At 65.0% G+C, this 113500-nt stretch carries 107 protein-coding genes and 1 riboswitch (2 of these 108 cut by a window edge); of the genes, 52 read left to right on the plus strand and 55 right to left on the minus strand.

Features of this window, described 5'->3' with window-relative positions; translation table 11 throughout:
• From gcvP to gcvT, 3 genes are all read right to left on the minus strand, one after another.
• Positions 1-2209, minus strand: the 5' portion of a protein-coding gene (gene gcvP, locus EBN1_RS17370; protein WP_011239280.1) for an aminomethyl-transferring glycine dehydrogenase. 710 nt of this gene lie to the left of the window's left edge; the window shows 2209 of its 2919 coding nt (coding positions 1-2209); the start codon lies at positions 2207-2209; the stop codon falls past the left edge of the window.
• A 63-nt stretch (positions 2210-2272) separates the two neighbouring features.
• Complete coding sequence (gene gcvH, locus EBN1_RS17375) at positions 2273-2659, minus strand: glycine cleavage system protein GcvH (protein WP_011239281.1); 387 nt, start codon at positions 2657-2659, stop codon at positions 2273-2275.
• Between the two features lie 121 nt (positions 2660-2780).
• Complete coding sequence (gene gcvT / locus EBN1_RS17380) at positions 2781-3863, minus strand: glycine cleavage system aminomethyltransferase GcvT (protein ID WP_011239282.1); 1083 nt, start codon at positions 3861-3863, stop codon at positions 2781-2783.
• Positions 3864-4061: 198 nt separating this feature from the next.
• Positions 4062-4149: riboswitch (glycine riboswitch) on the minus strand.
• 133 nt (positions 4150-4282) lie between these two features.
• Here gcvT and EBN1_RS17385 point away from each other — a divergent pair.
• From EBN1_RS17385 to EBN1_RS17460, 16 genes are all read left to right on the plus strand, one after another.
• Entirely contained in the window at positions 4283-5113 is an 831-nt protein-coding gene (locus tag EBN1_RS17385; protein WP_011239283.1) for a 3',5'-nucleoside bisphosphate phosphatase, read from the plus strand.
• A 73-nt stretch (positions 5114-5186) separates the two neighbouring features.
• Positions 5187-5816: an L-threonylcarbamoyladenylate synthase gene (locus EBN1_RS17390; protein WP_011239284.1), complete on the plus strand. Its 630-nt coding sequence runs from the start codon at positions 5187-5189 to the stop codon at positions 5814-5816.
• 126 nt (positions 5817-5942) lie between these two features.
• Entirely contained in the window at positions 5943-6602 is a 660-nt protein-coding gene (locus tag EBN1_RS17395) for a site-2 protease family protein (protein WP_011239285.1), read from the plus strand.
• Positions 6603-6611: 9 nt separating this feature from the next.
• Complete coding sequence (locus tag EBN1_RS17400; RefSeq protein ID WP_011239286.1) at positions 6612-7814, plus strand: tryptophan--tRNA ligase; 1203 nt, start codon at positions 6612-6614, stop codon at positions 7812-7814.
• 74 nt (positions 7815-7888) lie between these two features.
• Complete coding sequence (locus EBN1_RS17405) at positions 7889-8719, plus strand: segregation and condensation protein A (RefSeq protein WP_011239287.1); 831 nt, start codon at positions 7889-7891, stop codon at positions 8717-8719.
• Positions 8700-9293, plus strand: coding sequence for an SMC-Scp complex subunit ScpB (gene scpB, locus EBN1_RS17410; protein ID WP_011239288.1), 594 nt, complete (start codon positions 8700-8702; stop codon positions 9291-9293). Before EBN1_RS17405 ends, scpB begins: the two co-directional genes overlap by 20 nt.
• On the plus strand, positions 9241-10251 hold the full coding sequence (rluB, locus tag EBN1_RS17415) for a 23S rRNA pseudouridine(2605) synthase RluB (protein WP_041647585.1): 1011 nt from the start codon (positions 9241-9243) through the stop codon (positions 10249-10251). Before scpB ends, rluB begins: the two co-directional genes overlap by 53 nt.
• 287 nt (positions 10252-10538) lie before the next feature.
• Positions 10539-11525 (plus strand): M23 family metallopeptidase, encoded by a 987-nt coding sequence (locus tag EBN1_RS17420; RefSeq protein ID WP_011239290.1) that lies wholly within the window; start codon positions 10539-10541, stop codon positions 11523-11525.
• A 14-nt stretch (positions 11526-11539) separates the two neighbouring features.
• Complete coding sequence (locus EBN1_RS17425; RefSeq protein WP_011239291.1) at positions 11540-11914, plus strand: hypothetical protein; 375 nt, start codon at positions 11540-11542, stop codon at positions 11912-11914.
• Between the two features lie 45 nt (positions 11915-11959).
• On the plus strand, positions 11960-12397 hold the full coding sequence (locus tag EBN1_RS17430) for a bactofilin family protein (protein ID WP_011239292.1): 438 nt from the start codon (positions 11960-11962) through the stop codon (positions 12395-12397).
• Between the two features lie 197 nt (positions 12398-12594).
• Positions 12595-16527: a phosphoribosylformylglycinamidine synthase gene (gene purL, locus EBN1_RS17435; RefSeq protein ID WP_011239293.1), complete on the plus strand. Its 3933-nt coding sequence runs from the start codon at positions 12595-12597 to the stop codon at positions 16525-16527.
• Positions 16528-16648: 121 nt separating this feature from the next.
• Positions 16649-17035, plus strand: a complete 387-nt coding sequence (locus EBN1_RS17440) for a DUF2946 domain-containing protein (protein ID WP_041646553.1) — start codon at positions 16649-16651, stop codon at positions 17033-17035.
• A 196-nt stretch (positions 17036-17231) separates the two neighbouring features.
• On the plus strand, positions 17232-17687 hold the full coding sequence (locus tag EBN1_RS17445) for a copper chaperone PCu(A)C (protein WP_083782994.1): 456 nt from the start codon (positions 17232-17234) through the stop codon (positions 17685-17687).
• Positions 17677-19788 carry a TonB-dependent receptor gene (locus EBN1_RS17450; protein WP_011239296.1) on the plus strand — a complete coding sequence of 704 codons (2112 nt, stop codon included), beginning with the start codon at positions 17677-17679 and terminating at the stop codon, positions 19786-19788. Before EBN1_RS17445 ends, EBN1_RS17450 begins: the two co-directional genes overlap by 11 nt.
• Before the next feature lie 65 nt (positions 19789-19853).
• Entirely contained in the window at positions 19854-21059 is a 1206-nt protein-coding gene (locus EBN1_RS17455; protein WP_241762758.1) for a sialidase family protein, read from the plus strand.
• Positions 21056-21526: a TlpA family protein disulfide reductase gene (locus EBN1_RS17460; protein ID WP_011239298.1), complete on the plus strand. Its 471-nt coding sequence runs from the start codon at positions 21056-21058 to the stop codon at positions 21524-21526. The genes EBN1_RS17455 and EBN1_RS17460 overlap by 4 nt, the downstream gene beginning before the upstream one ends.
• A gap of 118 nt (positions 21527-21644) precedes the next feature.
• Here the strand turns inward: EBN1_RS17460 and EBN1_RS17465 are convergent, their stop codons facing one another.
• Positions 21645-23288, minus strand: a complete 1644-nt coding sequence (locus EBN1_RS17465; protein ID WP_011239299.1) for an electron transfer flavoprotein-ubiquinone oxidoreductase — start codon at positions 23286-23288, stop codon at positions 21645-21647.
• A gap of 167 nt (positions 23289-23455) precedes the next feature.
• Between EBN1_RS17465 and EBN1_RS17470 the strand changes: the two genes are divergently transcribed.
• The 6 genes from EBN1_RS17470 (at position 23456) to ftsB (ending at position 28851) form a co-directional block, all read left to right on the plus strand.
• Positions 23456-23860 carry an acyl-CoA thioesterase gene (locus EBN1_RS17470; protein WP_011239300.1) on the plus strand — a complete coding sequence of 135 codons (405 nt, stop codon included), beginning with the start codon at positions 23456-23458 and terminating at the stop codon, positions 23858-23860.
• 57 nt (positions 23861-23917) lie between these two features.
• Positions 23918-24460: an isochorismatase family protein gene (locus tag EBN1_RS17475; RefSeq protein WP_011239301.1), complete on the plus strand. Its 543-nt coding sequence runs from the start codon at positions 23918-23920 to the stop codon at positions 24458-24460.
• A 118-nt stretch (positions 24461-24578) separates the two neighbouring features.
• Positions 24579-26216, plus strand: coding sequence for a CTP synthase (locus EBN1_RS17480; RefSeq protein ID WP_011239302.1), 1638 nt, complete (start codon positions 24579-24581; stop codon positions 26214-26216).
• 9 nt (positions 26217-26225) lie between these two features.
• On the plus strand, positions 26226-27065 hold the full coding sequence (gene kdsA, locus EBN1_RS17485) for a 3-deoxy-8-phosphooctulonate synthase (RefSeq protein ID WP_011239303.1): 840 nt from the start codon (positions 26226-26228) through the stop codon (positions 27063-27065).
• A 66-nt stretch (positions 27066-27131) separates the two neighbouring features.
• Positions 27132-28421: a phosphopyruvate hydratase gene (gene eno, locus EBN1_RS17490; protein WP_011239304.1), complete on the plus strand. Its 1290-nt coding sequence runs from the start codon at positions 27132-27134 to the stop codon at positions 28419-28421.
• 154 nt (positions 28422-28575) lie between these two features.
• Positions 28576-28851 carry a cell division protein FtsB gene (gene ftsB / locus EBN1_RS17495; RefSeq protein WP_011239305.1) on the plus strand — a complete coding sequence of 92 codons (276 nt, stop codon included), beginning with the start codon at positions 28576-28578 and terminating at the stop codon, positions 28849-28851.
• An 81-nt stretch (positions 28852-28932) separates the two neighbouring features.
• On the opposite strand, the gene EBN1_RS17500 is transcribed toward ftsB, so the two are convergent.
• The 4 genes from EBN1_RS17500 to EBN1_RS17515 form a co-directional block, all read right to left on the minus strand.
• Positions 28933-29472 (minus strand): C40 family peptidase, encoded by a 540-nt coding sequence (locus EBN1_RS17500; protein ID WP_011239306.1) that lies wholly within the window; start codon positions 29470-29472, stop codon positions 28933-28935.
• A gap of 99 nt (positions 29473-29571) precedes the next feature.
• Entirely contained in the window at positions 29572-29925 is a 354-nt protein-coding gene (locus EBN1_RS17505) for an MliC family protein (RefSeq protein ID WP_011239307.1), read from the minus strand.
• 10 nt (positions 29926-29935) lie between these two features.
• Positions 29936-30643 carry an SIMPL domain-containing protein gene (locus tag EBN1_RS17510; RefSeq protein WP_011239308.1) on the minus strand — a complete coding sequence of 236 codons (708 nt, stop codon included), beginning with the start codon at positions 30641-30643 and terminating at the stop codon, positions 29936-29938.
• Positions 30644-30902: 259 nt separating this feature from the next.
• Complete coding sequence (locus EBN1_RS17515; RefSeq protein WP_011239309.1) at positions 30903-31445, minus strand: gamma carbonic anhydrase family protein; 543 nt, start codon at positions 31443-31445, stop codon at positions 30903-30905.
• Between the two features lie 99 nt (positions 31446-31544).
• Between EBN1_RS17515 and EBN1_RS17520 the strand changes: the two genes are divergently transcribed.
• The 4 genes from EBN1_RS17520 (at position 31545) to EBN1_RS17535 (ending at position 34784) form a co-directional block, all read left to right on the plus strand.
• Positions 31545-32390 carry a 23S rRNA (adenine(2030)-N(6))-methyltransferase RlmJ gene (locus tag EBN1_RS17520; protein WP_011239310.1) on the plus strand — a complete coding sequence of 282 codons (846 nt, stop codon included), beginning with the start codon at positions 31545-31547 and terminating at the stop codon, positions 32388-32390.
• The gene (locus EBN1_RS17525) at positions 32387-32743 is read left to right on the plus strand and encodes a nucleotide pyrophosphohydrolase (protein ID WP_011239311.1); all 357 of its coding nucleotides are present in this window, start codon (positions 32387-32389) and stop codon (positions 32741-32743) included. The genes EBN1_RS17520 and EBN1_RS17525 overlap by 4 nt, the downstream gene beginning before the upstream one ends.
• An 89-nt stretch (positions 32744-32832) precedes the next feature.
• The gene (locus EBN1_RS17530; protein WP_011239312.1) at positions 32833-34416 is read left to right on the plus strand and encodes an inorganic phosphate transporter; all 1584 of its coding nucleotides are present in this window, start codon (positions 32833-32835) and stop codon (positions 34414-34416) included.
• A gap of 38 nt (positions 34417-34454) precedes the next feature.
• Complete coding sequence (locus EBN1_RS17535; protein ID WP_011239313.1) at positions 34455-34784, plus strand: DUF3301 domain-containing protein; 330 nt, start codon at positions 34455-34457, stop codon at positions 34782-34784.
• 25 nt (positions 34785-34809) lie between these two features.
• Here the strand turns inward: EBN1_RS17535 and folE are convergent, their stop codons facing one another.
• Together folE and EBN1_RS17545 are read right to left on the minus strand one after the other, a co-directional pair.
• Positions 34810-35460, minus strand: a complete 651-nt coding sequence (gene folE, locus EBN1_RS17540; RefSeq protein ID WP_011239314.1) for a GTP cyclohydrolase I FolE — start codon at positions 35458-35460, stop codon at positions 34810-34812.
• A 125-nt stretch (positions 35461-35585) separates the two neighbouring features.
• Positions 35586-36578 carry a serine/threonine protein kinase gene (locus tag EBN1_RS17545; protein ID WP_011239315.1) on the minus strand — a complete coding sequence of 331 codons (993 nt, stop codon included), beginning with the start codon at positions 36576-36578 and terminating at the stop codon, positions 35586-35588.
• Positions 36579-36749: 171 nt separating this feature from the next.
• On the opposite strand from EBN1_RS17545, the gene EBN1_RS17550 reads away from it, so the two are divergent.
• From EBN1_RS17550 to paeA, 4 genes are all read left to right on the plus strand, one after another.
• Complete coding sequence (locus tag EBN1_RS17550) at positions 36750-37538, plus strand: hypothetical protein (protein ID WP_041646554.1); 789 nt, start codon at positions 36750-36752, stop codon at positions 37536-37538.
• A 14-nt stretch (positions 37539-37552) separates the two neighbouring features.
• A complete protein-coding gene (locus EBN1_RS17555) occupies positions 37553-38092 on the plus strand; it encodes a YaeQ family protein (protein ID WP_011239317.1) in 540 nt (179 codons plus the stop codon).
• A 137-nt stretch (positions 38093-38229) separates the two neighbouring features.
• On the plus strand, positions 38230-39243 hold the full coding sequence (locus EBN1_RS17560; RefSeq protein ID WP_011239318.1) for a hypothetical protein: 1014 nt from the start codon (positions 38230-38232) through the stop codon (positions 39241-39243).
• A gap of 90 nt (positions 39244-39333) precedes the next feature.
• Positions 39334-40632 carry a polyamine export protein PaeA gene (gene paeA, locus EBN1_RS17565; protein ID WP_011239319.1) on the plus strand — a complete coding sequence of 433 codons (1299 nt, stop codon included), beginning with the start codon at positions 39334-39336 and terminating at the stop codon, positions 40630-40632.
• A gap of 26 nt (positions 40633-40658) precedes the next feature.
• On the opposite strand, the gene amaB is transcribed toward paeA, so the two are convergent.
• From amaB to EBN1_RS17585, 4 genes are all read right to left on the minus strand, one after another.
• On the minus strand, positions 40659-42164 hold the full coding sequence (amaB, locus tag EBN1_RS17570) for an L-piperidine-6-carboxylate dehydrogenase (protein WP_011239320.1): 1506 nt from the start codon (positions 42162-42164) through the stop codon (positions 40659-40661).
• Between the two features lie 82 nt (positions 42165-42246).
• Positions 42247-42528, minus strand: a complete 282-nt coding sequence (locus EBN1_RS17575; protein WP_041646555.1) for a hypothetical protein — start codon at positions 42526-42528, stop codon at positions 42247-42249.
• Positions 42529-42642: 114 nt separating this feature from the next.
• Complete coding sequence (locus tag EBN1_RS17580) at positions 42643-43461, minus strand: class I SAM-dependent methyltransferase (protein ID WP_041647595.1); 819 nt, start codon at positions 43459-43461, stop codon at positions 42643-42645.
• Positions 43462-43568: 107 nt separating this feature from the next.
• Entirely contained in the window at positions 43569-44132 is a 564-nt protein-coding gene (locus EBN1_RS17585; protein WP_011239323.1) for a DUF1415 domain-containing protein, read from the minus strand.
• Between the two features lie 88 nt (positions 44133-44220).
• Here EBN1_RS17585 and ylqF point away from each other — a divergent pair, with 88 nt between their 5' ends.
• Both ylqF and EBN1_RS17595 read left to right on the plus strand, forming a co-directional pair.
• Positions 44221-45135 (plus strand): ribosome biogenesis GTPase YlqF, encoded by a 915-nt coding sequence (ylqF, locus tag EBN1_RS17590; protein WP_011239324.1) that lies wholly within the window; start codon positions 44221-44223, stop codon positions 45133-45135.
• 55 nt (positions 45136-45190) lie between these two features.
• Positions 45191-46549, plus strand: a complete 1359-nt coding sequence (locus EBN1_RS17595) for an IS1182-like element ISAzo1 family transposase (RefSeq protein WP_011236184.1) — start codon at positions 45191-45193, stop codon at positions 46547-46549.
• Between the two features lie 144 nt (positions 46550-46693).
• On the opposite strand, the gene EBN1_RS17600 is transcribed toward EBN1_RS17595, so the two are convergent.
• Positions 46694-47407: a tetratricopeptide repeat protein gene (locus EBN1_RS17600; protein ID WP_241762759.1), complete on the minus strand. Its 714-nt coding sequence runs from the start codon at positions 47405-47407 to the stop codon at positions 46694-46696.
• Positions 47408-47798: 391 nt separating this feature from the next.
• Between EBN1_RS17600 and EBN1_RS17605 the strand changes: the two genes are divergently transcribed.
• From EBN1_RS17605 to EBN1_RS17620, 4 genes are all read left to right on the plus strand, one after another.
• Positions 47799-48797 carry a sulfate ABC transporter substrate-binding protein gene (locus EBN1_RS17605; RefSeq protein WP_011239327.1) on the plus strand — a complete coding sequence of 333 codons (999 nt, stop codon included), beginning with the start codon at positions 47799-47801 and terminating at the stop codon, positions 48795-48797.
• 81 nt (positions 48798-48878) lie between these two features.
• Complete coding sequence (gene cysT / locus EBN1_RS17610) at positions 48879-49778, plus strand: sulfate ABC transporter permease subunit CysT (protein ID WP_011239328.1); 900 nt, start codon at positions 48879-48881, stop codon at positions 49776-49778.
• On the plus strand, positions 49775-50674 hold the full coding sequence (gene cysW / locus EBN1_RS17615; protein ID WP_011239329.1) for a sulfate ABC transporter permease subunit CysW: 900 nt from the start codon (positions 49775-49777) through the stop codon (positions 50672-50674). The genes cysT and cysW overlap by 4 nt, the downstream gene beginning before the upstream one ends.
• The gene (locus tag EBN1_RS17620) at positions 50671-51735 is read left to right on the plus strand and encodes a sulfate/molybdate ABC transporter ATP-binding protein (protein WP_011239330.1); all 1065 of its coding nucleotides are present in this window, start codon (positions 50671-50673) and stop codon (positions 51733-51735) included. Before cysW ends, EBN1_RS17620 begins: the two co-directional genes overlap by 4 nt.
• A 100-nt stretch (positions 51736-51835) precedes the next feature.
• Here EBN1_RS17620 and EBN1_RS17625 read toward each other — a convergent pair whose 3' ends face one another.
• The 6 genes from EBN1_RS17625 to EBN1_RS17650 form a co-directional block, all read right to left on the minus strand.
• On the minus strand, positions 51836-52360 hold the full coding sequence (locus EBN1_RS17625) for a GNAT family N-acetyltransferase (RefSeq protein WP_041646556.1): 525 nt from the start codon (positions 52358-52360) through the stop codon (positions 51836-51838).
• A 224-nt stretch (positions 52361-52584) separates the two neighbouring features.
• Complete coding sequence (locus EBN1_RS17630) at positions 52585-52809, minus strand: hypothetical protein (RefSeq protein ID WP_041647597.1); 225 nt, start codon at positions 52807-52809, stop codon at positions 52585-52587.
• Positions 52810-52862: 53 nt separating this feature from the next.
• On the minus strand, positions 52863-53975 hold the full coding sequence (locus tag EBN1_RS17635; RefSeq protein WP_011239334.1) for an alpha/beta fold hydrolase: 1113 nt from the start codon (positions 53973-53975) through the stop codon (positions 52863-52865).
• Between the two features lie 140 nt (positions 53976-54115).
• Positions 54116-55045: an EAL domain-containing protein gene (locus EBN1_RS17640; RefSeq protein WP_241762760.1), complete on the minus strand. Its 930-nt coding sequence runs from the start codon at positions 55043-55045 to the stop codon at positions 54116-54118.
• A gap of 95 nt (positions 55046-55140) precedes the next feature.
• Positions 55141-57147, minus strand: coding sequence for a methyl-accepting chemotaxis protein (locus EBN1_RS17645; RefSeq protein ID WP_011239336.1), 2007 nt, complete (start codon positions 57145-57147; stop codon positions 55141-55143).
• Positions 57148-57388: 241 nt separating this feature from the next.
• Positions 57389-57655 carry a hypothetical protein gene (locus tag EBN1_RS17650; RefSeq protein ID WP_241762761.1) on the minus strand — a complete coding sequence of 89 codons (267 nt, stop codon included), beginning with the start codon at positions 57653-57655 and terminating at the stop codon, positions 57389-57391.
• 301 nt (positions 57656-57956) lie between these two features.
• Between EBN1_RS17650 and EBN1_RS17655 the strand changes: the two genes are divergently transcribed.
• The 6 genes from EBN1_RS17655 to EBN1_RS17680 all read left to right on the plus strand — a co-directional run bounded on the left by EBN1_RS17655 (position 57957) and on the right by EBN1_RS17680 (position 62581).
• Positions 57957-58235 carry a DnaJ domain-containing protein gene (locus EBN1_RS17655; protein ID WP_011239339.1) on the plus strand — a complete coding sequence of 93 codons (279 nt, stop codon included), beginning with the start codon at positions 57957-57959 and terminating at the stop codon, positions 58233-58235.
• Positions 58232-58741 (plus strand): hypothetical protein, encoded by a 510-nt coding sequence (locus tag EBN1_RS17660; protein WP_041646557.1) that lies wholly within the window; start codon positions 58232-58234, stop codon positions 58739-58741. Before EBN1_RS17655 ends, EBN1_RS17660 begins: the two co-directional genes overlap by 4 nt.
• 11 nt (positions 58742-58752) lie before the next feature.
• Positions 58753-59526, plus strand: coding sequence for a hypothetical protein (locus EBN1_RS17665; RefSeq protein WP_041646558.1), 774 nt, complete (start codon positions 58753-58755; stop codon positions 59524-59526).
• 41 nt (positions 59527-59567) lie between these two features.
• Positions 59568-60794, plus strand: coding sequence for a hypothetical protein (locus EBN1_RS17670; protein WP_157866649.1), 1227 nt, complete (start codon positions 59568-59570; stop codon positions 60792-60794).
• A gap of 93 nt (positions 60795-60887) precedes the next feature.
• The gene (locus tag EBN1_RS17675; protein WP_011239343.1) at positions 60888-61823 is read left to right on the plus strand and encodes an ABC transporter ATP-binding protein; all 936 of its coding nucleotides are present in this window, start codon (positions 60888-60890) and stop codon (positions 61821-61823) included.
• A complete protein-coding gene (locus EBN1_RS17680) occupies positions 61820-62581 on the plus strand; it encodes an ABC transporter permease (protein ID WP_011239344.1) in 762 nt (253 codons plus the stop codon). The genes EBN1_RS17675 and EBN1_RS17680 overlap by 4 nt, the downstream gene beginning before the upstream one ends.
• 5 nt (positions 62582-62586) lie before the next feature.
• Here the strand turns inward: EBN1_RS17680 and glgP are convergent, their stop codons facing one another.
• The 8 genes from glgP to EBN1_RS17720 all read right to left on the minus strand — a co-directional run bounded on the left by glgP (position 62587) and on the right by EBN1_RS17720 (position 70879).
• Entirely contained in the window at positions 62587-64278 is a 1692-nt protein-coding gene (gene glgP, locus EBN1_RS17685) for an alpha-glucan family phosphorylase (protein WP_011239345.1), read from the minus strand.
• Positions 64279-64371: 93 nt separating this feature from the next.
• Complete coding sequence (locus EBN1_RS17690; RefSeq protein WP_011239346.1) at positions 64372-65829, minus strand: ATP-binding protein; 1458 nt, start codon at positions 65827-65829, stop codon at positions 64372-64374.
• Positions 65829-66488, minus strand: coding sequence for a response regulator (locus EBN1_RS17695; protein ID WP_011239347.1), 660 nt, complete (start codon positions 66486-66488; stop codon positions 65829-65831). Before EBN1_RS17695 ends, EBN1_RS17690 begins: the two co-directional genes overlap by 1 nt.
• A 40-nt stretch (positions 66489-66528) precedes the next feature.
• A complete protein-coding gene (locus EBN1_RS17700; protein WP_011239348.1) occupies positions 66529-67179 on the minus strand; it encodes a tetratricopeptide repeat protein in 651 nt (216 codons plus the stop codon).
• 15 nt (positions 67180-67194) lie between these two features.
• A complete protein-coding gene (locus EBN1_RS17705; RefSeq protein WP_011239349.1) occupies positions 67195-67986 on the minus strand; it encodes an SDR family oxidoreductase in 792 nt (263 codons plus the stop codon).
• Between the two features lie 10 nt (positions 67987-67996).
• Positions 67997-68650 carry an iron-containing redox enzyme family protein gene (locus tag EBN1_RS17710; protein ID WP_011239350.1) on the minus strand — a complete coding sequence of 218 codons (654 nt, stop codon included), beginning with the start codon at positions 68648-68650 and terminating at the stop codon, positions 67997-67999.
• 11 nt (positions 68651-68661) lie between these two features.
• The gene (locus tag EBN1_RS17715) at positions 68662-70104 is read right to left on the minus strand and encodes an AMP-binding protein (protein WP_041646559.1); all 1443 of its coding nucleotides are present in this window, start codon (positions 70102-70104) and stop codon (positions 68662-68664) included.
• An 82-nt stretch (positions 70105-70186) separates the two neighbouring features.
• Positions 70187-70879 carry a thermostable hemolysin gene (locus EBN1_RS17720; protein WP_041646560.1) on the minus strand — a complete coding sequence of 231 codons (693 nt, stop codon included), beginning with the start codon at positions 70877-70879 and terminating at the stop codon, positions 70187-70189.
• Between the two features lie 230 nt (positions 70880-71109).
• Between EBN1_RS17720 and EBN1_RS17725 the strand changes: the two genes are divergently transcribed.
• From EBN1_RS17725 to EBN1_RS17755, 7 genes are all read left to right on the plus strand, one after another.
• Positions 71110-71394, plus strand: a complete 285-nt coding sequence (locus tag EBN1_RS17725) for a PepSY domain-containing protein (RefSeq protein WP_041646561.1) — start codon at positions 71110-71112, stop codon at positions 71392-71394.
• Positions 71395-71560: 166 nt separating this feature from the next.
• On the plus strand, positions 71561-72169 hold the full coding sequence (locus EBN1_RS17730) for a TetR/AcrR family transcriptional regulator (RefSeq protein WP_011239354.1): 609 nt from the start codon (positions 71561-71563) through the stop codon (positions 72167-72169).
• Positions 72166-73317: an efflux RND transporter periplasmic adaptor subunit gene (locus EBN1_RS17735; protein WP_011239355.1), complete on the plus strand. Its 1152-nt coding sequence runs from the start codon at positions 72166-72168 to the stop codon at positions 73315-73317. The genes EBN1_RS17730 and EBN1_RS17735 overlap by 4 nt, the downstream gene beginning before the upstream one ends.
• Positions 73314-74516, plus strand: a complete 1203-nt coding sequence (locus EBN1_RS17740; RefSeq protein WP_011239356.1) for an ABC transporter permease — start codon at positions 73314-73316, stop codon at positions 74514-74516. Before EBN1_RS17735 ends, EBN1_RS17740 begins: the two co-directional genes overlap by 4 nt.
• A 1-nt stretch (position 74517) precedes the next feature.
• Positions 74518-75228 carry an ABC transporter ATP-binding protein gene (locus EBN1_RS17745; RefSeq protein WP_011239357.1) on the plus strand — a complete coding sequence of 237 codons (711 nt, stop codon included), beginning with the start codon at positions 74518-74520 and terminating at the stop codon, positions 75226-75228.
• Between the two features lie 154 nt (positions 75229-75382).
• Positions 75383-75706 (plus strand): metal-sulfur cluster assembly factor, encoded by a 324-nt coding sequence (locus EBN1_RS17750; RefSeq protein WP_011239358.1) that lies wholly within the window; start codon positions 75383-75385, stop codon positions 75704-75706.
• 125 nt (positions 75707-75831) lie between these two features.
• Positions 75832-76917, plus strand: a complete 1086-nt coding sequence (locus EBN1_RS17755; RefSeq protein ID WP_041647607.1) for a hypothetical protein — start codon at positions 75832-75834, stop codon at positions 76915-76917.
• An 89-nt stretch (positions 76918-77006) separates the two neighbouring features.
• Here the strand turns inward: EBN1_RS17755 and EBN1_RS17760 are convergent, their stop codons facing one another.
• Positions 77007-77768: a DUF2189 domain-containing protein gene (locus tag EBN1_RS17760; protein WP_011239360.1), complete on the minus strand. Its 762-nt coding sequence runs from the start codon at positions 77766-77768 to the stop codon at positions 77007-77009.
• A gap of 241 nt (positions 77769-78009) precedes the next feature.
• On the opposite strand from EBN1_RS17760, the gene EBN1_RS17765 reads away from it, so the two are divergent.
• Positions 78010-78492 carry a c-type cytochrome gene (locus tag EBN1_RS17765; RefSeq protein ID WP_011239362.1) on the plus strand — a complete coding sequence of 161 codons (483 nt, stop codon included), beginning with the start codon at positions 78010-78012 and terminating at the stop codon, positions 78490-78492.
• Between the two features lie 135 nt (positions 78493-78627).
• On the opposite strand, the gene EBN1_RS17770 is transcribed toward EBN1_RS17765, so the two are convergent.
• The 22 genes from EBN1_RS17770 to EBN1_RS17875 all read right to left on the minus strand — a co-directional run bounded on the left by EBN1_RS17770 (position 78628) and on the right by EBN1_RS17875 (position 104563).
• Positions 78628-78993: a toxin-antitoxin system TumE family protein gene (locus EBN1_RS17770; protein WP_041646562.1), complete on the minus strand. Its 366-nt coding sequence runs from the start codon at positions 78991-78993 to the stop codon at positions 78628-78630.
• Positions 78990-79262: a hypothetical protein gene (locus EBN1_RS17775; RefSeq protein WP_011239364.1), complete on the minus strand. Its 273-nt coding sequence runs from the start codon at positions 79260-79262 to the stop codon at positions 78990-78992. Before EBN1_RS17775 ends, EBN1_RS17770 begins: the two co-directional genes overlap by 4 nt.
• A 2-nt stretch (positions 79263-79264) precedes the next feature.
• Positions 79265-79822 carry a nitrous oxide reductase accessory protein NosL gene (locus EBN1_RS17780; protein ID WP_011239365.1) on the minus strand — a complete coding sequence of 186 codons (558 nt, stop codon included), beginning with the start codon at positions 79820-79822 and terminating at the stop codon, positions 79265-79267.
• Positions 79819-80634 carry an ABC transporter permease gene (locus EBN1_RS17785; protein ID WP_011239366.1) on the minus strand — a complete coding sequence of 272 codons (816 nt, stop codon included), beginning with the start codon at positions 80632-80634 and terminating at the stop codon, positions 79819-79821. The genes EBN1_RS17780 and EBN1_RS17785 overlap by 4 nt, the downstream gene beginning before the upstream one ends.
• 4 nt (positions 80635-80638) lie before the next feature.
• The gene (locus EBN1_RS17790) at positions 80639-81538 is read right to left on the minus strand and encodes an ABC transporter ATP-binding protein (protein WP_049780310.1); all 900 of its coding nucleotides are present in this window, start codon (positions 81536-81538) and stop codon (positions 80639-80641) included.
• A 22-nt stretch (positions 81539-81560) separates the two neighbouring features.
• Positions 81561-82847, minus strand: coding sequence for a nitrous oxide reductase family maturation protein NosD (locus EBN1_RS17795; protein ID WP_011239368.1), 1287 nt, complete (start codon positions 82845-82847; stop codon positions 81561-81563).
• A 16-nt stretch (positions 82848-82863) separates the two neighbouring features.
• Entirely contained in the window at positions 82864-83292 is a 429-nt protein-coding gene (locus tag EBN1_RS17800) for a hypothetical protein (RefSeq protein WP_011239369.1), read from the minus strand.
• A 25-nt stretch (positions 83293-83317) separates the two neighbouring features.
• Positions 83318-85492, minus strand: coding sequence for a NosR/NirI family protein (locus EBN1_RS17805; protein WP_011239370.1), 2175 nt, complete (start codon positions 85490-85492; stop codon positions 83318-83320).
• 235 nt (positions 85493-85727) lie between these two features.
• Positions 85728-87689, minus strand: coding sequence for a TAT-dependent nitrous-oxide reductase (gene nosZ / locus EBN1_RS17810; RefSeq protein WP_011239371.1), 1962 nt, complete (start codon positions 87687-87689; stop codon positions 85728-85730).
• Positions 87690-87939: 250 nt separating this feature from the next.
• Positions 87940-88380 (minus strand): hypothetical protein, encoded by a 441-nt coding sequence (locus EBN1_RS17815; RefSeq protein WP_157866650.1) that lies wholly within the window; start codon positions 88378-88380, stop codon positions 87940-87942.
• 97 nt (positions 88381-88477) lie between these two features.
• The gene (locus tag EBN1_RS17820) at positions 88478-89158 is read right to left on the minus strand and encodes a response regulator (RefSeq protein WP_011239373.1); all 681 of its coding nucleotides are present in this window, start codon (positions 89156-89158) and stop codon (positions 88478-88480) included.
• A complete protein-coding gene (locus EBN1_RS17825) occupies positions 89151-91106 on the minus strand; it encodes a histidine kinase (protein WP_011239374.1) in 1956 nt (651 codons plus the stop codon). The genes EBN1_RS17820 and EBN1_RS17825 overlap by 8 nt, the downstream gene beginning before the upstream one ends.
• 104 nt (positions 91107-91210) lie before the next feature.
• Positions 91211-91909 (minus strand): respiratory nitrate reductase subunit gamma, encoded by a 699-nt coding sequence (gene narI / locus EBN1_RS17830; RefSeq protein ID WP_011239375.1) that lies wholly within the window; start codon positions 91907-91909, stop codon positions 91211-91213.
• 9 nt (positions 91910-91918) lie between these two features.
• Positions 91919-92461 carry a nitrate reductase molybdenum cofactor assembly chaperone gene (gene narJ, locus EBN1_RS17835; protein WP_041646564.1) on the minus strand — a complete coding sequence of 181 codons (543 nt, stop codon included), beginning with the start codon at positions 92459-92461 and terminating at the stop codon, positions 91919-91921.
• A gap of 11 nt (positions 92462-92472) precedes the next feature.
• On the minus strand, positions 92473-94023 hold the full coding sequence (gene narH, locus EBN1_RS17840) for a nitrate reductase subunit beta (protein ID WP_011239377.1): 1551 nt from the start codon (positions 94021-94023) through the stop codon (positions 92473-92475).
• A gap of 169 nt (positions 94024-94192) precedes the next feature.
• A complete protein-coding gene (locus EBN1_RS17845; RefSeq protein WP_011239378.1) occupies positions 94193-97948 on the minus strand; it encodes a nitrate reductase subunit alpha in 3756 nt (1251 codons plus the stop codon).
• Positions 97949-98006: 58 nt separating this feature from the next.
• On the minus strand, positions 98007-99698 hold the full coding sequence (locus tag EBN1_RS17850) for an MFS transporter (protein WP_011239379.1): 1692 nt from the start codon (positions 99696-99698) through the stop codon (positions 98007-98009).
• A 27-nt stretch (positions 99699-99725) separates the two neighbouring features.
• Positions 99726-101009, minus strand: a complete 1284-nt coding sequence (locus EBN1_RS17855) for an MFS transporter (RefSeq protein ID WP_049780311.1) — start codon at positions 101007-101009, stop codon at positions 99726-99728.
• A 271-nt stretch (positions 101010-101280) separates the two neighbouring features.
• Positions 101281-102543 carry a hypothetical protein gene (locus EBN1_RS17860; protein ID WP_011239381.1) on the minus strand — a complete coding sequence of 421 codons (1263 nt, stop codon included), beginning with the start codon at positions 102541-102543 and terminating at the stop codon, positions 101281-101283.
• Positions 102540-102755 carry a DUF2249 domain-containing protein gene (locus EBN1_RS17865; RefSeq protein WP_011239382.1) on the minus strand — a complete coding sequence of 72 codons (216 nt, stop codon included), beginning with the start codon at positions 102753-102755 and terminating at the stop codon, positions 102540-102542. The genes EBN1_RS17860 and EBN1_RS17865 overlap by 4 nt, the downstream gene beginning before the upstream one ends.
• Complete coding sequence (locus EBN1_RS17870) at positions 102752-103201, minus strand: hemerythrin domain-containing protein (RefSeq protein ID WP_041646565.1); 450 nt, start codon at positions 103199-103201, stop codon at positions 102752-102754. The genes EBN1_RS17865 and EBN1_RS17870 overlap by 4 nt, the downstream gene beginning before the upstream one ends.
• A 153-nt stretch (positions 103202-103354) precedes the next feature.
• Positions 103355-104563: a BaiN/RdsA family NAD(P)/FAD-dependent oxidoreductase gene (locus EBN1_RS17875; protein ID WP_011239384.1), complete on the minus strand. Its 1209-nt coding sequence runs from the start codon at positions 104561-104563 to the stop codon at positions 103355-103357.
• A gap of 155 nt (positions 104564-104718) precedes the next feature.
• On the opposite strand from EBN1_RS17875, the gene EBN1_RS17880 reads away from it, so the two are divergent.
• Positions 104719-108402: a DUF748 domain-containing protein gene (locus tag EBN1_RS17880; protein WP_011239385.1), complete on the plus strand. Its 3684-nt coding sequence runs from the start codon at positions 104719-104721 to the stop codon at positions 108400-108402.
• Between the two features lie 95 nt (positions 108403-108497).
• Here the strand turns inward: EBN1_RS17880 and EBN1_RS17885 are convergent, their stop codons facing one another.
• From EBN1_RS17885 to EBN1_RS17895, 3 genes are all read right to left on the minus strand, one after another.
• Entirely contained in the window at positions 108498-109769 is a 1272-nt protein-coding gene (locus tag EBN1_RS17885; RefSeq protein ID WP_011239386.1) for an O-acetylhomoserine aminocarboxypropyltransferase/cysteine synthase family protein, read from the minus strand.
• A 67-nt stretch (positions 109770-109836) separates the two neighbouring features.
• A complete protein-coding gene (gene pabB / locus EBN1_RS17890; RefSeq protein WP_011239387.1) occupies positions 109837-111621 on the minus strand; it encodes an aminodeoxychorismate synthase component I in 1785 nt (594 codons plus the stop codon).
• A gap of 17 nt (positions 111622-111638) precedes the next feature.
• Complete coding sequence (locus EBN1_RS17895) at positions 111639-112853, minus strand: MFS transporter (protein ID WP_041646566.1); 1215 nt, start codon at positions 112851-112853, stop codon at positions 111639-111641.
• A gap of 312 nt (positions 112854-113165) precedes the next feature.
• Here EBN1_RS17895 and EBN1_RS17900 point away from each other — a divergent pair, with 312 nt between their 5' ends.
• On the plus strand, positions 113166-113500 hold the 5' portion of the coding sequence (locus tag EBN1_RS17900; protein ID WP_157866651.1) for a hypothetical protein. 34 nt of this gene lie beyond the right edge of the window; 335 of the gene's 369 nt are visible here — the first part of the coding sequence; it begins with the start codon at positions 113166-113168; its stop codon lies beyond the right edge, outside the window.

Consider the following 113500-nt stretch of genomic DNA (forward strand, 5'->3'; position numbering starts at 1 on the left):
GGGCGAGGTGCGCGGCGAGCCCGATCGGCCCCATGCCCGGTCCGCCGCCGCCGTGAGGGATGCAGAAGGTCTTGTGCAGGTTCATGTGGCTGACGTCGGCGCCGATCGTCGCGGGTGAAGTCAGGCCGACCTGCGCGTTGAGGTTCGCGCCGTCCATGTACACCTGGCCGCCGTGGCGATGCACGCTGGCGCAAATCTCGCGGATTGATTCCTCGAACACGCCGTGCGTCGACGGGTACGTGATCATCAGCGCGGCGAGCCGGTCGGCATGCTGGGCGACTTTCGCCTCGAGATCGGCGAGGTCCACATTGCCGCGTTCGTCGCACGCGACGACGACCACGTCCATGCCGCACATCTGCGCACTCGCCGGGTTCGTGCCGTGCGCCGACTTCGGGATCAGGCACACGCGGCGATGCGTGTCGCCGCGGCTGTCGTGGTAGCGGCGGATCGCGACGAGGCCGGCGTATTCGCCCTGCGCGCCGGAGTTCGGCTGCATCGAGATCGCGGCGAAACCGGTGACCGCTTTCAGGTAGCCGGCGAGGCCGTCGATCATCTCGAGATAGCCGCGGACCTGTTCGCGCGGCGCGAACGGATGCAGGTTCGCGAACTCTGCCCACGTGATCGGGATCATTTCGCTCGTCGCGTTGAGCTTCATCGTGCACGAGCCGAGCGAAATCATCGAATGGTCGAGCGCGAGGTCGCGGTTCTGCAGCTTCTTCAGATAGCGCAGCATCTCGTGCTCGGTGTGATGCGTGTTGAATACCGGGTGCGTGAGGATCGCGTCGTCGCGCAGCAGCGCAGCGGGGATCGCGCCGCCGGCCGCGCCGACTTTCGCGTCAAGCGCTGCGAGTTCGCCCGAAGCGCCGAACAGACGCAGCAGCGTCGCAACGTCGTCGCCCGTCGTCGTCTCATCGACCGACAGCCCCAGTACCGTATCCGACACCGGCCGCAGGTTGAAACCCGCCGCGTCGCAAGCGGCGAGGAGCTCTGCCGTGCGGGCGCCGGTATCGACCTGCAGCGTGTCGAAGAACGCGCCGGCCGGCACGTTGAAGCCGGCGTCACGCAGCCCTTGCGCAAGAATCGCGGCGAGCCGGTGGATGCGCGCGGCGATCGTGCGCAAGCCCTGCGGGCCGTGATAGACGGCGTAGAAGCCCGACATATTCGCGAGCAGCACTTGCGACGTGCAGATGTTGGAGTTCGCCTTCTCGCGGCGGATGTGCTGTTCACGCGTCTGCAGCGTCATGCGCAGCGCCGTCTTGCCGCGCGCGTCCTTCGACACGCCGATGATGCGCCCGGGCATCGCGCGCACGTTCGCTTCGCGCGTCGCGAAGAATGCCGCGTGCGGGCCGCCGAAGCCCATCGGCACGCCGAAGCGCTGCGCCGAGCCGAGCGCGATGTCCGCGCCCATCGTGCCGGGAGATTTCAGCAGCACCAGCGCCATCAGGTCGGAAGCGATTGCGACGACGGCGCCTTTCGCTTTCAGCGCAGCGACCGTGCCGCTGAGGTCGATGATCTCGCCGCGCTCGTTCGGATACTGCAACAGCGCGCCGAAAGCGTCCGCGTTCGCGGCGTCGTGCGCCGGGCCGAACTTCAGCTCGAAGCCGAACAACCCGGCCCGCGTGCGCAGCACGTCGATCGTCTGCGGGAAGCACGCTTCATCGACGTAGAAGACGTTCGATTTCGACTTGGCTACGCGCCGCGCCATCGTCATCGCCTCGGCCGCCGCCGTCGCTTCGTCGAGCAGCGAGGCATTCGCGAGTTCCAGCCCGGTCAGGTCGATGACCATCTGCTGGTAGTTCAGCAGCGCTTCGAGCCGGCCCTGCGCGATCTCGGCCTGGTACGGCGTGTAGGCGGTGTACCAGCCTGGGTTTTCCATGACGTTGCGCAGGATCACCGCCGGCGTATGGGTGCCGTAGTAGCCCATGCCGATCAGCGATTTCCTGATGACGTTCTTCGCCGCGATCGCGCGCAGGTCCGCAAGGGCCTCGTGCTCGGGCTTCGGCCCTTCGAGCGGCAGCGGCGCGGCGAGCCGGATCGCCGGCGGCACGGTCTGGTCGATCAGCGTATCGAGGTCGGGGGCGCCCACGGCGGCAAGCATCGTGGCGATTTCGGTCGCGTTCGGACCGACGTGGCGGCCGATGAACGCGTCGCGTTGCTCGAGCTCGGCGAGCGGCGCGTTCAGGGGCGAAGCAGGGGAAGCATTCGGCATGGCAGTGACTCGGCAGGATTTCCGGACCGGCGAACCGGTCCGGGGAAGATGTGGCGGGTGAGGTCAGGCGTTCGCGATCTCGGCCTGGTAGCCCTGGGCGTCGAGCAGCGCCGCGACGTCGCCGGCGTTGGCCGGCTTGAGCTTGAACAGCCACGCCGCGTAGGCGTCGGCATTGACAGACTCCGGTGCGTCGACGGCGTCCTGGTTCGATGCGATGACTTCGCCGTCGACCGGCGCGTAGATGTCGGAAGCCGCCTTGACCGATTCGATGACGGCGCACGCCTCGCCGGCCGCGAGCTGCCGACCGGCTTCCGGGAGCTCGAGGAAAACCACGTCGCCGAGCGCTTCCTGCGCGTGGTCGGTGACGCCGATCGTCAGGGAGCCGTCGGCTTCGACGCGGATCCATTCGTGGGACTTCGTGTATTTCAGCTCGGCGGGAACGTTGCTCATGGTGGACTCCAGAGGGAAAACGTGACGACCGGACGAGGTCGTCCGGTTCCGGGTTGGGGAGGTGGCGAAAGTGCCGTTACGAAAAAAGTCAGTTGGACGACGCGTCGGTCGATCGGCGCAATCAGACCAGCGCCTTGCCGTTGCGCACGAACGGCAGCTTGACCGTGCGCGCTTTCAGGCGACGACCGCGGATATCGACTTCGACCACTTCGCCCGGCTCGACGCCGAGCGGCAGGCGCGCGAAGGCGATCGATTTTTCGAGCGACGGCGAGAAGCTGCCGCTGGTGGTTTCGCCTTCACCGGCGGCGGTAAACACCCTCATGTGCGCGCGCAACACGCCTTTGTCCTCGAGGATCAGGCCGAGCACCTTGCGGCGGGCAGGGTTCGCGACGAGCGCGGCGCGACCGACGAAATCGCGCGATTCATCTTTCAGGTCGACAGTCCAGGCGAGGCCGGCGTCGAGCGGCGAGACCGTCTCGTCCATGTCCTGCCCGTACAGGTTCATGCCGGCTTCGAGGCGCAACGTGTCGCGTGCGCCGAGCCCGCAGGGCTTGACGCCCGCCGCGGCAAGCGCGTTCCAGACTGCTTCGGCGCGCGCGGCCGGCAGCGTGATTTCGAAACCGTCCTCGCCGGTATAGCCGGTGCGCGCGATCAGCAGGTCGCCGACCCGGGCGGCCGAAAACGGCTTCAGGCTTTCGCTCGCGGCGTGCGTGTCGGGCAGCGCCGCCCAGGTCTTGTCGCGTGCGTTCGGCCCCTGCACCGCGATCATCGCCAGGTCGCGGCGGCTCTCGAGCGTGACGTTCGCGCCGCTTGCCGCGATGTGCTGGCGCATCCAGGCGACGTCCTTGTCGGCAGTGCCGGCATTGACGACGATGCGGTACGACGTCGGGGAGAAGTAATAGACGATCAGGTCGTCGATGACGCCGCCGTCGGGATTGAGCATGCAGCTGTACAGCGCCTTGCCCGGCTCATGCAGCTTGGCCACATCGTTCGCGAGCAGGCCGCGCAGCCACGTCGTCGCGTCCGGGCCTTCGAGGTCGAGGCCGAGCATGTGCGAGACGTCGAACATTCCCGCGTCGCGGCGCACGACGTGGTGTTCCTCGATCTGCGAGCCGTAATTCACCGGCATGTCCCAGCCGGCGAAATCGACCATGCGGGCGCCGGCGGCGACATGAACGGCGTGAAGAGGGGTATGTTTTGCCACGGGAGGCTCCTTGGGGTGACACCGGTTCGGTTACGAAGGTCGAAATGCAAAACGGGGCGAGACCCGTCCAGGCGAGCGTCGCCCCATCTGTCCCTTGTACCTGAGAGATTCCGGCCGATGCCGGGTGCCCCTTCGGTGGATGCGCCGGTCGGGAACGCTTCGACGTTTCCCGGGCCCGCATCGCTCTCCAGAATTGTGTTCTGTCGGCGGTCCTTTTGCCTGAGCGATTCCTGGGGGGTTACGCCTTCGGCGACTCTCGGGGAGAGTGCTCTCCCGCGCGACGGGCGGACGATAGCATTCGGGAACCGGAACTGGCAACGGGCAGCAGGGCGCGGGCAGCAGAGCGTGTTTGCTATCATCGCGGATCCTCGCGGACTTGCCGCTGTCCGACGACCAGAACCCGCCCGAAAAGGATAGCGATGAACGCCGATCTGCACTGCCATTCCACGATGTCCGACGGCTGGCTCGCGCCCGCGGAAGTCGTGCGGCGCGCCGCGGCCAATGGAGTGACGCTGCTGGCCCTCACCGATCACGACGAGGTCGGCGGTCTCGACGAGGCGATCGCGACTGCGGCCGAAGTCGGGATAAGGCTGGTGCCGGGCGTCGAGATATCCGTTTCCTTCAGCGGCGAGACGGTGCACGTGGTCGGCCTCGGCATCGATCACCGTCATCCCCGACTGCTCGCGGGGCTCGCTGAAGTGCGGGCCGGCCGGGACGGGCGGGCGGTGCGCATCGGCGCGGCGCTGGAAGCGGCAGGCATTCACGGCGCGCTCGAAGGCGCGCGAAAATTCGCCCGCAACCCGGCGCTCGTGAGCCGCGCGCATTTCGCGCGCCACCTCGTCGCGAGCGGCCTGATGCCCGATGTCGGCACGGTGTTCCGCCACTATCTCGCACGCGGCAAGCCGGGGTATGTCGAGCACGAATGGGCAACGCTCGAAGACGCGGTCGGCTGGATCCACGCTGCGGGCGGCATCGCGGTCATCGCCCACCCGGCGCGCTACCGTTTTTCAGAGGCCGAACTCGAGGCCCTGTTCGACCGCTTCACGGCCTGCGGCGGGGAAGCGGTCGAAGTGGTGTCCGGGGCGCATAGCGACGCGGAAGTGCTCAAGTTCGCGAGTGTTGCCCGTCGCCGCACGCTGCTCGCGTCGCGTGCTTCCGATTTCCACGGCGAAAAGGAAAGCCCGGTCGATCTCGGGCGCTGTTCGCCGCTGCCGCCGGACCTCGTTCCGGTATGGTCGCGACTGGAATGAAGGCCGGCCGGGCCGGATTCCGCGTGCTCCCCGACAATCAGAATCGAAAAAACCAAGATCAAGAAAAATCCGCATGGCTCAATATTTCGCACTTCATCCCGAGCAGCCTCAACCCCGACTGATCCGGCAAGCTGCCGAAATCATGCGCTCGGGCGGCCTGGTGACGTTTCCGACCGATTCCGCATATGCGCTGGGTGGCCTGGCCGGGGACGCGAGCGTGCTGCTGCGCATCCGCAGGATCCGCGGGGTCGACGAGCGGCACCATTTCACGCTGATGTGCCGCGACCTCTCCGAAATCGCAACCTATGCGCGGGTCGATAACATGCAGTATCGCTTGCTGAAGGCAACGACTCCCGGGCCCTACACGTTCATCCTCGAGGGCACGAAGGAACTGCCGCGGCGGGTCCTGCATCCGAAGCGCAAGACGATCGGCCTGCGAGTTCCCGACCATCCGGTGGTCGCCGCGCTGCTCGCCGAACTGGACGAGCCGATCCTGACTTCGACGCTGCTGCTGCCGGGCGAGGACCTTCCGCTGACCGACGCCGAGGAAATTCGCGACCGCATGGAAAAACAGGTGGAACTGGTCATCGAAGCGGGTTTCTGCGGGCCGGAGGCAACGACGGTCCTCGATCTGACTTCCGGCGTCCCGGTGCTCGTTCGGGCGGGGAAAGGCGATTTGTCACCGTTCGGTCTCGAGGCATAGTGCCCGATCACGTCTGCCTGCCCGCCACCCGCCTCCGCAATCCCGGGTTTCGCCTGTCGTCGGGCATGGCGATGAAGGGGGCGCAGTCGCGCTCTGCTAGAATGCGCCGTTTTACACCGTGACGTCATGGATTCGCTGATCTCCACCATTGCCATCTGGGCGCTGCCGGTGCTGCTTGCGATCACTCTTCACGAGGCGGCGCACGGATACGTGGCGAGGCATTTCGGCGATCCGACCGCGGACCTGGCCGGGCGCATCACGCTGAATCCGTTCAAGCACATCGATCCGGTCGGCACGATTCTCGTCCCCGGCGCGATCCTGACGCTCAGCAGCCTGTTCGGCGGCGGTGGCGTGCTGTTCGGCTGGGCCAAGCCGGTGCCGGTCGATTTCAGCCGTCTGCGCCAGCCCAAGGCGGACATGCTGTGGGTCGCCGCGGCGGGACCGTTCGTGAACTTCGTGATGGCGATCGGCTGGGCCGTGCTGTTCAAGGTCGCGCTGAGCACGCCGCACAGTGTCTACACGATACCGATGATGAAGATGGCCGACGCCGGCATTCAGATCAACGCGGTGCTGATGTTGCTGAACCTGCTGCCGATTCCGCCGCTCGACGGGGGTCGGATCGCGGTGAGCCTGCTGCCGCACCGGTTGGCGTGGAAATATTCGCGGATCGAGCCTTACGGCTTTCCGATCCTTCTCGTGCTGCTGTTCACCGGGGTGCTCGGACAGTTGCTGTGGCCGATGATGGCCGCTTTCCGGGTCCTTCTCGCGACGCTTTTTGGATTTTGATTACCGATCATGTACGCAGAACGTGTTCTTTCAGGCATGCGCCCGACCGGGCGACTCCATCTCGGCCATTACCACGGCGTGCTCAAGAACTGGGTCAAGCTGCAGGCGGAATACCCTTGCCTGTTCTTCGTCGCCGACTGGCATGCCCTGACGACCGCCTATGACAGCCCGCAGATCATCGCGGACAGCGTCTGGGAGATGCTGGTCGACTGGCTCGCGGCAGGTGTCGATCCGCAGAAAGCGACGTTCTTCATCCAGTCCAGAGTGCCCGCGCACGCGGAACTCCACCTGCTGATGTCGATGTTCTGCCCGCTGGGCTGGCTCGAGCGCGTGCCGACGTACAAGGATCAGCAGGAAAAGCTCGAGCACAAGGACTTGTCGACTTACGGCTTCCTCGGCTATCCGCTGCTGATGTCGGCCGACATCCTGCTCTATCGTGCCGACAAGGTGCCGGTCGGCGAGGACCAGCTGCCGCACGTCGAGTTCACGCGCGAGATCGCGCGGCGCTTCAATCATCTGTATGGGCGTGAGCCGGGGTTCGAGGACAACGCGAAGGAGGCGATGAAGAAGCTCGGCGCGAAGAACGCACGCCTGTACGCCGAATTGCGCACGCGTTTCCAGCAGGAAGGCGACAATGCGGCGCGCGAGCAGGGCAGGGTGCTGATCGAGGATGCGAAGAGCCTCGGCCACGTCGATCGCGAACGGCTGCACGGGTATCTCGAAGGCACCGGCAAGATGGTGCTGGTCGAACCCGGCGCACTGCTGACCGAGGCTCCACGCATGCCCGGCCTCGACGGCCAGAAAATGTCGAAGAGCTATGGCAACACGATTTTCCTGCGCGAGGAGGCGGACTCGATCTCGAAGAAGATCCGCACGATGCAGACCGATCCGGCGCGCGTGCGCCGAACCGACCCGGGCGACCCCGACAAGTGTCCGGTGTGGCAGTTCCACCTGATCTATTCGGACGACGGTGTGCGGGCGTGGGTGCAGGACGGCTGTCGCAGCGCGGGCATCGGCTGCCTCGAGTGCAAGCAGCCGGTCATCGACGCGATCCTGAAGGAGCAGGCCGTGATGCGCGAGCGCGCCCAGCCCTACGTCGAGAATCCCGCCCTGCTGCGCCGGATCATGGCCGAAGGCTGCGAGCGTGCGAGCGAGCTTGCCGAAGAGACGATGCGCGACGTTCGCGCGGCAATGGGGCTTTCGTACTCCTGAGTCGCCCCGCCAGCGAGGCGGCCCTGCCGCCGCCCCGTGACGGTGAACCGCCCCGGCTTCGGACGTCTTCCGCAATGAATCTTCCCCTCGAGCTCGTTCCCGCGGAGACGGTCGCCCAAGGCGAGGCCGTCGCGCGCCTTTACGGCGAGCCGCTGCTCGAAATGCCGAAGGACCTGTACATCCCGCCGGACGCGCTCGAAGTGTTCCTCGAGACGTTCGAGGGTCCGCTCGATCTGCTGCTGTACCTGATCCGCAAATCGAACCTGAACGTCCTCGACATCCCGATGGCAGCGCTGACCGCGCAATATCTCGTTTATGTCGAGGCGATGCGCAGACACAATCTCGAACTCGCCGCGGACTACCTGCTGATGGCGGCGACGCTGCTCGAGATCAAGTCGCGCATGCTGTTGCCCCGGCCGCAGCGCGAAGGCGCTGACGACGACAGCGACCCGAGGGCGGAACTCGTCCGCCGGCTGCTCGATTACGAACAGATGAAGTTGGCGGGGGCACGGCTCGAACTGCTGCCGCGCGCCGAGCGCGACTACGAGCGGGTGAGCATCTTCGTCGCCGAGAAAGTCGTCGAGCGTCTGCCGGAAGTGAGCCTGCACGACCTTCAGCTCGCGTGGCTGAAGATCATGAAGAAGGCGCGCCTGACGCAACACCACCAGGTGAGACGGGACGAGCTGTCGGTGCGCGAGCACATGAGCGCGATCCTGCGCAAGCTGGCGGACGGCGTTTTCGTCGTGTTCGACACGCTGTTCGAACCCGCGCGCGGGCCCGCGGGGCTCGTGGTGAGTTTTCTCGCGGTGCTGGAACTCGTCAAGGAAAGGCTCGTGGAGGTGGCGCAGAACGAGCCTTTCGCGCCGATATACGTGAAGCTCGCCGATGCAGCCGACGACGCCTGAAGACTGCAAGCGCGTCGTCGAGGCGGCTCTGCTCGCGGCATCGGCGCCTCTTGCGGTCGCCGACCTGCGGCAGCTGTTCGACCCAGACCCGGGAGCGGACTTCATCCGGCGCGTGCTCGAAGACCTGCGCGCCGACTGGTCGGATCGCGGCGCGGAACTGGTGCAGGTGGCCTCCGGCTGGCGATTCCAGACGCGGCCGGAATACCAGGTCTTCCTCGACCGGCTGAAGCAGGAAAAGCCGCCGCGATATTCGCGCGCAGTGCTGGAGACGCTGTCGATCATCGCGTACCGTCAACCGGTGACGCGTGGCGACATCGAGGATATCCGCGGCGTCGCCGTGTCGCCGAACGTGCTCAAGACGCTCGAATCGCGCGGCTGGATCGACATCGTCGGTCACCGCGACACCCCCGGGCGCCCCGCGCTGTTTGCGACCACGCGGCGCTTTCTCGACGACCTCGGGCTGCGCAGCCTGACCGAACTGCCCGCGTTAACCGAAATTGAAAGGATCATGGACCTTGTCGATACCAAAGAAATCGAAGCGGCCGCTGCGGCCCCCGACGAAGAAGAACGCTGAGACGGTGGAGGCGGGCAGGCATCCGGCAGCGCGTGCGCCGCGCGCCGGCGGACGCCCGTCGACACCCGATGCCGGGGAAAACGCACGGCTCGCACGTCCGCCGCGCGCCGCTGCGCCCGCACGCGGAGGGCGCGGCGAACACGAAAACACGGCGCTTGCCGAACCCGAGCGGCTGCAGAAAGTGCTGGCGCAGATCGGACTCGGCTCGCGCCGCGAAATCGAGGAATGGGTGGTTGCCGGGAGAATCTCGGTCAATGGCCTGCCTGCCGAACTCGGCCAGAAAATCGGCCCGGGTGACCGCGTCAAGTACAACGGCAAGCTGATTCCGTTGCGTTTCACAGTGCGCACGCCGCGCGTGCTGATCTATCACAAGCCCGAAGGCGAAATCGTCTCGCGCGAGGACCCGGAGGGCCGCCCGACGGTGTTCGAGCGGCTGCCGATCCTGCGCAAGGGGCGCTGGATCGCCGTCGGGCGGCTCGACTTCAATACCTCGGGCCTGCTCCTCTTTACGAACGACGGCACGCTGGCCAACCGCCTGATGCATCCGCGCTACGAACTCGAGCGTGAATACGCGGTGCGCCTGCTCGGGCAGCTCGACGACGAACAGCTCGAATCGCTGAAAACCGGCATCCAGCTCGAGGACGGGCTCGCGCGATTCACGTCGATCTCCGACGAGGGCGGCGAAGGCGCCAACCACTGGTACCGGGTGACTCTTTCCGAAGGCCGAAACCGGGAAGTCCGGCGCATGTTCGAAGCAGTAGGCCTCACCGTCAGCCGGCTGATGCGGGTGCGCTACGGTCCGGTGACGCTGTCGTCACGGCTCAAGCGCGGCATGTGGATGGAGATGCCGGAAGCCGAGGTGTGCTCGCTGGCCGGCTTGCCGAAGCCGCAGGGCCAGGCCGCCCGGCCCGGCGAGCAGGTGCGCAAGACGCGCCTGCACCGCACCACCCCGAGGTGATGCGCAGCGAATAGCGGGGGCGGCAGACCTGACTGCCGACTGCCGACTGCGGGCTGGCGAGGATTGGCGGAAGAATTTTTGACATCCGGTCCTGGCTGCGGGCGGGTGAAGAGCGGGCGCGCGGTCTGGCAGGGCTGCCTTTGCGCCGCGCTTTGGTGCTAGACTCCGAAAACTTTGTTCCGGCGATAAAGGTTTGCACAAATGCAAAAACGCCGGGGCTCGTTTTTCAGCCCGTCCGCGACGCGGTGCGAACAGCGCCGGCGACCGGACAGAACAGGAGGACAAGGATGGCTTTCGTCATTCTTTCCGCCGGGACGCTGACACAATCGCGCATGCACACGATCAGCGCCCGGGTTTTTGTCGGCGTCATCGTGGCGATCGTGTTCGCAGCGCTTGCCGGCGGTTTTGCGCTTGGCTACGTGGTGGACGGCAAGGTCCGGAATACCCCCCAAGCCGCCCCGGCGGTGCCTGCCGAGTCGCAAAGCGACTTGCTGATCGGCCGTTTCGGCGAGCTGTCCGGGCGCATGGTCCAGTTGCAGGCCGAGGCGGCCGCGCTGACGGAGCGGATCGGCGCGATCAAGGATTTCGAGGCGCGGATCATCGAAAACGTCGCAGCCGACTCCACGCCTGGCCGCATCGCAAAAACGCCGCTCGGTTCCCCGGCCGGCGGGCCGTTGCTGCAGCCGGTCCCCGCACGCGCCCCAGAGTTGCCGTCCGGCCTGATTCTGCCGCAGTTGCCGGCAGTGGTGGGGCTCGACGGCAAGCCGGAAGGGCTGCTGGCCGGAGAACTCGCCGAAATGGAGCGCGATATCGAGCGCCTCGCGCAGACGCTCGCCGGACTGGACCGGCTGGCCACCGGCTACAGCCTTGCTCACATGTCTTTCCCCGGCCGCTCCCCGGTCGCCGGCTTCGGGATCTCGTCCGGCTTCGGCAACCGCAGCGATCCGTTCCGGCGTCGTCTCGCCTTCCACGGCGGAGTCGATTTTCCGGCGCCGAAGGGCACGCGGATTTCCGCCAGCGCAGGCGGGCGCGTCATCTTCGCCGGACGCCGTCCGGATTATGGCCTGACTGTCGAGATCGACCACGGCGCCGGCCTCGCGACGCGCTACGCACACGCGTCGAAGCTCCACGTGAAAGTCGGCCAGGTCGTGCTGCCGGGAGACAGGATCGCGTCGATCGGCTCTACCGGACGATCGACTGGCGCCCACCTGCATTTCGAAGTCCTGAAGGACGGTCTGATCGTCGATCCGGCGTCGTACCTCGCGCAGTTCTGAGCAGTCCGGGCGATATGCCGCCGCGCCGTCGTTACAGCAACCGCAAGCTGACGCAGGACTCCTACATCCTGACGTCGGATCCGACCTACGGGCTCAAGCGCGTCGTGTTCCTGTGGGGGTTCGTCATCGTCGTTCTGGTGATGCTCGGGCTCGGTGTCCGGTATTTCGAGGACCGGCTCGCATCGGAGTCGTCGGTGTCGGCGATGCGGCAGCAGAACCGCGAGCTGCAGGAAGCGCTGAGCAAGGCGCGCTTCGATCTCGAGGTGGAACTGGCGACGCGGGGCGAGCTCGAACGCCAGGTGGTCGGTCTGAACGACGAGCTCAAGCAGATCAGGGAAGAGCTGGCGTTCATCAAGTCGGCAACGAAGGGCGCGCCAGCTGCCCGTTGAACCTCCTGCGCATGCGGTGAGGACGCCATTCGAGGGACGAAAGCGATGTTCGGACGCAAGCGCAACAAGGCAATACAGGTCACCAAGCTGTCCAGCCTGGTCGCAGACAATCTCGAAATCATCGGCGACGTGGTGTTTTCCGGGGGCTTGCGGGTCGACGGAAAGATCGAAGGCAACGTCCTCGGCAAGGAGGGTGAACGCAGTCTCCTCGTCGTCAGCAACAGGGGGTCGATCGCCGGCCGGGTGCATGTTCATGACGCGGTTGTCAATGGCCGGATCGACGGCGACCTGGAAGTCGAGCATTTCCTCGAGTTGCAGGCGGGTGCGCACGTTTCGGGACACATCATCTACCGGCAGCTGCAGATGGACTGTGGCGCCATCGTGGACGGGCGACTCGAGAAGATCGAGGAGGCCGCTGTGGACAAGAAGGTCGTCGACATCTCGGTCGCAGCCTCGCTTCCGTCACGCGCGACCGAACAATAACCGCCGCCGCGATCACGCGCCGGTTCCCGGTGGCAAAAAGGGAATAGCGGCTCTGCAGTGTCGCTCCGGCACCGCACGTGCCTGCATGGCCGGGCGCCGGAATGCGCAGCGGGCGAACCAGCGGGCGTCGGGTATAATTTCGCCCTTCCGACGGGCGAACCCTGTTCGCGTCCACTTTCCCCTTCGCAACGATAGAAATGGCCGAAATCCTCAAGCTGCGCGGCGCTGCGGCGCTTTCTTCCTCCCGCCTCACGCGCCTTTCTCGATCCGCAGCCGAAGTGCTGCCGAAGCTAAAGGGGCTGGCCGCGGAGTACTGGTATTTCGTCGAGCTCGCCGCACCGCTGGCGACGGACGAACGCGACCGGCTCGTCGACCTGCTCGGGGCCGTCCCCGCGTCGCCGCAAGTGCCCCACGGCACGCAGTTGCTCGTCGTGCCGCGGCTCGGAACGATCTCGCCGTGGTCGTCGAAGGCGACGGATATCGCGCGCCAGTGTGGCTTCGACAAGGCGATGCGCATCGAGCGCGGCGTGTTGTATTCGCTCGACATGCGCCACGGGCTCGACGACCGCCAGTACGCGGCGGTGCTGCCGCTGCTGCACGATCGCATGACCGAATCGGTGCTGGCGAACCTCGAGGCGGCCGAAGCGCTGTTCCATCACTACGAGCCGAAGCCGCTGATGTCGGTGGAGGTGCTCGCCGGGGGGCGTGACGCGCTCGTTGCGGCGAACGCCGAACTCGGCCTCGCGCTGTCCGACGACGAGATCGACTACCTCGTCGACAACTTCACCCGCGTCGCGCGCAATCCGACCGACGTCGAGCTGATGATGTTCGCGCAGGCCAACTCCGAACATTGCCGTCACAAGATTTTCAACGCCGACTGGGTCATCGACGCGCGGCCGATGGAGAAAACGCTGTTCGGCATGATCCGCGACACGCACAATGCGCATCCTGAAGGCACTGTCGTCGCGTATTCGGACAACGCGTCGGTGATCGAGGGCGCGACCATCGACCGCTTCTACGCGGACGCCGACGGCCAGTGGCGCTTCCGCGCCGAAGAGACGCACATCCTGGCGAAAGTGGAGACGCACAACCACCCGACGGCGATCTCGCCGTTCCCCGGCGCTGCGACCGGGGCGGGTGGCGAGATCCGCGACGAAGGAGCGACCGGCCGCGGTTCGAAGCCGAAAGCCGGCCTGACCGGGTTTTCGGTGTCGAACCTGAACATTCCGGAATTCGGACAGCCGTGGGAAAAACCCTATGGCAAGCCGGACCGCATCGCTTCGGCGCTCGACATCATGATCGAAGGCCCGATCGGCGGCGCCGCGTTCAACAACGAATTCGGCCGTCCGAACCTTGCCGGTTACTTCCGCACGTTCGAGCAGGAAGTGCAGGGCGAAGTGCGCGGCTATCACAAGCCGATCATGATCGCGGGCGGCCTCGGCAGCATCCAGGCGCAGCAGTCGCACAAGGTGAAGTTCGCGCCCGGCACGCTGCTGATCCAACTCGGCGGCCCGGGCATGCTGATCGGGCTCGGAGGCGGCGCCGCTTCGAGCATGGCGACTGGCACGAACACGGCCGATCTCGACTTCGCCTCGGTGCAGCGCGGCAACCCCGAGATCGAGCGCCGCTGTCAGGAAGTCATCGACTGCTGCTGGCAGCGCGGTGACGCGAACCCGATCCTCGCGATCCACGACGTCGGCGCCGGCGGGCTGTCGAATGCGATGCCGGAACTGGCGGAATCGGCCGGACTGGGCGCGCATTTCGAGCTGCGCGAAGTCCATATCGAGGAGCCGGGCATGAGCCCGCGCGAGATCTGGAGCAACGAGTCGCAGGAGCGCTACGTGCTCGCGATCGCGCCCGAAAGCCTCGCCGAATTCCGCGCGATCTGCGAGCGCGAGCGCTGCCCGTTCGCCGTGCTCGGCGAAGCGACCGCGGACGGCCGCCTGACCGTTGCCGACCGTCATTTCGAGAACAAGCCCGTCGACATGGAAATGCAGGTGCTGCTCGGCAAGCCGCCGAAGATGACCCGCAACGTGTCGCGCCGCGCGGTGCATGTGCCGCCGTTCGACGTCACCGATATCGACCTGAAGGACGCTTGCCTGCGCGTGCTGCGCCTGCCGGCGGTCGCGAGCAAGAACTTCCTGATCACTATCGGCGACCGCTCGGTCGGCGGCCTGACGGCGCGCGACCAGATGGTCGGCCCGTGGCAGGTTCCGGTCGCCGATGTCGCGGTCACCGCAATGAGCTTCCACGGCTACCAGGGCGAAGCGTTCGCGATGGGTGAGCGCACCACGGTTGCGTGCCTCGACGCGCCGGCGTCCGGACGCATGGCGATCGGCGAGGCGGTGACGAACATCGCCGCCGCGGACATTGCCGACATCGGCCAGCTCAAGCTGTCGGCGAACTGGATGGCCGCGGCCGGGCATCGCGGCGAGGATGCGAAGCTGTTCGACACCGTCAGCGCGGTGTCGCAGTTTTGCCAGCAGGCCGGTCTTGCGATCCCGGTCGGCAAGGATTCGCTGTCGATGAAGACCACGTGGCAGGACGACGGCGAGAGCCGCCAGGTCGTCTCGCCGCTGTCGCTCGTCGTCACGGCGTTCGCGCCGGTCGCGGACATCCGCCGCACGCTCACGCCGCAGCTGCAGTTCCCCGAAGGTGTCGACACCGAACTGCTGCTGATCGACCTCGGCAACGACGGCAACCGCCTCGGTGGCTCGGCGTTGGCGCAGGTATTCGGCTCGGTCGCCGAGCACGCGCCCGACGTCGATGCCGCGCAGCTCGCAAGGTTCTTCGGCCTGATCCAGCAGTTCCGCCGCGACGGTCTGCTGCTCGCGTATCACGACCGTGGTGACGGCGGCCTGTTCGCAACGCTGTGCGAGATGGCGTTCGCGTCGAAATGCGGCCTGTCGGTGGTGCTCGACACGGTCTGCTACGACCAGTACATGAACGACGTCGACGGACTCGACAAGAAGCCGGACACGATCAAGGGCCGCCTCAACGACCGGCTCTTCGGCGGGCTGTTCGCGGAGGAACTCGGCGCGGTAATCCAGATCCGCCGCGACGACCGCGCCCGCGTCACCGCACCGCTGCGCGAAGCCGGGCTCACCTACCACTTCCTCGGCGAGCCGAACGCGAAGGACGAGCTCCGCTTCTGGCGCAACGCGAAGCTCGTCTTCAACGCGCCGCGCGCCGAACTGCTGCAGGTCTGGTCCGAGACGAGCTACCGCATCGCGCGCCTGCGCGACGACGCCGATTGCGCGAAGGAGGAGTTCGACGCGCTCGCCGACGCGACGAACCCGGGGCTGAGCGTCGCCCTGACTTTCGATCCGGCCGATGATGTCGCCGCGCCGATGATCGCGACGGGCGCGCGGCCGAAGATCGCAATCCTGCGCGAGCAGGGCGTCAATTCGCAGGCCGAGATGGCAGCAGCGTTCGAGCGCGCCGGTTTCGCGCCGTACGACGTGCATATGTCGGATCTGCAGGCCGGGCGCCACCAGCTTGGGGAGTTTCACGGTCTCGCGGCCTGCGGCGGTTTCTCGTACGGGGACGTGCTCGGTGCGGGGCAGGGTTGGGCCAAGTCGATCCTGTTCAACCCGGCGCTGCGCGCGCAATTCGAAGCGTTTTTCACCCGCCCCGACACGTTCGCGCTCGGCGTGTGCAACGGCTGCCAGATGATGGCGCACCTCGCATCGATCATCCCGGGCGCCGAACACTGGCCGACTTTCCACCGCAACCGCAGCGAGCAGTTCGAGGCGCGTTTCGTGGTGGCCGAAGTGCTCGACAGCCCGTCGATCCTGTTCGCCGGCATGGCTGGCAGTCGCATGCCGATCGTCGTCAGCCACGGCGAGGGGCGTGCGGTGTTCCGCGACGCTACCGACTCTGAGCGTGTGCTGACGGCGCTGCGCCATGTCGACAACCACGGCGTGCCGGCCGCGACTTATCCGTTCAACCCGAACGGTTCGCCGCAAGGATCGACCGGTTTCACGACTGCGGACGGCCGCTTCACGATCCTGATGCCGCACCCGGAACGCACTGCGCGGACCGTGCAGATGAGCTGGTACCCGGCCGGGCTCGGCGAGGATTCGCCATGGATGCGCATGTTCCGCAACGCGCGACGGTGGCTGGGGTGAACGCACCCGGCGGCCGGCTGGGACCGGCTGCCGGGCTTGACTGCAGTCAATGATGCGTGCGTTGCAGCTGTTAGAATCGCCGCACTGTTCTGGACAACCCCGGTCGCTCGGGTTTTCGCCGATGTATTTCAAGCGTACGGCTCGCAGTTGCACTGCCTGGATCGCGTTGTTCGCGATCCTGCTGGGCGCGCTTGCGCCGGCGCTGAGCCACGCGCTGTCGCGCGCCGACGGCGAGAAGCGCCTGATTCAGGTGTGCACCGTCGCCGGCATGAAGATGGTCGCGGTCGATGATTCGCGCGACAAGGGTGACGCCCACGTGTTTCCCGCCGAACGCTGTGCTTTCTGCGCGACGCACTGCGACGTGCCGGCGCTTCCCGCGATGCCGCCCGCACCTTTCGCATTGAAAGGCCGTTCCGACCACCTCCCCCCGCTTTACCTCCACTCGCCGCGCCCGCTCTTCGCCTGGAGAGCGGCGCAGCCCCGCGCTCCACCGCTCCCGCGCGCCTGAGTGGCGTGCCGGCCGTGCCCCGTCTTCTCGCTTGCAGGAGACGGGGCACGGCCGGATGACGCCGTTCCTGCCGAAACCCTTCCGCGGCATTCGGTATCAATACATTCGCTCGCCCCGATCGCGTCGATTCGCGTCGGCCGCGCGAGCTTGCCGTGCCGGCTCACGGGCCGATTTGCAAATCGATGGAGTGAACATCATGAAGAAGATCCTTGTAGTCAGCCTGGTTTCTGCCGTGCTTGCGGGCCCTGCGATCGCCCAGGTGCAGGTCGAAGACGCCTGGGTGCGGGCGACAGTCGCGCAGCAGAAAGTCACGGGCGCGTTCATGCGCCTCACCGCGGCACAGGACGCCCGGCTTGTCTCGGCGGACTCGCCCGTTGCGGGAAAAGTCGAGATACACGAGATGGTGATGGAGAAAGACGTCATGAAGATGCGTCCCGTCGCCGCAGTCGAACTGCCGGCCGGCCGGGCCGTCGAGCTCAAGCCCGGCGGCCACCACGTGATGCTGTTCGACCTGAAGCAACCCGTCCGCGTGGGCGACACGGTGCCGCTGACGCTGGTCGTCGAGAGCCGGAGCGGCAAGCGCGAATCGATCGAGGTGGCGGCCCCTGTGCGGCCGTTGAACCAGGCGGGCCGGGCGGATCATGGGCATTGATACCCGGCGCAACGCGCTGGTGCTGGCGTGCATCGGAGCAGCGAGTGGTGCCGCTGCGTCCGATGACGCCGCCACTGTTCTCGAACAGGTGACGGTCACCGCGACGCGCGAAGAGGCGCGACTCGTCGAAACCCCGGCTTCGGTCGGCGTCGTCCAGGGGGAGGACATCGCGCTGGACAAGCCCGCCCATCCGGCTCAAGTGATGAGCCAGACGCCGGGTGTCGCGGTCGGGGTGACGAACGGCGAAGGCCACACGACGGCGATCCGCCAGCCGTTCACGACGAGCCCGGTCTATCTGTTCCTCGAAGACGGCATTCCGTCGCGCTCGACCGGTTTCTTCAACCACAACGGCCTGTACGAGATCAACATCCCGCAGGCCGGCGGCATCGAAGTCAATCGCGGCCCGTCGTCGGCGTTGTACGGGTCGGACGCGATCGGCGGCGTCGTCAACGTGCTGACGCGCACGCCGCCGACGAAGACGGAAGCTGACGGCTCGATCGAGGCCGGCGAGCACGGCTGGCGGCGTGCGCTCGTCGGCGGCGGCAGCGGCTATGCCGACGGCGGCTGGCGGGCCGACCTGAACCTGACCCGGACGGAGGGCTGGCGCGACGACACCGGCTACGACCGCAACAGCGGCACGCTGCGCTGGGATCACTTCATCGGTGACAGCACGTCGCTGAAGACCGTGCTGGGTTTCTCCGATATCGACCAGGAAACCGGCGCAAACTCGCCGCTCGTGCGTGACGACTACCGGCACGATCCGACGAAGAACTACCTGCCGATCGCGTTCCGCAAGGTCAGCGCGCTGCGCCTGTCGACGAACTACGAACACGAGACGGCCGACTCGCTGCTGTCGATCACGCCGTACGTGCGCGACAACAGCATGGATCTCCTCGCGAGCTTCGCGCTGCGCTTCGACCCGACGATCGCCGAAACCGGCAACCGTTCGTACGGGCTGATGGCGAAATGGCGCCGGGACTTCGCGCCGCTGCGCGCGCGCATGATCGTCGGCGTCGATTTCGACCTGAGCCCGGGGGAACGGCGCGAGAATCGCATCGACCCGACGACGCGCGGCAGCGGCGCGAGCCGCGAGTTCATCGCCTACACCGTCGGCCCGCGTATCTACGACTACGACGTCGAATATCGCGGCGTTTCGCCGTACGTCCACGGCGAAATCTCGCCGACCGACCGGCTGCGGCTGACCGCCGGCCTGCGCTACGACGACATGCGCTACGAGTTCGACAACCAGCTCGGCGCTGGCGAAGTCGTGCAGGTCGGGAGCAACTTCTACGGCCAGGTGGCGAACACTCGCGTCAGCTATCACCGTGCGACCCCGAAACTCGGGGCGACGTACGCGCTCGGCGAGAACACGCATCTTTTCGCGTCGTACAACCAGGCTTTCCGTGCCCCGTCCGAATCGCAGATCTTCCGCCCGTCGCGTGCCGGCAGCCTCGAAGCCGCCCATGCATTGACGCAGTCGGCGCTCGAGCTCGACGCGATCAAGGCCGAGCAGTACGAGCTCGGCGTGCGCGGCGTCGTGGCGGGCCTGTCGTATGACCTCGTCGCGTACGAGCTGACCAAGCGCGACGACATCGTCAGCCAGCGCGACCCGGCCACGACGCAGACGATCACGACGAACGCCGGCGAGACCCGCCACCGCGGCGTCGAGCTCGGGCTCGGTGCGCCGCTCGCGCGGCAGCTGCGGCTGGATCTCGCGTTGTCGTACGCGCGCCACGAGTTCGTCGACTGGGTGACTGCGCAAGCGGACTTCGGCGGCAAGGAACAGCAAAGCGCGCCGCGGCTGATGTCGAACGCCCGGCTGACGTGGACGCCGAACGACGCGTTCCGCGCGCAGCTCGAGTGGACGAGGATCGGCTCGTACTGGCTCGACGACAGCAACACCGTGAAATACGGCGGACACGATCTCTTCAACCTGCGCGGCAACCTGGCGCTGACGCCGGCCGTTTCGCTGTTCGGCAGCGTGAACAACCTCACCGACCGGCGTTACGCGGACAGCGCGCAGCTGTCGACGGGCAGCACGCCGGCCTACTCACCGGGCTTGCCGCGCACGGTGATCGCGGGAGTCGAGGCGAAATGGTGACGATGAGGGTGATGGTGACGGCGGCAGAGCGTACGTCTGCAGGCGCCGGTGGCGAGGATGGGGTAATGACGATGAAGCGAAAGGGCAGAGTGGGCCGGTTTGCCGCAATACTGCTGGCGCTGGGATGCGCGGCGGGCGCTTTCGCGCAGCACGCCGATCACGCGGCAGGGAAAAGCGCTGCGGTCCGGCCGGCGAGGCCGGAGCTTGGCACGAGCGCGGCATTCGGCCCGGACGGCATGCTGTACGCGGTTTCGAAGGACGGGCAGCACGTCGTCCTCCAGCGCAGCGCCGACGGCGGGGCGAGCTGGGACGCGCCGGTAACCGTCAACGCCGACCCGGAAGCGATTTCCGCCGACGGCGAGAATCGGCCGAAGATCGCGTTCGCGCCGGACGGCAGCGTGCTGGTTTCGTGGACGCGCCCGCTGGCGAAGCCTTTCACCGGCGAGATCCGTTTTGCGCGCGCGGACAAGGGGCAAGGCTTTGGCGCCCCGATCACCGTGCACCGCGACCGCCAGGAGATCACTCACCGCTTCGAGACGATGACGGTCACGGGGAGCGGGCAGGTCGTGCTCGCATGGATCGATAAGCGCGATCTGGAAGCCGCACAGGGCGCGAAGCGGGACTACCGCGGCGCGGCGATTTATGCGGCGGTGTCCGACGACGGCGGGCGGACGTTCCGGCCCGAAGTGAAAGTCGGCGACCATTCCTGCGAGTGCTGCCGCATCGCGCTCGCAAACGATGTCGACGGCTTGCCGATGCTGCTGTGGCGACACGTGTTCGAGCCGAACGAGCGCGACCACGCGCTGGCAAAGCTGGACCCAGACGGCACGCCCGGCCCGGTGGCGCGCGCAACGTTCGACCGCTGGCGCGTCGACGCCTGCCCGCACCACGGTCCGTCGCTCGCGGTTTCCGGCGACGGCACGCGTCACGCGGTGTGGTTCAACGAGAAGGACGGCGAGGGGCGGGTGTTCTACGGCCGCCTGAAAGACGGAGGCGTCGAGGGACAGCGCACCGTCGGCGGCGAACGCGCCGCTCACGCCGACATTGCGTTGAGCGGCGAACGTGTCGCGATCGTGTGGAAGGAGTTCGATGGCGAACGGACGCAGCTGCGCGCCGAGCTATCCGACGATAACGGCGGACAGTTCCGCAGCCTGTCGCTCGCTGTGACCGACGGCGCGTCCGACCAGCCGCGGGTGATCCTGCGCGGCGCCGAACTGTTTGCGTTCTGGCGCACGCAGAAGGAAGGGATGAAAGGGTACTGGCTACGATGAAACGACTGAAAAACCTGCTGGCAGCAATCGTCTGGGCCGGCGCTGCGACGTGTTCGGCGAACGACTTCGTGCCGCTCGACCGGGCGGCTGCCACTGCGATCGCCGATCCGGCCAGCCATGCCCGGCCGACGATCGTCGCGCTGTGGTCGTCCGAGTGCGTGCACTGCAAGAAAAACCTGAAGCTTTTCGCGGAGATGGCGAAAGTGCATCCGCGCCTCCAGCTGATCACGGTCGCGGTCGAGCCGGCCGACGAAGGACTCGCCGCGCCGCTCGACCGCGCCGGGGTCACGGGGAAGCGTTTTGCCTACGCAGACGAGTCGCCCGAAGCGCTCGCCTATGCGCTTGACGCGAAATGGCGCGGCGAGCTGCCGCGAACGCTTCTGTTCGACGGACGCGGGGCAAGGGAGGCGGTGTCGGGCGTCGTCGCGGAGGCGGCCGTGCTCCGCGCGCTCGGCTTGCAGAAATAGCGCAAGTCGGAACGCGGACCCTGTCGCTGAGCACAGGACGGAAAGTCCTGTGCTCACTGCGCGGCAGGAGGTATTACAGCGCTTCCGTCACCGACAATCGTGACGGAAGTGCACTCGATCACATCCCCTGATAGATCGGCCCTTCGCCGCCCTGCGGCACGACCCAGTTGATGTTCTGCGTCGGGTCCTTGATGTCGCAGGTCTTGCAGTGCACGCAGTTCTGCGCGCTGATCTGCAGTCGTGGGTGGGTGCCGTCGGGGTCGCGCACGATCTCGTACACGCCGGCCGGGCAGTAGCGCTGTTCGGGCGCGTCGTACTTCGCGAGGTTCACCGCGATCGGGATCGACGGGTCCTTCAGCTGCAGATGGCAGGGCTGGTCTTCCTCGTGGTTCGTGTTCGACAGGAACACGGACGACAGCTTGTCGAAAGTCAGCACGCCGTCGGGCTTCGGATAGGCGATCTTGTAGCACTCGGACGCGGGCTTGAGCGCAGTGTGGTCGGCTGTGTTGTGCAGCGTCCACGGCGCGCGCCCACGGAACACCTGCTGGTCGATGCCGAACAGCAAGGACCCCATCCACAGGCCTTTTTTCATGTAGGGCTTGAAGTTGCGCGTCTGGTGCAGCTCATCAAACAGCCAGCTCGCGCGGAACGCTTCGGGGAACGCGGTCAGTTCGTCGCGGCTCCGATTGGCGGCGAGAGCGCCGAAGGCCGCTTCGGCGGCGAGCGAGCCGGACTTTATCGCGGCGTGGCTGCCCTTGATGCGCGCGGCGTTGAGGAAACCCGCGTCGTCGCCGACGAGCGCGCCGCCCGGGAACACCAGCTTCGGCTGGCTCTGCAGCCCACCGGCCGTGAGCGCGCGCGCACCGTAGGCCAGCCGCTTGCCGCCTTCGAGGAACTTGCGGATCTCGGGGTGCGTCTTGTAGCGCTGGAACTCCTCGAACGGCGCCAGATGCGGGTTCGAGTAGTTGAGCCCCACGACATAGCCGACAGCGACGAGGTTGTCCTCGAGGTGATAGGCGAAGCCGCCGCCGTAAGTGGCGCTGTCCATCGGCCAGCCGGCGGTGTGCACGACCAGGCCGGGCACGTGCTGCTCGGCCGGCACTTCCCACAGTTCTTTCAGGCCGATGCCGTAGGTCTGCGGGTCGATGCCGTCGCGCAGGCGGTACTTTTCCTCGAGCTGCTTGCCGAGATGGCCGCGACAGCCTTCGGCGAACAGCGTGTATTTGGCGTGCAGCTCCATGCCGGGCTGGTAGGCCGGGCCGGGCTCGCCATCGCGCGTGACGCCCATGTCGCCGGTCGCCACGCCCTTGACCGCGCCGCGCTCGTCGTAAAGGATTTCCGCGCCGGCAAAGCCCGGATAGACTTCGACGCCCATCGCCTCGGCCTGTTCACCGAGCCACTTGACGACGTTGCCCAGCCGCACGATGTAATTGCCCTGGTTCAGGAAACAGGCCGGCAGCAGGCTATTGGGCACCCTGCGCCCGCCGGTCTCGCTCAGGAAGATCACGCGGTCTTCGGATACCTGGGTATTGACCGGCGCGCCCTGCGCTTTCCAGTCGGGAATCAGTTCGGTGAGCGCGCGCGGGTCCATCACTGCGCCCGACAGGATATGGGCGCCGATCTCGGAAGCCTTCTCGATCAGGCATACCGCCAGCTCCGTGCCTTTCTCGCTGGCGAGCTGCTTGAGCCGGATCGCCGCCGCCAGCCCTGCCGGGCCGCCGCCTACGATCAGGACATCGAATTCCATTGATTCGCGTTCCATCCTATTCTCCATTTGTGTCCGCGATTGTTGGTCTGTAGTCGAGCGAACGGCAGTGTAATACACGTGCGGGACACGACGCAGACGCGGGACCGCTTCGCAGCCGTCAAGAACATACGGAACCGTATGTTACATTAGCTGCCGGTTCCAACCAACAGGACGTTCTTTTCATGGAAGATATCCGCAAACTTCAGCTCACGACGAAGATTCCCGTACGCTGGGGCGACCTCGATCGATACGGGCACCTGAACAACACGCTGTATTTCCGCTACTTCGAACAGGCGCGGATCGAATGGATCGAGCAAAAGGACTTTCGTGTCGATCCGGACGAAGCCGAAGGCGCAGTCATCGTTCATGCCGACTGCACGTTCCTGATCCCGGTGAATTATCCGGCGACAGCCATCGTCAAGGTCTTCGCGGGGCAGCCCGGGCGCAGCAGCGTGATGAACTGGTACGAACTCTACGTCGAAGGCGACGAACGGCTTTTTGCGACCGGCTCGGCGAAAATCGTGTGGATCGACAACCGTAGCGGGAAATCCCTGTCCCTGCCGTCCAAGCTGCGCGAAGGATTGTGAGGCCGGCTACCGTACGGCATTTCGTGCGCCCGCACAGACCCCTTTGAGGAACAACGAATGCTCATGAATCCCGCCACCTCCGTGCTCCTCGTCATCGACGTCCAGGAACGCCTCGCTCCGGCGATTGACGACGGGCAGCAGGTCGCGCACAACTGCGCGTGGCTCGCCGGCCTCGCGGCGCGCATCGGCGTGCCGGTCGTGGTGACCGAGCATTTCCCGGCAAAGCTCGGTGCCACGCTGCCGGCGGTCGCCGCTGCCGCGGCGGGCGCCGAGTTCGTCACCAAGGAATGCTTCTCGGCGCAAGCGGACGGCTGTCTCGACAGGACCGCAGTGGACGCCCGGCGGCAGGTCATCGTCTGCGGCACCGAGGCGCATGTGTGCGTGCAGCAGACAGCGCTCGGACTGCGCTGGGCGGGCAAGCAGGTGTTCGTCGTTGCGGATGCGTGCGGTTCGCGCAATTCTGCCGACCGCGAGCTCGCTTTTGCGCGCATGCGCAGCCACGGACTCGAGATCGTCTCGCGCGAGATGGTCGCGTTCGAGTGGCTGCAGCGCGGAGGCACGGAACTGTTCCGCGAGATCAACCGGGAATTCATCCGTTGACGACAACGCGGCGGTGGAACGCTGCGGCGGTGCCGGGGACTGAAGGGGGCCGGTCAGCTCCGCTTCCGGACCGGCGGCCTCTTCGGTTATCATCGCGCTTTCCCGCAGTAGCGTTCCCATGACCAAATACGTCTTCGTAACCGGCGGTGTCGTGTCCTCCCTGGGCAAAGGCATCGCAGCGGCCTCGCTCGGGGCCATTCTCGAATCCCGCGGCATCAAGGTCACCCACCTCAAGCTCGATCCGTATATCAACGTCGATCCGGGCACGATGAGCCCGTTTCAGCACGGCGAAGTTTTCGTCACTGAAGACGGCGCTGAAACCGACCTCGATCTGGGTCACTACGAGCGCTTCACGAGCGCCAGGATGGGCAAGCGCAACAACTTCACCACCGGCCAGATCTACGAGTCGGTGATCAAGAAGGAACGGCGCGGCGAGTACCTCGGCAAGACGGTGCAGGTGATCCCGCACATCACCGACGAGATCAAGCAGTACATCAAGCGCGGCGCGGAAGGTGCCGAAGTCGCGATCGTCGAGATCGGCGGCACGGTCGGAGACATCGAGTCGCTGCCGTTCCTCGAAGCGATCCGCCAGATGGGCATCGAGGAAGGACGCAACAGCACCTGTTTCATCCATCTGACGCTGATCCCGTACATCCCGACCGCCGGTGAGCTGAAGACCAAGCCGACGCAGCACTCGGTGAAGGAACTGCGCGAGATCGGCATCCAGCCCGACATCCTGCTGTGCCGCGCGGATCGCCCGGTGCCGGCCGACGAGCGGCGCAAGATCGCACTGTTCTGCAACGTCATGCCCGAAGCAGTCATCGAGTGCCTCGACGCGAACTCGATCTACAAGATCCCGGGCCAGCTGCACGACCAGATGCTCGACGAGATCGTCTGCCACAAGCTGAATATCCTCGCGCGCGCGGCCGACCTTTCGGTGTGGGAAAACCTTCTTCGCGCGCTCGAAAACCCGAAGCACACCGTCGACATCGCGTTCGTCGGCAAATACGTCGATCTCACCGAATCGTACAAGTCGCTGATCGAAGCCGTGTCCCACGCCGGCATGCACACCGAGAGCAAGGTCAAGATCCATTACATCGACTCCGAGGACATCGAGCGCGACGGCTGCGCGGTGCTGGAGAAGATGGACGCGGTCCTCGTGCCGGGTGGTTTCGGCAAGCGCGGCACCGAAGGCAAGATCGCCGCGATCCGCTTTGCGCGCGAGAACAAGGTGCCGTATCTGGGCATCTGCCTCGGCATGCAGCTCGCGGTGATCGAATTCGCCCGCAACGTCGTCGGCCTGGCCGGCGCGCATTCGACCGAATTCGAGCGCGACACGCCGTATCCGGTGATCGGCCTGATCACCGAATGGCAGGATCGCAGCGGCAAGCTCGAAAAGCGCACCGAAGCGTCGGACCTCGGCGGCACGATGCGCCTGGGCGCGCAGGTCTGCCATCTCGTCGAAAACTCGCTCGCGCGCGAAGTGTATGGCGTCGCCGATATCGTCGAACGTCATCGCCACCGCTATGAAGTCAACAACACGCTGCTCGCCCGGCTCGAAGAGAAGGGCCTGCGCGTGTCGGGCCGCGCGCCGGGCACCGACCTGTGTGAAATGATCGAACTGCCGGATCATCCGTGGTTCGTCGGTTGCCAGTTCCATCCGGAATTCACGTCGAACCCGCGCAAGGGGCACCCGCTGTTCACGGCCTACGTGAAGGCGGCGCTCGCGCGCAAGGCGGCCGCGACGTCGGCCTGAAGGAGTGGCATGAAACTTTGCGGATTCGAGGCGGGCCTCGACAAGCCGTTCTTCCTGATCGCGGGGCCGTGCGTCATCGAATCGCGCGACATGGCTTTCGAGACCGCCGGTGCGCTGAAGGAAATCTGCGTCGAGCTCGGCATCCCGTTCATCTACAAGTCGTCGTACGACAAGGCCAACCGCAGCTCGGGCAAGTCGTACCGTGGCATGGGGATGGAAAAAGGCCTGGAGATTCTCGCCGACGTGAAGAAGCAGCTCGGCGTGCCCGTGCTCACCGACGTGCACGCGATCGACGAGATCCCGGCGGTTGCGGCGGCTGTCGACGTGCTGCAGACGCCAGCCTTCCTGTGCCGGCAGACCGACTTCATCCACGCCGTCGCGGCTTCCGGCCGTCCGGTGAACATCAAGAAAGGTCAGTTCCTCGCGCCCGGCGACATGAAGAACGTCGTCGACAAGGCACGCGAAGCCAACGGCGGCGCCGACACAATCATGGTCTGCGAGCGCGGCGCGTCGTTCGGCTACAACAACCTCGTGTCCGACATGCGCAGCCTCGCGATCATGCGCGAGACCGGCTGCCCGGTCGTGTTCGACGCGACGCATTCGGTGCAGTTGCCTGGCGGGCAGGGCACGGCATCCGGGGGCCAGCGCGAATTCGTGCCGGTGCTGGCGCGCGCGGCCGTCGCGGTGGGCATCGCCGGCCTCTTCATGGAAAGCCACCCCGATCCGGCGAAAGCGCTGTCGGACGGCCCGAACGCGTGGCCGCTGCCGAAGATGAAAGCGCTACTCGCAACGCTCAAGGAAATCGACGCGCTGGTGAAAGCGCACGGTTTCATGGAGATGGCCGGCTGAGCTTCGCCGCGCACTGCAGAACCCCGCTCCAAAGTTTTCGATTCCACAAGAACGAGAGGAAAAACCATGAGTGCAATTGTCGATATCATTGCCCGCGAAATTCTTGATTCCCGCGGCAACCCCACGGTGGAAGCCGATGTCCTGCTCGAATCGGGCGTCATGGGCCGGGCCGCGGTGCCGTCGGGCGCCTCGACCGGATCGCGCGAGGCGATCGAGCTGCGCGACGGCGATGCCGCGCGCTATCTCGGCAAGGGTGTGTTGCAGGCGGTCGAGAACGTCAACACCGAGATTTCCGAAACGCTGATCGGCCTCGACGCCGAAGAGCAGGCTTTCATCGACCGCACGCTGATCGAACTCGACGGCACCGAGAACAAGTCGCGCCTTGGTGCGAACGCGACGCTCGCCGTGTCGATGGCCATCGCGAAAGCCGCCGCGGAAGAGGCCGGCCTGCCGTTGTATCGCTACTTCGGCGGCTCCGGCCCGATGGCGATGCCGGTGCCGATGATGAACGTCATCAACGGTGGCGCGCACGCGAACAACAGCCTCGACATTCAGGAATGCATGATCATGCCGGTGTCGATGACGAGCTTCCGCGAAGCGCTGCGCTGCGGCGCCGAAATCTTCCATCACCTGAAGAAGCTCACCGACAAGAAAGGCTATCCGACGACGGTCGGCGACGAAGGCGGTTTCGCGCCGAACGTCGGCGGCACCGAAGAAGCGCTGAACATGATCCAGGACGCGATCGCCGCTGCCGGCTACGAGCCGGGCCGCGACGTGCTGCTCGCGCTCGACTGCGCCGCGTCGGAGTTCTACAAGGACGGCCAGTACGTGCTCGCGGGCGAAGGGCTGACGCTCTCCTCCGAAGGCTTCGCCGACTACCTGGCGACGCTCGCCGACCGCTTCCCGATCGTCTCGATCGAGGACGGCATGGCCGAGAACGACTGGGCCGGCTGGAAGACGCTGACCGACAAGCTCGGCCGCCGCCTGCAACTTGTCGGCGACGATCTCTTCGTGACGAACACCAGGATCCTCGAACAGGGCATCGACCAGGGCGTCGCGAACTCGATCCTCATCAAGATCAACCAGATCGGCACGCTGTCGGAGACCTTCGCCGCCGTCGAGATGGCCAAGCGCGCCGGCTATACCGCGGTGATTTCGCATCGCTCGGGCGAAACCGAGGATTCGACGATCGCCGACATCGCCGTCGGCCTGAACGCGATGCAGATCAAGACCGGTTCGCTGTCGCGCTCGGATCGCATCTCGAAGTACAACCAGCTGTTGCGCATCGAGGAAGATCTCGGCGATACCGTCAGCTACCCGGGGCGCCGCGCATTCTACAATTTGCGGGTGCGCTGAGCGCGAGCCCGGACGGCGGGCGTTTCGGTGTCCGCTGCATGACACATGACCCGGGCCGGCGCTCATCCGCCGGCCCCGTTTTTTCAACTCCGATGAATAACGTTGTCCTGCCTGCGCGGATCCGCAGGCAGGCTTTTCGGCAAGACCTTCGAATATGCGTTGGCCCTTGATCGTTCTCGCCGTGCTGGTGATCGTCCTGCAGTATCCGCTTTGGCTCGGCAAAGGCGGCTGGCTGCGCGTGTGGGACGTGGATCGCCAGTTGCAGGCACAGCGTGAAACCAACCAGCGCCTCGAGCAGCGCAACGCGGGACTCGAGGCGGAAGTGCGCGACCTGAAGTCGGGCAACGAAGCGGTCGAGGAGCGTGCGCGCTTCGAGCTCGGTCTGACGAAACCGGACGAGATCTTCGTCCACACCCCGCGCAAGCCGTGATCGAGTCGGTTGCGCCGATTCCCGCCCGCGGGTCATCTCCGACCTGACTGACGCCTCGCTGTCGTGTCCTGAGGCGTTCAGTCAGTTTGCCGCGACCAGTCTGCGCGCGCCGTCGATCCGGCTCCTGAAATACGGGTTGTCCAGCAGTTCGATGCGGACACGCCCGCGGCTCGACGGAGCATGAACGAATCGGCCGTCGCCGAGATAGATTCCCATGTGGGAATGGCGCTGGTTGCGCGTGTTGAAGAATACGAGATCCCCGGCCTGTAACGCGGGAATGGGAATCGGGCGAGTCAGCTGCGCGATCTGCGCCGCGTTGTGAGGCAGGCGGCGGCCGCTGATCTGCTCGACGATGTAGCTCACCATGCCGCTGCAATCGAGCCCGGCTTCCGGGTTGCGGCCGCCGAAGCGGTAGCCGGTGTCGAGCAGGCCGAGGGCGAAGATCACCATCTCTTGCGAATGGAGGGGATCATCGAGCGAGAAATAGCTGCCGTTTTCGCGACTGGGCGCTGAATCGGTCTCCACGTCGGGGCCGCCCGTGGGGAGGCTGCTGCATGCGGCGAGCAGTGCGGTCGCGAGGACGGCGAGGAGTCCGGCCGAAGCCGGTCGGCGAGCGGGCACGACGGGAATTCCTGATCGGTTTGACGAAAGATATTCGACGCGTCGCCTGCCCGTCCACAGGAAGCGCCGATTTTGGGTGGCCGCCGCTTCCCAGGGCACTCAGAGGCGCTGGTTCTGTGCCCTGCAATCGACGCTGGTCGTCCACCCGGGGCGTTCGAGCTGCGCTTCCGCTCCCTCCAGGTGAAACACCATGTGGCCGTCGGAATATTTTTCGCCCGACGCCGCTGGTTGAACGGCCAGCGCGAAGACTCCCGCTCCCGTGCGCAGGCGGATGTGGTCGCGCAGGTATTCGACGGTGAAGCGTTCGCCGCTGGGACAGGCGTAGCCGACGACGCGCGAGGCGTCGCGGGTGTAGGCAGTGCTCGCGAGCATGCCGGTAGCACCGGTCAATGCGACCAGCAAAGCGACGCGGATTTTCAGATTTGCTGCCCCGGGGCGCGGAAGGTTCGTCATGGAGTTCGGCTTACTCGCTCAGTTCTATCGTGCCGCTGACCGTCACGGCAATTTCGCTTTCGCCCGCTTCGATCGGCACGGGTGCGGCCTCTGCGGCGAAGGCGGTGGTTTTCATCAGCGGCCGGACCGGCGGCGATTCTCCGCCATAGCCGATCGACAGGTGGCGGATGCGATATGGCTTGCCGAGCGTTGCCGCGACTGCCTCGGCGCGCGCCTGGAAAGCCCGGATCGCGTCGCCTGCCGCCAGGTCCGCGACGCTCCTGCGGGTTTCGGGCGCCGGTTGCATCGCGAGGCCGGACAGCGCGAGCTTCCCCTGGAGCTTGCCGAGCAGCTCGGACAGCGCAGGCAGGTCGCGGCTCTCGAGCTGGATTTCGGAGCGCATCCTCCAGCCTTCGATCTTCCGGCCTTCCTTGCCATAGACCGGGAAAGTGCTCGTGCCGGAACTCCTGGCCTTGACCGTGGGGTAAAGGCGCACCTGTTCGAGAGCCGCGGCGATCACCGCATTGACCTGCGTCGCCAGCGGTGCGGGATCCGCGCCGTCCGCTTCGAAATACAGGTTTGCAATCGCCAGGTCGTTCGGCGCCGTCCGGCTGGCGTCGGCCGAGAGGTCGACTGTCGGGACGGCTCGTTCGGCATGGGCGGTTGCAGAGGGTGAAGCGGCGAACATGACGAGCGCGAGCGGCAGGGCGAGGAAGCGTCGGATTGCGCGATATGCCATGGATGTAGCAACAATCGAATGGAATGAAGGGCGGGTCAACTTCGCGCCAAGGGCGGAAGCGCTCAGGCGCGCAGTGTACAGACCATTTTCTACCCTTGGCGGGCGGACGTGTAATCCCTTGTAAGTATCCGCGCAATACGGGAGGGCAGGATGTTTTCACGCCCAGCCGGAACCCGGCGGCGTGGCCGCGCCCGGATACAGAGTCAGCGTTGCCGGTAGCGGCGGACCAGTGTACGCGCCGTGCGGTGCAATGAGAGCGTTACTTCACCGGTTTCAACGGATTGATGTGGCGCGACTCCGCCGCATACATCTGTGCATTCGCCACGTAGTTCGCCGCATTCGTGCGCAGTCCGGCGATGTCGTCGTCCGACAGTTCGCGGATGATGCGCCCTGGCGAGCCGACGACGAGCGAGCGGTCGGGAATCACCTTGCCTTCCGGGATCAGCGCATTCGCACCGACGATGCAGTCTTTGCCGATCACGGCATGGTTGAGCACGACCGCATTGATGCCGATCAGCGAGCCGTCGCCGACCGTGCAGCCGTGCAGCATCGCCATGTGGCCGACGGTCACGTTCGAGCCGATCGTCAGCGGCACGCCGTCGTCGTTGTGCAGGATCGAGCCGTCCTGGATGTTCGTGTTGTCGCCGATCACGATCGGGTCATTGTCGCCGCGGATCACGACGTTGTACCAGATGCTCACATTGCGGCCAGCATGCACCTGGCCGATTACCGTTGCGTTGTCTGCAACCCAGCAGCCTTCGCCAAAATCGGGAACGCGTTCGCCGAGGGCGTATATCGCCATTCTTCACTCTCCATCGGAACCGGTCGTCCAAGGGCCGGCAGCCCGCAATGATAACAGGTGGTGTTAGCATTCGCCGCTCAGTCAGATCGCGCCGTCTTCATGCTCAGTTATCGCCACGCCTTTCATGCCGGCAATCACGCCGACGTTCTCAAGCACTTCGTGCTGATCGAACTCCTGCGCTACTTCAACCGCAAGGAGAAACCGTGGTGGTACGTCGATACGCACGCGGGCGCCGGCTGCTATGCGCTCGACAGCGAGCAGGCGGGGAAGAACGCCGAATTCGCGAGCGGAATCGGCCGGTTGTGGCAGCGGGACGACCTGCCGGACGCAATGCGCCCGTATCTCGACGCGCTGGCCCAGTTCAACCCGCACGGCAGGCTGACCTTCTATCCCGGTTCGCCGGCGCTGGCGATGACGCAGTTGCGCGAACAGGACCGCATGCGGCTGTTCGAGCTGCATCCGGCCGATGTCGCGCTGCTCGGGCAGACGTTCGCGCGCGACGTCCAGCGCGTCCAGGTGCGCAAGGCGGACGGTTTTTCGGCATTGCGCGGCCTGCTGCCGCCGCCGTCGCGCCGCGTCGTCGTGTTGATCGACCCGCCGTACGAAGTCAAGGAGGATTACCGCCGCGTCGTGGACACCTTGGCCGACGCGATCAAGCGCTTCCCGGCCGGGACCTACGCGGTCTGGTATCCGCTGCTCGCGCGTACCGAGGCACGTCAGTTGCCCGCACGCCTCGCGGGGCTCGGCGCCGAAAACTGGCTCGACGTGCGCCTCGCGGTGAAAAAACCGCCGCGCGACGGTTTCGGCATGTTCGGCAGCGGGCTGTACGTCGTCAATCCCCCCTGGGTGCTGCCGCAAACGCTGGAGGCAGTGATGCCGTGGCTCGCGGACGTGCTGGGAGAGGACGGCGAGGGGGGGTTCGATCTGGAGCATCACATCGAATGAGCGAACACGACACGCTGCTTGCGCTGCGTGACGCGCTGCGGGCTTTTGCGGCCGAGCGCGACTGGGAGCGCTTTCATACGCCGAAAAACCTCGCGATGGCGCTGGCGGGGGAGGCCGGGGAGGTCATCGAGCATTTCCAGTGGCTCAGCGCCGATGAATCGGCGAATCTGCCCGAAGAGCGGCGCGCCGAAGTGGCGCTCGAACTGGCGGACGTGCTGCTGTATCTGGTCCGGCTCGCGGACGTCCTCGACATCGACCTCGGCGAGGCGGCACAACGCAAGCTCGCGCTCAACGCGGTGCGCTATCCTGCCGACAAGGCGCGCGGACGTTCGGATAAATACGACAAATTGTGACCTTTGCGGCGCAAATCCCGTGCGTGGCGATTGGGGCAGGGAACCATTTCTGAAACAATACCGATCTTTTTGATTACGGAATTCAGCACGTGGAGTTTCAACACATCAGCGAGATCGAGCGGGCGACCCGGAAAGGCCGGGCGGAGCTGTTTCGTCTCGGAACAGGCCTGATTTTCATCGTCGGCGGGATGTTGTACGCCGCGATGATCGGACAGGGCGAAGGTGGCGTCATGCTGGCTGCGGCAGCCGCGGTCGGCTGCTACATGGCGATGAACATCGGCGCCAACGACGTCGCGAACAACGTCGGGCCGGCAGTCGGATCGAAGGCGCTGACGCTGGGCGGCGCGCTCGTGATCGCGGCGATCTTCGAGGCGGCTGGCGCGCTGATCGCCGGTGGCGAAGTGGTCAATACGATACGCAGCGGAATCATCGACCCGGCCAGGATCTCGGACCCGGATACTTTCGTCTGGGTCATGATGTCGGCGCTGCTCGCCGGCGCGTTGTGGCTCAACATTGCGACCGCAGTCGGCGCGCCGGTGTCGACGACCCACTCGATCGTCGGCGCGGTGCTCGGCGCCGGCATCGCGGCGAGCGGAATGGAGATCGCCAACTGGGGCGAGGTGGGGCGGATCGTCGTCAGCTGGGTGGTCTCGCCGCTGATGGGCGGAATCGTCGCGGCGGCGTTTCTCTACCTGATCAAGCGCAGCATCACGTACCAGCACGACATGGTCGCGGCCGCTACCCGCATGGTGCCGTACCTGGTCGCGCTGATGGCGTGGGCGTTCGGCACCTATTTGATGCTGAAAGGATTGAAGCAGCTGTGGAAGGTCGATTTCCTGACCGCTGTGCTGATCGGCTTCGGCTTTGCCGTTGCGGTGCTGTTCCTGGTCCGGCCGCTCGTCGCCCGCCGTGCACAGTCGATTGCGAACTCGAAGCAGAGTGTGAACCGGCTTTTCACTGCGCCGCTGATCTTTGCCGCTGCGCTGTTGAGCTTCGCCCATGGCTCGAACGACGTTGCGAACGCGGTCGGCCCGCTCGCGGCGATCGTTGACGTCCTCGCCTCCGGTGCAACCGAGATTTCGCGCTCGGCGCCGATTCCGCTGTGGGTGATGTTGATGGGGGCGCTGGGTATCTCGGTCGGCCTCGCGCTGTTCGGTCCGAAAGTCATCAAGACCGTGGGCTCGGAAATCACCGAGCTCGACCAGATGCGTGCGTACTGCATCGCGATGGCGGCGACGATCACGGTGATCATCGCGAGTCAGCTCGGGCTGCCGGTGAGTTCCACGCATATCGCGGTGGGCGGCGTGTTCGGCGTGGGCTTCCTGCGCGAGTACCTGAAGAGCAACTATGCGCGCATGGTTGCCGACATCAAGGCGCATCACCCCGAAGGCGACCAGGCCGCCATCGATGCGTTCCTCGCCAGGTTCGCAGTCGCGCCGATCGACGAGAAGGGCCAGATGCTGCGCGAACTGAAGGCCAAGGCCAAGCAGCGACTCGATCCTGCCCACTTCTCGAAGATGGAGCGCAAGGGCCTGCGCAAGGTGTATCGCAAGGAGCTGGTCAAGCGCTCGCAGCTGATGCGCATCGCCGCCGCCTGGGTAATCACCGTCCCCGCGTCGGCGCTAATGGCGGGGCTCCTGTTCTTCATGATGCGCGGCATGATGCTCGGCTGACCGGCACGTCGCGCCGCTGCCGTCGTCCCTATCCCGCCATGTCCTCCTTCGAACTCGCCGCGCTGATCCTGCTGTGCCTGCTCGGCTGGTTCTGGCTCGACAGCATCAAGGTGCGCGAGCTGGGCGTACAGGCGGCGCGCAGCGCGTGCCGACGCGAAGGGGTGCAGTTCCTCGACGAGACGGTGTCGATCAGCGCGCTGCGGCTCGCCCGCGATGCGGACGGTCGCGTGCGGCTGCGGCGCGTCTATGACTTCGAGTTTTCCGCTTCCGGCGACGACCGGCAACGCGGTTCGGTGATGCTGCTCGGCAACGAAGTCACGATGCTCGATATCGGCTCCCGACGCCCGGCGGAGTTCACCCGCCACTGAACCGCCCGGGCCGCGCCTCGCCGCCTCAACGGCCGGAGGTGCGGCCCGAGATCGCGTGCAGGAATTCGCCGCGCAGGTGCTCGCGCGTCTCGAATTCGCCGGCGAACGCCTGCGTCACGACCCGTTCGTCGCCGCGGCGGTCCTCGCCGAGCAGCAGGCACAGTTGCTCGGCCTCGACGATGCAGGCTGCTCCTCGTGCATGGCCGTGCCGCAGCAGCGCGTCCGCGATGTCCCGCGTCATCCATTCCTGGTAAGTGAAGCGATGCCCGATCGCGTCGACGAGGCGGGCAATACGTCCGAAGCCGTGCAGCCGGCCACCGGGCAGGTAGGCGACGTGCGCCACGCCGCGGAATGGCACGAGGTGGTGCGGGCACACGCCATGCACGGCGATGCCACGTATCACCACCATGTCGGTCCGATCGTCGTCGAAACCGTCGCCGAGCGCCTCCGCGGGGTCCATGTCGTAGCCGCCGAGCAGCCGGCGCTGCCAGAGTTCGCGTACGCGGGTGGAGGTTTTTCCGGTATGTATCGCGTCCGGGGCGACGCCGCACGCGCGCAGCAGGTCATTGACGGCCCGTTCGAACGCGGCCGGATCGAAGCTCCCGCTACGGGGGATGCCGATCCCGGCGGCGGAGGGCGGCTGAGGATGCTGGTGCTGGTCGTGAATGTCCGACATGTGGGATGTACCCCGGCGGCTGGGCTAGACATGATACGCCCGTCGACGATCGCAGCGCCAAACCCGCTCGGGCGACGAATACCGGATCGGAGAACATCTGCAGGTGCCGCGGAAAACCGGATCTGTCATGTCGACCAGAGCGGTCGCTCATCCATCAGCGGGATCTGCTCGCGCAGTTCCAGGATGCGGTCCTGCCAGTAGCGCTGCGTGTTGAACCACGGGAAAGCCGCGGGAAACGCGGGATCGTCCCAGCGGCGGGCGATCCAGGCTGAATAGTGGATCAGCCGCAGCGTGCGCAGCGCCTCGATCAGATGCAGTTCGCGCAGCGAAAAATCGTGAAAGTCTTCGTAGCCGGCGAGCACGTCGCCGAGCTGGCGGCTCATGTCCTCGCGTGTGCCCGACAGCAGCATCCACAGGTCCTGTACCGCCGGGCCCATGCGGCTGTCGTCGAAGTCGACGAACTGCGGGCCGGGTGTCGATGGCGACTCGCTCCACAGCACGTTGCCGCCATGGCAGTCGCCGTGCAGCCGGATCGGGGTGAACGCCCCTGCGCGGTCGAAGCAGCGTCGCACGCCGTCGAGCGCCTGCTCGACGGTGCTGCGCCACGCCGGCAGCAGATCGTCCGGAATGAAGCCGTTGGCGAGCAGCCAGTCGCGCGGTTCTTCGCCGAAACTTGCGATGTCGAGCGTCGGCCGCGCGTGGTACGGCGCCAATGCGCCGACGGCGTGGATGCGGCCGAGGAAGCGGCCCATCCATTCGAGGGTTGCGGCATCGGAGAGCTCCGGCGCGCGTCCGCCGACGCGCGGAAACACGGCGAAGCGCAGGTCCGCGTGATGATGCAGCGTCGCATTGCGCAGCACGAGGGGGGCGACGACGGGGATCTCGCGCTCGGCCAGTTCGGCGACGAAACGGTGTTCCTCGCCGATCGCCTCGTCCGGCCAGCGCCCCGGCCGGTAGAACTTCACGACCACCATCGGGCCGTCTTCGATGCCGGCCTGATAGACCCGGTTCTCGTAGCTGTTGAGCGTGAGCAGACGTCCGTCGGGCATCAACCCGACGCTGTCGAGCGCGTCGAGGATCCGGTCCGGAGTGAGATTTTCGAACGGCGGTGTGGCCATGGGGTCGGCAGGCCTTCGGGCGAGGGATGACTGTTCATTTTCGCAGGAAACGGGCAGGGCACAAGGGCGAAGGCGTTTTCCGGTGTCCGCCCGCGCCGCATCCTTGCCCCGTGGCATTTGCCGGACGCAGTCGCGGGCCTCACAATGGCGCCCTTTTCCCGGACCTCGCGCATGCATCCCGACCCATCCGCTTCTCCCTCGCCCATTCCGCCCGACGCGCTCGCGGCGCTCGCCCGGCCGGAAGTGCAAAAACTGGCCGCGCGGATGGCGCAGGACGGATTCTCGCAAGCTTTCCGGCTGACGCTCGACAAAGATAACGAGGGGCGCGTGCGGGGCATCGAGGTGCTCGCGTCGGCGTTGCGCAACTGGGGCAGCGCGGACCAGAGCGCGGACACCTGCAGCCTGCGCCTCGCGCTGGTCGTCGCGGGGCTCGACCAGTGGGGCGTCGCGTACAGCCAGGCCTTCGGACTGGCGGCGATCCCCGGCTTGTCCGAACTCGTCGGGGCGCTGCGCACCGGCCTCGATCCGCAGCAGGAGGCGCGTTTTCACCAGCAGTTCGCCGCGATCGACGCGGCAGAGGGCAACGCGATCGACTTCAAGATCGAATTGCGCCGCGGCATCCATCTCGCGTTGTGGCACGCGATGATCGCCGGCGACGAGCGCGAGCAGGCGAAAGCGATCCTCGCCCACCTCGCAGGCATGATGTTGGCGTTGATCCGGGCGATGCCGGAGCTCGGCTGGCGGCTCGTCGCGGACGCGCTCGCGCATATCCAGATCCGCTGCCTCGCCGAGGGCCTCGCCGCGGACGGGCTGGCGCGGGAAATGAACGAGGCGTTGTTCGCGGCGCTTTCCGCCGGACTGCCGGCGCCGCAGCGCGACCGCATCATGGCCCACTCGGCGCAGGCCGTGCTCGCCTGGCAACAGGCGCGGCGCACCCCGCCCGCCGGCCCCGTGCACTGACCGGGGGCCAGACGATGGCGCTGAAGGCAACGATTTTCAAAGTCGAATTGACGATTGCGGACATGGACCGCAATTACTACGCCGATCACAGTTTCACGATCGCCCGCCACCCGTCGGAAACCGGCGAGCGAATGATGGTGCGCATCCTCGCGTTCGCGCTGTATGCCGATCCGGCGCTCGCGTTCGGCAAGGGCTTGTGCGTCGATGACGAGCCGGATCTGTGGCAGCGGGATCTGACCGGCGCGATCGAGCGCTGGATCGACGTCGGCCAGCCCGACGAAAAGTGGATCCGGAAAGCCTGCGGACGGGCGCGCGAAACGGTCGTCGTCAGCTACGGCCGGGCGGCGGACATCTGGTGGAACGGCGTGCGCGACAAGCTCGCGCGGCAGTCGAACCTGACGGTATGGAACCTCCCCCCCGACGTGGCGCCCGCGCTCGCCGCGCTGACCGCGCGCAGCATGCGGCTGCAATGCACGCTGCAGGACGGCCAGGTATGGATCACCGACGGCCGGCAGACGGTACTCGTCGAGCCGGCGCGCAGGATGGGCGCGTGAGGATGCCCGCTGTGCAGGGATCGCGACGGCTCCTGGCCGGCTGAACCGGATGGTTTCCACCTGCCGCCCGAATTCACCGGGACTCCACCTTCGGCCTTCCTTCGTGGTATTTTGAATGCATGCGAAGGAGAATCGTCATGAGGCCCTGCTTCCTGCTGCTCCCGCTCATCGGATATGCCGCCCTGGTGCCCGCCGCCGGCCCCGGCGATCCTGCCCTGTCTCCCGATGCCGCCGCGCCGCCCCTGGCCGTCGATACGCAGGACGCCCGTTCTGCGACGGGAACGCCAGTCGAGGAGGAGGGCGCGATGGAGCAGGGCCGGGAGGGGGTGCGCACGATCACGGAAGGCGTCGCGCGCACTGTCGATGGCTGGTTCGGCGACATCCCGTTCGAGAAGGGCGGAAAAGTGTCCGGCAGCGTCCGCTTCGATTTTCTCGCGCGACAGGACGAAGGCCTGGAGAACAACTTCCGTTTTCGCGTCCGGGTCGACCTGCCGAACGTCAAGCGGCTCGGCTATGTCTTCATCGGCCAGGATAACGAGCAGGACGTCATCACCGACCAGCCGGAAACGTTCAGGCGTCAGCACCAGCTGCTGTCCGAAAGCCGCCGCGACGACCAGTCGTTCTTCGCCGGCGTGGGCTATGCATTGCGTGAGTTCCTCGAGTTCCGCGCGGGTTTTCGCGGCGGCGTCGACGACGTGTATGCGCAGGCGCGCTACAAGAAGTTGTGGCGTTTCTCCGATCGGGACGTGTTCGGTCTGCGCGAGACGATTTTCTGGCGCTCGGACGACGGCTTCGGCTCGACGCTCGCGCTCAATTACGACCATGCCTATTCGCCATCCTGGTCTTTCCGCTGGCAGGCGGTCGGCACAATCTCGGAGGACACGTCCGGGCTGAGGTGGGGGAACAGCTTCGGGATGTTCAAGGCGTACCCGAATCTGCGCGAATCTGCACTCGAAGTGCTCGTCAACGGCGAGACGGGCCAGCGGGTGGACGTCGGCGAATACGGCCTCCGTGCGACGTGGCGGCAGCCGATCTACCGCGACTGGACGTTCATCGAGCTGAGCGCCGGCCACTTCTGGCCACAGGACGACGACGATCCCGAGCGCAGGCGCAGCTGGGCAGCGGGACTTATGGTCGAAGCGTTGTTCTGAGACTGCTTTCCGCGACCCTTCCCCGGCCGGAGCGGGCCGCAGCGGCGCCATGGAACAGGGGCGGTGACGACGGCTTCGAGGGGGCGGTACGTGAGTGTCACGAACCAGATTCTTGTCATTGCGCTGCTGATCGGAATCAGCGCGTTCTTTTCGATCGCGGAAATTTCGCTCGCGGCCTCGCGCAAGATCAAGTTGCGCCTGATGGCGCAGCAGGGCAATCCGGTCGCCGAGCGCGTGCTCGCGCTGCAGGAGAACCCGGGCCATTTTTTCACCGTGGTGCAGATCGGGCAGAACGCAGTGGCGATCCTCGGCGGTATCGTCGGCGAATCGACGCTGTCGCCGGCAGTCGCGCAACTGATCGGCGTGTTGTACGAAGGGCCGATGCTCGAATCGGTGAGCTTCGTGCTGTCGTTCGTCATCGTCACTTCGCTCTTCGTGCTGTTCTCCGATCTCGTGCCCAAGCGCCTCGGCATGACTTCACCCGAGCGTGTCGCGATCGCGGTCGTCGCGCCGATGCGTTTCTGCGTGCTCGCGTTCGCGCCGCTGGTGTGGTTTTTCGACGGCCTCGCGAATGCGCTGTTTCGCTTGTTCAAGCTGCCGAACGTGCGCACCGAGAACATCACCTCCGCCGAGATCGTCGCGATGGTCGACGTCGGTGCGCAGACCGGCGCGCTGCTCAAACAGGAGCGCCAGTTGATCGTGAACGTCTTCGAGCTCGATTCGCGCACCGTGCCGTCGGCGATGACGAACCGTGAAAGCATCGTCTATTTCACGCTGAACGAGACCGAGGACAGCATCCGCGCCAAGCTCGTGGCGCAGACGCATGCGAAATTCCCGGTGTGCGACAGCACCATCGATACGGTCGTCGGCTACGTGGACTCGAAGGACATTTTCGCGCGCATCCTCTCCGGCCAGAAGCTGTCGCTGCGCGCCGACCCGGTGGTGCGCAACGCCCTGGTGATTCCCGACACGCTGACGCTGTTCGAGGCGCTGGAGCGCTTTCGCGCCGCGCGCGAGGACTTCGCGATGATCGTCAACGAATATGCGCTGATCGTCGGCCTGCTGACGCTGCAGGACATCATGAACACGGTCATGGGCGAACTCGGCAGCGCGTTCCAGGAGGAGCTGATCGTCAAGCGCGACGAGGGTTCGTGGCTGATCGACGGCATCACCCCGATCGAGGACGTGATGCAGGCGCTCGACATCGATGAATTCGTCGGCCACGAGAATTACGAGACGATCGCCGGTTTCATGATGTACATGCTGCGCAAGGTGCCGAAGCGGACCGATTCGGTGAGCTATCGCGACTACAAGTTCGAAGTCGTCGACATCGACAATTACCGCATCGACCAGTTGCTGGTCACGCGCGCAGCATCGCTCGAGGACTGACTGCAGCGACGAAGAGTGTCACTCCGTCACGCGTCGAGGCCGAAGTGGATCCCTTGGGCGAGCGGCAGTGCGCCCGAGTAGTTGATCGTGCAGGTCGCCCGCCGCATGTAGGCTTTCCACGCATCCGAGCCGGATTCGCGGCCGCCGCCGGTGTCTTTTTCGCCGCCGAACGCGCCGCCGATCTCGGCGCCGGACGGCCCGATATTCACGTTCGCGATGCCGCAATCGCTGCCGGTCGCGGACAGGAAGCGTTCGGATTCGGTCAGGTCCCGCGTGAAGATCGACGACGCAAGGCCTTGCGGCACGTCGTTGTGCAGCGCGATCGCCTCGTCCAGGGTGCGATAGCGCAGCACATAGAGGATCGGCGCGAAAGTCTCCTCTTTCACGAGCGCAGTCTGCCCGGGCATCTCGACCAGCGCCGGGCGGCGATAGCACGCACCTTCGCATCCCGGCACGCGGATCGCCTCGCCGCCCCACACCGTTCCGCCTGCTGCCCGCGCTTCGGCCAGCGCCCGGTCCATCTTTGCCCCGGCCGCCGCCTCGATCAGCGGCCCGACGAGCGTGGCCGGATCGAGCGGATTGCCGACCGTGATCCGTCCCCAGGCGGCGCGCAGGCGCTCCAGCAGCGCGTCGGCGATCGATTCATGCACGATCAGCCGGCGCAGGCTCGTGCAGCGCTGGCCGGCCGTGCCGGCGGCGGCGAACAGGATCGCACGTTCGGCGAGCGCCAGGTCCGCGGTCGGGCAGATGATCGCGGCGTTGTTGCCGCCCAGTTCGAGGATCGAGCGGCCGAGCCGCGCCGCGACGCGCGGCGCGAGCGCCTTGCCCATCGCAGTCGAACCAGTCGCCGAGAGGACTGCGACGCGCCGGTCGTCGGCGAGCAGGCTCGCCAGTTCGTTGCCACCGACCAGCACTTCGAGCAGGCCTGGCGGCAGCTCGTCGAATTCACTACGCAGCGAATCGAACAGCGCCGCGCACGCAAGCGCCGTGAGCGGAGTACGGGGCGACGGTTTCCACACCACGCTGTCGCCGCACACCCATGCCAGCGCCGCGTTCCAGGCCCACACCGCGACGGGGAAGTTGAATGCCGAGACGACGCCGACGACGCCCGCCGGGTGCCACTGTTCCATCATGCGGTGGCCGGGCCGTTCGCTTGCGATCGTCAGTCCATGGAGCTGTCGCGACAGGCCGACGGCGAAGTCGCAGATGTCGATCATCTCCTGGACTTCGCCGAGACCTTCCTGGCGGATCTTGCCCGCTTCGATCGATACGAGTTCACCGAGATCGGCCTTGTGCCGGCGCAACAGGTTGCCATACTGACGAACCATGTCGCCGCGCCGCGGCGGCGGGACGTCGCGCCAGGCGAAAAAGGCCTGCTGCGCGCGATCGAGCGCGACACCGGCGTGCGCGCAGCTGTGCGGCGCGAGCCGTGCGATGACTGCTGCATCGATCGGGCTGCGCACCGGCAGCTCGCCGCATTCGAGCTCGTCCATCGCGACGCCGAGTCGCGCGAGCAAGGGGGTGACGTCCATGGCCGATGCCTCCACGCTGGATATGCGGGGTGGACCGCGCGACCGAGCGGAATGTTCTATCCGTTCGGGATCTTATGCAGCCTTATGCAGCCGCCGTACGCCGGTAGCGGTACATCAGCTTGTCGCACTTCTTGCAGGCCACGATGCGCTGCACATCATCGCCTTCGTGGAGCCCGAATTCGCGCGTGTCGGTCGACGCGCAGCGCACGCAGGCAGGGGTCTGCTGGCGGTGGGCGGCAAGGTACTCGTCGCGCTGCGGCAAGTCGCGCTGCGCGTCCTGCTGGCGTCGATGGACATGCAGGACCGCAAGGCAGCCGAACAGGAAAATCGCGGCGACGAGGATCGGAAGCGGGACGTTGGACATGTGGGGCGGCCGGAAGAGGGAATTGCAGATTAACGCATTGTGGGGCTGGGGTGCTTTGCCAAGATCAAGTGAGGCAGCGCAATTGTGCACGCCGCCCGGCTTTGTTGCGGCTCTTCAATACGCAAAACGGCCGCGAAGTTCTTCGAGGTTGAGTTCGGCGAGGATCTGCGCCAGCCGCTGCTGGGCATTGCCCCGTGGCTGATCCGTCGCCCGCGCAATGATCAGCTCGTTTTTCATCGAATGCTCCCAGCCGACAAGCTCGGTCACCGTGAGCTGGTAGCCGTGCGATTCAAGCAGCAGGCAGCGCAGCACGTTGGTCAGCTGGCTGCCGAATTCGCGCGTGTGGATCGGGTGGCGCCAGATCTCGGACAGCGGCGTTTTGGCGAACGATTCGTTCTTGTGCCGGCGCAGCGCGGCAGCGACTTCGGCCTGGCAGCACGGCACGAGCACGATGAAGCGGGCGCGCTTGTGCAACGCGAAGCGGATCGCGTCGTCGGTCGCGGTGTTGCACGCGTGCAGCGCAGTGACGACGTCGATATGTTCCGGCAGTTCGGGCGACTCGATCGAGTCCTCGACCGACAGGTTCAGGAAACTCATGCGGGCGAAGCCGAGTCGCGCCGCGAGTTCGCGCGACTTGGCGACCAGTTCGTCGCGAGTCTCGATTCCGTAGATGTGGCCGCCGCCGCTCTGGGCGTCTTCGCGCCCCTTCAGGAACAGGTCGTAGAGGATGAAGCCGAGATACGACTTGCCGGCACCGTGGTCGACGAGCGTCACGTCGCCGCGCGCGCTCACCACTTCTTCGAGCAGCGGCTCGATGAAGTTGTACAGGTGATAGACCTGCTTGAGCTTGCGCCGGCTGTCCTGGTTGAGCTTGCCGTCGCGCGTCAGGATGTGGAGTTCCTTCAGCAGTTCGATCGACTGGCCCGGCCGGATATCGGGAAGCTGCGCGGGGGGCGGTGAAGGCGCAGCCGCCGGAGAGGGCTGCGACTTTCCGGTGCGCCCGCGAGCCGCCGGATGCCGGCCCTTTGCGTGGGTTTCGCTCACGACGCGTCGTCCTCGCCGCCGTCGGCAATGCCGAGCGCTTTCCAGCCTTCGTGGCCGAGGCGGTTCATTGTCTCGATGTTGCGCTCGGGAATCGTGTCGACGTCCGGGTACGCGGCGACTGCGCCTTCGATGCTGTTCTCGCGCAGCAAATGCAGCGTCGGGTACGGCGAACGGTTGGTGTAGTTCTCGATGTCGTCCTCGCCGGTGCCTTCGAAGCGAAAGCGCGGATGGAAGCTCGCGACCTGCAGGACGCCTTCGAGCTCGTGTTCCGCGACGGCTTCCTCGGCGATGCCGACGATCTCGTTGAAATCGAGGAAATCGGGGAACAGCGTCGGATGCACGAGCAGCGTCGTCTCGATTTCTTCAGGGTTGGCGGCAGCGAGGAAATCGAGTTCCCGGTCGAGTTCTTCGAGGAACGCGTCGACGTGCCGTGCATCGCTGACGACGATGCGCACCTGGTTCTTCACATACACCGACTTCGCGAACGGACACAGGTTGAGTCCGATCACCGCCTTCTCCAGCCACTGTCGCGTCGCCGCGAGCACTTTGTCACGATTCATCCGCATTTCCTCGAAAGTTCGCCATTTTGCCCCAAGCCGCTGACGAAGGAGGCGATAATGCGCCCCTTCTCCAAGGCTTTGATTCCAGATGTCGATCCAGTGGTTTCCCGGTCACATGACCTCGGCGCGCAAGAAAGCGGCCGAAACGATGGCGCTGACCGACGTCGTCATCGAGGTGCTCGATGCCCGCATCCCCGAGGCAAGCAGCAATCCGATGATCCACGAGTTGCGCCGACACCGTCAGCGGGTTTGCCTCAAGGTGCTCAACAAGGCCGACCTCGCCGATCCGGTTGCGACGCGCGCCTGGCTCGATTTCTTCAACAGCCAGGAAGGTGTGAAGGCGGTCGCGCTGTCATGCAAAAAGCCGGGGGACGTTGCGCGCGTACCCGGCCTGTGCCAAGGGCTCGCGCCGCACCGCAACGACGGCACCAAGCTGCTGCGCATCATGATCATGGGCATCCCGAACGTCGGCAAATCGACGCTGATGAACGCGCTGCTCAAGCGCCGCGTCGCGAAAGTGGGCGACGAGCCGGCGGTGACGAAGTCGCAGCAGACTTTCGACCTCGGCTCGCACATGACGATCACCGACACGCCCGGCTTGATGTGGCCAAAGATCGCCCACGACTCGGACGGGTTCATGCTCGCCGCCAGTCACGCGATCGGGCGCAACGCCGTCATCGACGAGGAGGTCGCGACTTTCCTCGGCGACCTGCTGCTGGAACGTTACCCGGCACTGCTCGCGGCGCGTTACGGCATCGCGCCGGAACGCCTCGAGGCGCTGGACGGGGTGGGCGTCATCGAGACGATCGCGGCCCGGCGCGGCTGCCGGCTGAAAGGGGGCGCGCCGGATCTCGAGAAAGCCTCGCAAATCTTCCTCAACGATTATCGCAGTGGCGTGCTGGGACGGATCAGCCTGGAGACCCCTGAAAGCCGCCGGAAGATGCTGTCCGCGGCGACATCTGCTGCGTCTCGGGCCGCTGAGGCGATCGGACCGGACGCCTAGCAGCGTGTCGGACTATCCCCTGTAAAATGACGCGTCGCCCCTGGAACCCGAGAGCATGAGCCGCTTCCGCCCGATCGATCGCCAAACGGACTACCTGCTACCACCGTCGGTGCAGGACTGGCTGCCCGAATCGCACTTGGCGCGCTACGTGGTCGATGTGGTGGAAGGGCTGGACCTGTCGGCATTGGAGCGCGCCTACGCGGGTCGCGGTAGCGATGCCTACCACCCGGCGCTGCTGCTGTCGCTGCTGATCTACGGCTACGCGACGGGAACCCATTCGAGCCGCAAGATCGAGCGGGCCACGTACGACTCGCTGGCCTTCCGCTTCATCGCGTGCGACCAGCATCCGGACCACGACACGCTGGCGACGTTCCGCCGCCGTTTCGGCGATCAGTTCGCCGATGCCTTCGTGCAGGTGCTGCAAGTCGCCCGCGAGAACCAGCTCTCGCGCTTTGGCACCGTGAGCCTGGACGGTACCAAGATCCACGCCAACGCCAGCCGACACAGCGCGCTCTCGTATGGGCACGCCGAGAAGATCGAGGCCCAGCTCAAGGCCGAAGTGCAGGAGATGCTCGCGCTGGCCGAAGCGGCCGATCGGAGCTGCGTGCCCGAGGGCGTGGATCTGCCCGCGGAGATCCAGCGCCGAGAAGACCGGCTGGCCGCCATCGCGGCCGCCAAGGCCAAGATCGAAGCGCGCGCCAAGGAGCGCTTCGAGCGCGAACAGGCCGAGTTTGATGCCAAGCTGGCCAAGCGTCAGGCCAAGGCGGCGGCCACCGGCAAGAAGCCCGGCGGCAAGCCGCCGACCCCGCCTGCCCCCGGTCCGCGCGCGGACGACCAGCTCAATCTGACCGACGAAGACTCGCGCATCATGAAAGTGACCGGCGGCGGCTTCGAGCAGTGCTACAACGCGCAGGCGCTGGTCGATACGGAGTCGATGCTGGTGATGGTGCCCCACCTTACCCAGGCGGGCAACGACAAGGAGCAGGTCGAGCCGATGCTGGCCCGCATCGCGGCCCTGCCCGAAGGGCTCAATCAGCCCGACCAACTGCTGGCCGACACCGGTTTCTTCAGCGAGCGCAACGTCGAGCGCTGCCAGGCCGCCGGGATCGAACCGCTGATCGCGGTCGGGCGCGACGAGCACCATCCGGATTGGCGCCGCCGCTTCGAAGAGCCCGCCCCGCTCGAGCAGCCCGCCAGCCCCGTCGAACAGATGAAGCACGCCCTCAAGACCCGGGCCGGCCGCGCCGCCTACGCGCTCCGGAAACAGACCGTGGAACCGGTGTTCGGCATCATCAAGTCGGTGATGGGATTTCGCCAGTTCCTGCTGCGCGGGCTCGACAACGTGCGCGCCGAGTGGACCCTGGTGTGCTTGGCGTGGAACTTGAAGCGCATGGCCGTATTGCGTCCGCAGTGAGAAAAAAGGACAGGGGCATTGCGATTTCGGACAGGAAACCGCTGATTGGAACCTGAAATGCCGACCGTTTCTCACATTGTGAAATCAAGCCCCCGGATACAGCGCCGGCGGTGCTCAAGTCCGACACGCTGCTAGGCCGAGCCGCTAGCCGTTACCTTCCTTGACCCGAACGGCCTCGGCTTCGGCCTCGCCGGATTCCTCTCTCGACGACTGCGCCTGTGCCTGCTTCAGCTCATCCGCGTCGAGGCTGCGCGCGATCTCGTCGCGGTCGCGCACGGCGTCGATGTTCAGGGCCGCGGCAGCGCGGTTGAACCACACATAGGCGCGCACCGGGTCGCGCGGGAAACCGATGCCGTCGCGGTACAGCCGGCCCAGTTCGAGCATGCCTTCGGCGTTGCCGCGCGCTGCCGCGGTGCGGATCCATCTGGCTGCCTGGTCGTAGTCCTGCAGCACGCCGAAGCCGCTGCGGTAGAGTTTTCCGAGCTCCACCATCGCTCCCGGATGTTGGCTGTCCGCCGCCGCCCGCAGCCAGCGCACGGCCTCGAGCGATTGCGCGCGGTCGCTCGCGGAGTCGAGCAGCAGCGTCTTCGCAATCCGGAGCTGTGCCGCCGCATCCCCTTCCTTGGCCGCACGCAGCGTGTAGGGATCGATCGGAATCGGCACGCCGGGAAGGTTCTGGGCCGGAGTTTCGTCACCGGTTCTGGCACCGACGACGATCACCGCGGCGATCGCGGCTCCCATCAGCAACGCAGGCACCATGAAGGAGGCGCGGTCCCGCCAGCGGGGCCGCTTGTGCTCGGGCGCATGGAAGCGATGCGTGCAGGCGCGGCATCGATACGGGCGCTTGCCCGTCTGCACCTGCCTTTCGCCTTCGGACTGCCATTTCGACTTGCGACAATCGGCGCTTCCGCAACTCGGACAGGTAACAGTGGCATGAAGTGACATCGTGACTTCCCAAGCTCGAAATGGCGTTCAGGCAGTTGCCCGGATTGTCATTCTTCCATTTGGGCAAATTATGCGTTACTCGCTTCCAATATCCCCCTGGGCGGGCTCTTCGGGGAGGAAACTCCTTGTAACGACCGGTAACTGCAGCGCCACCGGAATATTTGCCAGCCGGCTCGCCCCTGCGTGGGAGGTTTTCCCATAGTTCCAATCGTAATAAAGAAAGGGAATTTCATGCATGACAGCTTCGGCCGGCTTCGGCTATCGTTCATGCCGCTGACCTTGCCGTTCCGTCACTGGAGTTTCCATGAACAAATTTTCCACACTGTTGCTCGCGGCCGCGCTCGCGCTCGCGACGGGCGCGCACGCCCAGTCGAATCTGCTCAACGTGTCATACGACGTCGCGCGTGATGTCTATAAGGATTACAACCCGCTCTTCCAGAAGCACTGGAAGGAGAAAACCGGGGAGACCGTCGAAATCCGCCAGTCGCATGCCGGTTCGTCGAAGCAGGCGCGCGCGGTCGCCGACGGACTGGAGGCCGATGTGGTGACGATGAACCAGGCGACGGACGTCGATTTCCTCGCCCAGAAGGGCCTCGTCGCGACCGACTACGCGAAGCGCTTCCCGGACCACGCGTCGCCGTACACCTCGACGATGGTGTTCATCGTGCGCAAGGGCAATCCGAAAGGGATCAAGGACTGGAACGACATCGCGAAGCCGGGTGCCGTGCAGCTGATCATCCCGCACCCGAAGAACACCGGCAACGGCCGCTATTCGTATCTCGCCGCGTGGGGCTACGCGCTGGAGCAGCCCGGCGGCAACGACGAGACTGCGCAGGAGTTCGTCGGCAACTGGCTGAAAAATGCGCCGCTGTTCGGCTCCGGCGGGCGCGACGCGACGACGACGTTCATGCAGCGCAGGATCGGCGACGTGCTCGTGACGTTCGAATCCGAGGCCGAGCTGATCGCGAAGGAGTTCGGCCGCGGCGAGTTCGAGGTCGTCTATCCGAGCCTGTCGATCCTCGCCGAGTTTCCTGTCGCGATCGTCGAGAAAGTCGTCGACAAGAAGGGCACGCGCGAACTCGCCCGGGCCTACCTCGACTACCTGTGGTCGAAGGAAGGCCAGGAGAACGCCGCGAAGAACTACCTGCGCCCGCGCGACCCGGAGGTGCTGAAGAAATACGCTTCGGCGTTCCCGCCGATCAAGACCTTCACCGTCGACGAAATGTTCGGCGGCTGGAGCAAGGCGGCCGCGACCCATTTCAAGGACGGCGGCACCTTCGACCAGATCTACGCTCAGAAGTAAAATCCGTCGCTTCGAGTGCCCGGCGGCCCGCTTAGGCGGGCCGCGTCGCTTTCAATCTTTCGTCACGCCGCCGTCCCCGACATGTTTCCTGCCGCAGCCAAACGCGATGGAGTCCTGCCCGGTTTCCGTCTCGGATTGGGTTACACGCTCACGTATCTGACCCTGCTGGTGCTGATCCCGCTTGCCGGTCTGATCTTGTTCACGGGCCAGATGTCGTGGAGCGATTTCTGGGCGACCGCCAGTAGCTCGCGTGCGCTTGCGTCCTACCGCGTGACCTTCGGCGCCTCCCTGGGGGCAGCCGCGATCAATGCGCTGTTCGGCCTGATCGTCGCGTGGGTGCTGGTGCGTTATCCGTTTCCCGGCAAGCGCTTCGTCGACGCGCTCGTCGACCTGCCGTTCGCGCTGCCGACTGCGGTGGCGGGCATCACGCTCGCGACGCTGTACGCCGAAAACGGCTGGATCGGGCAGCATCTCGCGAAGCTCGGCATGCAGGTCGCGTTCACGCCGCTGGGCATCGTCGTTGCGCTGATCTTCGTCACGCTGCCGTTCGTCGTGCGCACGCTGCAGCCGGTCATCGAGGACATCGAGGCGGAAGTCGAGGAAGCGGCAGCGTCGCTCGGCGCGACGCGTTGGCAGACGTTCTCCCGCGTGCTGCTGCCGGGGATCTTCCCTGCGTGGCTGACCGGCTTCACGCTCGCGTTCTCGCGCGCGATCGGCGAGTTCGGCTCGGTGATCTTCATCGCCGGCAACATGCCGCTGATCTCGGAAATCACGCCGCTCCTGATCATCTCGAAGCTCGAACAGTACGACATCCTCGGCGCGACCGCGCTCGCGGTGGTGATGCTCGTGATCTCGTTCGTCATGCTGCTGGTGATCAACGTGCTGCAGTGGTGGGCGGCGAACCGCCACGCGAAGAGCCGGGACGGGGACGCGCCGGCCGACGCACCGGGTGCTCTCGCGATTGCCGGAGGGCAGCCATGACGACGACGCGTCGTGCCACCGCGGAGCCGCGCTGGGTTCGCCTGCTGCTGACCGCGGTCGCGCTCGGTTTCCTGTTCCTGTTCCTCGTGCTGCCGCTGATCGCGGTGTTCTGGGAAGCGTTTGCGCAGGGCGCGCAAGTGTACTGGGACGCGCTGCAGGAAGGCGAGGCGCGCTCGGCGATGCTGCTGACGCTGACGATCGCGGCGCTCGTGCTGCCGTTCAACATTGCGTTCGGCGTTGCCGGGGCGTGGGCGATCGCGAAGTTCGAGTTTCGCGGCAAGAGCCTCCTGACGACGCTGATCGACCTGCCGTTCGCGGTGTCTCCTGTCGTCGCCGGCCTGATCTTCATCATCCTGTTCGGTGCCCAAGGCTATCTCGGCCCGTGGCTCGCCGCGCACGACATCAAGATCATCTTCGCGCTGCCCGGCATGATCCTCGCGACGCTGTTCGTGACTTTCCCGTTCGTCGCGCGCGAGCTGATCCCGCTGATGCAGGCGCAGGGTCGCGATGAGGAGGAAGCGGCAGTGTCGCTCGGCGCGTCCGGCTGGCAGATGTTCTGGCGCGTGACGCTGCCGAACATCAAGTGGGGCTTGATGTACGGCGTAATCCTCGCCAACGCGCGTGCGATGGGCGAGTTCGGCGCCGTCAGCGTCGTCTCCGGCCACATCCGCGGCGAAACGAACACGCTGCCGCTGCACGTCGAGATCCTCTACAACGAATACAACCAGATCGGTGCGTTCGCCGCGGCGACGGTGCTCGCCTTCCTCGGCCTCGTCACGCTCGTCGCGAAGACCATTGTCGAATGGCGCATGCGCAAGGAAACCGAGATGCTGACCGCCGAACTGCCACCGGAAAAAACCGAACTGCCCCCGTCTGTCGCCACGGAACGCCTATGAGCATCGAAATCCGCAACATCAGCAAGCGCTTCGGCAACTTCGTCGCGCTCGACGACCTGTCGCTCGACATTCCGACCGGTGAGCTGGTCGCGCTGCTCGGGCCCTCCGGCTGCGGCAAGACGACGCTTTTGCGCATCATCGCGGGCATGGAATCTCCCGACGGCGGCAACGTGCTGTTCGGCGGCGAGGAAGCGACGCACGTGCATGCACGCGAGCGCCAGGTCGGCTTCGTGTTCCAGCATTACGCGCTGTTCCGCCACATGTCGGTATTCGAGAACGTCGCGTTCGGCCTGCGCGTGCGACCGAGGAAGACCCGACCACCTGAGGCCGAGATCCGCGAACGGGTGATGAACCTGCTGAAGCTCGTGCAGCTCGACTGGCTCGCGAACCGCTACCCCTCGCAGCTCTCGGGCGGCCAGCGCCAGCGGATCGCGCTCGCTCGCGCGCTCGCGGTCGAGCCGAAGGTGCTGCTGCTCGACGAGCCGTTCGGCGCGCTCGACACGAAGGTGAGGAAGGAACTGCGGCGCTGGCTGCGGCGGCTGCACGACGAGATGCACATCTCGTCGGTGTTCGTCACGCACGACCAGGAAGAGGCGCTCGAAGTCGCCGATCGCGTCGTCGTCATGAACCGCGGCCACATCGAGCAGATCGGCTCGCCCGATGAAGTCTATTCGAGCCCGGCGTCGCCGTTCGTCTACCAGTTCCTCGGTAACGTGAACGTCTTCCACAACCGCATGCACGGGGGTTGGGCGGAAGTCGAGCGGGAAGGGGAGGCGCCCGGAGCAGGCTCGATCGCGTTCGTGCGCCCGCACGACATCGACCTCGATCTTGCGCCGCTGTCGGGCGGCATGCAGGCGAGAGTCAGTCACGTGCATCGCATCGGGCCGCTCGTGCGCGTCGAACTCGAGCACGAGGCGGAGACGATCGAAGTCGAACTGACGCGAGAACGCGCTGCGAATCTCGAACTGTCGCCCGGCCACCCGGTGTGGTTCAAACCGCGGCAGGCGAAAGTCTTTGCCGCCGGTGCTGCGCCCGCGACAAAACAGCCGTTCCTGTTCTGATCCTGTTGTGTGCTGAGCCGGCGCGGCGCGCCGGCGGAGACGCATCCTGGATACGGAACATAGAGTTTGCCGACCACGCTGCCGGTGGCTCCGGCGTCTTTCAACGCGGGTGGCGGTAGATGTGCCAGGTCGCGCCGCGAAACGGCATTTCCTTTTCGAACGTCGCGCCGACGGCCAGGGCCAGCGCGATCGAGGCCGCGTTCTCGGCGTGGATGAAGCTGATCAGCGAGACGTCCGGAAGGTGCTCCTTGGCCATCGCCTGCACGGCGCGCGCCGCCTCGCTGGCGTAACCCTTGCCCCAGTATCGACGGGTCAGTGCCCATTTGATTTCCGGCTCGGGCCAGTCCTTCGGGTACCACAGCCCGACTGTTCCGAGCACGTTTCCGGTCGCTTTTTCCTCGACCGCATAAGGGCCGTACCCTCTGAGGTGCCAGTGTCCGACCATGTTCGCCATCGCATACCAGCTGTCGCCTTCGGAAAGCGCGCGGCGGAAGGTGAAGCGGGTGCTTTCGGCGTCGGAATAGTGCTCGTGCAGGGAGGGCCAGTCGTCGGGACGAAAGGTGCGCAGGACGAGGCGCGGAGATTCGATTCGGTTGGGCACCAGGAACGGCGGAATGTTCGGCATGGGTCTATTGGCTTTCAAACAGCACAGCTCCCGATGAGCCAGCTCGCATGGATGTTAGCAAGAATCGCTGCGTCGTCGTTCATCCGGGAGTTCCGGTGCGCGCGGATGCAGGTATCCCTTTCTCGCTGACGGTGCACATGGGCGGTCTTCGCTCCCGATGCCCTGCCTGCGCGTCGCGGATGTGCATCTCGCTTCGGGAATGGCCTCATCTTCGCTGAAACGTTTCACGAAAACCCCGCTCTGACGTCGGAGTTCCGGCTGATGAAGGTCGCAAGGCCGCGTCCGACAAGCGCGAGCCCTTTCATCTGCTCGATCTTCGCGATTGCGATGGGGGGAGTCGAATAGACGTAGACGCGGGGATTGTCGCGGAACAGCACTTTCACGAAATCGTCGCCGATCTCGAAGGCAGCCACTCCCGATTTCCCGCTCAGATTCCTGTAGGGCTGCATGTCGGTCTTCGTGCCAATCGTCCGGGCGCACAAGGTGCGATTGAAATCAGCGCTCACTCGGAAGAACGCCGCTCCATCCAGTCGAAAATCCGCGGCCAGATCAGGCGGTGGGCGTTTTCGCCGACCAGCGCGCCGACGTGCTGCAGCGCGACGCCGGTGTCTCCGGGGTAGGGCATCGACTGCTTGTCCCGGCTGCCGACCTGCTCATAGAACGCGAGGAGCGAAGCGGGCGGAATGATGTGGCTGTTCGGGTCGAAAACGGCGAACACGGGCGACGTCACGTCACGAGGATGAATGCGCCTGTTTCCGAGCGTCAATTCGCCGTGCATGAACCGGTCGTTGCGATAGAGCTGCTCGACGACCTCGTCGAAAAGCCTGCGCGCCATGGGGAGTTCGTCCAGCGTCCATCGTTCGACGCGCACGTGGGTTTCGAGGTTCGTGCGAGAGCCCAGGCTCGCGACGAAGTCGAGATACCGCTCATGCTGAAACGTCTTCGGCGATGCCCACAGGCTCATCAGGTTGATCAGCGAACCCGGAACAGGGCGCGACGACTGAAGCAGGGCCTGCGCAGGCCCCCCGGCGTCGAGCATGCGTTTGAATGCCCCGGAGGCCTCGGCAAAATGGAGCGGCGCCTCGATCAGCACGAGGCCCTTGACGTGTTCGGGATGGCAGGCGCTGTAGAGGCCGGCGAACGTGCCGCCGAGCGAATGCCCCGCAACGAAGATCCGGCTGGACTGCGACCGAGACCGGATCGCCTCGATGCACTCCTCGAGTGCGACCAGCGCATATTCTTCGAGGCCGAAGCGAGCCTCGTCGTCCTGCGCTTCGGTCCATTCGACCAGATAGATGTCGAAACCGCGCTCGATCGCCTTGCGCACCACGCTTCGTTCCGGCGACAGATCCCAGATATACGGACGTTTGATCGGCGCCGGCACGATGAGCAGCACGGGCGACCCTTCACGCGACTTTCCATAGACGCGCAGACGGACAGCCGGCCGCGAAAACACAACCTCGAATTCGGTTTCCTGCCGACCGAGGTTGATGCGATCGAGCATTCTGCCGGTGCGCCTTCGCATCTCGTCAAGTGACTCGAACCACCCCCGGAGCGCGGGCGGAATGCCGGAACGAACTTCGGGGGTGTCGAGGTACGCGGTGGGCTCGGACATATGGGCCGCCTCTTGATGTTCGTGTCGGGCGGGCCTGAGGGGCGACCGGCCTCGCGCGAAGGGAAATCCTTCCATTGGACGGGACGCGGCACGTGCGAGTTCAGGCCCTCGCACCGCGCCATTGTCGAACGGGCAGAACTTCAATGTTGGGGCGCGACGACAAGTCCACCGCGGGTGGCCCGATGCGCCGCGGGCGCGCGCCTCGGCAGGACCAAGATTTTTCCCGACGTCAGCACATTCACCACGGCATCCGGCAGCACGGCGGTCGGCGCCGCGGTCGGACGGCCAATACAGTAACCCTGCGCATAATGACAGCCGAGGTTACGCAGCACCGCGAGTTCGGCCGCATCCTCGATTCCTTCGGCGACGAGCGGCGTGGCGAGTACTTCGGCCAGCCGCAGCACGCTGCGGATCACCTCGATCTTGCGGCTGTCGCCCTGCAGGCCTCGCACGAAATACTTGTCGAGTTTGACGATCTGCGGCTTCAGTTGCACCCACAAGCGCAGGCTTGAGCGGCCATCGCCGAAATCGTCGAGCGCGAGCGTGACGCCAAGCGCGGCGAGTGTCTTCATAGCCACCTGCAGTCCTTCGACATCCTCGACGCGTTCGTGCTCGGTCAGTTCGAGCACGAGCCGGCCCGGAGAGAGGCCGGCCTGCTGAGCACAGTCCAGCATCTGGCGTCCGTTGTCTCGCGCAAAGTGCTCGATCATCGATCCCGACAGGTTCAGGAACAGCTTTCCGGGCACGCCCACTCGCCCAAACGCGCTGATCGCTCCGAGGCAGGCCTCGCGCTCGAGGTCCGCCATGCGCCCGGCGCTTTTTGCGACGCTCAACAGATCGTCGGGCGAGCGCAACGCGGAGCCGAGCGGCCCGCGCATCAGCGCTTCGTAGCCCAGCACCGACGCCCGGCCGATGTCGGCAATCGGCTGGAATTCGTATTCGAGCGCATGAGTCTCGAGGAGAGCGTCGAACAGGACAAAAAGGTCGGATTTCGAAAGCATGATGTTCCTCGAGGCAGATAAAGATCTTTCCGGGCGATCAAGCCGCGACGCGCCAAGAGGGCAGGGCATCCGCCCGCGCGCTGCTGCGACCAGCAGGGGACATCGTGCTCACGTATTGTTGCAACGCCATGAAGGCGACGGAAAAGTCTTGCGCTCCGCGGCCCTCACACCCTCAGTTCTGCGATCGCGACCCGGAGGCTGTCCGAGAGCTGCAGCAGGTCGCTGATTGCGGTTCCCGTTCGGCGCGCCGTACCGTGATTTTCGTCTGCCATCACTGCCATGGTCTCGATGCTGCGCGCGATGTCATGACTGGCGTCGGTCTGCGCCCGGGTGACGGAGACGATATCGCCGACCAGCATCGCCGAGCGCGTGACTTCGTAGTGGATCGCGTCGAGCGCGCTCAGCACCTTCGCGAATAGCACCGAACTCTCGCCGACGCGAGCGCTGCCTTGCCGGATGCCGGCGACAACGTCCTGGATTCCGTTGCGCATCTCGCGGATCGTCGCGGCGATCTCGCGTGTGGAACTGCCGGTGCGGTTCGCGAGCTTGCGCACTTCGTCGGCGACGACCGCGAACCCGCGTCCGACTTCGCCGGCCCGCGCCGCCTCGATCGCCGCGTTCAGTGCGAGCAGGTTTGTCTGCTCAGCGATCTCCGCGATCACATAGGCCACTCGATCGATCGTGCGCGAACGCTCCTCGAGCGCCAGCACCGCAGCCACGGCGGCGGCGATGTCGTCGACGATGCACTGCATCCCGGCGGCTGCCTGATCGGCGATGGCCCGACCGTCGGCAGAAAGTTCCGCCGCTTGCCGGGTAATCCGGTTCGTGTCCTCGGCGTGCGTGGCGACCTGCTGCACGCTGACTGCGAGCGCCTGGACCGAACTGGACGAGCGTGCGGCCGATTCGCTCTGGCGGGCTGACGCCGCGGTCACCTGCGCGACCTGGTCGGTGAGCTCGCTCGCAGCCGACCGGGTATTGCCGGCCGCCCCGGCGACCTTGGCGATCAGCGCCGAAAAGCTCTCCGCCATCGCATTGAATCCGTTGCCGACGTGACCGATCTCGTCGTGCGTGCGTACCATCACGCGGGCCCGAAGGTCGCCGGCTGCCATCGCGCGAGCGGCCACTTCGAGTTCGTGGATCGAGCGCAGGATCGACGTATAGGCGCCGGCGAAGAGATACGCGATCAATGCGACGGCGATCGCGAATGCGAGCAGTGCGGACTGGAACGCGCTGCGGGTTTCCTGCTCGCGGGTGGCCATCAACTGGTCGATCCCGGGTATCAAGCGCGCGGCGAAGGCTATCCCCGCTTCGAGTGCTGCGCTGCCCTTGGCGTGGTAGGAGGCGGGGGCAATGTCGAAATCGCTCGTGTTGATCAACTTTGTCGTCAGGTATTCCTGGACTCCGAGCGCGGAGCCGTTCAGCGTGGCGAGCGGCTCGGCGAGTGCGCCCTTCAGTTCTGGGCGAATGACTCCAATTTTCTCCACGCTGCGGTCCATCCACGTGAGCAGGGTGTCAAAACTGCCGCGAACGATGCTCATTGCCTCGCGCTGCGACATGCTGATCCGCCCGCGGGCAATGACGCCGACACCGACACCGACATCGCGTGCCTGTCCGAGGTTCTGAATCAGTGGCACTAACTGCGTGTTGAGAAGATCGGTCAGAACTTGAGTCCCCGCGTCGTCGTTGAGACTCAATCCGCTCTGATCGACGAAAGTCTCGCGCAGCCGGAACAGATCGTCGAGGATTCCCTCATGGGCGTTCCGGCTCGCGTCGGCATCCGTGGGCGGTGTCGCGGTGAGCGCCTGCCATTGCCGGGCGATCTGCGCCCCTTGGTCGCCAGCCAGCCGATGCCCGAGCACCGCCGGTGCGCCACGCTCGAACTCGATCCTCGTCGCCGCCATGCGCGAGCCCATCGACACCTCGCCGTGAATCGTCGCCAGCGACGCCGCGTAGTGATCCTGGACGCTGCGCACGAGGCCGAGTAGCGGCAACTGCAGCGCGAGCCCTTCGCGCTGCCGATCGATGCGCGCGAGTGAATGCCTCGCCTCCAGCACCAGCAGCGCCGTCGCTGCGGTCAGTGGAATCGCGAAGAGTAGAAAGGTGCCGAACAGTTTCCAGCGGAAATTGAATCGGGCGGAAAGCCAGATCGCAGGGTGCAGGAGGTACGTCATCGTGGAGTCTCTAGGACCGAGGTGAAGTGAACCGACGCGAGACAGATGAAGCAGCGGGTCCGCCGATGACATCGGGGCGAGCAGGAACGAATCCGGCGCGTGGTCACTGAAGAGCTCTGTGACCGCCACCGCTTTTTGCCAGATTTGTGATTGCAGTTCGCCGTGGACTCGCTACAGGGCTTGTCGGTGCGGCGTATCGGATACGGAATGATCAGCCGGTTCGGCGCTGATTCAGTCTCTCTCAGTCTCTCGCCTGCCGGACGCCGTCCTGCTTCTCCGCCAGGCGAAAGCGCCTCAGGATGCTCTGGTAGGTACGGTGGCTCGCATGCGGGTCATAGCACTGGAAGACTTTCTCCTGTCGTGCGCGGACCGTTGGCGAAAGGGCATCGAGCAGGACCTGTCGTTCATGCTCGATGCACTGGCGCATCCGGTCGGTGACGAATGCGAAGGGAATAGGTTGATACAGGCCATCGTCCCGGCTCGAATGGAAACGCGGGACCGGGGGCACAAATTTCTCGGGGATAAGACGAATCATGGCTGTCTGGCAGGAAGTCTCGGTCTCGCCACCCTACGGGAGGAATATGACCTCCATATTAATAAAGCCGAGTGCCGCCCGTGTGCCAGGGGTGGCCCCCGGAGGCGATGACGTTTCGATAGCTCGCTGCCTGGCCGTTCCGGAATGGGTCAGGGGTCGTTCTTCGAGCGCCTCGTCCACACCGCAGGTGCCACGAAAGCTGACTCTCCGGCAAGGGTGCAATAGTTCGTTGTTATACTGACGACCATAAACCCGGCTGATTGATAATCATAAAATGAGAGACCCTTACGAAGTCCTTGATATTTCGCCTGTTGCATCTCTTGATGAAATCAAATCGGCCTACCGGAAGGCTGCCCGTCTGTATCATCCCGACAAAAACCCCTCGGCCGACGCGTCGGCGCGTTTTCGCGAAGTGCAGACGGCTTACGAGTTGCTGGGGGACGAGGCCAGGCGTCGCGAATACGATGCGCTGCGGCGTCGCAATCTGATCGACGATCCGCTGCAGGAAGCGGCCTCGCTGTGGAACGCATATATCGAGAAAGTGATTACATGACGTCGTTTTATTTCGAGGATCTTTCCGAACGCTACAACAGCGAGCTGGATGATCTGCGCACCGATTCGGAAAACAGGAACGTGCTCGCCAGGCGCCTGCAGGAAAAGCGCCAGTGCCTGAAGGATCTGTTGCCGATGATCGAGGAGGCGCCGGAAATGGTCGCGCCGGCACTGCACGGAGCCTATACGTTCAACGACCGCAGGATTCTTGACCGTGCCGCCAACGCCACTCCGGGGCTCGGCCGCTTTCCGCGCTGGGCGGAAGTGGAAAAGACCCTGGACATTGAACCCTGGGCGCGTCCGCTCATCGAAATGTGCCTGCGCAACGCCGACGGCGAAGCGTTCCTCACCACCACCGCGGTGCTCGAGTGGATGCTGACCGAAGACATCCGCAAGCCCGACTCGACTTTTCACGTCGAGGAAGAAGATGAAGACGATACCGAAGACCTTGGCGAGGCCGGCGAAAGCTGGATGGCCGAACAAGGCTTCGATACCCCTGACCGTTGAGCACTGAATCCATGACCCACCCTGTCGTCCTCCAGACTCAAGCCCTGATCCTCGCCGGCGAAATCGCCGAGGCGGAATCCCAACTGGTCGCCATCGCCGAAGCGGGCGGTGACCAGGCGCTGGTGAGCGTCCTCGATGAGATCGAACCGAAGGATCTGCTGGCGATCATGCGTGAGTTCGACTCCAGCAAGGAGTCGGTGGTCAACCTGGTCGTCAGTGCGGAACAGTTCGTCGACGCCATCCTGCTCGAACGCAAATATGGCGAACCGATCGAAAAATACGTGCCGCGCCTGCGCAACACGATGAACGCCGTGATGCACCGCACGCCGGCGTCCTGCGCCGAGATCCTCGAATGCCTCACCGAGCGCGATGAAGGCATTCGCCTGCTGGCCGACTACTTCACCGATTACCACGATCTGCTGCAGAACTTCGCCTTCCACGGCCGGTTCGAAGAAGACTTCGATCTCGAGAAGGCGATGGCGCCGAAACGGACGCACACTTTCGATGCGGAGCAGTTCGACGACATGGAGCAGGGACTCGAAGCCGGCGACTCGATGGAGCTCGCACGTCCGGCGATGTCGCGCTCCGAAGTGGCGGACGGCGACTGGATGGAAACAGCGTGGGTTCTTCGCCATGAGTTCCAGGATAGCTTCGAATTGCTGATCATCGAAATCCAGGATCGCAGTCGTCGTGAACTCGAAGCCGCCGCTGTACAGTCGCCGCTCCCGGCCGGGGAGCCGGGCGTGCCGAAGATTCCGGAAGACGAAGAAGAGTCCGCCATTTGACAGGGAAGCGCGAAGTCGTTGTGCTTCGCGCGCCAGACACGATGTCCAGCAATACCGATCTCGCAACCGTCGACACCCGCCCGTATTTCGAGCAGGTGCTCCGTTATGGCTCGAGCCAGCGCCTCATCGACAGTGAGCGCCTTGCTGCCATTCGGCGCGAAGGTGCGAAGGGAGTCGTCCAGCTGGCCAGCTTTTTCGGCACCGCCAACCTTCGGCCGGAACTCGAGGCCGCGCGCACTCGCCTGGTGACGCTCGTCAGCCTGGCGCTCGAGTCGGCATCGGGCGGAAAACTCGGGCCGGCTGCCGAGCTGCTGCGCCAGAAAAGCCTGCTTTCGCTGTCGAAGGCCGGGGCCGACGCGCTGCGTGCCCTGCTGCGCCTGCCGGAAGACTTGATCCTGGAACCCCCGCACGCCGTCCCCCAGGTGGAAAAGCAGATGCTGTCCTTATGGACGCTCGACGAGCCGATGACTCATGCCCGTTACCAGGAGGAACGAAACCGCCGCGAGAACCTCCTGGCCCAGCATGAGTTGAGCTATTGGCTGGCCGGAAAGCTGGGCGTGGGGCGCAAGGAACTCCAGATGAACGAGTCCTGCGAAGCGGTCATCAACAGTGCATTGCTGGTGCTCTTCGTCGAGAAAAAGCCAAAAAAGCTGTTCTCCGCCGGCCAGTTCATGGAACTCCATGCCTTGGCGTGCAGGAAAAGGAAGCATGACTTCCCGGCTCTGGACGAATGGAGCAAAGAGGCGCCGCCGGCACTCGCGGGCGCGCTTCGTGAAGCGCAGGAAAACTTCCTCGACAACATCCTCCCGGCGCTCAGGAGGTACCCCGCTGCGGATTTCATTCCCCGGGAGGACGTCGGTGCGCTGGCAAGCGTTTTCTTCTTCAACAACAGCGGCCTCGACGAACTGACCCATCACGACCAGGAGACGGAAGACACGTGGCGGAAGATCACGGGCGGCAAGGGGGAACACCCGGACGTGATGTGCACCGTCCTGCTGATGGTCGCCACGCGCCTGGAGCCCCGTCCTGCGCTGCGCAAGAAGGATGCGGTCAGCATTCTGGAAAATTTTCGCAGCGCCGGCTTCGACGAGGCGGCGGTCGCCGAATTCATCCATCGCGTCGTCCCGTTCCAGTACCAGTCGGATGTCCGGCACCTGTGGGCCGAAGACCTCGGCCCGGAAGCTCGCGTCGAGCTGAACGACGAGGACGAGGATCACGTCCTGGCTTACCTGCACGAGACGTGCAGGGCGACTTACAAGCTGCACTAGCCGGAATGGCTTGAGCCCGCGGGCTCCTGTCGGATCGACGCCCGCCCGCGGCACATCACCCTGGTACGACGCGGGTCTGCTATCGTCCCGCTCATGTCCGTCATCATCGATGTCGCCAATCTTTCCAAGACCTATGCCAGCGGCTTCCGGGCGCTGCGCGCGGTCAACCTCCAGATCCGGCAGGGCGAAATCTTCGCGCTGCTGGGGCCGAACGGGGCAGGCAAGACGACGCTGATCAGCATCATCTGCGGCATCGTGCGGCCGAGCGAAGGCAAAGTCACCGTGGCCGGGCACGACATCATCCGCGACTACCGCACGGCGCGTTCGCTGATCGGACTGGTGCCTCAGGAGTTGACGACCGACGCTTTCGAATCCGCGTGGACGACGGTGTCGCTGAGCCGCGGGCTGTTCGGAAAGGCGCCGAACCCGGCCCACCTCGAGAAGGTGTTGCGGGAGCTGTCGCTATGGGACAAGAAGGACAACAGGATCATCACCCTTTCGGGTGGCATGAAGCGGCGCCTCTTGATCGCGAAGGCGCTCTCGCACGAGCCGCAGATCCTGTTCCTCGACGAACCCACGGCCGGAGTGGATGTCGAGCTGCGCCGCGAGATGTGGGGGCTGGTGCGGCGCCTCAGAAGCAGCGGCGTGACGATCATCCTGACCACGCATTACATCGAGGAGGCCGAGGAAATGGCCGACCGGGTCGGCGTGATCAACAACGGTGAAATCATTGTCGTCGAGGACAAGGCCGAACTGATGCGCAAGCTCGGCAGGAAGCAGCTGACGCTGCAGCTTCGGCAACCGCTCGGGGAAATCCCGCCCGCGTTGCAGCGGCACCGGCTCGAACTCGCGAACCAGGGGAGCGAACTGATCTATACCTACGACTCGCGGGCCGCGCACGGCGAGGGCGACGGCATTGTCGCGCTGCTCGACGATCTCACCGCCGCCGGCATCGGCTTCAAGGATCTGCATACCACGCAAAGCTCGCTCGAGGACATTTTCGTCGGCCTGCTGAGGAGCGGCCGATGAACATTCACGCGATCCGCGCGATCTACCTGTTCGAAATGGCCCGCACGAAACGCACGCTGCTGCAGAGCATCGTCTCGCCGGTGATCTCCACGTCGCTCTATTTCGTCGTTTTCGGCGCTGCCATCGGCTCGCGCATTCCGCAGATCGATGGCATCGGCTACGGCAGCTTCATCGTGCCGGGCCTGGTCATGCTGTCGCTGTTGACACAAAGCCTGTCCAACGCATCCTTCGGCATCTACTTCCCCAAGTTCACCGGCACGATCTACGAGCTGCTGTCGGCGCCCGTATCCTATGTCGAAATCATACTGAGCTACGTCGGCGCGGCCGCGACGAAGTCGATCCTCCTCGGCGCGATCATCCTTGCGACGGCCGGACTGTTCGTGCCGCTGCGCATCGAGCATCCGTTCTGGATGATCCTGTTCCTGCTGCTCACCGCCGTGACCTTCAGCCTGCTTGGTTTCATCATCGGCATCTGGGCCGACAATTTCGAGAAGCTGCAGCTCGTGCCGCTGCTGATCATCACTCCGCTGACATTCCTGGGCGGCAGCTTCTATTCGCTCGACATGCTGCCGCCGTTCTGGCAGCAGGTCAGCCTTTTCAACCCCGTGGTGTACCTGATCAGCGGCTTTCGCTGGAGCTTTTACGGCATCGCGGATGTCGCGGTGGGCGTCAGCCTCGGCATGACGATGCTGTTCCTCGCGGTCTGCGTCGCGGTCGTCGCGTGGATCTTCAAGACCGGGTACCGCCTCAAGGCCTGAAGCGGCTAGCGCATGTAGGCCTCGGCTACGTAGCGGCGCATCATGCGGTGGCTGTTGAAATACGCGGCGTTCTTGCTGATCGCGCCCTTCATCACCGCGATCCAGCCGCTGCGCTCGTTGCCGTTGCCGCCGTATAGCGGCAGCACGACGTTCTCGAGCTTCTCGTACAGCGACTGGGCGTCGTCCTCGCTTGCTCCGCAATTGCCGACCGCCCAGCCGGTCACGCCCTCGATGCAGCCTTCGATCCACCAGCCGTCGAGCACGCTCAGGCTCGGCACCCCATTGAATGCCGCCTTCATGCCGCTCGTGCCCGACGCCTCGAGCGGGCACAGCGGGGTATTGAGCCAGACGTCGACGCCGGACACCAGCGTCAGCGCGGTGTCCAGGTCGTAGTTCGGCAGGAATGCGATCGGGATGACGTCGTGCAGCTCCCGCATATGCGCGTGCAGGGTTTGGATGAGGCGTTTGCCTTCGTCGTCGCGCGGGTGTGCCTTGCCGGCGAGGACGATCTGGAACGGCTGCCGGCGCGCGATCGCCTTCAGCCGGTCGAGGTCGGAGAACAGCAGGTCCGGGCGCTTGTACGCGGTCATGCGCCGCGCGAATCCGAGGATCGGCCAGTGCGGCTGCAGCGCGACGCCGCACGCCGCGCGCACCCGCTCGATCAGCCGCTCTTTCGCCTGTTGGTGGACATCCTGGATCGCCGCGTCGGCAATTTGGTCGGCGCGGGCGAGCAGTTCCGGCTCGCAGCGCCACCCCGGAAGATGCGCGTCATAGAGCTTGGCGAAACCCGAGCTTGTCCAGCTCGGATGCACGCCGTTCGTGATCGAGCGGACGTGATAACCCGGGAACATCAGCCGCGACACTTCGGCATGGCGCTTGGCGACGCCGTTGACATATTCGCTGAGGTTCAGCGCGAGGTGGGTCATGTTCAGGCGATCGGCTCCGGCGAGGGACTGGAGCGTCGCGATGTCGATGAAATCCCCCAGCACGCGCTGCACGAGTTCGTACGAAAACTGGTCGTGGCCGGCCTCGACCGGCGTGTGCGTCGTGAAATTGCACAGCGTGCGCACCCGCGGGATGTCGTAGCACTGTTCGCCGGCGCGCAGGTTTTCAGCGGCGTATGCATGACGGCGCAGCAGCTCCAGCGTCAGCAACGCCGAATGCCCCTCGTTCATGTGGTACTGGCGCACCCGGTAGCCGAGCGCGCGCAGCATCCGCGTGCCGCCAATGCCCAGCACGATTTCCTGCTTGAACCGGTAGGCGGCATCGCCGCCGTACAGGTAATGCGTCAGTTCGCGGTCTGCGCCGAGGTTTTCTGGCAGGTCGGTGTCGAGCAGGATGACCGGTTGCCTTCCGCCCATGTGTCCTACCAGCACGTAGAGCCAGCCGCCGACCCACACGTCGCGGCCCTCGATCGGCACCGTGACTTTCGCCTCAAGCGGCGTCGCGTGTTGGGCGGGGTCCCATGGATCGGCAAGTTCGACCTGCCGGCCGCCCTCGTCGAACTGCTGGCGAAAGTAGCCTTTGCGGCTCACGAGGCTGACGGCGACGAGCGGCAGTTCGAGGTCGGCAGCGGCGCGGATCGTGTCGCCGGCGAGCACCCCGAGGCCGCCGCTGTACGTGGAGATGTCGTTGCGCAAGGCGATCTCCATCGAGAAGTACGCGATGCGCGACCGGTCGATGAAGGATTCGTGCATCGTGCGTCTCCGTGGGTGGCGCCAGGTGAAGGACCGGCTTGCCGAGTGACTATCCGGCGTGCACGCGCCCCACACCGGCAATATCGATCGGCTTCATTCTAAGCCTGGGCGGTCGCGGTGGCGGTGGCGGGGCAGGTCGACGCGGACATCGAGGCCACCGAGCTCCGCATCGCCCAGCGTGATCATGCCGCCATGCAGTTCGACGACGCGCTGCACGATCGACAGGCCGAGCCCGGCGCCGGTGCCGGTTTCGCCACGCAGGAAACGCTCGAAGAGTCTGGCTTTCATTGCGTCGGGCACGCCCGGGCCGCTGTCCTCGACATGCAGCGTCAGGCTTTGCGGCGCTGCCTGCAGAGTGACGCGCAGGCGGCCGTGCTCGGGAGTGTACTGGATCGCGTTGCCGACGAGGTTCTGCAGCAGCACGGCGAAGCTCGTGCGGTCGGCTTCGGCGCGGTAATTACCCGTTTCGTCGGCAACGAGAGTCAGTTCCTGCCCGCGTTCGAGCGCCAAGGGGATGATTTCAGCCAGTTCGTTGCGGATGAAGAGGTGCAGGTCGAGCGTCTCGACGCCCAGATCGATCGTGCCGGGTTCCAGACGCGCCAGCGTCAGCAGTTGTGCGACGAGGCGGGTGGAGCGGTCCACGCCGTGCACGAGCTGGTGCAGGGATTCGGCGCGATCGGCCGGATCGGGGGCGTCGAGCGCGTTCTGTGCGTGAATGCGCAGCACGGCCAGCGGCGTGCGCAGCTCGTGCGCAGCGTCGGCGAGGAAGCGTTTTTCCCGTTCCAGCAGCGCATGGAGCTGCTGCAGCAGACGGTTCAACGCGGCGACCATCGGCTCGAGTTCCCGCGGCAGCCGGCCGATGACGAGCGGCGCGAGATCGTCGGGGTTGCGGGCCTTGATCAGTGCTGCCATCTGCTTGAGCGGGCGCAGGCTCCAGCCGATCGCGACCCACATCAGGACGGCGAGCAGCGGCAGCCCGACCACGTCCGGCAGCAGGGTGCGCAACGCGATCTTGCCGACCAGCTCGCCGCGCACATCCTCGCGTTCACCAACGACGATCCAGGACGCGTCGCGTACGTCGTGCAACACGAACACGCGCCAGCGATGAACGTCGATCGGCACGTTGTGGTAGCCGTCGAGCCGGCTTGCCATCACCGGAGGCAGCGCACCGTGCGGCGAGAAGTCTACGGCGAGGGTGGAGACGAGACCGGCGAACAGGTCGGCCGGCGCGCTTGCCGACTGCAGCACGATGCGGGCGCGGTCGTCGAGCACCTGGAACGCCAGCTTGCTTTCGTATGGATGGCCGGGTCGCTTCGCCTCGCGGGCGCTGGAAGCCTGGTTCAGCGTCTGTTGCAGGGATTCGCGTGCCGCCGGCGTCATGTCGCGCTCGACCATGCCTTCGAGCAACCGCGCGGTCTGGGCCAGCTGGGCATCGAACAGTTCCTCGATTTCGTGCTGCGCGTCGGAGTGGCTTTTCCACGAAAGCGTCGCCATCGATATCGCGAGCAGCCCCAGCACGAGGACCAGCGTGCGTGTGCGGATCGAGCCCATCAGCCCTTGTCGACGAGATAGCCGACGCCGCGCACGGTACGGATCAGTTCGGGGAAGAATTTCTTCCGCAGGTGATGGATGTGCACCTCGAGCGCGTTGCTCTCGGCTTCCTCGCCCCAGCCGTAGAGCACCTGCTGCAGCTTGTCGCGCGTCAGCACGCGGCCGGGTTGCGCGATCAGTTCGTGGAGCAGGATGAATTCCTTGCGCTGCAGGCTTACGGTCTGGCCGTTCCACGTCACCAACTGGCTGGCGGGGTCGAGCGTGATGCCGCGATATTCGAGCGCCGGCTGCGGACGATTGAAGCTGCGTCGCAGCAGCGCCCGCAGCCTGGCCTTGAGCTCGGCGACGTCGAAAGGCTTGACGAGATAGTCGTCTGCGCCGGCATCGAGCCCGGCGATGCGATCGGCGATGGTGTCGCGCGCGGTCAGCACCAGCACTGGTGTCGGATTCTCGGCGGCCCGCAACTGGCGCAGCACTTCGAGCCCGTCGAGCCGGGGCAGGCCGAGATCCAGCACTGCCAGCCCGAAACTCTCGTGGGTCAGGGCGTGCAGCGCGCTGCTGCCGTCCCGCACCCAGTCGACCGTGTAGCCTTCGGGCTTGAGCGACGTGAGAATCCCTTCGCCGAGGCTCGCATCGTCTTCCACCAGCAGAACCCGCATCGAGTGTTTTTTCCCTTCCTGTTCGTGTCGGCGTGCCGAATTACTGGAGTTCGGCCTCGACCTTGCTCAGTAGCGTACGGATCTCGGCCCGCCGTCCTTCATCGGCCAGCTTCCGCCCCGGGCGGTCCGGCGCCGCCTGCGCGCGTACCAGCGCTTCCCGCGCCTGAGCATAACGCTTCTGGCGGAACAGGTAATCCCCGTAGAAATAATTCGGGTCGATGCCGTTCGGGTTGATCTCGAGCGCTTTTTGCAGCAGCGCTTCGGCCCGTTTCTTGTCGCCGAAACCGATCGGCCAGCCGGGCACCTGGTAGTACAGCGAACCGAGACTGGTATAGGCCGACCCGTTGAGTGCCTGCGGATCGATCGCGACGGCCGCTTCGAGGTTCGACCGGGCTTCTTTGACCAGGCCCAGCGCACCGAGCCCGCCTTTGGCTCCCGCCCAGGTGCTCAGGATGATGCCGCGCCAGATCAGCAGCTCGGCCGCGTCCGGCTCCGTTTTCACCGCTTGGTCCGCTGCCTGGGCGAGCTTCTCGAAGGCGGCTTCGCGCTCGTCCTGCGGCAGCCGGTAGTTGATTTCGGCCCAGCGCGACTGCAGCTCGACGAGGTGCTGGCGGGCTTCGTCGCTGAGGGCGAAGGCTGGCAGACTGCACAGGCAGGCGAAGGCCAGGACGAGATTGCGCAGGATGTGCATCGATGTTTTCTCCATTCAGGTTCGTGTGCGGGCAAAACGCTTGATGACGGGCAGCTGCTTGCGCAGTGCCTGGTCCACCCGGCGCGGCAGCAGGTTGTTCAGGCGCACGAAGAGCTTTTCGGGCCAGCCGAGAAAAAGCTCCTCGCGCTCGTCGCGCAGCGCCTTGACGACGGCCGAGGCGACGACTGAAGCGTCGTCCATCGTGACGCCGAGTTCGGCGTTCATCGCGACGATCTCGGTGCTGTTCATCGGCGTGCGCGTGGCGCGCGGCGCGATGTACAGCACCTTGACGCGGGTGTCGGCGAGTTCGCGGCGCAGCGCTTCCGAGAATCCGCGCAATGCAAACTTGCTCGCGCAGTACACACTGAAGCCGGGATAACCGATCGAGCCGAAAGTCGAGCCGAGATTGAGCACGAGTGATTTTTCGCGCTGGCACAGCTCCCGCAGCAGGCGGTGCGTGAGTTGTAGCGTGCTGGTGACATTGAGCCCGATCAGCTCGGCGATCGCTTCTTCGTCGTGGTGTTCGAGAAGGCTGAAGCGGTTCGTCCCGGCGGCGTTGATGAGGCAGTTCATGCCGCCAAAGCGCCGCACTGCGGCCTGCACTGCATCGCGTCCGGCAGTCGTCCGGATATCGGCCTGGACGAGCTCGACCTGGCCGGGAAAGCGCCGGGACAACGCGTCGAGCGGTTCCGGGCGGCGCCCGGCCACAAGCAGGTGGGCGCCCTGGCGGCACAATTCGTCCGCCACTGCCTGCCCGATCCCGCCGCTCGCCCCGGTGATCAGGACGCGGCAATCTTCGATCTTCATCGCCGTCTCCTCACGCTGCTGCCGGCAGGCTGCGGAACATGTCACCGTACAGACGATAGACGACGCGCGCGGTGTGCACCACGGCAGCCTTGTCGGCCGCATCGTCGAGGCGGTTCATCAGGTTCTTGAACAGCTCGATGTGCTCGAGGTCCAGGCTGCCATGCGAGTTGAGGTAACTGAACGCCTGCGTCGGCAGGCCGAGCCGGTCCTGGATGATGCCGGCAGCGCGGGTCGCGAGCGCGACGCTGGTGCCTTCGAGCACAATCACCATGCCGAAGAAGCTCACCGGGTTGTCGCGGGCGATTCGGTCGTAAACGTAGGCGACCATCAGCTCGGTGGGCAGGTTCGGGGTTGCGCAGCGCACTGCGTCGGCGTCGCCGCCGCAGGCGCGGATATCGTCGAGAATCCATTTTTCATGGCCGTTTTCCTCCTCGATGTATTCGGCGACCGCCGAGCGTAGCCATTCCAGCCGCTCGGGCAGCCGGGCGCCGCACGCCATCAGCAGCGGCACCGTGTGCTTGACGTGGTGGTAGGCCTGGCCGAGGAAAGCGACGTAGCTTTCGAGCTTCACGTCGCCGCTCATCGCCTGACGGATGATCGGCGCGCTCAACAGATAGTCGCGCTCGCTGGCAGTCTGTTCGAGCAGGGATTCGTAGAACGACATCAAGTGTCTCCTCAGAGGGTTGCGGCGGTGATGCGCCGGTCGATGGCTCCCCGGTAGCGGTCCAGCAGCGCGGCACGCCGCAGCCGGCCGTTCGGGGTCGCGAGGCCGTTGGCCGCGCTGAAAGGTTCGTCGGCTCGCAGCCAGTGATGCACGCGGGCGTAATCGGGCAGTTCGCGGTTTACGGTCGCCACCGCAGCGGCCAGCATGTCGTCGGAAAGCCCGGGCCCGCGCGGCACCAGCACCGCGACGTTGGCGGGCAGGGCTTCGCCGTGCAGCCACGCCTGCGCGATCGGCAGCTGCTGCACGAGCTCGGCTTCGACCCATTCCGGATTCACGTTGCGCCCGTAGGCGGTGACGAACTGATGTTTGCTGCGCCCGTGCAGCACGAGAAAATCGTCTTCGAAATGACCGAGGTCGCCGCTGTCGAGCCAGTCGTCTGCGGCCCCGGCTTCTCCGAGGTACCCGAGCATCCGAGCGCCGCGAACCAGGACTTCGCCGCCGGGCCCAATGCGCACGTCGGCATGCGGCAGCGGCCGGCCGACCGTGCCGATGCGCCGCTGCTCCGGGGTATTGAGGCAGACCACCGAGGCGCATTCGGACAAGCCGTAGCCTTCGAACACCGGCAGGCCGAGCGCGTCGGCGCGCTGCAGCAGCCCGGGCGAGACGCGCCCGCCGCCGACGGCGATGAAGCGCAGCGACGCCGGCAGCGCTGCGCCCCGCTCAACTGCGGCGACGAGCATCAGCAACAGCTGCGGCAACAGGATCAGGCTGTTTGGCTGGCTGCGCTGCAGCACGGCAAGAAAACGCTGGACATCGAAGCCGGTGGCGCCGGAGAGGCCGATGTCGGCCATCGGTATCAGGTCGACCGCCGCGCCTGAAAGCAGCGGTGTGTAGAGGCCGGCAATGTTCTCCAGCAGCGTCGCGAGCGGCAGCACGCACAGGTGGCGCTCGATTGCGCACGAGCGGCTTGCCTGCCACAGGCTGCCTGCAACTGCCATCTGCGCCGCGGCGTCGAGGCAGACGCCTTTGGGCTGTCCGGTGCTGCCGGACGTGTAGGTGATCTTGACGGTGCCGGCGGGCAGCGTCAGGGGGTGATCGACATGTCGCTGTGCGATCCCGCCTTCGGTCACGCCGAAGCCGGCGGGGCGGAAACAGGTGCTGTCGTCGATGATCAGCGTGTCGACGCCCGCGCTGTCGAGCACGTGCGCCTGCTGCGCGGCCGAGAAGAAACCCGGCAGCGGCACGCACACGAGCCCCGCCTGCAGCGCGGCAAGATCCCAGAGCGCCCAGTCGATGCCATTGTCGAGCGCGATCGCGACGCGGCGGCAACCGGCGCTGCGCAGGCGCTCGGCGCGCAGCGCGACTTCGTGCAGCGCCTCGCGATAGCTCAAACGAAGGTCGCCTTGTTGCAGCGCGAGGCGTTCGCCCTGCGCCCGCATCGCCGCGAACAGCATTTCAGTAGCGCCGGGCCGCCCCAAGCGTACTGACGCCCCCGCGGGGGGCAGCGAACGCAGTGAGCGTGGGGGTTGTTTCATTTCAGGCGACGGCAGCATCGTGAGTTCCCGTGTCATGGAAAATCCTCTGGTGGCCGAGGCGGTGATAGACACCCTTGCTCGTCAGGCGCTCGTGGCCCCTGCGAAGGTCGCCGGCCATCAACTTCGGGTGGGTCGCGTAGTAGCTGCCCCAGTCGGCAACTTCGTCGCCCATGCGCTGCGGATCGGCATCCCCCAGCGACAGCGGGGACAGGTGCAGGCGACGGACGCTGTTCAGAACCTCGGCGGTGCCGGTGAACACCACCCAGTCGAAACCGTGCGCGACCAGCAGATCGGCGAGGGCGACGATCAGCAGCCGGGCGTGTCCCGCGCCGCGGGCGGCGAGGTTGCCGACTTCGACGATGCGTTCTCGGGCCGGACGAAGGCCGGACAGGCGAGCGATCTCGGTCTCGATCGGACGATCGAGATAACGCTCGAGGAACAGTTTGTCATCGGCGGCGCTGCGCACGCCGACGACCCCGTGCAGCTGTCCGGCATCGTCCTCGAGCTGGAGCAGGGTCGGCATGAAGTGACGCACTTGGGCGCCATAACGAGCGGCGAAACGTTCGCGGATGAACGCTTGCGCGGCGGTGCAGGGACCTTCCGGCTCCCGTCCGTCGACGGCGCGCAGCGTCAGCGACGGAGCGCAACCGATTCGCGCTATCGCCTTGTAACAGCAGCCGTTCCGAGAGTTCATTTGAGCATCGCAGTCCAAGATTCCAAGCTCATTGTTGCCGTGCTGTCTTAAGTGAGCCTTAAGCGGACACCCTGCGGCGCTCCGAGGGAAACGATGACAAGGGACAAGGGAAGGGCATCTGGCGTACAGCGGTATTCCCGCCCCGGTGCGTTCAGCTTCGATTCATGTGTGTTTGCGCAGAATGCGTTCCATGCCAGCTCGGCATGAAAAGACACCGAAGGAGAACAGCCATGAAAACCAGCCATCTCATCGTCGCCGTGACCACCCTGCTGATCGGCACCGCCGCCATCGCCGGACCGACCTGTACCGACGCCCCGGAAACGAGCTGGATGCCGCAGACGACGATGCTGCGAAAGCTCGTCGACGCCGGCTACACGCTCGAGAAGTTCAAGGTCACGAAAGGCAACTGCTATGAGTTGTACGGCACCGACAAGGACGGCAACAAGGTCGAGATCTATCACAACCCTGTCGACGGCAGCATCGTCGAATCGAAGGTGAAGGCGAAGCGGGCTTGATGCGCTTGGCGTGGCCCCCGCCACGCCGGCAGCAGGTCATGTTGATAATCGCGCGGATTTTGTTCGCTTGTCGCGACCCGGACTCGACGACCGCGCGCTCCCTTGCATGTTGCGTTCCCTCGGACTAGGATAGTAATCGATTACTAACTTTATCCAGGGGACGCGCATGAGCCTCCATGGCAAGCATCTTCCTGCCGACGAACGGCGGGCCGTGACAGTCGAAGCCGTGGTCGAGCTGGCAGGGTCGCAAAACCCGAGCGAAATCACGACTTCGGCGATTGCGAAGCACATGAACCTGACGCAGGGGGCATTGTTTCGGCATTTTCCGACGAAGGACGCGATCTGGCAGGCGGTCATGGAATGGGTCGCCGAACGTCTCCTGGCGCGGATCGACCGTGCGGCGCACGGGATCGAGTCGCCGCTGGCGGCGATGCAGGCGATGTTCATGAGCCATGTCGAGTTCGTCGCCGAGCATCCCGGCGTGCCGCGGATGATGTTCGGCGAGCTTCAGCGCGCCGAATCGACGCCGGCCAAGCGCATGGTGCAGACCTTGATCCAGCGTTGCGGTGAGCGCCTGCACCGGCTCATCGAGAACGGCAAGGCGTGCGGAGAGCTGTCGGCGACGCTCGACAGCGAGGCCGCGGTCACCCTGTTCATCGGCACGATCCAGGGCCTCGTCATGCAGTCGCTGCTGGCCGGCGATGTGGCCCGCATCCGTCGGGAAGCGCCGAGGGTGTTCGCGATCTACCGGCGCGGAATCGGGGTTGCGCAATGAGACGGCTGCCTCTACAGGGGCGCACCCTGGCCCTCGTGGCGGTGATCGTTCCGCTGCTCGCACTGTTCATCTACGTCGCGCTGCGCTCGGGCCCGTTGGCGCCGGTGTCCGTGACGCTCGCAAGCGTCGAGACCCGGCCGGTCACGCCGGCGCTGTTCGGCATCGGCACGGTGCAGACGCGTTACACGTACCGCATCGGTCCCACTTTTGCCGGACGCGTGAAACGGCTCGATGTCCACGTCGGTGACCGCGTGAAGGCCGGCCAGGTGCTCGGCGAGATGGATCCGGTGGATCTCGATCAGCGTATCCGGGCGCAGGGGGCGGCGCTCAAGCGGGCCGAGGCGGCGCTGCGCGAAGCGGCAGCGCGCCAGAATTTCGCCCGAAGCCAGGCACGCCGCTACGAGCAGCTCTTCGCCGTACGCACGATCAGCGAGGAGCTCGCGACAACGAAACACCAGGAACTGCAGATCGCCGACGCCGCGTTGTCTGGCGCCCGGGAAGAGCTGCTCCGGGCCCGTTCCGACGGTGAAGCCCTGGTCGCGCAGCGCAACAACCTGCGCCTGGTCGCGCCGGTCGACGGCTTGGTCGCAGTTCGCGACGTCGATCCCGGCACGACGATCGTCGCAGGGCAGCCGGTCGTCGAAGTGATCGCGCCCGAAAGCCTGTGGATCAACACCCGCTTCGACCAGATCAGCGCGTCCGGGCTGGCCGCCGGACTTCCGGCGCGCGTCGTGCTGCGCTCGCGCAACGGCCAGGCGTTGACGGGCCGCGTGCTGAGGGTCGAGCCGATGGCGGACGCGGTGACCGAGGAGACCTTGGCGAAAGTCGCGTTCGATTCGCGGCCGGAGCCGCTGCCGCCGATCGGCGAACTCGCCGAGGTGACGGTCGCGCTGCCGGCGCTCCCCGCCGCGCCGGTGATTCCGAACGCCGCGGTTCGCCGCGAAGCAGGGCAGGTCGGCGTGTGGAAAATTGTCGACGGCGATGCACGCTTCACACCGGTGAAGCTCGGTGCCGGGGACCTCGACGGCCACGTGCAGGTGCTCGAGGGAGTCCGGGACGGCGAGCAGGTCGTCGTGTATAGCGAAAAGGCGCTCACGGCGGGCAGCCGGATCCATGTCGTCGACGACATCCCCGGAGTGCCGCGATGATCAGCCTCGCCGGCCGCGACATCCTTCATGCGTGGGGAAAATTCGTTTTTACCGGCATCGGCCTGGGGTTGCTGATCGGCGTGACGCTGACGATGGCCGGCGTGTACCGCGGCATGGTCGACGACGGCAGGGCGCTGCTCGACAACAGCGGTGCCGACCTGTGGGTCGTGCAAAAGGACACGCTGGGCCCTTACGCGGAATCGTCCAGCGTCAATGACGATGTGTACCGCAGCCTCCTCGCGATGCCCGGAATCGCGCAGGCGGTCAACGTCACGTATCTGACGATGCAGGTTCGCAGCAAAGACCGGGACGTACGAGCGATGGTGGTCGGCATCGCGCCCGGCCAACCCGGGATTCCCGGCTGGCCACCTTATCTCGTCGCCGGCCGCCAGATCACGCGCGGGCACTACGAGGCCGTCGCCGACATTGCGAGCGGTTTCAGGCTCGGCGACCGCCTCGCGATCCGTCGCAATCATTACGTCGTGGTGGGGTTGACCCGGCGCATGGTGTCGTCGAGCGGCGACCCGATGGTGTTCATCCCGCTCAAGGACGCCCAGGAAGCGCAGTTCCTCAAGGACAATGACGCGATCTGGCAAAGTCGCCGACGCACCGGCGCGAACCCGGTCTTCAACCGTCCCGCCGTGCCGGACCTGCTGGACGCGGTGATCGCCTCGCAAAGCACCAACGCTTTCGTCAATGCGGTCCTCGTGACGCTCGAACCCGGTCATGCTCCCGAGGAAGTCGCCCGGTCCGTCGGCCGTTGGAAGCGCCTGACGGCCTATACGCGCCCGCAGATGGAAGACATCCTCGTCGGCAAGCTGATCGCGACCTCCGCGCGGCAGATCGGCATGTTCCTCGTCATCCTCGCCGTCGTCAGCGCTGTCATCGTCGCCTTCATCATCTACACGCTGACGATGGACAAGATCCGCGAGATCGCGGTGCTGAAGCTGATCGGCACACGCAACCGCACGATCGCCGCGATGATCATGCAGCAGGCGCTGGCGCTGGGCCTGATCGGATTCGTCGTCGGCAAGATCACCGCCACGTTCGCGGCACCGCTGTTTCCCAAATACGTGCTGCTCGTCCCGTTCGACTCGATCGCGGGCTTTTTCGCCGTGCTCGCGATCTGTGTGCTGGCGAGCGTCGTCGCGATCCGCATGGCGCTCAGAATCGATCCGGCCGAAGCGATCGGAGGGTGACGTGAGCAGCAAGGGTATCCGTATCGAAGGCCTGAAAAAGCGCTATGGCGGGGGCGACACTGCCGTCCATGCGCTGAAGGACGTGGCGATGGACGTGGCGCCGGGAGAGGTCGTGGGTCTCATCGGACCGTCGGGCTCGGGCAAAAGCACGCTGCTGAAGTGCCTCGGCGCGGTAATCGATCCGACTGCCGGTCGCATGACGCTGGGCGATGAAGTGATTTACGACGATGGCTGGAAAGTGCGCGACCTGCGCGCCCTGCGGCGGGACAGGATCGGTTTCGTCTTCCAGGCGCCTTACCTGATCCCGTTTCTCGATGTCACCGACAACGTGGCGCTGTTGCCGATGCTGGCGGGCGTGCCAAACGCCGAGGCCCGCGCGCAGGCGCTCGAACTGCTCACGGCACTGGATGTGCAGCACCGTGCAGGCGCGATGCCATCGCAACTTTCCGGGGGCGAGCAGCAGCGGGTCGCAATCGCCCGCGGACTCGTCAACCGCCCGCCGGTGATCCTGGCCGATGAGCCGACGGCACCGCTCGACAGTGAGCGAGCGATGGCCGTCATCCGCATCCTCAACGACATGGCGCGCAAGTTCGAGACGGCCGTCATCGTCGTCACCCACGATGAAAAAATCATCCCCACGTTCAAACGGATCTATCACATCCGCGACGGCGTGACCCATGAGGAAGCGGGTGAGGGCAGGGGATTCGATTGAGCGAACGGCCCGCCGGCCTGCACCAGGCCATTGGCGGGTGTGCAAGCCGAGGAAGGGCTGCCGGGTTCCGTCGGCTCCGGGAGTGGCGCGCCGGCTGGCGCCGCGCCTTGAAACATGCGCTAATGGTGCACCTTGAAATGTTGGCGTGATTACGATGACAGCTCCTGCGTCTCTTCCCGATGTCGAATCCGTGCGCACACTGTTGCGCCGTGTCATCGATCCTGAAGTCGGGGTCAATATCGTCGATCTCGGGCTCGTCTACCGCATCGACGTGTCGGCCGAAGAAGTCCTCATCGAGATGACAATGACTTCGCCTGCCTGCCCGATGGGAGACATGATCATGGACGATATCGATGCCGTTCTCGATGCCGCGTTGCCAGAAAACCTGCGGGTGGTCGTAAAAATGGTGTGGGACCCGCCGTGGAATCCGGGAATGATGAATGCGGAAGCACGCGAGCATTTCGGCTGGGAAAAGTGAGCATTTCCCGAAGGATTGTGTAGTAGAGATCTTGCAGGCGGAAGGCGAAGCGCAGGCTTGCCTTCCCGGCCCGGCATGCCGGCGTGCTCCCGGCATCGCCCGAAAAAATAACCAGGTTCCCGATGATGCAGGATTTACGCCCGCCCGCGCGTCTTCCATTACTCGTGCTCGGAATGCTTTCGCTGGTCGGAGGCGTCCTGGCGGGGCTGTCGCGGCTGGCGCTCGACATGCCGGTTTTTGCCGCGACCCAGGCCGGCCTGCACGGCGCACTGATGATCGCCGCGTTTTTCGGTACGGTGATCAGCCTCGAGCGCGCGGTCGCTCTGGCAAGAATGTGGGCCTACCTCGCACCGGCGTGTGCCGGCGCGGGCGGATTGGCCCTTCTCGCCGGAGCGCCCACGCTGCTTGCGCAGGTGTTTTTCGTTGCGGCTGCGTTGATACTCGTCCTCGGCAGCGTTCAGGTGATGCGGCGCCAGACGGTGTTGTTTACCGTGGTGCTGGCGGTGGGAGCGCTGTGCTGGCTGGTCGGCAATCTGGCGTGGCTGATCGAAAACAATGTTCAGGCCGCAGTGCCGTGGTGGCTGGGATTCCTGGTGCTGACGATCGCCGGCGAACGCCTGGAACTGACACGTTTCCTGCCGTCGCGGCCTGCGGCGGCTCCGCTTTTCAGCGTCGCAGTCGCAGTCGTGCTGGGGGGAGCCGCGACGTCGTTGTGGCGCGAGGAGACCGGTCTGGCGATCTTTGCCGGCGGACTGCTTTTTCTGGCCGCGTGGTTGCTGCGCTACGACATCGCGCGTCACAATGCCCGCCAGAAGGGGCTCACACGCTTCATCGCGATCTGTCTGCTGTCGGGTTATGCGTGGCTCGCAGTGGGAGCCCTGTTGGGACTGGGGAACAGCTTCGCGCCAGGTGCTGCGATGCGCGACGCCGCACTCCATGCGATCACACTCGGGTTCGTGTTTGCCATGGTGTTCGGCCACGCACCGATCATTTTCCCCGCGATTGCGAGAGTGAAGCTTCCGTACCACCCGGTGTTTTACCTGCCGCTCGCCGCGCTGCACGTATCGCTCGCGACCCGCATCATCGGAAGCGCGGGAGAGTGGTACGCGCTGCGGCAACTGGGGGCGGTGCTGAATGGCGTCGCGTTGCTGCTGTTCATCGTGACGATGGTCACGAGCGTGCTTCGCGGACGAAAGCGGGGCAGAGTGTAAGGCTCCAGGCCCGGTGGGGAGGTGAGGGGCGAAGTTTCAGGGCCCCTCCGGGGCGGCCTCCAGCCGCGGAGAATCGAACGGTGGGCCGATCAGGGGGGCGTCGGCGTCCCCGTTGGGAAGACCTTGCGATAGATCGACTCGCTGGCGTAAGCCATCACGGGAAGAGTTACCGGCAGGAGCAGGGGGATCACGATTGACAGCATGATTGTCGCTGCGAGGATTAACCCCCACAGCATGTTCGTAAAAAAGCTGTGGAAAACCGCGCGTACGCTCGCATTGACCGCAACGACGAGGCCCGCACGGCGCTCGATCAACAGTGGTACCGCGTACGCGGTGACGAAAAACACGATCAGCGCGAAAAATCCTCCCGCAATCGATACCCCAAGATGAAACCGCAGCACGGCACCCGACAGCGGAAGCAGCAGACTCCAGTCGGAGTTGCTGTCACCGACCATGAAACTATAGAGGATGCCGGCGTCGGTCATCCAGATCGCGAACACGAAACCGCAGACCAGCATCAAGCCCCAGAGATCCCGCGGGGTATTCACAAAGCCGGCGGCGACGTCTCGAATCCCGGGCTTGCGGCCCCTGCGGCACACTCTTGAAATCGCAAAAAATCCGGCGAGCAGGCCTGGTGCGATGAGCATGAATCCGCCGATAAGCGGTAGTCCCATAGGGCCGAACCCGAGACTCACCAGCGCGCCCAGCAGACCGACGCCCGCAAGCATGAAAGTTCCGGCGTACACCACGCTGATCAGCGGTGCCGACAGGAATACGCGCAAACCTTCGCTCACGGCTGTGGCGATTTGCACGGGCCGGATATGCTGTGGTTGCGGGCGGGTAACGTTCATCCGGAAGGCTCACAACGATTCAGGATCAATTTTGCTCCGACGCGCCTTTTCACTCCACGATACACATCAATTGCGCGAACGGATGGGAAAAGTTGTAGGGTCACGAGGCCCCGAGTCGAGTGCCTGAGTAGAATTTTCCGACTTGATTTACATCAACTTGGGGGGCATACGTACACGATAGGATCCGTAGTTTTCATTCGGGGTAATGCAAATACTCATCCCCATATAACAGGAGATCATAATGAAAAAATCTGCAGTGATTATTGCGGCATCGCTCGCCGCCCTTTTGTCTGCTTGCGGAGAGAAGGAAAGCGACGTTCCTGCAGCTCCCGCGACGACTCCCGCCCCGGCAGCCCCCGAGGCCCCGGCGACCCCGCCCGCGTCGGAAGCTCCGGCAGCCCCTGCAGCACCGGCCACTTCCGAAGCGCCCGCAGCAGCGCCGACCGCCCCGGCTGCACCGGCCGCGTCCGCAGCAGACGGAGCCAAGGTCTTTAACAAGACGTGTTCGCTGTGCCATGCAGCAGGTGTCGCCGGCGCACCGAAGCCGGGCGACAAGGCCGACTGGGGCCCACGTATCGCCCAAGGCAAGGACATCCTTTACAAGCACGCGCTCGAAGGGTTCACCGGTTCGAAAGGCATGATGCCCCCGCGTGGTGGTGGTGCTTCGCTGACCGACGAGGAAGTCAAGGCGGCCGTCGATTACATGGTTGGAAAGTCGAGCTGATTTCGACGGCGACTGACGGTCGTCGCCTCCTCGGGGGCGACCGGCAGCAAATGAGGGGCGATCCAATCGCCCCTTTTTTTTTGGGGTGGAGCTGCAGCCGCGGCGTACGTTCGCTCCCGCAGTCGCTCGCACCGGTCAGGCTTCGCTCTCGATCCCCAGCATCGGATTGTCGAGCAGCGCATGAATCAACTGCGCAACGTTGTCGGCGGGAGTCTGGTCGGGACGGGTCACCGGATCGGCATGCGCCCGGCCGTCGGCATCGTGAAGGTGGTTCGGAAAAGTTGCCAGATCGCGGTGCAGCGGGGCGGTGTCGATCCCGGCTTCGGCGTCGCCCTGTGTCCAGCGCAGTGAATAGGCGTCGGGCGCAGCGTAACGGACGGTCAGCGTGACGCCGTTTTCGAGCGTCGCGATCAATGCGTCCTGTTTCTGCTCGATGGGCACTGCAAGGCGTTCTCCGAAGCGCTTTTCGATGGTTGCCGCAAGTTCGATGTGCAGGCTCATTTGCGACCGATCTCCTTCAGGCATTCGGCGAGCATCGCGCGTACGGTCTCTCGCGTGTCGGAGAGGATGCGCGCACTGAGGTAGTGTTCGTAGGCGGGGTGTTCGGGAACGGCGCTGGTGTAGATCTGCTCGAGCAGTGCGATTTCGTCCGCCACGCCGTAGCTTTTCAGGATCGCGTCGCGGTTCTCGCGCAGTTCGTAGATCAGGCGCGAGAGCTGTTCGAGCTGGATCGCATCTTCAGGTTCGAAGTCGTTGTAGAAATTGGCCATGGTCACATACCTTGATCATGGAGCACGCCGCCGTCCAGTACTGCCATGGCAGGCGTGACGTCGGCAAATGCGACGACCTTGCCGCCATGCTCCGTGGCGAATTTCTGCGCGTCCCCTTCGAGGGCGAACGAAGCGATCGTCGGCCCCATCGAGCCGTGCCGCGAACTGCCGTGGACGTACCAGGCGGCTTTCGCGTCGATCCAGTTGTCGCGCGGTTCGGCCCAGTCGGCTTTGCCCATGTCCTGGACAAACAGGGTGCGCACCTGCCTCACCTGCTCGGGCTTGAAGTAGATCGCGAACATTTCGACGGTGTCACAGAAGAAATCGGGTTCGGCGCGGTCGGCGTAGTGAATCTGCGCTTTCGGGCCCGGGTAGTCGGCGAGCAGCATGCCGTCGAGCGTGCAGGAGGTGCTGCGGTCGATCTCGACCGGGACGAGCGCGGCAGGCCCGTCGGTTTTTCCGCACGCGGCGAGCAGCGTCGCGGCGAAACAGACAACGAGCAGGTGGCGTACGAGCGAGCTGCGTAGCGGATTGGCGGAGGGGCGTCTTTGCGCGTTCATTTGCGAAATCTCCAGGTGGCGACAGCGAGCGGTGTCACGATCCATGCCAGCATCACCAAGCCGAGCAGCCAGGGCTCTGCGAGCGTGCGGGGGAAAACGGTGGCGAGCCCGTACAGCGTGCGGACGTCGTCGAGCGTGAAGATGTTGAGGATGCGGAACACGTCGGCGGGGTTGAGCAGCAGCAGGTAGGGAAAAATCTGGCCGCCGTAGCTGCCCCCAGTGACGACCAGCGCGCCGAGCAGCAGCAGGTCGAACACCAGCACGAAAAAGAACCAGGCCGCGATCGCCAGGCCGGAAGCACGCGTACGGTCGGCAGCGAACACCGACAGCATCACCGCGATGCTCAGGAAAGCCATTCCGAGCAGCACCGAGCTCGCCATGAAGCCGAAGTAGTGGAACAGCGCTGGGAGGTCCAGTTGCGCCGCGAGCACGACGGCGACGAGGCCGAAGCCGGCAATCGTCGAGAAAGCGAGCGCCGCCGCGAGGCCGAGATATTTGCCGAGCAACAGCTCGAAGCGGGTGATCGGCATCGACAGCAGCAGGTCGAGCGAACCGCGCTCGCGCTCGCCGACGATCGCATCGAAGCCGAGCACCAGCGCGATCAGCGGGATCAGGTAGATCACGAGGCTCACGAGGCTCGCAATCGTCACGCCGATCGAACGAAACCCGACCGCGCCCTGCTGCGCACCGCCGAAATATGCGATCACCAGCGCGAACACCGTGAACACGAGCGCCACCGCGAGCACCCAGCGATTGCGGATGCGGTCCCAGAATTCCTTGCCGGCGATCGTGCCGATCTGTCGCAATTCCATATGATCAATCCGAAAAACCGAAGAACACGTCCTCGAGCGACGGTTCGTGGACGTGAAGGTCGAGCACCTTGTCGCCGAGCGACGCGAGCGCCTGCAGCACGAGCATCTTTGCGTCGCGCCGGCATTGCACTGCGACGTGATCGTCGCGGGCTTCGACCGCGGTGACCGGCAGATGGCCCAACACCGTGCGGACGCATTCGAAATCGGCACGCGGCAGCCGCACCTGGAACCACAGCGGCAGATCCATCTTCTCGCGCAGCGTCTGCACCGTACCGATTGCCTGCACCTTGCCGGCCGCCATGATCGCCAGCCGATCGACCCGCTCCTGAATCTCGGCGAGGATGTGCGAAGTCAGGATCATCGTCACGCCGTCTGCCTTGAGGCCGCGCAGGATCAGGTAGAACTCACGGATCGCTTCGGGATCGAGGCCGTTGGTCGGCTCGTCGAGGAACAGGAGCTGCGGGCGGCCGAGCAGGGCCTGCGCGAAGCCGAGCCGCTGACGCATTCCTTTCGAGTATTCCCGGACGCGCCGCCCGGCCGCATGCGTGAGGCCGACGCGCTCGAGGACCGGGGCGCACTCGTTCGCCGGCACGCGCTTGAGGCGGGCGAAGAACCGCAGCGTCTCGATGCCGGTGAGGTTGTCGTAGAGCACGACGTTTTCCGGCAGATAGCCGATCCTGCGCCGCACGGCGCGAAAGCCACCGCCGCTCACCGGCGCACCGTCGATGCGGATGTCGCCCGATGTCATCGGGACCAGTCCGAGCATCATCTTGAACAGCGTGCTCTTGCCCGCGCCATTGTGACCGATCAGCCCGAACAGCTCGCCGCGGCCGACGTCGAGGTCGACGCCGTCCACAGCATGAATGGCACCGTAATGCCTGGTCGCGCCGCGCACGGCGACCATCGCGGCCAGATCGGCGGCGCGCTCAGCGTGTGGCGGGGGAGTGCTTGTCACGCCATTTGCTCCAGTTCTCGTGTTCTGGCCGCATGCGCGGCTTCGGGTCGACGATGCTCGGGGCGCGCAGCAGCGGGAACTGCTGGCCGACGAGCCGCAGCGTCTGAACTGCGGGGCTCGCGAGCAGAAGTTTCATCATCGGGTGTTGCCAGGACAAGCGATCGACCAGATCGTTGGCTTCGTATGGAACATCCCCGTGGCCATCGCCGTTGCGGTCCCAGCCAAGATAATTGCTCCAGTAATTGCCGTCCTTGACGCCCCACAATTCGTCGCGCGCCGCGACGTAGCGGACCTGTTCGCGATTCGTGATGAAGTCGTTGCTCTCGACCTGGTTGTGCTTCGATCCCGCCCACAGGTGCGTGCCGACGATGTTGTCGACGACGAGGTTGTTGCGCAGCACATTGAATTCAGCGTCGTAGATGAAGAAACCGCGCTGGTTGCCGGCGACGACGTTGCCTTCGACGACCGAGTCCTGCAGCGTGCGCAGCATGATGCCGTGGTCGGAATTGCCCCACGCACGGTTGTTCCTGACGATCTGCCGGCGCGCCATCATCAGCGCGAGTCCACCGCGGTTGTGGTAGGACTCGTTGTCCTCCCAGCGGTTGTCGTTCGAATTCATGTAATGCGTACCGTAGCGCACGTCGTGGATGCGATTACCGGTGAATTCCGCGTGATGGGAGACGTCGACATAGATGCCGTCGCGGACGAAGCTGATGTGGTTGTTGCGGATTTTGGCCCCGGTCGTGTTGTAGAGCTGGATGCCGTTGCCGCGGCTCGCGGACCGGTAATCGCGCTTGCCGGTGATCACGTTCCCGTCGATCACGACGTCCTTGACGCCCTCGATCCACACTCCGAACAGGTTGTACGTGAGTTCGCAGTTACGCACCACCGCGCGCTCGGCGCCGGCTTTTATATAGATGCCCGCGTTCTGTTCGCCCAGCTTGTCCCCGGAGTTCGATACGATGAGGCCTTCGATCGTCACGTCCGGCGCAGTGATGCGGATGACATCCCCGATCCCGCCCGCATCGAGCGTGGGACGGTCGATGCCGCGCAGCGTGAGCGGCTTGTCGATCCGCACTCCGCCTGTGTAACGGCCGCGGGCGAGGGTGATCGTGTCGCCCGCTGCAGCGCGCTCGATCGCCGGCTGCAGCGGATCCCCAGGCTTGAGGTGCCAGGTTGCCGCGTGCGCCGAGCCGCCGAGGAATAGCGCGAGCAGTGCCAGCCGCGCGGCGGCGCGTGCTCCGAAAAGCAGCTTCATCGCACCCTTGGCCGTGTCACAGTACCAGCAGGCCGAACGATTTCAGCGCAATGAAGAGAGCCGCACCGATCAGGAGGTTTTTGAAGCCGACGTAGCAGATCATGTCCATCGTGTTGGCGACGCGATAGCGCCGCCCCCACCACGGCCCTTCCTTGACGTACGGCTTCGAGCCGAGGCGCACGATGACTTCGAACACGCTCCAGCCGAACCACCAGCCGATGACTGCACCAGCATGAAGCTGGCCCATCGCCGCGAGCACCCAGACGAGGCTGGCGGCAACTGCAATGGCCAAGCCGGCGGCGTGGACCGCCCGCTGCTGCTGGAAACCCGCACGGCTCCACGGCCAGAGGTGATCCCATATTTCTGCGGCAAGGTGACCGATCACGCCTTCGTGATCCGCGTAACGCGGCTTGGCGGGATCCGTCGGCATCGTCGGATTGATCATTTCGACTCTCCAAATCCTGCAGCGATCAGGCCGCTTGCGCCTTGTCGGCGGACATCGGCTTGATCGGAACGTAGTAGCCGTCGGCACCGATCGGCGTCAGCGGCAAGCCAGCCTTGGTACGGCGCTTGCGCTCCTGCGACAGCGGCGGACACGCCTGGCAATCCGTATAAAGCACCATGCAATCGAGACAGTGCAGGCATTCGCGGTGATCGATGCGCCCGTTCGCGTCGATCGCCTGCGCACCGCAGCCCACCGCGCAGGCCTTGCAGCTGCTGCATTCCTGCTTGCGGTCGAGGCCGAACCAGCGGAACGTCGACGGCATCGCGAGCGATGCGCCGAGCGGGCACAGGTACTTGCAGAAAGGGCGCTCGATGAAGATCGACAGGCCGAGCAGACCTGCTGCGAAGAGCGTGTATGGCCAGCTTCTGTTGAACATTCCGACGAGGAAAGTGGTCTTGAACGGTTCGATTTCCGCGAGCTTCTCGGCCAGCCCCATCGAGAAGAAGGACACGGCGAGCAGGCCGAAGAACACCCCGTACTTCACCCACTTCAGGCGGTCATGCCATTTCCGTGACAACTGGAACTGGAAGCGCTTGAGTCCCACCGCGCCGCCGAGCTTGTACAACAGTTCGGACAGCGAACCGAACGGACACAGCCAGCCGCAGAACAACCCGCGTCCCCAGAGGAAGACGGTCACGATGATGAAGATCCAGAACAGGAAGATGAACGGATCGGTGAGGAACAGTTCCCATGTCCATTGGAACAACAGGGCGTGGAACCAGGTAAGCACCTGCGTGATCGACGGCTGCGCGAGCAGGCCGAATCCGACAAAACCGATGCTGATGAGCCAGGCGCTGTATTTGAAGATATTGACCGGCCACTTGTTGTTGCGGCTGGCGCGGCGCGTGAGGCGGTCGCGGAACCCGTAGAGCGTACCGACGGCGATCAGCAGCGCTGCGAACAGGCCGATTTCGACGGCGCGCGTCTTCCATACGCGGACCCAGGGCGCATCGGGCTTGATGACTTCCGGGCGGCCGCCTTCGAGGTAGGTTTCCGGCAGCCAGTATTCCGAATCGAAGTTCACGAAACTGCGTGTACCTGTTGCGCGATCGACACGGTTGCCGAGAAACACGAATTTCCACGGGTAGGCTGCGGAGAAAGCTTTCGAACGGATGATGAAAATCGACGATTCATTAAATGCCGGCGCGCCGGCCGCTGCGAGACCATAAAGATTGACTGCGTCGAGGTCGCGGAACGTGAAGGAATCCGCCCCTTGACGGACCTGGACGCGATCGTAGATGCCGCCCCGCACGAAACCCGAGCCCTTGAAGGATTCGATGCCGCCGGTGCGGATCACGAACAGCGCGTGCTCGCCTTCTTTCAGGCGGCTCATCAGGCTGCGCCACGGGCCATCACCGAGAACGGCCCGGCCGACATCCGGCTGGTTGAGATAGCCGAACCAGAGATCGATGAACGGCTTGCCACCGCGCGGCAGTCCGACCTGTTCCGGGGTCACGACGAGGCGCTGGACGCTGCCTTCATCCACGAGAGTAGCCCAGTCGGACTTGACTCCGGTTTCGACGAACTTGGCCGGCTCGCGCACGGTCGGCTTGAGGATGCCGACCTGACGCGCGACGTTCGTGCCGGAGGTCATCATCACCTGGTTCTGGGCGATCACGGTGACCGTCGCCCCGGAGATCGCGTCGAGGCCGATGATGTTCTCTTCCGGACGGGACTGGCCGATCTCGATGTTGTCGCCGACGAACTTGCCGAGGTATTGCTGGTTGAAGCCGATCAGCGCCGATTCCGGAATCCCGAGCAGGAGGATCGGCTCGGAATGCTTCAGCACTTTCACGCCGGTGAAGCGCCCCGCGGTGTCCATGCCGATCAGCGTGACGACCGGTTTGCCGGAATACGCCGGCGTGTCGGTGATGTCGGTCGACAGCATGACGTAGCCGATCTTGCGCTTCTCGCCGTTTTCTTCGACGTAACCTTCGACGTACGGCGGCTGCCCCTTGCGCTCCGAGAAGGATGTCGCTCCCGGCAGGACTTCCGTACAGGCCACGTAATCGCACATCTTGGGCGAAGTAGCGAGCTCGTCGGGAAGCTTTGCCTCGTACGCGTCGGCGAGGGCTGCGAACGCGGGAAGGATCAGGGCGAGGGACAGCAGGATATTACGAAAGACAGCGGGGAATTTCATGAGGCTTACCGTTTGGAGGGGTGTAGGTCGAATATAAAAAACCCTGTTTCCGTTGTAATTGTTCCTGGTCAATTAATAAATTAACGACTGCTGAAATACCATGAAAAACAACGTTCGTAATTGGTGCCGAGTACCGTGGTGCCGAGTACCGGCAAGCTCACGGTCGAGCGAGATTGGGAGTATCGAGCCTGCCGGAGACAGCGAGTCTCCGGCAGGCTCGACAAGCTCGTAAAGCTTACGCTTCGACGATCATGCGGCTGCGCATTTCCAGATGCAGCGCGTGGCAGAAGTGGGTGCAGTAGCACCAGTACACGCCGGGCTTGTCGGCGATGAACGTGACCGACTTCGTTTCCTGCGGGCTGACGGCGAAATTGATATCGTGCTTCGGGATGGCGAAGCCATGGGTCAAGTCCTCGACCTTGTCGTGGTTGGTCAGGATGATCGTCACTTCGTCACCCTTCTTGACCCTGAATTCGCGCAGGCTGTAAGCGGGCGCCTGGCTCGTCAGCTTGACCGTGACTTTCTTGCCTTCGCGGAACACGCCCGATTCCTTCGGATCCTTCACCGCATGCGGGAAATCCTCGAGGGTGTACACCTGACGCGTCTTGATGATGTCGCGCCTGATGACGATCGAATCATGCGGCTCGGAGGTCACTGAGTGGTCGGCGACCAGCACCATCTTGTCTCCGCTGATGTCGATCATCTGCGCCGTTTCCGGATGCAGCGGGCCGACCGGCAGGAAGCGGTCTTTCGAGAACTTGTTGTCCGAGATGAAAAACTTGCCGTCCGCCTCTTTGGTTTCGCCCATCGACGTGAAGCCGTGACCCGGCTGGTAGTGCACGTCGAGCCGGTCGACAACGGGAGTGGCAGTTTTGTCGCCTTGATACGACTTGATCGCCGCTTCGACGTTCCACTTGACGATCTGGCTGTCGAGGAACAGCGTCGTGTACGCATTGCCCTTGTTGTCGAAACCGGTGTGCAGCGGGCCAAGACCGATTTCCGGCTCGGCGACGACGCATTCGCGCGCCTCCTTCACGCCACCGTCGAACCACTTCAGGACCTGCTCGTGGGAAATCACGGTCGCTGTCGGAGAAAGCTTGCCCGAGCAGGCGTAGTATTTTCCGTCCGGACTGGTATTGACACCATGCGGGTTCTTGGGAATCGGCACGTAGCAGGTCAGCGCAGTCTTCGGATCGGCGTTCGATGCCCTCAGGCCATCGACCACGGGGACTTTGGAGTCGCCGATATAAGTGACTTTCCCCGCCTTGACTGCTTCCTCGATGCGCGCGATGTTGAAAAACAGACACGCATCCCACTCCGCAGCCATCGTTTCTTCGTAGTGGACACCCATTTCGACGTTGTACTGGTTCGTGCAGGCAAGCTTGCCGTCGTACGAACTGGCGACCAGATCGCAGTTGCCGTCGATCAGCACTTGCCAGCGTACTTCCATCGATTCCGCGTCGACGCAGGAGAACACCGAACGGTACGCGGCGACGTCGTCGAGGCCGTGCCCGTCGTTCGGCAAGGGAATCGAGAATTCCGTGCCGCAGAAGACGCGCGTGGTGTGGTTGATCGCGGGATCGACCGGATCGCGCTTGTCAGGGAACGTGCCGTGAAAACCCTGGACGTTCGGCAGTTCGGTGATCTTGTCGCACTCCATCGTGTCGAGACGCACGCGGGCGAGCCGGCCATGGATCTTGTCGTTCACCCAGAGGTACTTGCCATCATAGGTGCCATCGGTATACGACGGGTGCACGTGGTGAGTGTCACCGGTCCGATACTTCATGCTGCCGTCGGGCTTGGTGCCGATGATCGCCTTCGATTCGTTCGTGATCCCCCAGCCGACCATGCAGTCCGTATTGAATACCGGGATGCTCTTCAGCTGGCGGCCGGACGGCAGGCCGTAGATGCGCACGTCGCCCGAGTGGCCGCCACTCGAGAACGAATAATAGGTATCGAGTTGGCCCGGCGCGACTTCATACTTGCCGACATGCTCGACAGGCACGGCTTCGGCCGGGGCCGCAGCAGCGGGCGCGGCAGGTGCGGCGGACGGCGCCTGCTCCTGTTTGCACGCCGACAGCCCGACCGATAGTCCGGCGCCGGCAAGGCCGGCAAATGCTGCGGTATTGAGGAACTTCCGACGGCTGGGGTCCGGCTGACCGTCAAGCTTTTGATCCTGGTTCTGGTCCTGGCTCATGTGGGCGACTCCGTTCTACAAGATGATCAATATTCGCTGAGGCCTGCTCTCTTGCCGGAAGAGCGGCAGGACGCACAGTAACATGCAGTTACAACAATTGTCATATTCTTCGGGGCTGCATGCTAATGGAAGCGGTCGCATTGTTCCTTGACCGAAGACAAGGACACACGACGGCGTGGAATCCGAGACCGCACGAGCGCGTACGGTGGGGATCGCAGCCTCTCAAGAGGGGCCCCCAGTTCATCAGGATTCATGCTTGTGCGATGGAGACGAAGATCATCACCATGAGCGGTATCCAGAAGACCACGGCGACGCTGTATACCATGTAGGTCACGTGCAGCGCCTCGAGATCGCCGCTGATTTGCAGTTCCATGCGAATATCGCGGTAAAGGGTACGCAGCGCGACGAAGTGCGCGAGCAGATGCACCGCGACGAGTGCGGCGAGGCTTGGAATCGCAAGAACGATTGCCGATCCCCAGAGCGGGGACGCGGCGCGCGCCGCGATCAGATAAGCTTGTGCGTGCGTCGGGCGCTGTCTCCCGACAGGGGTCGTGAGACGCAACATTCCGGCGAAGAGGTGGACCGAGGCGATTTCGGCAGCAAAAACCAGCAGCGCTACCCATTCCCAGTTCCCCGACGCCGGATTCATGCGGTAGATCTCCGGATGATCGCGCATCGCGAACACGATCATGAAAGGCGGAATCAACGCAAAGGGGAGCACTACGCGGCCGAAAGTGGCGCTGCGTGAAGGGCCTGATGTTTCCAACACAGTCTCCATCAGCCCCGCATCAGGCCTCGGAATCCTGCACGATTCCCTGTTCGACGGCAAAAACCGCAGCCTGCACGCGGCTCGTCAGGTTGAGTTTGCGCAGGACGTTCTGTACGTGAATCTTCACGGTGCTTTCAGCCAGTTCGAGCTTGCGCGCGATTTCCTTGTTGCTCTGCCCGCGCGCAAGAAAAGCAAGGATTTCGCGCTCGCGCGGAGACAGCTTGTTGAGTTCCGATGCGACCGCCGTCTGCGCCGCGGTTTTGACCGGAAGCTCGCCGCGCACGCCTTTCAGGAGTTTCCCCATCATCTGCGGCGAAATCACGGATTCGCCCTCGGCTGCCCTGTTGATTGCCGCGATCAGGGCATCGGCCTCGATGTTCTTGAGAAGATAGCCGCAGGCTCCCGCGCGCAACGTTTCGATGAGATCCTCGGCGTCTTCCGACACCGTGAGCATCAGAACGTGGGAGTTCGGCGCCTCTTCCGCCATCATCGCGGCGGCGTCGCGCCCCGAGAGCCCGGGCATGTGCAGGTCGAGCAGCACGACATCAGGCTTGAGCTGCCCGGCGCGCTTGACGCCCTCCATGCCGTCGCCGGCCTCGCCGACGATCTCGAACTCCGCATGGCGCTGCAGCAGCGACTTGATGCCGCTGCGGAAAAGGGCGTGGTCATCGACCAGGAGGACACGGATCGGATCAGGCATCGATGAGGTTTTCCTTCTTGACGCGGGAAAGTTCGACACGGATTTCGGTACCCTTGCCACGTGCGGAACGTATCGAGAATCGTCCGCCGATGCGCAGCGTCCGCTCTCTCATGATCTCGAGTCCGATGTGGGCCTCCTGCGCTGCGGTACTGCGGTCGGCTTCATCGAAACCGACGCCGTCGTCGCGAACGACCACCGAAAGTCCGTCGATGCCGCGGCGGATCACCACTTTCACAGACCGCGCATTCGCGTGTTTGCGCACGTTCGACAGCGCCTCCTGGACGACATAGAGAACCTGCGTCTCGGCTTCCGCGTCGAGCGGGGCTGCATCGCCCAGCACGTCGAGGTCGGTGGCGATGCCGGTTTGTTCGGCCAGGCGACGCAGGGTCGCGGTGATCGCCAGGGCCAAGTCCTGTTTTTCGACGCGCGTGCGGAAATGCACCAGCAGTTCGCGCACGTCGTCATAGCTCTCCTGCACGCCCTGACGCAGCATCGCCAGCGTGTCGCGCGCTTCGCCCGCCTCATTGCGGTCGAGCGCGCTCTCGAGCATCTGCACCTGCAGGTTCATGAAGGCGAGACCCTGCGCGATCGAATCGTGCAGTTCGCGTGCGAGCAGGTTGCGTTCCTCCGATACGGCGTGTTCGCGCCCGCTCGCCTGCAGCCGCTGGTTCTCGATCGCGATGCCCAGCTGCTGGCCGAGCGTTTCGAGCAACAGGCGGTCGGAGTCGGAAAGGGGCCGAGCGCCGACGAAATACAGGTTGTAGATGCCGAGCGTCTGTTTGTTCGCGGTAATCGCCGTGGCCGTGATGACCTGGAAGCCTGCTCGCCGGCATACCGACAGCGTCAGAGCCGGATCGGGAGCGCTCAATTCCGACACCAGCGATGTCCCGCGCCGCACCGCCTCGCCGCACAGGCATTCGCCGCATTGGAGCACCGCCTCGCGATCGATGAACTCCCGGTCGAGTCCGTTGTGCACGGTCAGGCAGAGATTCTCGGATCCGCTGTCGAGCAATCGCGCGGAGCTGGCCCCGGCACCGAAGGTCGCCTGGACGCGCTGCAGAAAACCTCTGCAAAGGCTGTCCACGTCACTGGGCTCACGCAGGAAAGCGCCGATATCGTAGAGGATTTCGAGTTCGCGGTTTTTTCCCTCGAGACTGCGCGTCTTTGCCGCGACCCGCTCCTCGAGCGTGGCGTACAGGCCTTGCAGGTGGACCGCCATGCGGTTGAAGCCTTCCGACAATTCGCCGAATTCGTCGCTCGCGAGCACCGGGACGCGCGCATTGAAATCCTCCTGTTCCATCCGCTTCATGCCGTCCTGCAGTTCGCACACCGGCTGGATCACGAGGACGAAGAAGAAACGGATCAGGACCAGTGTGCCGATGATCGCCAGCGCGATCAGGGACACTTGCGAGGCGCGCAGAATATCGGTGTTGCGGGCGTAGCTGCGCTCCATCTTGAGCACGACTTCGTTGATCCCGGAGACGAAGCTTTTGACGGTGCGATCGAATTCGGCCAGGCCGGGGCGACGGCGCTCGGGGTCGGATGTGGCGATCAGGTCGGCGAGCACGGGACGGATGCGCAGGGACCAGAACTCGGCCATCTCGTCGAGATCCGCGGGAATGCCATTGTCGCGCGGGATGAACAGTGGCCGGCGCGGGTCACCGCGACGAAGTTCGCCGAACACACGTTCGAAGTCGTCGAATTCCGACTTCAGGGAAGCGGTAAACGCCATCGGATCATTCGACGTCGCAGCCGGGCCACGTGCCAACAGGTGGTCGATGCGGTAGGCGCGCATCCGCAAACTGCCGGCATCGTTGATCGCGGCAGCCGCTCCTTCGAGCTGCCAGGAGATGAACAACGTCAGGCCGATCGCGGTGAGGGCGACAAGGAAAAACACCAGCAGAATGCCGGTGATTTTGGTGGCCAGACTGTTGCGCAGACGCAGCATGAACGCTCATTGCGAAAGAAGGCCTGCAGACTACGACGCAAGTCCTCCTCGAGCAAGAGCGGGCAGCACAAAATGTGCTGCCCGATACTACTTTCGACTCAGGTTCAGGCTGCCTTGACCTGGCGCTTGGTCCGCACGATCTGGTAGGCACGACCCAGATAGCTGATCGGCGCAGTCCAGACATGGACGAGACGCGAGAACGGGAACAGCAGGAAGACCGTCATGCCGAAGAACATGTGCAGGCGGAACACCGGCTCGACCGCATCGAGCAGCGCCGGCTGCGGATTGAGCGTCAGCACGCTCTGCACCCAGCCCGACAGTGCGAGCATCACGCCCGGATCGCCATGGTTCGCATGACCGATCGAGATCGGCAGCGTCGACAGGCCCAGCAGCAGCGTGATCATCAGCCAGGAGATGATGAAGACGTCCATCGTGCGGCTCGCGGCGCGCACGCGCGCGTTGAACATGCGGCGCAGCCACAGGATGGTGCCGCCGATCAGGCACATCGTGCCGAACACGCTGCCCGCGACGATCGCGAGCCACTGGTGGTCGAGGTCCGACACGCCGAGCGCGATCCAGAGCGCGTGGGGCAGCACCAGCCCGGCGAAATGGCCGGCGAAGATCGCCAGGATGCCGATGTGGAACAGGTTGCTCGCGACCCACATGTAACGCTTCGACAGCAGCAGCGACGAGTCGGTCTTCCACGTGTACTGCTCGTTGTCGTAGCGGATCCAGCTGCCGACGATGAACACCGTCAGTGCGATGTAGGGGTATACCCCGAAAAAGAAGTTTTGCAGGTTCATGATGTCTCCTCAGGCAGCCAGGCGAGCGAGGCTGCCCTGTTTCTCGATGATCCGGACCAGCTTCGCGTGACCGCTGCCGGATTTTTCCAGGTTGTCGGCGAGCACTTTCAGCACCTTCGCGACGTCGGCGAGGAACACCCGCGCCTCGTCGAGTTCGATCGTCGACACGAACTCGAGCATGACGGGCAGGTAGTCCGGCAGTTCCTTCTCGTCGACCTTCAGCCCGTAGCTGCGGTAGAACTCGCCGAGATCGATCAGCGCCGGTCCGCGCGTCTTCTCCTCGCCGAACAGGTGGTGAGTCAGGTGCAGGCTATGCTCGGCGGTGAGGTCGAAGCACTGGACGTAGTTGCCCTGCAGTTCGAGCGACTCGGTGGCAAGCATCGCGGTGATGAACTCGGCGACCTGGCCCGCCTCGTCGGCGCTGAGGACATTCTCTTCATCGAGGCCGACGACGAAGGCGCGCGCGTCATTGCCGGTCATTTCGCGCAGTGCCGCGAGAAACTCGTCGTTCGGGTAGTCGAGAAGGGCGGAAAGCAATCGGAAAATTTTCATCATCGTCTCCTTTATTCGCGCGGGCCGGCGAGCGGCGCGGGTTCGCGCGGCTCGGCGCTGTCCTTGCGGCGCTCGGGGAACAGCGAATTGCGCGTCACGCCGGTCGACGAGTCGTTACCGAACGTGAAGCCGTTCTGGCCCTGGAAGGCGTGGTAGTCGTCGAGACGGATTTCCTCGTGCGCGGTCGGCACGACGAAGCGGTCCTCGTAGTTCGCGATCGCCAGATAACGGTACATCTCCTTCGCGATGTTCTCGTCGATGCCGGCGCGCTGCAGCGGCCCGACGTCCGGCTTGCCTTCGACGTGGATCGAGCGCATGTAGGAGCGCATCGCGAGCAGGCGGTTGAGTGCGCCCGTGATGTATTCGGTCTTGCCCGCGGTCAGCAGGTTCGCGAGGTACTGCACCGGCAGGCGCATCGCCTCCGCTTTCGGAATCACGCCGTCGGCTTCGGTCGGCAGCGTCTTCTGGTCGATCTGCGACTGCACCGGGGAAAGCGGCGGTATGTACCAGATCATCGGCAGCGTGCGGAACTCGGGGTGCAGCGGGAACGCGATCTTCCACTCGACTGCCATCTTGTAGATCGGCGACTTCTGCGCGGCGTCGATCCAGCTCTGCGGCACGCCGTCCTTCAGCGCCTGGGCGATGATCGCGGGGTCGTACGGATCGACGAAGAGGTCGAGGTGGGCCTTGTAGAGGTCCTGCTCGTTGTCGGTCGAAGCGGCGTCCAGCAGCTTGTCGGCGTCATAGAGGATGATACCGTTGTAGCGGATGCGGCCGACGCAGGATTCCGAGCACACGGTCGGCAGGCCGGATTCGACGCGCGGGTAGCAGCCGATGCACTTTTCGGCCTTCGACGATTCCCAGTTGAAGAACACTTTCTTGTACGGGCAGCCGGAGATGCACATCCGCCAGCCGCGGCAGCGGTCCTGGTCGGCGAGCACGATGCCGTCTTCCTCGCGCTTGTAAAGTGCGCCGGACGGGCAGGACGCGACACAGGCGGGGTTGATGCAGTGGTTGCAGATGCGCGGCAGGTACAGGTGGAAGGTGTTCTCGAACTGCTTGTACATCTCCTTCTGCATGTTCGCGAAGTTGGCGTCCTGCGAGCGCGCGGCAAATTCGCCGGCCAGGTCGTCTTCCCAGTTCGGGCCCCACGTGATCTTGTCCATTTTCTGACCGGTGATCTGCGACACCGGGCGCGCCGTCGGCGTGGCTTCCGACAGCGGCGCGTTCTGCAGGCGGGCGTAGTCGTACGTGAACGGCTCGTAGTAGTCGTCGATCTCCGGCATGTTCGGGTTGGCGAAAATCTGCACGATCTTCTTCAACCGGCCGCCGGCCTTCAGTTCGAGCTTGCCGTTGACCTTTTCCCAGCCGCCTTTCCACTTTTCCTGGTTTTCCCACTGCTTCGGATAGCCGATGCCGGGTTTCGATTCAACGTTGTTGAACCAGGCGTATTCGATGCCCTTGCGGTTCGACCAGACGTTCTTGCAGGTCACCGAGCAGGTATGGCAACCGATGCACTTGTCCAGGTTGAATACCATCGCGAATTGCGCGCGGATTTTCATTCGTTTCTCCTAATCCTTGATCCTGGGAGCGAGGGCGTGGTGCCGCTTCGCTCCGGGTGGGGTATTTGCTCCGCGGGCTGCGGAACTCGCTCGCTATGCTCGCTCAGACAGTCCTCGCCCGCTCCGCAAACACCCCACCCTCCGTAAATACGTCCTGTCGGCTCCTCAATTACCGCGGGCCGACCCCGACCGGATTGCGCTGCGCTTCCCGCTCGGCGGTCAGCGGCCGTTCAAGCCAGTCGATGTCCTGGTCCGCGACCTTGTGCAGCACCACCATCTCGTCACGCTGGCAGCCCACCGTGCCGTAGTAGTTGAAGCTGTACGCGAGCTGAGCGTAGCCGCCGACCATGTTCGTCGGCTTGACGATCACGCGCGTCACGGAGTTCAGGATGCCGCCGCGCTTGCCGGTGGAAGGCGAGCCGGGGACATTCACCGTCTTTTCCTGTGCGTGGTACATCAGCGCCATGCCGCGCGGCACGCGCTGCGACACCACTGCGCGGGCCATCGTCGCGCCGTTCGCGTTGATCGCCTCGACCCAGTCGTTGTCCTTCAGGCCGATTTCCTTCGCATCGTCTTCCGACACCCACACGTACGGGCCGCCACGGAACAGCGACAGCATGCGCAGGTTGTCCTGGTACGACGAGTGGATGCCCCACTTGGAGTGCGGCGTGATCCACGACAGCGTCAGGTGCGGCTTCTTGCGTACCGAATCGGGGATCACGTTCTGCGCCTTCGTGTCGACCGGCGGACGATACGCGCAGAAACCTTCGCCGAAGTCGAGGAACCACTCGTGATCCTGGTAGAAGTGGGCGCGGCCGGTCAGGGTGCGGAACGGGATGTGCTCGTGGATGTTCGTGTAGCCGGCGGTGTAGCTGACCGTCTCCGATTCGATTCCGGACCACGTCGGCGCGGTGATGATCTTGCGCGGCTGGGCCTGGATGTCGCGGAACGTGATCTTGTCCTCGTGGCGTCCGGCGTACAGGTGATGGTGGTCGATGCCGGTCTTCTTCGACAGCGCCGACCACGACTTGTGCGCGACTTCACCGTTGGTCTCCGGCGCCATGCGCATCACCGCGTCGCACACCGAGATGTCTTCCTCGAGCGACGGCATGCCGAACGAGATCCCCGGCAGCTTCACCGTGTAGTTGCACTTCTTGAGCTCTTCGTATTCCTGGTCGGTGTTCCAGTCGATGCCCTTGACGTTGTTGCCGAGCTTGGTCATCAGCGGGCCGAGCGCGATGTACTTGCGGTAGGTGTTGGCGAAATCGCGCTCGACGAGCTTGAGCAGCGGCAGCGTCTTGCCCGGAACCGGCTCACATTCGCCGCGCTTCCAGTCCTTGATGCCGCCCAGCGGCTGCGCCAGTTCGAACGGCGAGTCGTGCTGCATCGGCAGCGCGACGATGTCCTTGACGACGCCGAGGTGCTTCTCGGCGAGATCCGAGAAGGTCTTCGCGATCGTCCTGAAGATCTGCCAGTCCGACTTCGACTCCCAGCCCGGCGTCACTGCTTCCGACAGCGGGTGGATGAACGGATGCATGTCGGTGGTGTTGAGGTCGTTCTTCTCGTACCACGTGGCGGTCGGCAGGATGATGTCCGAGTAGGCACCGGTGGAGTTGAGGCGGAAGTTGATGTCCACCATGAGGTCGAGCTTGCCGACCGGAGCTTCGCCGTGCCACTTCACTTCCTTCGTGCCGGCGCCGTCGCCGCCTTCCTGCAGCACGCCGTTCTGCGCGCCGAGGAGGTGCTTGAGGAAGTACTCGTGACCTTTCGCCGACGAGCCGATGAGGTTCGCGCGCCACACGAAGAGGTTGCGCGGCCAGTTTTCCTCGGCGTCCGGATCGGCGAACGCGACGTCGAGCTTGCCGGACTTGAGCTCGTCGACGATGTACTGCGCGACACCGGCCTCGTCCTTCGCGCCGGCCTTCTCGGCCGAGGCAACGAGTTCGAGCGGGTTGCGGTTGAAGTGCGGCGCCGAAGGCAGCCAGCCGAGGCGGGTGGCGACGACGTTGTAGTCGGCGAGCTTGTAGCCCTTGTACTTGCCCTTCGCAGCCGGCTGCAGCAACTCGTCGGCGTCGACCGCCTCGTAGCGCCACTGGTCGGTGTGGAAATACCAGTACGACGTCGAGTTCTGGTGGCGCGGCGGACGCTGCCAGTCGGTCGCGAACGCGATCGGCGCCCAGCCGGCCTGCGGGCGCAGCTTCTCCTGGCCGACATAGTGTGCCCAGCCACCGCCGCTCTGGCCGACGCAGCCGCACATGTGCAGCAGGTTCATGATCGACCGGTACTGCATGTCGTTGTGGTACCAGTGGTTGATCGCCGCGCCCATGATGATCATCGACTTGCCGCGCGTCTTCGACGCGTTGCTGGCGAACTCGCGACCGGTGCGCTCGATGTCGGCGGCCTTGACGCCGGTGACTTTCGCTGCCCAGGCGGGAGTGTAGGCAACCGACGAGTCGTCGTACGAACGGGCGACGTTGTCGCCGCCGAGGCCGCGGTCGATGCCGTACTGCGCCACCTGCATGTCGAACACCGAGGTGACATAAACGGTTTCGCCCGACGCGAGCGTCAGCTTGCGCACCGGCACGTTGCGGTACAGCAGGCCCGGCTCGCCCGGCTGGAAGTGCGGGAAACCGACCGGCACGACTTCGTCGCTGGCGTCGATGCACGACAGCTCGGCTTCGATCTCGTCCTGCGTGGCGGCGTTCTTCGCCAGCAGGTTCCACTTGCCTTCCTCGCCCCAGCGGAAGCCGATCGAGCCGTTCGGCGCGACATACGCGTTGGTGCGCGCGTCATAGACAATCGTCTTCCAGTCCGGGTTGTTCGCTTCGCCGAGGCTGCCTTCGAAGTCGATCGCCCGCAGGTTGCGGTCCGACACGTAGCCGTCGCCGAACGGACGCAGGATCACCTGCATCGGCAAATCGGTGTACTTGCGCGCGTATTCGGCGAAGTAGGGGTCCTGGCGGTCGATGAAATATTCTTTCAGCGCGACGTGGCCCATCGCGAGGAACGCGGCGGCGTCGGTGCCCTGCTTGACGGGCATCCACAGGTCGGCGAACTTCACGTATTCGGCGTAGTCCGGTGCCATCGACACGATCTTCGTGCCCTTGTAGCGCACTTCGGTCGCGAAGTGCGCGTCGGGCGTGCGCGTCATCGGCAGGTTCGCGCCGGTGATGATGATGTAGGTCGAGTTGTACCAGTCGGCCGCTTCGGGCACGTCGGTCTGCTCGCCCCAGGTCTGCGGGCTCGCTGCCGGAAGGTCGCAGTACCAGTCGTAGAACGAGCCGCAAGCGCCGCCGATCAGCGACAGGTAGCGGGCGCCTGCCGCGTACGAGATCATCGACATCGCCGGGATCGGGGAGAAACCGTAGATGCGGTCCGGACCCCACTTCTTGATCGTGTAGATGTTCGCCGCGGCGATGATCTCGTTGACTTCCTGCCAGTCGGTGCGCACGAAGCCGCCGAGGCCGCGCACGGTGATGTACTTGTCGCGCTTGGCATTGTCGGCCTGGATCGCCGCCCACGCTTCGACCGGATCCTTGCCCGTCTTGCGTTCGGCACGATACAGCTCGAGCAGCCGGCCGCGGATCATCGGGTGCTTGATGCGGTGCGGCGAATAGAGGTACCACGAGAACGATGCACCGCGCTGGCAACCACGGGGTTCGTGGTTCGGCAGGTCTTCACGCGTGCGCGGGTAGTCGGTCTGCTGCATCTCGAACGACACCAGGCCGTTCTTGACGAAGATCTTCCACGAACAGCCACCGGTGCAGTTCACGCCGTGCGTCGAGCGCACGACCTTGTCGTGACGCCACCGGTTGCGGTAGGCGTCTTCCCAGTTGCGATCTTCGTTCGTGACGATGCCGTGGCCGCCGGCAAACGTGTCCTTGACCTTGTCGAAGAACTTCAGTCGGTCGAGAAAATGACTCATTGCTTGCTCCTGTGATTCTGCGATTCGTAATCGATCGGTTTTCTGGAAAGAAAGGGGGTCAGGGGTTGCGGATGTAGGCGTTCTTCCGCAGATAGAACCACCAGTTGAGGACGAGACACGCCGCGTAGAACACGGCGAAGCCGTACATCGCGTTTTCCGGCGTGCCGGCCTTGATCTGCCCGCCGATGACGACCGGCGCGATGAAGGAACCGTAGGCCGCGACCGCCGAGGTCCAGCCGAGCACCGGGCCGCGCTGGTCCTGGTCGAAGACGAAGCCGACGGTGCGGAAGGTCGAGCCGTTGCCGATGCCCGAGGCGGCGAACAGCAGGATGAAAAGCAGCATGAAGGCGAGGAAGTAGCTCTCGGGCGTGGCCGACTGGTAGGCGAGATGCATCACGTAGCCGGTCACTGCCGATGCGCCGACCAGCACGACCGAGATCACCTGAGTGACGATCGAGCCGCCGAGCTTGTCGGAGATCCAGCCACCGACCGGTCGGATCAGGGCGCCGACGAAGGGGCCGATCCATGCGTACATCAGCGCGGAGGGCGCGTTCGGGTTCTTCGCATGCACCCAGACATTTGCCGCCGGATCGAACACGTGCGTGTTGCCGAAGATCACCGTGATCGACAGCGGCAGCGCCATCGAGAAGCCGATGAACGAGCCGAAAGTCACAACGTAGAGCGCAGTCATCGACCAGGTGTGCTTGTTGCCGAAGATGGCGAACTGCTTGTTCAGGTTCGTCTTCATTTCGCCGGTCGCGACCGCCTTGAGGGCGAACAGCGTGCCGAAGATCACCAGCGGCAACACGATCCACATGCCGTTGCCGGCGAGCAGTCCGGAGCCGTTGGGGGTCGGCAGGTAGAGGTACAGGCCGATGCCGGAGACGGCGAGCGCGATACCGTACATCAGCAGGATGCGGCCCATCGCCACGCCGGTCGAGCCGGTGTTCGGCGATACGACCTTGAGGTTGTTCAGGCCGAACCAGCCGATCACGGCGAGTGGCACGAGCAGCAGCAGCCACACGAAGCCGGCGTTCTGCACGAAAGTCGGGGTGCCGGCGGCGATCTTCCCGATCAGCGTCGCCGAATCCTTCGCGAGCGGGATCGCGTCGCCGCCGATTGCGCCGAACAGGCCCAGCGTCATCACTGCGGGGATCAGGATCTGCGAGGTCGTGACGCCGAAGTTGCCGAGACCGGCGTTCAGCCCCAGCGCCGTGCCCTGCAGGCGCTTCGGGAAGAAGGTGCTGATGTTCGCCATCGAACAGGCGAAGTTGCCGCCGCCGATGCCCGACAGCAGCGCCATCAGCTGGAAGACCCACAGCGGAGTGTTCTTGTCCTGCAGCGCAATGCCGGTGCCGAGGGCCGGGATGATCAGCAGCACGGTCGTCAGCCACACCGTGTTGCGACCGCCGCAGAGCCGGATGAAGAACGACGCCGGGATGCGCAGCGTCGCGCCGGACAGGCCGGAAATTGCCGCTATCGAGAACAGCTGGTCAGGCGTGAAGGGGAAGCCTGCATTGGCCATCTGCACGGTGATGATGCCCCACATCAACCACACCGCGAAGCCACAGAGCAGGCTGGGGATCGAGATCCACAGGTTGCGGTTCGCAATGCGGCTGCCTTCGCGCGCCCAGAACTGCGCATCCTCGGGATGCCATTCGGCGATGTCCGGACCGCGCGGACGCTCTCCCGGACTTACGCCGGCAGCTCCCGGAGTCGCGGTAATCGGACGCAGTTTTGCAGGTGACATGGAATTACTCCTGTTTCAGGGGTTCGTTCACTTCGTTGCGGTCACGGGCGCGGTGCCGCCATGCAGCACATCCGCTTCGCCGCCGTGCATCACGTCGGTGCGGCGCACTTCGGTCCAGTACATCCAGATCAGCGAAACCCAGGTGACGCCGTAGAGCAGCATGAACGCGCTCGAGCGCACGCCGGTCAGGTCGAGGAGCGCGCCGAACATGATCGGCAGCAGGAAGCCGCCCAGCCCGCCGACGAGGCCGACGATTCCCGACACCGCGCCGATGTCGTGCGGGAACTCGTCCGAGATGTACTTGAACACCGAGGCCTTGCCGAACGCCCAGGCGACGCCGACGGTGAACATCAGCACGGTGAAGAACCAGATGTTGTGATGGATCGCGAAAGTCTTCGGGCCGGCTACCGTCATGATCGTGAATTCGGTGTGCGGGTACGACAGCAGGAACAGGCACACCCAGGACACCCACATCACCCACCAGGTGACCTTGTGGGCGCCGAAGCGGTCCGAGAACCAGCCGCCGACCGCGCGCAGCACGCCGCCGGGCAACGAGAAACAGGCCGCCAGCAGCGCTGCCGTCTCGAGGCCGAGGCCGAATTCCGCGACGTAGTACTTCGTCATCCACAGCGCCAGCGCGACATAGCCGCCGAAAACGATCGAGTAGTACTGACAGTATTTCCACACGCGCGGATTCTTCAGCACGCGCAACTGGTCGGAGAACTTCACGCTCGACGAGACGCGGTGCTTCGGATCGTCGTAAGTGAAGAACCAGAACGCGATCGCGATGATCAGCATCGCGACCGCGAATGCCTTCGGCACGAACTGCCAGCCGTAGGCAACGACCAGCGCCGGGGCGACGAACTTCGTCAGGGCGGCGCCCGAGTTGCCGGCGCCGAACACGCCCATTGCGAAACCCTGGTTCTTGCGCTCGAACCAGCGCGCGCAGTATGCGATGCCGACCGAGAACGAACCGCCGATGAGGCCGACGAAGAGGCCGGCGACCAGGAACTGCCAGTATTGCGTTGCCTCGCCGATCAGGTAGATCGGCACGACCGCCGCCAGCATCAGCAGGAAGAACACCACCCGGCCGCCGAGCTTGTCGGTCAACAGTCCCAACGGCAGACGTACCAGCGACCCGGTCAGCACGGGAGTCGCCGCGAGCAGGCCGAACTGGGTTTCATTGAGGCCCAACTGCGCCTTGATCGGGATCCCGATCACGGCGAACAGCATCCACGCGGCAAAGCACATTGTGAATGCCGTGGTGCTCATCAGCAGAACGGAGAACTGCTTTTGACGTTGTGAGGGCATGTTCCTTCCATCCTCGAATGTGGAGCGGAGATCGCTCCAGGCCGGGACGAAGCGTATGCCTTGCGGAAGCTGCCCGCCATTCGCCAAAAGCATGGGAAAGTGGTAGTCCTCCGCCCGGAGAACTAGTCATTTGGAACTAGTCCTCGAGGTGCACCGCTGCGTGAGGCGACCGATCAGGAAGAAATCCGGGGGGACTGCAGCGGTCCGATCGCCGGAATGACGAAGGCCGCCCGGACGGCGGCCTTCGAGGATTCCCGTGAGACGCTGCGCTTCAGGCGCTGCGGGCGTTGTGGTATGCGCCGAGGACGCGCATCAGGTTGGCGAACAGCAGGCCGAACTCGAGCATCACCAGCACTCCTGCGGCCCGGACGACGAGCGTGCTGCCGCTGAGCGCCGCGATCAGGAGCACTGCGAGAGCCACCGCGTGGGCGATGAGATGCTTGCGGATCGGACCGTCCGGTTGCAGCTTCTTCATGTTCGGCGCTTTCATCCCCGCCTGCGACAGATGCAGCCACGCGAGAAACGGGACGATCTTGTAGAGCATGCCGACGATCGCTGTGACGAAGCCGCCATGCAGGATCAGGATGCCGGCCAGCACCGGCCACACGTCATGATCGAACCGGTGTGCGGCGACGATGCACAGAAGCCCGGCGATCATGCACGACATCGCGAGCTGGAACGCGCGCGTCGTGTTGTCCGGAACCGAACGCCGGGAGCGGGTCTGCAGGCGCAGCGTCGTGATCGCAAACGCGCCGGACAAGGCGGCCAGCGCGATCGCCAGAATGAATTCGAGCAACGAAAACCCGGCGAGCACGGCCGCGCTCCATGCGACAAGCGCCGCGCATGTCAGCAACGCCCAGTAACGTGTGAGCCGGGCCGGATAATTCGGCGTGATCTGGAACATCGGCACGACGACCCAACTCGTCGCCGCCAGCAACAATCCCGACCCGCCGAGCCACGCCCAGCCGACATGCAGCTTGACGACGGTTGCCAGCGGCAGGGACAACCCGCCCGACAGGATCATCGCCAGCGCCATCCCGAGCGTGGCCGCGATGCCGAAGCCGAGCAACGCGAAGCGCAGATCCCTGGGGGTCGCCTGGGCGATCGGCGTGCGTCGCAAACCATACCCCGCGGCCACCAGAAACACACCGAACGTGATCCCCAGCAGCACGACCGCGGCGTTCAGGAACGGCGGCGAGCCAGCTCCGAGCCCCCACGTCAGGCTTGCGACGCCCGTCGCGAGACCCACATGAACGATTCCCGCGACGATCCGCGCATTCGGAATCGCCGCCCCGGCCACCACCGGCAGGATCTGGAACAGGGCCCCGAACATGATGTTCAGCATGAACCCCACGGCGATCAGGTGGGTCAGCGCAAGCGCCCCGGGAGTCCATCGCGACCCGAGCAGGTCGGGAACGAGAAGGAGCACCACTCCTGCAAGCGCTCCGAACAGCGGCGCCGTCAGGAAAAACCTGAGCGGCGTCGAAAACGTGGGCGCAGCTTCGTAGCTGAGACTGAGGTCGGCGGTAGTCATGGGGCGACGATGTCGATTTCGACCACACCGTCGTCGCGAACCCGGCTCTCATAGCGATAGCGGTCGCGGTCGAGGATGCGGAACAGTGGATAGGGCATGCGATCGAGGAGCAGCTTCACGCCTTCCCCGGGACGCAGGTCGGCGATCGCCTCCATGACGAGTTCGAAAGGCTGTGGGGGCTCGAGCCCCCGCGCATCGATGACCTGCTTCATGCGGCCTGTTCGCGGCCCAGCTGCTTCGCGAGCGTGGGCGGGAGGTTTTCCCCGGCAAGCTGCGCGTCGCACATCGGGTAAAGGACGTTCTCTTCCTTCATGTTGTGCTGCTGCATCAGGATCAGCAGCGTTTCGGCTTCGCCCGCGTAGTCGTCCTTGTCGCGCCGGGCAACTGCATCGCGCATGCGCTCGAGCGCTTCGCGCATGTCCGCGTGCTCGCCGCGCATCACTTTGGTCGGGCCTTCGGTCATGCCGGTGACGGATTCGAAACGCGGGAAGAGGATCGATTCCTCGGCGGTGAAATGCGTTTCGAGTTCGGCGATGAACTTTTCCAGTTCGGCAATTCCCTCATCCCACTTGCCGCGCGAGATGGCGGTTTCAGCCCGAGCGAAGGATTCGTCGCAGCTGCGGTGGTCGTGGCTCATAAGCGTGGTGATGTCGTTCATGGTGGGCGTCTCCTTTAAGGTGACCCCATTCTCCGAATTCACACACTGGCGACCTTGATTAGAGTCAAATGGTCAGGAAGCCAACTTCAATTCGTACGCGGCCGGCTGCCTGCAATGCAGACGGGATTATCGCGCCGCCCCCCCCCGGAGGCGTCACACGGACTGGCCGGCCGCGTGCCCGGAAGACCACGCCCACTGAAAATTGAAACCGCCGAGGTGGCCAGTGATGTCCATCACCTCGCCGACGAAATGGAGGCCCTTGCACGCGCTCGCCTCCATCGTCTTCGAGGACAACGCGCGGGTGTCGACGCCGCCCAGCGTCACTTCCGCCTTCGCGTAGCCTTGCGTGCCGGACGGCATGATCTCCCAGGCCGACAATGCGGTGGCGACGATCTTCAACTCGGCTGCGCGGAACCGGTTCAGTGGCCGCTCCCAGCCGTGCAAGGCGCACCACGCATGCGCGAAGCGCCGCGGCAGGCGCTCGGCAAGGAGGTTCGCGAGCAGCCCGCGATCGCCCGCGTGCTGCTCGAGCCAGGCCTGCGCGTCGATTCCGGGGAGCAGGTTGAAACATACCGGCGCCCAGTCCCCCGCATCGTACGCCTGCGCCTGCCAGTAGCTCGACACCTGCAGCACGACCGGGCCCGACAGCCCTCGGTGGGTGATCAGCGCGGCTTCGCGAAAACGTCCGCCGTTGCATTGCGCTTCGATGTCCAGCGAACAGCCGGCAAGCGATGCGAAGCGCTGCAGCGTCTCGGGCGGCAGCGTCAGCGGCACCAGCGCCGGGCGGGGCGGCACGACCGGAATGCCGAATTGTTCGGCGATGCGGTACCCGAACGGCGTGGCGCCGATCTTCGGAATCGATAGTCCGCCGCACGCGATCACCAGGTTGGTGCACGTATATCGTCCCCGGGCCGTATCGACGGCGAAGCGGGCGAGAGCGTCTTCCTGGCGGGCGACCGCCTCGACTCGCAGCGGCATCGCGAAGCGCACGCCGCCGTCTTCGCACTCGGCCCGCAGCATGTCGATGATCTGCTGCGCCGATTCGTCGCAGAACAGTTGTCCAAGATTGCGCTCGTGATAACGGATGCCGTGGCGCTCGACGAGTTCGATGAACTGGGCGGAGCCGTAACGCGCCAGCGCGGAACGGGCGAAATGTGGATTGCGCGAAAGGAAGTTTTCCGGCCCGACGCGACGGTTCGTGAAGTTGCAGCGGCCGCCGCCCGAGATGCGGATCTTTTCCGCGAGCTTTTCGGCGTGATCGATGATCAGCACCTTGCGGCCGCGCCGGCCCGCCTGGGCCGCGCACATCATGCCCGCTGCCCCTGCACCGATCACGATCACATCGAAATTCAGCTCGGCCAACGGAGTCGCTCGACAGGTGGAAAGCGGCGCAGCATACGCCGCCGCACGGGGTGCGGCAATTCGCAGGCGACAGGGGCCACATTCCCAGGTCACGCTCCGCCTGCTAGATTGCCGTCATTGACGGCCCGGGCCGGGATGACAATGAGGGGCAGGCTGTGGCGAAAGTGCGAGAGACTGGACGGCTGAACAACGTGGCGGCAAAGCTCGGGCGGCCCGTCAAGTGGATCGCCGGCATCGTCGTGGTCATCGCGATCCTCGGGTTCCTGATCCTGCCGCCGGTCGCGCGCCACTTCGGCGCACGCCTCCTGGGCGACTCGATCGGGCGCACCGTTACGATCGAGAAAGTCCGCATCAATCCTTTTGCTCTGTCAATGACGGTCAGCGGCTTCAATATCGCCGAAGCCGACGGGCAGGGCAACGCGCTCTCGTTCGGCACGCTGTACGCGAATCTCGAAGCCGAATCGCTGCTCAGGGGCGGCCCGGTGTTGCGCGAGTTGCGGCTCGAGCGCCCGCAGGCGCATCTGGTGCGGCTAGATGGGGGACGTCACAACTGGTCCGACGTGCTCGAACGCTTCGCGGCGAAGCCGCAGCAGGAGGAAAAAAAGGGCGAAGCGCGCTTCTCGCTCAACAACATCCGCGTCATCGACGGGAAGCTGCTGGTCGAGGATCGTCCCGTCGGGCTCGAACACGAGCTGTCGGCAATCAATATCGGCCTGCCGTTCTTGTCGAACCTGCCGTCGAAAGTCGAGCTGTTCGTCGAGCCGGAGCTGTCGGCGCTCGTCAACGGCCGGCCCCTGCAGGTCACCGGGCAGTCCCGGCCGTTCGCGCCGGACCGCGAAACTGCGCTCGGCATCGACCTGGACGGTTTCGACTTCACGCCGTATCTCGCCTATCTGCCGTTCGACGCTGCGTTCAAGGTGCCTGAAGGGCGGCTCACGACGCGCTTGCGGCTGGCTTTCTCCCAGCCACCCGAGGCTACACCGAAAGTCGCGCTGACCGGTTCGGTGGAGCTTGCGGACTTGCGGCTGGAGGGAGCGAAAGGGGAGCCGATGCTGAATGTTCCGGCGCTCGCGCTGAGCCTTGCCGACGTCCAGCCGCTGGTCGGCAAGTGGCATTTCGGGCGCCTCGAAATCTCGCAGCCCGAGGTCGACGTGGTCCGCCTCGCCGGCGGCCAGATCAACTTCCAGCAGATCATTCCCCGTCCCGAGGCCGCCGCGGCGACCGGGCAGCCGGCACAGAGCGGCGCAACGACTCCGTCGCCGGGCGAGGCAGCGGCGGACGCCGACGTGAAGTCGCCTCCCGTGTTCCTGCTCGACGAGGCGAAGATCTCCGGGGCGACAGTGCGTTTCGAGGACCGCGCCGCTTCGGCGCCATTTCGCACCGAGCTGAAGGATCTCGTCCTCGAAGCGAAGAATGTCGGCTCGGCGCCGGACGCCATCGCCGAGGTCGCGCTCGATTTCGTCACCGACGCGGGCGAGAAGAGCAGCCACCGTGATCGCCTGCGTCTGAACCCGTTCGAACTCGAGGGCCGGGTGGTCGCGGAGAACTTCCAGGTCGGCCGCTACGCGCCTTACTACGCGGCGGCACTGCCGGGCGGCGAGATCCGTGACGGCCGCCTCGACGTGACCGTCGGGTACAAGGTGAGGCTCGGCGAGAAGGAAGCGGCGATCGACGTGCTCGCCGAGTCGGTGGTGTTGCGCCAGTTCGAGCTCGCGCTGAAAAGCCAGAAGCGGCCGCTCGTCAAGCTGCCACAGCTAGCACTCGAGGCGGTCGCGGTGTCGCGGGCGCAGCGGACGGTGACGATCGGGGCGGTCGAATCGAAAGGTGCATCGTTCGCGCTGGTGAAGGCGCGCAACGGCAAGCTGGACGCGCTCGGGCTGTTCGACGAGCCCGCCTCGCCGAAAGGACAGGCCGGCAGGCGTTCGGCGAGTGCGAACGCGAACCCGGCCGCGCCCGAAAAACCGTGGTCGTTTGCGCTCGAACGGCTCGCATTCGACGACTGGGCGGTCCGCTTCGAGGATCGCACCCAGGGTGCACCGATCGTGCTGCAGGCCGCCGGGATAAAGCTCAAGGCGGACGGCCTCAGCACCGCCAAGGGCGCCGCGACGAAATTCGAGCTCGGTGCGCGCGTCAACAAAAGGGGACGGGCGGCCGTCAGTGGAACGATTGCGCTCGATCCATTGAAGGGAAACCTTCGTGTCGATCTGCGCAGCGTCGATCTGTTGCCGCTGCAGCCCTACGTCGTCGAACAGCTCAACATCGCCATCTCGCGCGGCACCGTGACGACGCGCGGCACCCTCGCTTTCGAGTCTGTACGCGGCGGCAACGTGAAAGGGCGCTTCCGCGGCAATCTGGGTGTCGCGAACTTTTCGTCCATCGACAAGAACCATGCGACCGATTTCCTGCGCTGGCGCAGCCTCGCGCTCGCAGAGGTCGATGTGCGCACCGCGCCGCTGGCGGTTTCGATCCGCGAAGTCGCGCTGACGGATTTCTATACCCGCCTGATTCTCGACGAGACCGGCCAGCTCAATCTGCGAGAAATCCGCCAGCAACCCGAGGCAGCTCCTGCCGCCGATGCGACAAAACCCGCGCCCGAATCCTCGGGCCGTACGACGAGCGTCGAAGTTCCGCCTCCGGCGACTCCGCCGCCGCCGATCTCGATCGGCAAGATACTGATCAAGCAAGGCAACATCGCGTTCAGCGACCGCTTCATTCGTCCCAACTACGACGCGAACCTGACCGGAATGGAAGGCGAGGTGGTCGGCCTGTCGTCAGACCCGGCGACGCTGGCGCGGCTCGACCTGCAGGGCAAGGTCGATGACACCGCGCCCGTCACGATCAGCGGCGAATTCAATCCGTTCAGGGAAGACCGCTACCTCGATATTGCCGCATCGGTGAAGGATTTCGAGCTGACCGGCGTATCCCCCTATTCAAGCAAGTACGTGGGCTACGGGATTCAGAAAGGCAAGCTGTCGGCCGACCTGACTTACAAGATCGAGGATCGCAAGCTGACCGCGACGAACCGGCTGTTCCTCGACCAGCTCACGTTCGGCGACCGTGCGGACAGCCCCGATGCGCCGAATCTGCCGGTGCAGCTCGCCGTGTCGCTGCTCAAGAACCGCGCCGGCGAGATCGACCTCAACATGCCGATCAGCGGTTCGCTCGACGACCCCCAGTTCAGCATCGGCGGTCTCGTCGTCAAGGCGATCCTGAACCTGATCGGCAAGGCGCTTACCGCACCCTTTGCGTTGCTCGGATCGATGTTCGGTGGTGGGGAAGAGCTGTCGCAGCTCGATTTTCCGCCCGGTCGCAGCAGCTTCGACACGGCGGCGGAACAGAAGATCGAGACGCTGGCGAAGGCGCTGACCGAGCGGCCGGCGCTGCAGCTCGAAATTACCGGTGAGGCCGATCGAGAGAGTGACACGGCGGGGCTGAAGAAAGTGATCCTGTTGCGAATGATGAAAGCGGCGAAGCTCAAGGAATCGGTCCGGCGCCGTGACGAGGCGCCTCCGCTCGAAGACGTCGTCATCGACGCCGAGGAGTATCCGAAATGGCTCGAGCGCGTGTATCGGGACGCGGATTTCAAACGGCCGCGCAACGTGATCGGTCTGCTCAAGGATCTGCCGGAAGCCGAGATGGAAGCGCTGATGCTCGCCAACATCGTGGTCGATGACGAAGCGCTGCGCCGTCTCGCGCAGGAGCGGGCGCAGTCGGTCAAGAGTCGCCTGCTCGAAAAAGGCGAGATCGCCGCGAACCGGGTCTTTCTGCTGGCCCCGAAAGTCGAGCCGGCGCAGGATGCGGAGGGCGGTGGGCGCAGCGCGATTTTCTCGCTGCGCTGAAGAGGTTTTCCGCTCGGCCGGACTGCGGCGCGCACGGTGTCCCGGCACCGGAGTGCCGGGCGTGGTGCCCCTCAGGTCGCCCCTCAGGTCGCCCCTCAAGCCGCCGCGAGCGCGCCGTCGAGGTCGGCGATAAGGTCGTCGATGTGCTCGATGCCGACCGACAGCCGGATCATGTCTTCGGAAACGCCGGCCTTCGCCATCTCGTCCGGCGACAGCTGGCGATGCGTCGTCGATGCCGGGTGGCACGCGAGCGTCTTGCAGTCGCCGATATTGACGAGGCGGGTGACCAGCTTCAACGCATCCTGGAAGCGTGCGCCGGCGGCGCTTCCGCCCTGCACGCCGAAAGTGAGGATGCCCGACGCGCGCCCGCCCATGTAGCGCTGCACGAGGCCATGGTCCTCGTGCTCCGGCAGGCCAGCGTAGTTCACCCAGCTCACTTTCGCGTGGTTCTTCAGGAAGCTCGCGATCCTGACGCTGTTTTCGCAGATGCGGTCCATGCGCAGCGCGAGCGTCTCGATGCCCTGCAGGATCAGGAACGCGTTGAACGGCGAGATCGCCGCGCCCATGTTGCGCAGCGGCACGACGCGTGCGCGGGCGATGTAGGCGGCGGCGCCGAGCGCTTCGGTATACACGACGCCGTGGTACGAGACGTCCGGCTCGTTGAGTCGCCTGAACCTCGCCTTGTGCTGCGCCCACGGGAACTTGCCGGAATCGACGATGATGCCGCCGAGCGAGTTGCCGTGCCCGCCGAGATATTTCGTCAGCGCATGAACGACGATGTCGGCGCCGTATTCGAACGGGCGGCACAGGTACGGCGACGGGACGGTGTTGTCGACGATCAGCGGTACGCCCTTGCCGTGCGCGACGTCGGCGAGCTTCTGGAAGTCGGTGATGTTGCCGAGCGGGTTGCCGACCGATTCGCAGAACACCGCTTTCGTGCGTCCGTCGATCAGGCGCTCGAACGCTTCCGGGTCGCGGTAATCGGCAAAGCGCACTTCGACGCCGTATTGCGGCAGCGTGTGCGCGAACAGGTTGTAGGTGCCGCCGTACAGCGTGCTCGACGTGACGATGTTGTCGCCGGCTTCGGCGATCGTCTGGATCGCCGCGGTGATCGCCGCCATGCCGGATGCCATTGCCAGGCCGGCGATCCCGCCCTCGAGCGCCGCGACGCGCTTTTCGAGTACGTCCTGGGTCGGGTTCATGATGCGCGTGTAGATGTTGCCTTGCACCTTGAGGTCGAACAGGTCGGCGCCGTGCTGCGTGTCGTCGAACGCGTACGAGGTGGTCTGGTAGATCGGCACGGCGACTGCCTTGGTGGTCGGGTCGGGGCTGTAGCCGCCGTGGACGGCGAGCGTTTCGAGCTTCATTCGGGAGTTCCTCGAGTGATTGACCGGAAAAGTATAACCAGCACGGTTTCGAACCCGGAACAACTATTCATCCGCGGTCGAGGTCCACACGGAACAGCCCGCGCACCGCATTCGCGAGATATATCGCGCTCGCGCCGTCGAGATCCGGGCGCATCAGGCGGCACTCCCTGGCACGACCGTCGTTCAGCAGGCGGCGGCGATAGACGCCATCGAGCGCGCCGCTCGCGAGCGGTGGCGTCAGCAGCATTCCGTCACCCGGGTCCAGGAACACGTTCGTGCGCGCGCCCTCCGCGAGCTCGCCGAGTTCGTTGAAGAACAGTGCGTCGAAATGGCCCTGCCGGCCGATGCGCTCGAGTTCCGCGTCGTACAGCTCGCGCGCGGTGGTCTTGTGTCGCATCAGGGGATCCCGGCTCGAGATGCGGATCGGAGACACGACAACACTCGGCCTCGACCCCGCTTTCGGCTCCTCTAGCCGGGTCGAACCGATCCGGAAGCTCCCTGACGGGTCGAGCACCAGACGGACGCGATGAGATTCGACGAGTGATGCTGCGGTGTGCATCAGTGCCTCACGGAGTGCCTCCTGGTCGAGCCGAAAGCCGAAATGCGCGGCCGATGCCGCGAGACGCGCGAGGTGCAGCGCGAGCAACGCGTAGGGCTCGGGTGAGGCGGGCTCGCAGCGCAGGGTTTCGATCAGGCTGAAGCGGGGCGCGAGGTCGGTGAGAAAACGCCCTTTCAGCAACGATTCATCCCACTCTCCGTCGGCATCCGAATCGGCAACGATTCCGCTGCCGAGGCCAAGGCGGACGTCCCCGGCGCTGCCGATCTCGATCGTCCGGATCGGCACACTGAAGCGAAATTCCCCGTCCGGCGCGATCCATCCCAACGCCCCGCAGTACAATCCGCGCGGGCCGGTTTCGAGTTCGCGAATGATCTCCATGGCGCGGATTTTCGGCGCCCCCGTGATTGAGCCGCAGGGGAAGAGCGCGCGAAAGATCGACGACAGCGTTGCACGTACCGGCTCGGCGACGACGGTCGAGGTCATCTGCCAGACGCTGGGGTAGGACTCGATCGCACACAGCCCCGACACCCGTACCGCTCCGGGGGACGCGAGGCGCCCGAGGTCGTTGCGGATCAGGTCGACGATCATGACGTTTTCGGCGCGATTCTTTTCCGACGCAGCGAGCAGCGCGGGGTCGGAATCGCGGGGCGCGGTGCCCTTCATCGGCCGACACGTCAGGCGCGTACCCTGGCGCTCCACGAACAGCTCCGGCGAACGCGAAAGGATCGCGCCGCCGGGGTGGCGGACGAAGGCGCCATAGCGGACCGGCTGGGCCTCGCGCAGTCTGCCGTAGAGCGCGAGCGGGTCGCCGTACGCCTCGCCGCGGAGCGCGAAGGTGAAATTCACCTGGTAGCAGTCCCCCGCATCGATGAGGTCGCGGATGCGCGTCACCGCGGCGCGGTGTCCGGACTGCGCGATATCGCTGGCGATTGCGGCGACACCGGCAAGACGCTCGTGTTCACCCAGGCCGGCGACGGCGCGATCGAGCAGCGCGGCGGTCTGCGCTGCCGTTTTTCGCTCGGCCTGGCCGAACACCCACGCGCTCAGCAGCGGCCCGGGGGCCGGCGGCAGCCGCGGCGTGAGCCGGGGCTCGAGGGCATAGCCGAGCTCGTAGGTCGCGGCGAGCGCGATCCAGCCTCCGCGCGAGCGCGCCTCGTCGATCGCTTCGAAAGCCTGCGCGACGTCATCGGGACCGCTGCAGGTGATGCACGCACGAAGCTCCGACAGCAGCAGGTCACCGGTGTTGGCAAGGTTGTCGTCGAACAGCGCGAAGGGAGCCGAATCAGGCAGCATCGGGAAAGCCGCCGGATTCAGGCCGTTACGGCAGCCGTGCGCAACCGCGCTTCGCGGATCGGCAGGTTGACCAGCGCCGCCGCGGTCGCGAGCGCCATGTCCGCGTACCACATCCACGTGAAATCGCCGCGCTGCGTGATCGCCAGCCCGCCAAGATACGCGCCGAGGAAGCCGCCGATCTGGTGCGACAGCAGCGTCAGGCCGAACAGCGTCCCCAGATAGCGAATGCCGAACAGCTTGCCGACGAGCGCGGCGGTCGGCGGCACGGTCGCGAGCCAGGTGAAACCCAGCCCGGCGGCGAACAGGTAGAACGTCAGGTCGGTTTTCGGCATCAGCAGGTAGGCACCGACCAGGAGCGCGCGCGACCCGTACATCGCGGCGAGCACGTATTTGCTGCGATAGCGCGATACCCATGCGCCCGCATAGAGGCTGCCGACGATGTTGGCCAGGCCGATGATCGCCAGCGACCAGCTCGCCACCGACGGCGGCAGGCCGCACAGGTCGACTTCGCCCGGCAGGTGGGTGACGAGAAAGGCGATGTGGAAGCCGCAGGTGAAAAACCCGGCGTGCAGCAGCAGGTAGCTGCGGTCGCCCATCGCACTGCAGACGCTGTTCCACAATCCGGTGTCGTCGTGGACGTGCCGGACCGGCGCCTTGCCGGACGTCGTCAGCCTGCCGACGAGCGGCAGGGCGGCGAGCGTCATCAGCGCGAGCGCCCACATCGCCCCCGTCCAGCCGACGCCCTGGATCAATTTCTGCAGCACCGGCGCGAACACGAACTGGCCGAACGAACCGCCGGCGTTGATGACTCCGGAAGCCGAGCCGCGCGCTTCGAGCGGCAGCCGCTGGGCGGCTGCGCCGATCAGCACCGAGAAGCTGCCCGCACCCGAGCCGATCGCCGACAGCAGGCCGAGCGAGACGATCAGGCCGACCCCGGAAGTCATGAACGGAGTGACTGCGCTGCCCAGCGCCAGCACCAGCAGCCCGGCGACCAACACTTTCGCGGGGCCGTAACGGTCGGCGGCCGCGCCCGCGAGCGGCTGGATCGCACCCCACATGAATTGGCCGATCGCGAGCGCGAGACTGATCGTCGCGACACCGAGCCCCGTCGAAGTGTTGAGCGGCGACACGAACAGGCCCATCGACTGCCGGGCGCCCATCGTCACCATCAGGATGCCGGCCGCAGACAGGGTGACGATCAGCACATCGCGTTTTGCGAGAGAACGAAGCATGAAGAAAATTCCAATGAAGTGCCGCGGGCGACGCCAACGTAGCACACTAACTCGCGGGTGGCGCCTGAACAGACATGTTCCTTTCCGGGGCGCCATTCCTTGTTGTTGACCGGATCGGATAGAAGCGGCACACCTTCGACGAGACGGGAAACGGCTTTGCAAAGCCATGCTCCTGGTTCGTTTTTCCGTTTCCTGAAACAATCCAGAATTGCGCAAGCTCAATGAACCGTTCGTGCCATTCCTGCACTGTGCAGCATTTCCTCCCGCCGACTTCCCGGTGGGCTGTACACATCGGCTTGAAGGAAGACATCCGTGAAATCGACTCTCCCTGCGTTGCTCGCATCTTTCTCCGCGGTCATCCTGGCCGCATGTTCCGGTCCCACGGAATCGACCGGGCCGAGCGAGCCGGGAGCCTATGTGATGAACCTGGGGAACGGGAAAGCTGAACTGCGCATCATCCGCGCGGACCGGACGTCGATGTCGGTGCCGGGAACGTGGATGAAGGACGGCTCGATGTATCAGGTCGAGGTGGCCGGGTGCGGTGCCCTCGGCTTCAGGGAGCAGGGCCTCATTACCTACTGTGACCAGTGTGTGCAGATCAAAAAGGAACCGGACCGCTACCCGGACTGTAAAATCGCCGGCGAGTC

Source organism: Aromatoleum aromaticum EbN1 (assembly GCF_000025965.1).
In the GTDB taxonomy this organism is placed as follows: domain Bacteria; phylum Pseudomonadota; class Gammaproteobacteria; order Burkholderiales; family Rhodocyclaceae; genus Aromatoleum; species Aromatoleum aromaticum.

Coding starts and splice junctions, on each gene's coding strand:
- EBN1_RS17550 (WP_041646554.1), top strand. CDS start 36,750: ATGCATCCCGACCCATCCGCTTCTCCCTCGCCCATTCCGCCCGACGCG.
- cysT (WP_011239328.1), top strand. CDS start 48,879: ATGTTTCCTGCCGCAGCCAAACGCGATGGAGTCCTGCCCGGTTTCCGT.
- ftsB (WP_011239305.1), top strand. CDS start 28,576: ATGCGTTGGCCCTTGATCGTTCTCGCCGTGCTGGTGATCGTCCTGCAG.
- kdsA (WP_011239303.1), top strand. CDS start 26,226: ATGAAACTTTGCGGATTCGAGGCGGGCCTCGACAAGCCGTTCTTCCTG.
- EBN1_RS17460 (WP_011239298.1), top strand. CDS start 21,056: ATGAAACGACTGAAAAACCTGCTGGCAGCAATCGTCTGGGCCGGCGCT.
- EBN1_RS17790 (WP_049780310.1), bottom strand. CDS start 81,538: ATGGTCGCCGTGCGCGGCGCGACCAGGCATTACGGTGCCATTCATGCT.
- EBN1_RS17680 (WP_011239344.1), top strand. CDS start 61,820: ATGAACATTCACGCGATCCGCGCGATCTACCTGTTCGAAATGGCCCGC.
- pabB (WP_011239387.1), bottom strand. CDS start 111,621: ATGCTGCCTGATTCGGCTCCCTTCGCGCTGTTCGACGACAACCTTGCC.
- EBN1_RS17715 (WP_041646559.1), bottom strand. CDS start 70,104: ATGCTGTTCGCGGCGATGCGGGCGCAGGGCGAACGCCTCGCGCTGCAA.
- EBN1_RS17440 (WP_041646553.1), top strand. CDS start 16,649: ATGTATTTCAAGCGTACGGCTCGCAGTTGCACTGCCTGGATCGCGTTG.
- EBN1_RS17755 (WP_041647607.1), top strand. CDS start 75,832: ATGCAGGATTTACGCCCGCCCGCGCGTCTTCCATTACTCGTGCTCGGA.
- EBN1_RS17455 (WP_241762758.1), top strand. CDS start 19,854: ATGACGATGAAGCGAAAGGGCAGAGTGGGCCGGTTTGCCGCAATACTG.
- EBN1_RS17620 (WP_011239330.1), top strand. CDS start 50,671: ATGAGCATCGAAATCCGCAACATCAGCAAGCGCTTCGGCAACTTCGTC.
- EBN1_RS17780 (WP_011239365.1), bottom strand. CDS start 79,822: ATGAACGCGCAAAGACGCCCCTCCGCCAATCCGCTACGCAGCTCGCTC.
- EBN1_RS17640 (WP_241762760.1), bottom strand. CDS start 55,045: ATGCCCTGCCCTCTTGGCGCGTCGCGGCTTGATCGCCCGGAAAGATCT.
- EBN1_RS17795 (WP_011239368.1), bottom strand. CDS start 82,847: ATGAAGCTGCTTTTCGGAGCACGCGCCGCCGCGCGGCTGGCACTGCTC.
- EBN1_RS17390 (WP_011239284.1), top strand. CDS start 5,187: ATGGCTCAATATTTCGCACTTCATCCCGAGCAGCCTCAACCCCGACTG.
- EBN1_RS17760 (WP_011239360.1), bottom strand. CDS start 77,768: ATGAACGTTACCCGCCCGCAACCACAGCATATCCGGCCCGTGCAAATC.
- EBN1_RS17480 (WP_011239302.1), top strand. CDS start 24,579: ATGACCAAATACGTCTTCGTAACCGGCGGTGTCGTGTCCTCCCTGGGC.
- EBN1_RS17885 (WP_011239386.1), bottom strand. CDS start 109,769: ATGAAGCTCGAAACGCTCGCCGTCCACGGCGGCTACAGCCCCGACCCG.
- narH (WP_011239377.1), bottom strand. CDS start 94,023: ATGAAAATCCGCGCGCAATTCGCGATGGTATTCAACCTGGACAAGTGC.
- EBN1_RS17505 (WP_011239307.1), bottom strand. CDS start 29,925: ATGACGAACCTTCCGCGCCCCGGGGCAGCAAATCTGAAAATCCGCGTC.
- EBN1_RS17510 (WP_011239308.1), bottom strand. CDS start 30,643: ATGGCATATCGCGCAATCCGACGCTTCCTCGCCCTGCCGCTCGCGCTC.
- EBN1_RS17860 (WP_011239381.1), bottom strand. CDS start 102,543: ATGACTACCGCCGACCTCAGTCTCAGCTACGAAGCTGCGCCCACGTTT.
- EBN1_RS17775 (WP_011239364.1), bottom strand. CDS start 79,262: ATGGCCAATTTCTACAACGACTTCGAACCTGAAGATGCGATCCAGCTC.
- EBN1_RS17470 (WP_011239300.1), top strand. CDS start 23,456: ATGGAAGATATCCGCAAACTTCAGCTCACGACGAAGATTCCCGTACGC.
- EBN1_RS17700 (WP_011239348.1), bottom strand. CDS start 67,179: ATGCACATCCTGCGCAATCTCGTCCTGGCCTTCGCCTGCCTGTGCAGT.
- glgP (WP_011239345.1), bottom strand. CDS start 64,278: ATGCACGAATCCTTCATCGACCGGTCGCGCATCGCGTACTTCTCGATG.
- EBN1_RS17655 (WP_011239339.1), top strand. CDS start 57,957: ATGAGAGACCCTTACGAAGTCCTTGATATTTCGCCTGTTGCATCTCTT.
- EBN1_RS17630 (WP_041647597.1), bottom strand. CDS start 52,809: ATGCAGCCCTACAGGAATCTGAGCGGGAAATCGGGAGTGGCTGCCTTC.
- eno (WP_011239304.1), top strand. CDS start 27,132: ATGAGTGCAATTGTCGATATCATTGCCCGCGAAATTCTTGATTCCCGC.
- EBN1_RS17645 (WP_011239336.1), bottom strand. CDS start 57,147: ATGACGTACCTCCTGCACCCTGCGATCTGGCTTTCCGCCCGATTCAAT.
- EBN1_RS17535 (WP_011239313.1), top strand. CDS start 34,455: ATGTCCTCCTTCGAACTCGCCGCGCTGATCCTGCTGTGCCTGCTCGGC.
- EBN1_RS17445 (WP_083782994.1), top strand. CDS start 17,232: ATGAAGAAGATCCTTGTAGTCAGCCTGGTTTCTGCCGTGCTTGCGGGC.
- EBN1_RS17770 (WP_041646562.1), bottom strand. CDS start 78,993: ATGAGCCTGCACATCGAACTTGCGGCAACCATCGAAAAGCGCTTCGGA.
- narJ (WP_041646564.1), bottom strand. CDS start 92,461: ATGAAAATTTTCCGATTGCTTTCCGCCCTTCTCGACTACCCGAACGAC.
- EBN1_RS17705 (WP_011239349.1), bottom strand. CDS start 67,986: ATGAAGATCGAAGATTGCCGCGTCCTGATCACCGGGGCGAGCGGCGGG.
- EBN1_RS17720 (WP_041646560.1), bottom strand. CDS start 70,879: ATGAACTCTCGGAACGGCTGCTGTTACAAGGCGATAGCGCGAATCGGT.
- EBN1_RS17625 (WP_041646556.1), bottom strand. CDS start 52,360: ATGCCGAACATTCCGCCGTTCCTGGTGCCCAACCGAATCGAATCTCCG.
- EBN1_RS17710 (WP_011239350.1), bottom strand. CDS start 68,650: ATGTCGTTCTACGAATCCCTGCTCGAACAGACTGCCAGCGAGCGCGAC.
- EBN1_RS17385 (WP_011239283.1), top strand. CDS start 4,283: ATGAACGCCGATCTGCACTGCCATTCCACGATGTCCGACGGCTGGCTC.
- EBN1_RS17735 (WP_011239355.1), top strand. CDS start 72,166: ATGAGACGGCTGCCTCTACAGGGGCGCACCCTGGCCCTCGTGGCGGTG.
- nosZ (WP_011239371.1), bottom strand. CDS start 87,689: ATGAGCCAGGACCAGAACCAGGATCAAAAGCTTGACGGTCAGCCGGAC.
- EBN1_RS17450 (WP_011239296.1), top strand. CDS start 17,677: ATGGGCATTGATACCCGGCGCAACGCGCTGGTGCTGGCGTGCATCGGA.
- EBN1_RS17725 (WP_041646561.1), top strand. CDS start 71,110: ATGAAAACCAGCCATCTCATCGTCGCCGTGACCACCCTGCTGATCGGC.
- EBN1_RS17675 (WP_011239343.1), top strand. CDS start 60,888: ATGTCCGTCATCATCGATGTCGCCAATCTTTCCAAGACCTATGCCAGC.
- ylqF (WP_011239324.1), top strand. CDS start 44,221: ATGTCGATCCAGTGGTTTCCCGGTCACATGACCTCGGCGCGCAAGAAA.
- EBN1_RS17545 (WP_011239315.1), bottom strand. CDS start 36,578: ATGGCCACACCGCCGTTCGAAAATCTCACTCCGGACCGGATCCTCGAC.
- EBN1_RS17855 (WP_049780311.1), bottom strand. CDS start 101,009: ATGCCCTCACAACGTCAAAAGCAGTTCTCCGTTCTGCTGATGAGCACC.
- EBN1_RS17465 (WP_011239299.1), bottom strand. CDS start 23,288: ATGGAACGCGAATCAATGGAATTCGATGTCCTGATCGTAGGCGGCGGC.
- EBN1_RS17870 (WP_041646565.1), bottom strand. CDS start 103,201: ATGAACGACATCACCACGCTTATGAGCCACGACCACCGCAGCTGCGAC.
- purL (WP_011239293.1), top strand. CDS start 12,595: ATGGCCGAAATCCTCAAGCTGCGCGGCGCTGCGGCGCTTTCTTCCTCC.
- EBN1_RS17515 (WP_011239309.1), bottom strand. CDS start 31,445: ATGGCGATATACGCCCTCGGCGAACGCGTTCCCGATTTTGGCGAAGGC.
- EBN1_RS17730 (WP_011239354.1), top strand. CDS start 71,561: ATGAGCCTCCATGGCAAGCATCTTCCTGCCGACGAACGGCGGGCCGTG.
- gcvH (WP_011239281.1), bottom strand. CDS start 2,659: ATGAGCAACGTTCCCGCCGAGCTGAAATACACGAAGTCCCACGAATGG.
- EBN1_RS17820 (WP_011239373.1), bottom strand. CDS start 89,158: ATGCCTGATCCGATCCGTGTCCTCCTGGTCGATGACCACGCCCTTTTC.
- EBN1_RS17850 (WP_011239379.1), bottom strand. CDS start 99,698: ATGTCACCTGCAAAACTGCGTCCGATTACCGCGACTCCGGGAGCTGCC.
- EBN1_RS17845 (WP_011239378.1), bottom strand. CDS start 97,948: ATGAGTCATTTTCTCGACCGACTGAAGTTCTTCGACAAGGTCAAGGAC.
- scpB (WP_011239288.1), top strand. CDS start 8,700: ATGCAGCCGACGACGCCTGAAGACTGCAAGCGCGTCGTCGAGGCGGCT.
- EBN1_RS17430 (WP_011239292.1), top strand. CDS start 11,960: ATGTTCGGACGCAAGCGCAACAAGGCAATACAGGTCACCAAGCTGTCC.
- EBN1_RS17665 (WP_041646558.1), top strand. CDS start 58,753: ATGACCCACCCTGTCGTCCTCCAGACTCAAGCCCTGATCCTCGCCGGC.
- cysW (WP_011239329.1), top strand. CDS start 49,775: ATGACGACGACGCGTCGTGCCACCGCGGAGCCGCGCTGGGTTCGCCTG.
- EBN1_RS17815 (WP_157866650.1), bottom strand. CDS start 88,380: ATGATCGTGTTCGCGATGCGCGATCATCCGGAGATCTACCGCATGAAT.
- narI (WP_011239375.1), bottom strand. CDS start 91,909: ATGAACCTGCAAAACTTCTTTTTCGGGGTATACCCCTACATCGCACTG.
- EBN1_RS17635 (WP_011239334.1), bottom strand. CDS start 53,975: ATGTCCGAGCCCACCGCGTACCTCGACACCCCCGAAGTTCGTTCCGGC.
- EBN1_RS17825 (WP_011239374.1), bottom strand. CDS start 91,106: ATGCTGCGTCTGCGCAACAGTCTGGCCACCAAAATCACCGGCATTCTG.
- amaB (WP_011239320.1), bottom strand. CDS start 42,164: ATGGACGTCACCCCCTTGCTCGCGCGACTCGGCGTCGCGATGGACGAG.
- EBN1_RS17420 (WP_011239290.1), top strand. CDS start 10,539: ATGGCTTTCGTCATTCTTTCCGCCGGGACGCTGACACAATCGCGCATG.
- EBN1_RS17405 (WP_011239287.1), top strand. CDS start 7,889: ATGAATCTTCCCCTCGAGCTCGTTCCCGCGGAGACGGTCGCCCAAGGC.
- EBN1_RS17555 (WP_011239317.1), top strand. CDS start 37,553: ATGGCGCTGAAGGCAACGATTTTCAAAGTCGAATTGACGATTGCGGAC.
- EBN1_RS17805 (WP_011239370.1), bottom strand. CDS start 85,492: ATGAAATTCCCCGCTGTCTTTCGTAATATCCTGCTGTCCCTCGCCCTG.
- EBN1_RS17585 (WP_011239323.1), bottom strand. CDS start 44,132: ATGAATCGTGACAAAGTGCTCGCGGCGACGCGACAGTGGCTGGAGAAG.
- EBN1_RS17575 (WP_041646555.1), bottom strand. CDS start 42,528: ATGTCCAACGTCCCGCTTCCGATCCTCGTCGCCGCGATTTTCCTGTTC.
- EBN1_RS17765 (WP_011239362.1), top strand. CDS start 78,010: ATGAAAAAATCTGCAGTGATTATTGCGGCATCGCTCGCCGCCCTTTTG.
- EBN1_RS17695 (WP_011239347.1), bottom strand. CDS start 66,488: ATGCGGGTTCTGCTGGTGGAAGACGATGCGAGCCTCGGCGAAGGGATT.
- EBN1_RS17740 (WP_011239356.1), top strand. CDS start 73,314: ATGATCAGCCTCGCCGGCCGCGACATCCTTCATGCGTGGGGAAAATTC.
- EBN1_RS17605 (WP_011239327.1), top strand. CDS start 47,799: ATGAACAAATTTTCCACACTGTTGCTCGCGGCCGCGCTCGCGCTCGCG.
- EBN1_RS17690 (WP_011239346.1), bottom strand. CDS start 65,829: ATGGGCTCGATCCGCACACGCACGCTGGTCCTCGTGCTGGGGCTGCTC.
- EBN1_RS17670 (WP_157866649.1), top strand. CDS start 59,568: ATGTCCAGCAATACCGATCTCGCAACCGTCGACACCCGCCCGTATTTC.
- EBN1_RS17865 (WP_011239382.1), bottom strand. CDS start 102,755: ATGAAGCAGGTCATCGATGCGCGGGGGCTCGAGCCCCCACAGCCTTTC.
- EBN1_RS17750 (WP_011239358.1), top strand. CDS start 75,383: ATGACAGCTCCTGCGTCTCTTCCCGATGTCGAATCCGTGCGCACACTG.
- EBN1_RS17595 (WP_011236184.1), top strand. CDS start 45,191: ATGAGCCGCTTCCGCCCGATCGATCGCCAAACGGACTACCTGCTACCA.
- EBN1_RS17395 (WP_011239285.1), top strand. CDS start 5,943: ATGGATTCGCTGATCTCCACCATTGCCATCTGGGCGCTGCCGGTGCTG.
- EBN1_RS17425 (WP_011239291.1), top strand. CDS start 11,540: ATGCCGCCGCGCCGTCGTTACAGCAACCGCAAGCTGACGCAGGACTCC.
- EBN1_RS17525 (WP_011239311.1), top strand. CDS start 32,387: ATGAGCGAACACGACACGCTGCTTGCGCTGCGTGACGCGCTGCGGGCT.
- EBN1_RS17560 (WP_011239318.1), top strand. CDS start 38,230: ATGAGGCCCTGCTTCCTGCTGCTCCCGCTCATCGGATATGCCGCCCTG.
- folE (WP_011239314.1), bottom strand. CDS start 35,460: ATGTCGGACATTCACGACCAGCACCAGCATCCTCAGCCGCCCTCCGCC.
- EBN1_RS17400 (WP_011239286.1), top strand. CDS start 6,612: ATGTACGCAGAACGTGTTCTTTCAGGCATGCGCCCGACCGGGCGACTC.
- EBN1_RS17895 (WP_041646566.1), bottom strand. CDS start 112,853: ATGCTTCGTTCTCTCGCAAAACGCGATGTGCTGATCGTCACCCTGTCT.
- EBN1_RS17660 (WP_041646557.1), top strand. CDS start 58,232: ATGACGTCGTTTTATTTCGAGGATCTTTCCGAACGCTACAACAGCGAG.
- EBN1_RS17785 (WP_011239366.1), bottom strand. CDS start 80,634: ATGGAATTGCGACAGATCGGCACGATCGCCGGCAAGGAATTCTGGGAC.
- EBN1_RS17520 (WP_011239310.1), top strand. CDS start 31,545: ATGCTCAGTTATCGCCACGCCTTTCATGCCGGCAATCACGCCGACGTT.
- EBN1_RS17800 (WP_011239369.1), bottom strand. CDS start 83,292: ATGATCAATCCGACGATGCCGACGGATCCCGCCAAGCCGCGTTACGCG.
- EBN1_RS17475 (WP_011239301.1), top strand. CDS start 23,918: ATGCTCATGAATCCCGCCACCTCCGTGCTCCTCGTCATCGACGTCCAG.